The 84,264-nt window shown below is 66.2% G+C and carries 79 protein-coding genes, 2 tRNA genes and 1 riboswitch (1 of these 82 cut by a window edge); of the genes, 53 read left to right on the forward strand and 28 right to left on the reverse strand.

What is annotated here, in order from left to right; translation table 11 throughout:
• Positions 1-1,120 carry the start of a DNA translocase FtsK gene (locus AAHB17_RS00770; RefSeq protein WP_342128499.1) on the reverse strand. It extends 1,256 nt beyond the left edge of the window, so only the first 1,120 of its 2,376 coding nucleotides appear in the window; its start codon is at positions 1,118-1,120; its stop codon lies beyond the left edge, outside the window.
• A 124-nt stretch (positions 1,121-1,244) separates the two neighbouring features.
• Here AAHB17_RS00770 and trxB point away from each other — a divergent pair, with 124 nt between their 5' ends.
• The 3 genes from trxB to rpmG all read left to right on the forward strand — a co-directional run bounded on the left by trxB (position 1,245) and on the right by rpmG (position 2,802).
• Positions 1,245-2,192 (forward strand): thioredoxin-disulfide reductase, encoded by a 948-nt coding sequence (trxB, locus tag AAHB17_RS00775; protein WP_342128500.1) that lies wholly within the window; start codon positions 1,245-1,247, stop codon positions 2,190-2,192.
• 190 nt (positions 2,193-2,382) lie between these two features.
• Positions 2,383-2,616, forward strand: a complete 234-nt coding sequence (rpmB, locus tag AAHB17_RS00780) for a 50S ribosomal protein L28 (RefSeq protein ID WP_342128501.1) — start codon at positions 2,383-2,385, stop codon at positions 2,614-2,616.
• A 15-nt stretch (positions 2,617-2,631) separates the two neighbouring features.
• Complete coding sequence (gene rpmG / locus AAHB17_RS00785) at positions 2,632-2,802, forward strand: 50S ribosomal protein L33 (protein WP_342128502.1); 171 nt, start codon at positions 2,632-2,634, stop codon at positions 2,800-2,802.
• Positions 2,803-2,999: 197 nt separating this feature from the next.
• Here rpmG and AAHB17_RS00790 read toward each other — a convergent pair whose 3' ends face one another.
• Both AAHB17_RS00790 and AAHB17_RS00795 read right to left on the reverse strand, forming a co-directional pair.
• Positions 3,000-4,211, reverse strand: coding sequence for a DesA family fatty acid desaturase (locus AAHB17_RS00790; protein WP_342128503.1), 1,212 nt, complete (start codon positions 4,209-4,211; stop codon positions 3,000-3,002).
• A gap of 172 nt (positions 4,212-4,383) precedes the next feature.
• Positions 4,384-5,643 carry an RsmB/NOP family class I SAM-dependent RNA methyltransferase gene (locus tag AAHB17_RS00795; RefSeq protein WP_342128504.1) on the reverse strand — a complete coding sequence of 420 codons (1,260 nt, stop codon included), beginning with the start codon at positions 5,641-5,643 and terminating at the stop codon, positions 4,384-4,386.
• Positions 5,644-5,678: 35 nt separating this feature from the next.
• Here AAHB17_RS00795 and AAHB17_RS00800 point away from each other — a divergent pair, with 35 nt between their 5' ends.
• Entirely contained in the window at positions 5,679-7,298 is a 1,620-nt protein-coding gene (locus AAHB17_RS00800; protein ID WP_342128505.1) for a peptide chain release factor 3, read from the forward strand.
• 19 nt (positions 7,299-7,317) lie between these two features.
• Positions 7,318-7,530, forward strand: coding sequence for a DUF3820 family protein (locus AAHB17_RS00805; protein WP_342128506.1), 213 nt, complete (start codon positions 7,318-7,320; stop codon positions 7,528-7,530).
• Positions 7,531-7,537: 7 nt separating this feature from the next.
• Here the strand turns inward: AAHB17_RS00805 and purN are convergent, their stop codons facing one another.
• The gene (purN, locus tag AAHB17_RS00810; protein WP_342128508.1) at positions 7,538-8,128 is read right to left on the reverse strand and encodes a phosphoribosylglycinamide formyltransferase; all 591 of its coding nucleotides are present in this window, start codon (positions 8,126-8,128) and stop codon (positions 7,538-7,540) included.
• Between the two features lie 15 nt (positions 8,129-8,143).
• On the opposite strand from purN, the gene AAHB17_RS00815 reads away from it, so the two are divergent.
• Complete coding sequence (locus AAHB17_RS00815) at positions 8,144-8,830, forward strand: YceH family protein (RefSeq protein ID WP_342128509.1); 687 nt, start codon at positions 8,144-8,146, stop codon at positions 8,828-8,830.
• Positions 8,831-8,970: 140 nt separating this feature from the next.
• Entirely contained in the window at positions 8,971-10,344 is a 1,374-nt protein-coding gene (locus AAHB17_RS00820) for an alkaline phosphatase PhoX (protein WP_342128510.1), read from the forward strand.
• A 56-nt stretch (positions 10,345-10,400) separates the two neighbouring features.
• On the opposite strand, the gene AAHB17_RS00825 is transcribed toward AAHB17_RS00820, so the two are convergent.
• Complete coding sequence (locus AAHB17_RS00825) at positions 10,401-12,143, reverse strand: tannase/feruloyl esterase family alpha/beta hydrolase (RefSeq protein WP_342128511.1); 1,743 nt, start codon at positions 12,141-12,143, stop codon at positions 10,401-10,403.
• Between the two features lie 132 nt (positions 12,144-12,275).
• Here AAHB17_RS00825 and AAHB17_RS00830 point away from each other — a divergent pair, with 132 nt between their 5' ends.
• Positions 12,276-12,761 carry a MarR family winged helix-turn-helix transcriptional regulator gene (locus tag AAHB17_RS00830; protein WP_342128512.1) on the forward strand — a complete coding sequence of 162 codons (486 nt, stop codon included), beginning with the start codon at positions 12,276-12,278 and terminating at the stop codon, positions 12,759-12,761.
• Positions 12,762-12,776: 15 nt separating this feature from the next.
• Here the strand turns inward: AAHB17_RS00830 and AAHB17_RS00835 are convergent, their stop codons facing one another.
• Together AAHB17_RS00835 and AAHB17_RS00840 are read right to left on the reverse strand one after the other, a co-directional pair.
• Positions 12,777-13,757: an AraC family transcriptional regulator gene (locus tag AAHB17_RS00835; protein WP_342128513.1), complete on the reverse strand. Its 981-nt coding sequence runs from the start codon at positions 13,755-13,757 to the stop codon at positions 12,777-12,779.
• A complete protein-coding gene (locus AAHB17_RS00840) occupies positions 13,757-14,290 on the reverse strand; it encodes an OsmC family protein (protein WP_342128514.1) in 534 nt (177 codons plus the stop codon). The genes AAHB17_RS00835 and AAHB17_RS00840 overlap by 1 nt, the downstream gene beginning before the upstream one ends.
• Positions 14,291-14,473: 183 nt before the next feature.
• On the opposite strand from AAHB17_RS00840, the gene AAHB17_RS00845 reads away from it, so the two are divergent.
• Together AAHB17_RS00845 and AAHB17_RS00850 are read left to right on the forward strand one after the other, a co-directional pair.
• Complete coding sequence (locus AAHB17_RS00845; RefSeq protein ID WP_342128515.1) at positions 14,474-15,286, forward strand: class I SAM-dependent methyltransferase; 813 nt, start codon at positions 14,474-14,476, stop codon at positions 15,284-15,286.
• Between the two features lie 3 nt (positions 15,287-15,289).
• Complete coding sequence (locus AAHB17_RS00850) at positions 15,290-16,117, forward strand: class I SAM-dependent methyltransferase (protein WP_342128516.1); 828 nt, start codon at positions 15,290-15,292, stop codon at positions 16,115-16,117.
• Positions 16,118-16,127: 10 nt separating this feature from the next.
• On the opposite strand, the gene cfa is transcribed toward AAHB17_RS00850, so the two are convergent.
• Positions 16,128-17,297 carry a cyclopropane fatty acyl phospholipid synthase gene (gene cfa / locus AAHB17_RS00855; RefSeq protein ID WP_342128517.1) on the reverse strand — a complete coding sequence of 390 codons (1,170 nt, stop codon included), beginning with the start codon at positions 17,295-17,297 and terminating at the stop codon, positions 16,128-16,130.
• A gap of 163 nt (positions 17,298-17,460) precedes the next feature.
• Here cfa and AAHB17_RS00860 point away from each other — a divergent pair, with 163 nt between their 5' ends.
• The 19 genes from AAHB17_RS00860 (at position 17,461) to AAHB17_RS00950 (ending at position 35,185) form a co-directional block, all read left to right on the forward strand.
• Positions 17,461-18,846: a GGDEF domain-containing protein gene (locus AAHB17_RS00860; RefSeq protein WP_342128518.1), complete on the forward strand. Its 1,386-nt coding sequence runs from the start codon at positions 17,461-17,463 to the stop codon at positions 18,844-18,846.
• Positions 18,809-20,728 (forward strand): threonine--tRNA ligase, encoded by a 1,920-nt coding sequence (gene thrS / locus AAHB17_RS00865; RefSeq protein WP_342128582.1) that lies wholly within the window; start codon positions 18,809-18,811, stop codon positions 20,726-20,728. Before AAHB17_RS00860 ends, thrS begins: the two co-directional genes overlap by 38 nt.
• 94 nt (positions 20,729-20,822) lie before the next feature.
• Positions 20,823-21,440, forward strand: coding sequence for a translation initiation factor IF-3 (gene infC, locus AAHB17_RS00870; RefSeq protein WP_342128583.1), 618 nt, complete (start codon positions 20,823-20,825; stop codon positions 21,438-21,440).
• 192 nt (positions 21,441-21,632) lie between these two features.
• Positions 21,633-21,836: a 50S ribosomal protein L35 gene (rpmI, locus tag AAHB17_RS00875; RefSeq protein ID WP_066151481.1), complete on the forward strand. Its 204-nt coding sequence runs from the start codon at positions 21,633-21,635 to the stop codon at positions 21,834-21,836.
• 24 nt (positions 21,837-21,860) lie between these two features.
• Positions 21,861-22,220: a 50S ribosomal protein L20 gene (gene rplT, locus AAHB17_RS00880; RefSeq protein ID WP_342128519.1), complete on the forward strand. Its 360-nt coding sequence runs from the start codon at positions 21,861-21,863 to the stop codon at positions 22,218-22,220.
• Positions 22,221-22,348: 128 nt separating this feature from the next.
• The gene (gene pheS / locus AAHB17_RS00885) at positions 22,349-23,401 is read left to right on the forward strand and encodes a phenylalanine--tRNA ligase subunit alpha (protein WP_342128521.1); all 1,053 of its coding nucleotides are present in this window, start codon (positions 22,349-22,351) and stop codon (positions 23,399-23,401) included.
• Between the two features lie 17 nt (positions 23,402-23,418).
• Complete coding sequence (pheT, locus tag AAHB17_RS00890; RefSeq protein WP_342128522.1) at positions 23,419-25,857, forward strand: phenylalanine--tRNA ligase subunit beta; 2,439 nt, start codon at positions 23,419-23,421, stop codon at positions 25,855-25,857.
• A gap of 23 nt (positions 25,858-25,880) precedes the next feature.
• Positions 25,881-26,228 (forward strand): integration host factor subunit alpha, encoded by a 348-nt coding sequence (locus AAHB17_RS00895; RefSeq protein ID WP_342128523.1) that lies wholly within the window; start codon positions 25,881-25,883, stop codon positions 26,226-26,228.
• 102 nt (positions 26,229-26,330) lie between these two features.
• The gene (locus tag AAHB17_RS00900; RefSeq protein ID WP_342128524.1) at positions 26,331-26,798 is read left to right on the forward strand and encodes a MerR family transcriptional regulator; all 468 of its coding nucleotides are present in this window, start codon (positions 26,331-26,333) and stop codon (positions 26,796-26,798) included.
• A 31-nt stretch (positions 26,799-26,829) separates the two neighbouring features.
• Positions 26,830-26,906, forward strand: a tRNA-Pro gene (locus tag AAHB17_RS00905).
• Between the two features lie 227 nt (positions 26,907-27,133).
• Positions 27,134-28,372 carry a tyrosine-type recombinase/integrase gene (locus AAHB17_RS00910; RefSeq protein ID WP_342128525.1) on the forward strand — a complete coding sequence of 413 codons (1,239 nt, stop codon included), beginning with the start codon at positions 27,134-27,136 and terminating at the stop codon, positions 28,370-28,372.
• Between the two features lie 105 nt (positions 28,373-28,477).
• On the forward strand, positions 28,478-29,155 hold the full coding sequence (locus AAHB17_RS00915; RefSeq protein ID WP_342128526.1) for a hypothetical protein: 678 nt from the start codon (positions 28,478-28,480) through the stop codon (positions 29,153-29,155).
• 107 nt (positions 29,156-29,262) lie between these two features.
• Positions 29,263-29,520: a helix-turn-helix transcriptional regulator gene (locus tag AAHB17_RS00920; protein ID WP_342128528.1), complete on the forward strand. Its 258-nt coding sequence runs from the start codon at positions 29,263-29,265 to the stop codon at positions 29,518-29,520.
• A 10-nt stretch (positions 29,521-29,530) separates the two neighbouring features.
• Complete coding sequence (locus tag AAHB17_RS00925; RefSeq protein ID WP_342128529.1) at positions 29,531-29,809, forward strand: hypothetical protein; 279 nt, start codon at positions 29,531-29,533, stop codon at positions 29,807-29,809.
• A complete protein-coding gene (locus AAHB17_RS00930) occupies positions 29,806-32,247 on the forward strand; it encodes a DUF3987 domain-containing protein (protein ID WP_342128530.1) in 2,442 nt (813 codons plus the stop codon). The genes AAHB17_RS00925 and AAHB17_RS00930 overlap by 4 nt, the downstream gene beginning before the upstream one ends.
• A complete protein-coding gene (locus AAHB17_RS00935) occupies positions 32,244-32,747 on the forward strand; it encodes a hypothetical protein (protein WP_342128531.1) in 504 nt (167 codons plus the stop codon). The genes AAHB17_RS00930 and AAHB17_RS00935 overlap by 4 nt, the downstream gene beginning before the upstream one ends.
• On the forward strand, positions 32,744-33,385 hold the full coding sequence (locus AAHB17_RS00940) for a hypothetical protein (protein WP_342128532.1): 642 nt from the start codon (positions 32,744-32,746) through the stop codon (positions 33,383-33,385). Before AAHB17_RS00935 ends, AAHB17_RS00940 begins: the two co-directional genes overlap by 4 nt.
• A gap of 377 nt (positions 33,386-33,762) precedes the next feature.
• Positions 33,763-34,254 (forward strand): hypothetical protein, encoded by a 492-nt coding sequence (locus AAHB17_RS00945; RefSeq protein ID WP_342128533.1) that lies wholly within the window; start codon positions 33,763-33,765, stop codon positions 34,252-34,254.
• 430 nt (positions 34,255-34,684) lie between these two features.
• Positions 34,685-35,185 carry a flavodoxin family protein gene (locus AAHB17_RS00950; RefSeq protein ID WP_342128534.1) on the forward strand — a complete coding sequence of 167 codons (501 nt, stop codon included), beginning with the start codon at positions 34,685-34,687 and terminating at the stop codon, positions 35,183-35,185.
• A 10-nt stretch (positions 35,186-35,195) separates the two neighbouring features.
• Here AAHB17_RS00950 and AAHB17_RS00955 read toward each other — a convergent pair whose 3' ends face one another.
• A complete protein-coding gene (locus AAHB17_RS00955) occupies positions 35,196-36,362 on the reverse strand; it encodes a patatin-like phospholipase family protein (RefSeq protein ID WP_342128535.1) in 1,167 nt (388 codons plus the stop codon).
• Between the two features lie 162 nt (positions 36,363-36,524).
• On the opposite strand from AAHB17_RS00955, the gene AAHB17_RS00960 reads away from it, so the two are divergent.
• Positions 36,525-37,400: a hypothetical protein gene (locus AAHB17_RS00960; protein WP_342128536.1), complete on the forward strand. Its 876-nt coding sequence runs from the start codon at positions 36,525-36,527 to the stop codon at positions 37,398-37,400.
• A gap of 34 nt (positions 37,401-37,434) precedes the next feature.
• Here the strand turns inward: AAHB17_RS00960 and fumC are convergent, their stop codons facing one another.
• Positions 37,435-38,820 carry a class II fumarate hydratase gene (fumC, locus tag AAHB17_RS00965; RefSeq protein ID WP_342128537.1) on the reverse strand — a complete coding sequence of 462 codons (1,386 nt, stop codon included), beginning with the start codon at positions 38,818-38,820 and terminating at the stop codon, positions 37,435-37,437.
• Positions 38,821-39,042: 222 nt separating this feature from the next.
• Here fumC and AAHB17_RS00970 point away from each other — a divergent pair, with 222 nt between their 5' ends.
• A complete protein-coding gene (locus AAHB17_RS00970) occupies positions 39,043-39,318 on the forward strand; it encodes a hypothetical protein (protein ID WP_342128538.1) in 276 nt (91 codons plus the stop codon).
• Positions 39,319-39,335: 17 nt separating this feature from the next.
• On the opposite strand, the gene AAHB17_RS00975 is transcribed toward AAHB17_RS00970, so the two are convergent.
• The 4 genes from AAHB17_RS00975 to AAHB17_RS00990 form a co-directional block, all read right to left on the reverse strand.
• The gene (locus AAHB17_RS00975) at positions 39,336-40,535 is read right to left on the reverse strand and encodes an MFS transporter (RefSeq protein WP_342128539.1); all 1,200 of its coding nucleotides are present in this window, start codon (positions 40,533-40,535) and stop codon (positions 39,336-39,338) included.
• Between the two features lie 28 nt (positions 40,536-40,563).
• Entirely contained in the window at positions 40,564-40,914 is a 351-nt protein-coding gene (locus AAHB17_RS00980; RefSeq protein WP_342128540.1) for an Hpt domain-containing protein, read from the reverse strand.
• Between the two features lie 12 nt (positions 40,915-40,926).
• The gene (locus AAHB17_RS00985; RefSeq protein ID WP_342128541.1) at positions 40,927-41,484 is read right to left on the reverse strand and encodes an NUDIX hydrolase; all 558 of its coding nucleotides are present in this window, start codon (positions 41,482-41,484) and stop codon (positions 40,927-40,929) included.
• A gap of 83 nt (positions 41,485-41,567) precedes the next feature.
• Positions 41,568-42,281 (reverse strand): fumarylacetoacetate hydrolase family protein, encoded by a 714-nt coding sequence (locus AAHB17_RS00990; protein ID WP_342128543.1) that lies wholly within the window; start codon positions 42,279-42,281, stop codon positions 41,568-41,570.
• Between the two features lie 108 nt (positions 42,282-42,389).
• Here AAHB17_RS00990 and maiA point away from each other — a divergent pair, with 108 nt between their 5' ends.
• Both maiA and pgeF read left to right on the forward strand, forming a co-directional pair.
• Positions 42,390-43,067 carry a maleylacetoacetate isomerase gene (gene maiA, locus AAHB17_RS00995; protein ID WP_342128544.1) on the forward strand — a complete coding sequence of 226 codons (678 nt, stop codon included), beginning with the start codon at positions 42,390-42,392 and terminating at the stop codon, positions 43,065-43,067.
• On the forward strand, positions 43,067-43,885 hold the full coding sequence (pgeF, locus tag AAHB17_RS01000) for a peptidoglycan editing factor PgeF (protein ID WP_342128545.1): 819 nt from the start codon (positions 43,067-43,069) through the stop codon (positions 43,883-43,885). Before maiA ends, pgeF begins: the two co-directional genes overlap by 1 nt.
• On the opposite strand, the gene AAHB17_RS01005 is transcribed toward pgeF, so the two are convergent.
• Positions 43,805-44,119, reverse strand: coding sequence for a hypothetical protein (locus AAHB17_RS01005; protein WP_342128546.1), 315 nt, complete (start codon positions 44,117-44,119; stop codon positions 43,805-43,807). The genes pgeF and AAHB17_RS01005 overlap by 81 nt on opposite strands.
• Positions 44,120-44,237: 118 nt before the next feature.
• On the opposite strand from AAHB17_RS01005, the gene AAHB17_RS01010 reads away from it, so the two are divergent.
• The 3 genes from AAHB17_RS01010 to phbB all read left to right on the forward strand — a co-directional run bounded on the left by AAHB17_RS01010 (position 44,238) and on the right by phbB (position 48,079).
• Entirely contained in the window at positions 44,238-46,019 is a 1,782-nt protein-coding gene (locus tag AAHB17_RS01010) for a PHA/PHB synthase family protein (RefSeq protein ID WP_342128547.1), read from the forward strand.
• A gap of 92 nt (positions 46,020-46,111) precedes the next feature.
• Positions 46,112-47,290 carry an acetyl-CoA C-acetyltransferase gene (locus AAHB17_RS01015; protein WP_342128548.1) on the forward strand — a complete coding sequence of 393 codons (1,179 nt, stop codon included), beginning with the start codon at positions 46,112-46,114 and terminating at the stop codon, positions 47,288-47,290.
• A 51-nt stretch (positions 47,291-47,341) separates the two neighbouring features.
• Positions 47,342-48,079, forward strand: coding sequence for an acetoacetyl-CoA reductase (gene phbB / locus AAHB17_RS01020; RefSeq protein WP_342128549.1), 738 nt, complete (start codon positions 47,342-47,344; stop codon positions 48,077-48,079).
• 106 nt (positions 48,080-48,185) lie between these two features.
• Here phbB and AAHB17_RS01025 read toward each other — a convergent pair whose 3' ends face one another.
• The 5 genes from AAHB17_RS01025 to AAHB17_RS01045 all read right to left on the reverse strand — a co-directional run bounded on the left by AAHB17_RS01025 (position 48,186) and on the right by AAHB17_RS01045 (position 56,932).
• A complete protein-coding gene (locus tag AAHB17_RS01025; RefSeq protein WP_342128550.1) occupies positions 48,186-49,565 on the reverse strand; it encodes a TolC family outer membrane protein in 1,380 nt (459 codons plus the stop codon).
• A 2-nt stretch (positions 49,566-49,567) separates the two neighbouring features.
• The gene (locus tag AAHB17_RS01030) at positions 49,568-50,908 is read right to left on the reverse strand and encodes an HlyD family type I secretion periplasmic adaptor subunit (RefSeq protein ID WP_342128551.1); all 1,341 of its coding nucleotides are present in this window, start codon (positions 50,906-50,908) and stop codon (positions 49,568-49,570) included.
• 42 nt (positions 50,909-50,950) lie between these two features.
• Positions 50,951-52,708 (reverse strand): type I secretion system permease/ATPase, encoded by a 1,758-nt coding sequence (locus AAHB17_RS01035; protein ID WP_342128552.1) that lies wholly within the window; start codon positions 52,706-52,708, stop codon positions 50,951-50,953.
• Positions 52,709-52,713: 5 nt separating this feature from the next.
• Positions 52,714-54,465 (reverse strand): type I secretion system permease/ATPase, encoded by a 1,752-nt coding sequence (locus AAHB17_RS01040; protein ID WP_342128553.1) that lies wholly within the window; start codon positions 54,463-54,465, stop codon positions 52,714-52,716.
• A gap of 184 nt (positions 54,466-54,649) precedes the next feature.
• On the reverse strand, positions 54,650-56,932 hold the full coding sequence (locus tag AAHB17_RS01045) for an Ig-like domain-containing protein (RefSeq protein WP_342128554.1): 2,283 nt from the start codon (positions 56,930-56,932) through the stop codon (positions 54,650-54,652).
• A 76-nt stretch (positions 56,933-57,008) separates the two neighbouring features.
• A riboswitch (cyclic di-GMP riboswitch) is annotated at positions 57,009-57,091 on the reverse strand.
• A 342-nt stretch (positions 57,092-57,433) separates the two neighbouring features.
• Here AAHB17_RS01045 and dusA point away from each other — a divergent pair.
• Positions 57,434-58,444: a tRNA dihydrouridine(20/20a) synthase DusA gene (gene dusA / locus AAHB17_RS01050; protein WP_342128555.1), complete on the forward strand. Its 1,011-nt coding sequence runs from the start codon at positions 57,434-57,436 to the stop codon at positions 58,442-58,444.
• Between the two features lie 9 nt (positions 58,445-58,453).
• Here the strand turns inward: dusA and AAHB17_RS01055 are convergent, their stop codons facing one another.
• Positions 58,454-59,341 (reverse strand): Dyp-type peroxidase, encoded by an 888-nt coding sequence (locus AAHB17_RS01055; protein WP_342128556.1) that lies wholly within the window; start codon positions 59,339-59,341, stop codon positions 58,454-58,456.
• A 68-nt stretch (positions 59,342-59,409) separates the two neighbouring features.
• On the reverse strand, positions 59,410-60,069 hold the full coding sequence (locus tag AAHB17_RS01060; protein ID WP_342128557.1) for a GntR family transcriptional regulator: 660 nt from the start codon (positions 60,067-60,069) through the stop codon (positions 59,410-59,412).
• A 91-nt stretch (positions 60,070-60,160) separates the two neighbouring features.
• Here AAHB17_RS01060 and scpA point away from each other — a divergent pair, with 91 nt between their 5' ends.
• From scpA to AAHB17_RS01090, 6 genes are all read left to right on the forward strand, one after another.
• Complete coding sequence (scpA, locus tag AAHB17_RS01065; RefSeq protein WP_342128558.1) at positions 60,161-62,311, forward strand: methylmalonyl-CoA mutase; 2,151 nt, start codon at positions 60,161-60,163, stop codon at positions 62,309-62,311.
• Positions 62,308-63,312 (forward strand): methylmalonyl Co-A mutase-associated GTPase MeaB, encoded by a 1,005-nt coding sequence (gene meaB, locus AAHB17_RS01070; protein WP_342128559.1) that lies wholly within the window; start codon positions 62,308-62,310, stop codon positions 63,310-63,312. The genes scpA and meaB overlap by 4 nt, the downstream gene beginning before the upstream one ends.
• A gap of 20 nt (positions 63,313-63,332) precedes the next feature.
• Complete coding sequence (locus AAHB17_RS01075) at positions 63,333-64,865, forward strand: acyl-CoA carboxylase subunit beta (protein ID WP_342128561.1); 1,533 nt, start codon at positions 63,333-63,335, stop codon at positions 64,863-64,865.
• Between the two features lie 326 nt (positions 64,866-65,191).
• Positions 65,192-67,240, forward strand: coding sequence for an acetyl-CoA carboxylase biotin carboxylase subunit (accC, locus tag AAHB17_RS01080; RefSeq protein WP_342128562.1), 2,049 nt, complete (start codon positions 65,192-65,194; stop codon positions 67,238-67,240).
• Positions 67,240-67,797, forward strand: coding sequence for a VOC family protein (locus AAHB17_RS01085; RefSeq protein WP_342128563.1), 558 nt, complete (start codon positions 67,240-67,242; stop codon positions 67,795-67,797). Before accC ends, AAHB17_RS01085 begins: the two co-directional genes overlap by 1 nt.
• Before the next feature lie 136 nt (positions 67,798-67,933).
• Positions 67,934-70,264 carry a methyl-accepting chemotaxis protein gene (locus tag AAHB17_RS01090; RefSeq protein WP_342128564.1) on the forward strand — a complete coding sequence of 777 codons (2,331 nt, stop codon included), beginning with the start codon at positions 67,934-67,936 and terminating at the stop codon, positions 70,262-70,264.
• An 8-nt stretch (positions 70,265-70,272) separates the two neighbouring features.
• On the opposite strand, the gene rsxB is transcribed toward AAHB17_RS01090, so the two are convergent.
• From rsxB to AAHB17_RS01115, 5 genes are all read right to left on the reverse strand, one after another.
• Positions 70,273-70,941: an electron transport complex subunit RsxB gene (gene rsxB / locus AAHB17_RS01095; protein ID WP_342128565.1), complete on the reverse strand. Its 669-nt coding sequence runs from the start codon at positions 70,939-70,941 to the stop codon at positions 70,273-70,275.
• Entirely contained in the window at positions 70,938-72,413 is a 1,476-nt protein-coding gene (locus AAHB17_RS01100; protein ID WP_342128566.1) for a polyhydroxyalkanoate depolymerase, read from the reverse strand. The genes rsxB and AAHB17_RS01100 overlap by 4 nt, the downstream gene beginning before the upstream one ends.
• A 155-nt stretch (positions 72,414-72,568) precedes the next feature.
• Positions 72,569-73,765 (reverse strand): amino acid aminotransferase, encoded by a 1,197-nt coding sequence (locus AAHB17_RS01105; protein ID WP_342128567.1) that lies wholly within the window; start codon positions 73,763-73,765, stop codon positions 72,569-72,571.
• Positions 73,766-73,835: 70 nt separating this feature from the next.
• Complete coding sequence (locus AAHB17_RS01110; RefSeq protein ID WP_342128568.1) at positions 73,836-74,264, reverse strand: signal peptide prediction; 429 nt, start codon at positions 74,262-74,264, stop codon at positions 73,836-73,838.
• Between the two features lie 83 nt (positions 74,265-74,347).
• Complete coding sequence (locus AAHB17_RS01115; RefSeq protein WP_342128569.1) at positions 74,348-75,034, reverse strand: class I SAM-dependent methyltransferase; 687 nt, start codon at positions 75,032-75,034, stop codon at positions 74,348-74,350.
• A gap of 176 nt (positions 75,035-75,210) precedes the next feature.
• Here AAHB17_RS01115 and uvrB point away from each other — a divergent pair, with 176 nt between their 5' ends.
• The 10 genes from uvrB (at position 75,211) to AAHB17_RS01165 (ending at position 83,865) form a co-directional block, all read left to right on the forward strand.
• Positions 75,211-77,298 carry an excinuclease ABC subunit UvrB gene (uvrB, locus tag AAHB17_RS01120; protein WP_342128570.1) on the forward strand — a complete coding sequence of 696 codons (2,088 nt, stop codon included), beginning with the start codon at positions 75,211-75,213 and terminating at the stop codon, positions 77,296-77,298.
• A gap of 208 nt (positions 77,299-77,506) precedes the next feature.
• On the forward strand, positions 77,507-78,040 hold the full coding sequence (iscR, locus tag AAHB17_RS01125) for a Fe-S cluster assembly transcriptional regulator IscR (RefSeq protein ID WP_342128572.1): 534 nt from the start codon (positions 77,507-77,509) through the stop codon (positions 78,038-78,040).
• A 69-nt stretch (positions 78,041-78,109) separates the two neighbouring features.
• A complete protein-coding gene (locus AAHB17_RS01130; protein WP_342128573.1) occupies positions 78,110-79,327 on the forward strand; it encodes an IscS subfamily cysteine desulfurase in 1,218 nt (405 codons plus the stop codon).
• Positions 79,328-79,339: 12 nt separating this feature from the next.
• Positions 79,340-79,726 (forward strand): Fe-S cluster assembly scaffold IscU, encoded by a 387-nt coding sequence (gene iscU, locus AAHB17_RS01135; protein ID WP_342128574.1) that lies wholly within the window; start codon positions 79,340-79,342, stop codon positions 79,724-79,726.
• Between the two features lie 90 nt (positions 79,727-79,816).
• The gene (gene iscA / locus AAHB17_RS01140) at positions 79,817-80,140 is read left to right on the forward strand and encodes an iron-sulfur cluster assembly protein IscA (RefSeq protein WP_342128575.1); all 324 of its coding nucleotides are present in this window, start codon (positions 79,817-79,819) and stop codon (positions 80,138-80,140) included.
• A gap of 19 nt (positions 80,141-80,159) precedes the next feature.
• Positions 80,160-80,678, forward strand: a complete 519-nt coding sequence (gene hscB, locus AAHB17_RS01145) for a Fe-S protein assembly co-chaperone HscB (RefSeq protein ID WP_342128584.1) — start codon at positions 80,160-80,162, stop codon at positions 80,676-80,678.
• A 47-nt stretch (positions 80,679-80,725) separates the two neighbouring features.
• Positions 80,726-82,612 (forward strand): Fe-S protein assembly chaperone HscA, encoded by a 1,887-nt coding sequence (gene hscA, locus AAHB17_RS01150; RefSeq protein ID WP_342128576.1) that lies wholly within the window; start codon positions 80,726-80,728, stop codon positions 82,610-82,612.
• A gap of 1 nt (position 82,613) precedes the next feature.
• Positions 82,614-82,952: an ISC system 2Fe-2S type ferredoxin gene (gene fdx / locus AAHB17_RS01155; protein WP_342128577.1), complete on the forward strand. Its 339-nt coding sequence runs from the start codon at positions 82,614-82,616 to the stop codon at positions 82,950-82,952.
• Positions 82,953-82,965: 13 nt separating this feature from the next.
• Positions 82,966-83,691, forward strand: a complete 726-nt coding sequence (gene dnaQ, locus AAHB17_RS01160; RefSeq protein ID WP_342128578.1) for a DNA polymerase III subunit epsilon — start codon at positions 82,966-82,968, stop codon at positions 83,689-83,691.
• 99 nt (positions 83,692-83,790) lie between these two features.
• Positions 83,791-83,865 (forward strand) — tRNA-Val (locus AAHB17_RS01165).
• A gap of 63 nt (positions 83,866-83,928) precedes the next feature.
• On the opposite strand, the gene AAHB17_RS01170 is transcribed toward AAHB17_RS01165, so the two are convergent.
• A partial coding sequence (locus tag AAHB17_RS01170) for a hypothetical protein (protein WP_342128579.1) occupies positions 83,929-84,264 on the reverse strand: 336 nt, incomplete at its 5' end.

Below are 84,264 nucleotides of genomic sequence, written 5' to 3' on the forward strand. Positions count from 1 at the left end.
CCAGCGACAGCGAGCGCGCCAGATCGCGCGCCAGGTTGACCACTTGCGAGCCCTTGACGCCGGTGGCGGGTTCGATCTCGTAGCGGGTGATCACCGGCCCGGGCGCGGCTGCGACCACCCGCACCTCGACGCCGAAGTCCTTGAGTTTCTTCTCGATCAGGCGGCTGGTCATCTCCAGCGTCTCGGGTGTCACCGTGCTCTGCTGGCCGGGCGGCGCGTCCAGCAGGTCGACCTGCGGCAGCTTGCTGTCGGGCATCTCGGTGAACAGGGGCTTCTGGCGCTCCTTGATGACCCGTTCGCTCTTGGGTACCTCGACCAGCACCGGCTCGATGATGCGCACCGGCGGCGTGGGGTGTTCCTTGATCTCGACGCGGGCTTCCTCCACCACCTCCTCGCGTGCCTTGGCGGCCTGCTCGCCGATGCGCAGGTCCTCGGTGGCCTCGCGTTTCTCGCGCCGGGCGTCGAACCACTGGTCCAGGCGCTCGCCTATGCGTTCGGCCCAGTGGCCCCAGGCGAAGCGGAAGGCCCAGCCCGAGGCCAGCACGATCAGCGCCAGTGCCAGCAGGGTGCTGCCGGTGAAGCCCAGCCAGCGCGTGGCCAGCGGGCCCAGGCTGGCGCCCAGCACGCCGCCGGCATGGCCGGGCAGCAGGGGTTCGAGGCGGTACAGGCGCGCCCATTCCAGCACCGTGCTGGCGGCCAGCAGCACCAGCAGGGCCAGCCAGAAGGCGGCGCGTTGTGCCTGTGGCCGCTGCCACCAGGCCGGGGGCATCAGGCCGGGACGGCTGTCGTCGTGGTCCTGGCCCACGCGCAGCCACAGGGCGAGGGCGGCCAGCCAGGCGCGCACCGCCGCCGCCACACACCACCAGACCGAAAAGCCCAGCAGGTAGTAGCTGCCGTCGGCCAGCAGGGCGCCCATGCGGCCGCCCCAGTTGCGGGCGTCGGCCCGGGTGCCGGTGGTGGACCAGGCCGGATCGGTCAGCGAATGGCTCAGCAGGGCGATCAGCCAGAACAACAAGGCCGCCGCGCCCAGCACCAGCGCGATTTCCTGGGCGAACCGGGCCACACCCGAAGGGGGCGGGTTTTGCCGGTCGGCATTGAGGGTGTTCAAGGAATAGGTCATAGGCTCCCGCGATCAGTCGGCAAGCTTACCGCAGTCGGCATGGGGGCATGGGCTTGCATACAGTCCGTTTCGCCTGGCGCGTTCTTACAATCTCCCCTCAACCGCACACTGCACATTCCTCATCATGAAACACGCCAAAGTCCTGATCCTCGGCTCCGGCCCCGCCGGCTACACCGCCGCCGTCTATGCCGCCCGCGCCAACCTCAACCCGGTGCTGATCACCGGCATGGCGCAGGGTGGACAGCTCATGACCACCACCGAGGTGGACAACTGGCCGGCCGACGTGGCGGGCGTGCAGGGGCCCGAGCTGATGCAGCGTTTTCAGGAGCACGCCGAGCGTTTCAAGACCGAGGTGGTGTTCGACCACATCAACGCCGTCGATTTCGCCAAGCGGCCCTTCACCCTCAAGGGCGACAGCGACACCTACACCTGCGACTCGCTGATCATCGCCACCGGTGCGTCGGCCAAGTACCTGGGCCTGCCGTCGGAAGAGGCTTTCATGGGCAAGGGTGTGAGCGGCTGCGCCACCTGCGACGGCTTCTTCTACCGCGACCAGGTCTGCTGCGTGGTCGGCGGCGGCAACACCGCCGTGGAAGAAGCGCTTTACCTGTCCAACATCGCCAGCAAGGTCTACCTGGTGCACCGCCGCGACAAGTTCAAGGCCGAGCCCATCCTGGTGGACAAGCTGATGGACAAGGTGGCCGCCGGCAAGATCGAACTCAAGACCTTCAAGACGCTGGACGAGGTGCTGGGCGACAAGAGCGGTGTCACCGGCATCCGGATCAAGAGCACGGTGGACGGCAGCACCGAGGACATCGCGCTGCAGGGCTGCTTCATCGCCATTGGCCACGCGCCCAACACCGAGATATTCCAGGGCCAGTTGACCATGGACAACGGCTACATCGTCACCCAGAGCGGCCTGAAGGGTTTCGCCACCATGACCAGCGTGCCCGGCGTGTTTGCCGCCGGCGACGTGCAGGACCACGTTTACCGCCAGGCCATCACCAGCGCCGGCACCGGCTGCATGGCCGCGCTGGACGCCCAGCGCTTCCTCGAACAGAACGAAGCCTGAAGTTCCAGCTATAATTGCGGGCTTTGCTGAGTGGCGTGCCTGGGAAGGTGCGTCACACCATTTGGCAAATCGGGTTACCGCCACCCTTTTCTTGGCGAGGTGAAGCCTTATCGCCAGTCGGCCCATTCTTCATGTGTTCATGGGGGGCCGGCCCGCTGCGAGGGCTGTTTGATTGATCGGAGTGTCCTTCATGGCACGCGTCTGCGAAGTGACGGGCAAGAAGCCCATGGTCGGGAACAACGTTTCCCACGCCAACAACAAAACCAAGCGCCGGTTCCTTCCGAACCTGCAATACCGCCGTTTCTGGGTCGAGAGCGAAAACCGCTGGGTTCGCCTGCGCGTGTCGGGTGCTGCCCTGCGCCTGATCGACAAGAACGGTATCGACGCTGTGCTGGCCGACATGCGCGCCAACGGCCAAGCTTAAGGAAGGACCTGAACCATGGCTACCAAAGGCGCTCGCGAGAAGATCAAGCTGGAATCCACCGCTGGAACCGGTCACTTCTACACCACCACCAAGAACAAGAAGACCACCCCGGACAAGATGCTGATCAAGAAATTTGATCCGGTTGCCCGCAAGCACGTGGACTACAAGGAAATCAAGCTCAAGTAATCGAGCCTGATCCCAACAAAAAACCCGCTGTTTTCACAGCGGGTTTTTTGTTGTCTGTTGCACGGTTTAAGAGGGCGCTTGTCCGGAGACCGTGCCCCACCCCAGTGACACCGTGGATCTGGCTTGGCCAGTCCACTGGTGTCGCTCCTTGAGGGGGATGCGGCTACACGAAGTGAGCAAGCAACGGGGTGGTGGGCTCAAGCATGCGCCGAACGCAGCTTGATGGAGAACTCACGCAGGGCGGCGATGCCACTGTCCTCGGCGCGCTTGCACCAGGCCTGCAGGTCCAGGGCCAGCTGGTCGCGCGAGGAGGTGGTGCTGGACCACAGGGCGCGCAGTTCTTCGCGCATGGCGTGCATCTTGGCCAGCACGGGCGAGGCGGCCAGGGTCTGTTGAACCTGGGGCTTGACGGCGGCCGGCACCTTGTCGTCGTCGCGGTGCAGCCAGCGGCGGGCGGCATCCAGCACCGATGAGTCGAAGCGCTTGGCCTGCAGGGTTTCCAGCTCGTGGCGGGCGGCAGCACGCATTTCGCGGGCGTAGCGGGCCATCACTTCGTAGCGGTTGGCGATGATGGCTTCCAGCGTCTTGGCGTCGGCCACCGGTTTGACATCGCCCAGCACCAACTGGGGCGCGATCTTCTTGACCTTGGCCAGGCCCATGGACTGCAGCACGCTGATGTACAGCCAGCCGATGTCGAATTCGAAGGGCTTGACCGACAGCTTGGCCGAGGTCGGGTAGGTGTGGTGGTTGTTGTGCAGCTCTTCGCCGCCGATCAGGATGCCCCAGGGCGACACGTTGGTGCTGGCGTCGGCGGCTTCGAAGTTGCGGTAACCCCACCAGTGGCCGATGCCGTTGATGATGCCGGCGGCGGTGATCGGGATCCACACCATCTGGATGGCCCAGACGCTGAGGCCGGCGACGCCGAACAGCAGCACGTCGATGATCAGCATCAGGCTCACGCCCAGGCGCGAACGGCCGGTGTAGACGTGTTTCTCGATCCAGTCGTTGGGGGTGTTGTGGCCGTAGCGCTCCAGGGTGTCCTGGTTCTTGGCCTCGGCGCGGTACAGCTCGCTGCCCTCGAAGAACACCTTCTTGATGCCGAACACCACCGGGCTGTGCGGATCACCTTCGTGTTCGCACTTGGCGTGGTGCTTGCGGTGGATGGCGGTCCATTCCTTGGTCACCATGCCGGTGGTCATCCAGAGCCAGAAGCGGAAGAAATGCGACGGGATGGGGTGCAGGTCCAGCGAGCGGTGGGCCGAGTGGCGGTGCAGGTAAATCGTCACGCTGGCGATGGTGATGTGCGTGAACACCAGGGTCACCAGAATCACCTGCCACCAGGTGGCTCCGGTCAGGCCGTTGGACAAGAAATTCAGCAGCATGTCCAGGCCGGTATCAAAAACGGTCATCGTGTTCCTTTGAGAACGGGTCAGGGGGCCCGGTTCGCAGAATCCGGACAGCCCTCGATTTTAGGTCGGGCAGCGATTTTCACCAAGTGTTGCGGTGCAGCATTTGGGGAATTGAGGCCTCAATCGGCTTGATCTGCCAAAAATGCGTCCCGTTTGGCGCCGATCCAGCGGTTCAGGCCTTCTTGTCCCACACCGCGGCAAAAAAGCCGTCGCTGCCGTGTCGGTGGGGCCACAGGCGCAAACAACCGTTGGAGCACAGCTGTTCAGGTTGGTTCACCTGGGCCCGGGTCAGGCATTCCACGGCGTCCAGCGGCACGAACTCGGGGTGGGTCTGGCCAAATGCCGCGGCCACCGCCTCGTTCTCATCGGGCAGCAGGCTGCAGGTGGCGTAGACCAGGCGGCCGCCGGGCTTGAGCAGGCGCGCCGCGCTGGCCAGGATGGCGGTCTGCAGCTGGACCAGCTCGGCCACGGTGGCCGGCGTCTGGCGCCATTTGAGGTCGGGGTGGCGGCGCAGCGTGCCCAGGCCGGAGCAGGGCGCGTCCACCAGCACGCGGTCGATCTTGCCGGCCAGGCGCTTGATGCGCTCGTCGCGCTCGTGGGCGATGGCCACCGGGTGCACGTTGCTCAGGTCGCTGCGGGCCAGGCGCGGCTTGATGGCGTCGAGCCGGTGGGCCGAGGTGTCGAAAGCGTAGAGCCGGCCGCTGTTGCGCATGGCGGCGCCGATGGCCAGGGTCTTGCCGCCCGCGCCAGCGCAGAAGTCCACCACCATTTCCCCGCGTTTGGCCTCCAGCAGCAGGGTCAGCAGCTGCGAGCCTTCGTCCTGCACCTCGACCTCGCCTTGGGTGAAGGAGGGCAGTTTGGCCAGCGATGGCTTGCCTTCGACCCGTATGCCCATGGGCGAATACGGCGTGGCCCGCGCCTGGATGCCGGCCTTGGCCAGGGCTTCCAGCACGGCCGGGCGTTTGGCCTTGAGGGCGTTCACGCGCAGGTCCAGCGGCGCGACGTCGTTCAGGCTGCGTACCAGGGCGTCGAATTCGCCGCCGAGCTGAGCCTGCAGCGCCGTGGCCAGCCACTCGGGCAGGTTGTGGCGGTGGGGGGCCATCAGGTCGCTGTCCTTGACGGCGTCGCAGTGGTCAAGCCAGGTTTTCTCGGTGTCGATGAGCGCGCTTTTCAGGAAGTCGCGGTCGCCGGGGAAACCCAGGATGGCCAGGCGCCGCCATTTGGAGCCGCTGCCCGAGCGCGCCAGCCACTCGAAGCGCAGGCGCTGGCGCAGCACGGCAAACACCGTGTCGGACAAGGTGGCGCGCTCGCGCGGCCCCAGGGACTTGTTCTCCCGGAAATGGCGGGCCACCACCGCGTCGGCGGGGTGGTCGAATTTGAAGACTTTTTCGATCAGGCTGGCGCATTCGTCCAGCAAAGCTTTGGGGTGCATGGGCCGTATTGTCCCACCGGCGATAATCGAAGGTTATGTCAGAGATTGCCCAACAGGTGAAGCGTCGCCGCACCTTCGCCATCATTTCCCACCCCGACGCCGGTAAAACCACCCTGACCGAGAAGCTGCTGCTGTTCTCGGGCGCGATCAACATCGCCGGCTCGGTCAAGGCCCGCAAGGCCGCGCGCCATGCCACCTCGGACTGGATGGAGATCGAGAAGCAGCGCGGCATTTCGGTGGCCTCGTCGGTGATGCAGATGGAGTACCGCGACTGTGTCATCAACCTGCTGGACACCCCGGGCCACCAGGACTTCAGCGAGGACACCTACCGCGTGCTGACCGCCGTGGACGCGGCACTGATGGTGATCGACGCCGGCAACGGCGTGGAGCCCCAGACGCGGCGCTTGCTGCAGGTCTGCCGCGCGCGCAACACGCCCATCCTGACCTTCGTCAACAAGATGGACCGCGAGGTGCAGCAGCCGCTGGATCTGATGGACGAGATCGAGCGCGAGCTGGGCATGACCGTGGTGCCCTTCACCTGGCCGGTGGGCATGGGCAAGACCTTCCGTGGCGTGTACGACCGCCGCACCGACCAGATGCGTGTGTTCGCCGCCGGCGAGGACAAGCGTGGTGGCGAGGAAGAGGTGCTGGCCGGCCTCGACAACCCCGAGAGCCTCAAGCGCTTCGGCATGGAGTTCAGCCAGGCCAAGGACGAGCTGGAGCTGGTGGCCGGTGCCTCGCCCGCCTTTGACGAGGCCGCCTTCCTCGACGGCAAGCAGACGCCCATGCTGTTCGGCTCGGCGGTCAACAACTTCGGCGTGCGCGAGGTACTGGACGCCCTGGTCGACCTGGCGCCGCCGCCGTCGGAGCGCCCCGCCATCCAGCGCGTGGTGCAACCGGACGAGCCGAAGTTCAGCGGCGTGGTGTTCAAGATCCAGGCCAACATGGACCCGGCCCACCGCGACCGCATCGCTTTCGTGCGCGTGGCCAGCGGCCATTTCGAGCGTGGCATGAAGCTCAAGGTGGTGCGCAGCGGCAAGGAGCTGCGGCCCAACACCGTGGTGTCCTTCTTGTCGCAGCGCCGCGAGCTGCTGGACGAGGCCTTTGCCGGCGACATCATCGGCATCCCCAACCACGGCGTGCTGCAGCTCGGCGACACCCTGACCGAAGGCGAGGCGCTGCAGTTCACCGGCCTGCCGTTTTTCGCGCCTGAAATCATCCGCAGCGTGGAAGTGGCCGACCCGCTGCGCACCAAGCAGCTCAAGGCCGGCCTCACCCAGCTGGGCGAAGAGGGCGCGATCCAGGTCTTCCGTCCGGTGGCTGGCTCGGTGCTGCTGCTGGGCGCCGTGGGGCAGCTGCAGTTCGAGGTGGTGGCCCACCGGCTGGAGCATGAATACGGCGTCAAGGCCCGCATCATGGGCAGCCCCTACCAGGTGGCGCGCTGGGTGACCTGCGCGCCCGAGGACGGCGGCGAGCAGGAACTCAAGCGCTTCATCGACGCCAACAGCCACCGCGTGGCGCTGGACGCGGTGGACGCGCCCACCCTGCTGGTGGACCACGCGGCCACCCTGCGCGCGGTGGAGGCCAACTGGCCCAAGATCAAGTTCCACGCCATGCGCGAACACGCGGGCCTGGTGTTCCACAAGGGCGTTTGAACCTGTGACGGTCCCCGGCATGCAGCCCGAGGACCTGGAGCGCCTCTTCAGCGTGGTGATGCCCTACGGCAAACACAAGGGCCGCGCCATCGCCGACCTGCCGGGCAACTACCTCAACTGGTTCGCCCGCGAGGGCTTCCCGCCCGGTGAGATCGGTCGCCTGCTGGCGCTGATGCACGAGATCGACCACAACGGCCTGGGCGACCTGCTCACGCCCCTGCGGCAGCGCTGAAAGCGGCTCAGCCCGCGATCAAGCGTTCCACCACCCGCGGGTACATCAGGTGCTCCTGTGTGAGGACGCGTGCGGCCAGGGTGGCTGCCGTGTCGCCCGACAGCACCGGCACCACCGCCTGGTCGAGGATGTCGCCGTGGTCCAGTTCGGCCGTCACGCGGTGCACCGTGGCCCCGGCAAAACGGCAACCCATGTCGATGGCGCGCTGGTGGGTGTGCAGGCCGGTGAACGCCGGCAGCAGGCTGGGATGGATGTTGATCAGCCGGCCCGCGTAATGCGACACAAAACCCGCCGTGAGGATGCGCATGAAGCCCGACAGCACGACCAGCGCCGGCTGGTGGCGGTCCACCTCGGCGGCCAGCGCGGTGTCGAAGGCCTCGCGCGACGGATAGGCCTTGTGGTCCACCACCGCGGTGGCGATGCCGTGTTCGCGGGCGAAGGCCAAGCCGGGGGCGTCGGCCTTGTTGCTGACCACGGCGGCCACACGCGCCTGGTGGCGCCGCGCCCACTGACCGCGCTCGGCGGCGCGCACAATGGCGGCCATGTTCGAGCCCGTGCCCGAAATCAGAATGACAATGTTTTTGTTCGAAGCCGACATAGACCGAGAAGTGTAATGACCCCATCGACCGCCGTCCGTCCCCTGTTGCCCACGGAAGCCCGTGTGCTGGCCACCTTGATGGAGAAGGCCCGCACCGTGCCGGACACCTACCCCATGACGCTGAACGGCCTGCTTGGCGGCTGCAACCAGAAAACCAGCCGCGAGCCGGTGATGAGCCTGGCCGAGGCCGAGGTGCTGGAGGCGCTGGACGGCCTGCGCGACCTGGGCCTGATCAGCGAAAGCAGCGGCGGGCGCGCGGCGCGCTTCGGTCACCAGTTCCAGAAGGGGTATGGCGTGCCCGAGCAGAGCGCGGTGCTGCTGGGCCTGCTGATGCTGCGCGGACCGCAGACCGCTGGCGAGCTGCGCCTGAACGCCGAGCGCTGGTACCGCTTCGCGGACATCTCCTCGGTCGAGGCCTTTCTGGACGAGCTGCAGGAGCGCTCGGCCGAGAAGGGCGGGGCCCTGGTGCTCAAGCTGCCGCGTGCGCCTGGCGCGCGCGAACAGCGCTGGGCTCACCTGTTGTGTGGCCCGGTGGACCTGGACAGCCTGGCGGCCGGTGGCGCCAGCGTGCCGACGGCCGGCCTGGCGCCCCGCGTGGCGGCGCTGGAGGCCGAGGTGGCGCATTTGCGCACCGCGCTGGAACGTGTGTGTGCCGAGCTGGGCCTGCCTGCGCCTGCGGCGGGAGAACCCGGCGCGGATTGATCGGTTGGGGGCTGGGGTGACGGCGCGGACCGTCACCGAAGTTTCATCTGGGGTGGCTACCGTCCAGGGGCGTTGTGCTGCAGGCCGTTGGCCCGCGACGCATGGCGAATGGCCTCTTGAAACCCCCTGGAGCATTTCACATGACCCCATCCCGTCGACATTTTGTCCAGCTGCTGGGCGCCAGCGCCGTGGCCGCCCCCCTGTCTGCCCTGTACCAGCGTGCCGCCATCGGCGCTCCCATCTTCGGGCCCGGCTTCGGCCCGCTCAAGCCCAGTCTGCCGCTGAACACCCACGAGTTGTTCAACGCTGGCGTCGGTGCGCTCGACCTGCGCGGCCAGGTGCTGCTCAACCTGCCCGAAGGCTTCCGTTACTGGGTGATCTCCTGGACCGGCCAGCCCATGAGCGATGGCGGCCTGGTGCCGGGTGACCACGACGGCATGGCCGCCTTCCGCGGCGAGCGCGGCCAGACCATCCTGGTGCGCAACCACGAGCTGAGCAACCGCGAGGCCAAGTACGGCAACGTCGCCGGTGTGGCGGTGCCCAACGAGCTCAAATACGACAGCTGGTGCAACGGCGGCACCACCACCCTGGTGCTGGACGAGTCGGGCCGGTTGGTGCGGCATTTCGCGTCGCTGGGCGGCACCAACAACAACTGCGCCGGGGGCCTGACGCCCTGGGGCAGCTGGCTCAGCTGCGAGGAAAACACCTCGGTGCCCGCCAGCAACAACAACTACACCCAACGCCACGGCTATGTGTTCGAGGTGCCGGCCCACGCCACCGCGCCGGTGGCCGCCGTGCCCATCATCGACATGGGCCGCTTCAACCACGAGGCCACGGCCACCGATCCTGAGACCGGCATCACCTACCAGACCGAGGACCGGGGCGACAGCTGCTTCTACCGCTACCTGCCCGATGTGCCGGGCCGGCTGGTCGAAGGCGGCGAACTGCAGGCGCTCAAGATCGTGGGTGATGAGTTTTTTGCCGTCAACACCCGCAGCGGTTTCCTGGACCTGCTGAACACGCCGCTGCCGGTGGAGTGGGTGACGATCGACGACGTCGACCCGGTGGGCGATACCGTGCGCCTGGAAGGCAAGAACAAGGGCGCGGCCCTGTTCTCGCGCGGCGAAGGCGCCTGGTACGGCAACGGCCTGATCTACTTCTGCTGCTCCGACGGTGGCAACGCCCGTGCCGGTCAGATCTGGGCCTACGACCCGGCCGCCGAGACGGTGACCCTGGTGGTGGAGTCGGTCACGCGCGACGTGCTGGACGCGCCCGACAACATCACGGTGGGCCCGGACGGCCGCCTCTACATGTACGAAGACGGCTCCGGTGGCAACAACATCGTGGGCGTGAACTCGCGCGGCGAGCTGTTCCGCGTGGCCGAGAACGCGCTGGGCGGATCCGAATTCGCGGGCGGCTGCTTCTCGCACAACGGCCGCTTCATGTTCGTCAACATGCAAAGCCCCGGCCTGACCCTGGTGATCGAAGGTCCCTGGCGCAAGGGCCAGCCCTGAGTGTCTGAGCGCGGCGGCGCGGCCCCCGCGCCGGGGCCGCGCTGTGTTCCAAGGCCTTATTGGCAGCTGAAGCTGCTGGCCAGTTCCAGGCTGCCCGTGCCCTTGTAGCGGGCCACCTGCGGGTAGGGGCAGAGCGGGCGGCTGCGGTCGGCGGCCCAGCCGGCGGGCAGGTCGCTGTTCACACCACCGGCATTGCCAGCGCCACGCGCCGAGGCGGTGATGGCGGCCGGGGCCTGGCCTTTTTCCACCCAGTTCACCAGCGGTGTCAGCATGTCGAACTGGTCGGTGGCGGGGCCGCCCGAGCAGTGGCCCATGCCGGGCACGCGGTAAAAACGGGCGAAGTCGTAGCCGGTATCGGTCTGCACGCCCTTGAACCAGGTTTCGGTATCGTTGACCGAGAATATCGCGTCGCTGACCCCGTGGTAGACCATGATCTTGCCGCCGCGATTGCGCAGCCCGTGCATCTGCGTGGGCTTGGGCGGGGTCATGAAGGACATGGCCGATTCGCTGTACAGCCCGCTGGTGGCGAACATGGACGCGTTGAGGGCGTCGATGTCGGTGGTCAGCGCGAAGCTCAGCGGGTTGAACGTGGCCAGGTTCTGCGGCGGCGCGCCGAAGATCAGGCCGGTGGCCTCGGCGTCGCGGGAGATCGAGATGAAGAATTCCCACAGTGCCACGCCGCTGCCCACCGGGCTGCCGCCCGTGGGCACGCCGGCCCGGCCACCGCCAAAACCGCCGTCGTAGGGGAAACTGGCGTAGATGCGATCGCCCTTGCTGGTGGTGGGGCCGCTGAAGATCTGGGACAACACGCTCTTTTGTGCGCTGCTCAGGCAGCTGCCGTCGCGCGCGCCGCTGCAGGTGGGCACGTCGTCGGCCAGCTTGAAGCTCGCCTGGCAGGCGGCCACGTCCTGCACCATGCCATCGGTGGCGCCGTCCAGGGCGTCGCACTTGGCCACCACGCGGTTGGCCAGCAGCTGGCGCTCGGTGTCGGTCACTGCGGTGGCCAGGTCAATCTGGTTGGTCACCGGGGTGGTGGCCACGGTCTGGTAGAGGCGGGCGCCGGCCAGGTTGGCCACCGCCGCCTTGGGCAGGTTGTAGCCGGGGGCGCCGGCCAGCACGCCGTCGTAGTCGGCGTAGTAGCGGGTGGCGGCCACCATGCCGTGGCGCCCGCCGTTGGAGCAGCCCGCGAAATAGGAGCGGTCCGGGCCCTTGCCGTAGGCCAGCTTGATGGCTTCCTTGGCCATGGGCGTGAGCTTGGCCACCGCCTGGTAGCCGTAGTCCAGCCGCGCCTGCGGGTCGATGCCGAACGCTGCCGTGCCCCCGCTGTGGCCGGCGTCCGAGCTCAGCACCGCGAAGCCCTGGTGGAGGGCGCCCGTCACCGGGCCGCCGCCCAGCGCGCCGGCGGCGGTCAGCACCGCTCCGTCGGTACCACCGTTGCCCTGGTGCAGGAAACGGCCGTTCCATGCTTTGGGCAGGCGCATCTCGAAGCCGATGGCATAGGTCGCGCCGTCCACCGGGCTGGTGCGCTCGTGCATCTTGCCGGTCACGCGGCAGTGTTCGGCCACCGCGTTGCCGCCCTGTTTGAGCGTGCCCTCGGCGATGGTTTCGGCCAGCGTGATCTGGGTGTTGGGCAGGCTGGCCAGGGCGGTCTGCAGGCCGGCGCAGGCGCCGGTGAAGCTGGCGCCGGTGGCGGCCGCGAGCTGGGGCGGCGCGTCGCCGCCACCGCCGCAGGCCACCAGCAGGGTGGTGGCCGCGGCCAGGGCGCCCAGGCGCACCGGTTGCAGGGAAGAGGTCGGCATGTGTGTCTCCTGTGGTGAACGATTTAGTTAGTTTATTTAATTAACCAAATGTCGGTTATCAGGGTAAACACCAGAACCGCACGGTGGCGCCGTGTGGCGGCCAGGGTGGGGAGCGCGTCCGATAATCGGGCGATGAGCGCTTCATTGAAAACCGGCCAGGACCATCTCACACCCACCGCACAACTGGAGGAAGGGGGCTTGCACGAGCTGTTGGGCTACCGGCTGGCGCAGGCGTCCATCGTCACCAACGGGTGTTTCCAGCGGGCCGCTGGCGGGCCGCTGGGGCTGGGTCAGGTGGAGTTCACACTGCTTCATTTGATTAATAAAAACACCTCGGTCACGCCCTCCCGCATGGCGCGGGCGCTGGCCATCAGCATGCCGGCCATCACGGTCTGGCTGGGCAAGTTGGAACAGCGGGGCCTGGTTTCGCGCGAACGCAGCACCACCGACCGCCGGTCCCAGCACTTTGGTGTCACCGAGGCCGGGCGGCAACTGGTGGGCGACGCGCTGGCGGCCTTGCAGGCCGAGGAGGCCCAGGTGCTGTCGACCCTGTCACCGGCCGAACGGGCCATGCTGCTCGAACTGCTGCGCAAGGTGGCGCGCCGGCGCAAGGCTTGAGGGGCGGACCCGTTCTCAGTGGGGCGTGGCCTGCGTGGGCCCTTGCCGGCGCCGCCAGGTGGCCGGCGGCAGTCCGTACTCGCGCCGGAAGGCGCGGCTGAAGGCGGTGTCGGTCTGGTAACCCACTTCTTCGGCGATGCGCGCCAGCGGCGCGTTGCTGCGGCACAGCAGGTGGCTGGCCAGCAGCATGCGCCACTGGGCCAGGTAGTGCATGGGTGAACTGCCCACCAGCTGCTGGAAGCGTTCGGCCAGCACCGAACGCGAGGTGTGGGCCGCGTGCGCCAGGTCTTCCAGCGTCCAGGCCTGTGCTGGCGCGCTGTGTATGGCCTTGAGCGCGGTGCCGACGACGCGGTCGTTCACGCCGGCGAGCCAGCCGGTGTGGCCATCCATGGCATGCCGTTCGTTCATGTAGATGCGCAGGACTTCGATGAACAACACCTCGGCCAGCTTGGCAAGCACGCCAGCGCCGCCCGGGCGCGGCGAGCGCGCTTCGGCCAGCGCGTAGCGCAGCGAGGCCTCCAGCCAGGTGCCGGCGTTGGAGCCGCGCACGTTGACGCGCAGCAGCTTTGGCAGGCCGCTCAGCAGCATGCGGGCCAGGCGGGCATCGCAGGCCAGGTAGCCACAGACCAGCCGGCAGGTGGCGCCACCGCCGCCATAGGCGAGCAGGCGGGGGCGCCGGGACAGCACCTCGTCCAGCTGGGCACCCGAGGCGGGGGCCAGGCCCGGCGCGGAGGTCATGCGGTGCGCATGGCCTTGGGGAAAGACCACCGCATCGCCTGCGATCAGGTGCACCGGGGGCTGGCCGTCGAGCTCCACCCAGCAGTCGCCTTCGGTGATCAGGTGGAAGATGACCACCCGTTCGGCGCTGGGCTCCAGCAGCGGGGCGGCGGCATCGGCCGGTGGCGACTGGTAGCACCATGGGGCGCTGAAGCGGCCGTGGATGAAGATGGCGCCGACCAGGCGCACCACCCGCAGTGTCTCGGACAGCGCATCCATCAGTGGGGAGGCAGCTCGATCTGCAGGTCGATCGGCAGGGCGGTTTCGATGGCGCAGCCCACCGGCGAGTGCCGGCAGCAGGTTTCAACCAGCGTGCGCAGGCGTTCGGGGGACACACCCGTGGCCGACAGGCGCACCCGCAGCCGCATGTCCAGCGGGCCGGCGGGCACGGGTGTGCCGTCGGTGTTGGACATGCCCAGCAGGCCGCGGGCGTCGCTGCGGCTGCAGGCCTCGGTTTCCAGCAGGTCCAGCGTGATGCCTTCCGCGGCGGCGGCCATGGCGATGCGGGTGGTGGTGCAGGCCGCCAGGCCGGCCCGCATCAGCCAGCCGGGGGTCACCTGGTCACCGCTGCCCCCCAGTTCCACCGGCATGTCGGTGCTGATCTGGTGTCCGTCGGCGTGCCGCGTTACCGCGCGCACGCCGCCTTCCCAGCGCGACAGCGCCGGCGCGTCCTCGTGCAAGCCGGCTTGCGGGTGCCGCTGGAAGGCGGCTTGCACGCGCTGCAGTGCGGTGGCGATGGCGGTGGCGCTCATGGGGTGCTCCTGTGGGGCTGGCAGCTTGGCATTGTGGGAGCTGCACGTCCACATGCCTAGTGTGTGTCGACCCGGGGGAGGCAGTGGCGGACGTTGGGGCAGCGATCCGGGACGTTGGGGCAGGACGTGTGCGTCGGGCGCGGCGCACAGTCCGGCTTCCCAACCCATCCAGGAGACTGCACCATGAACGCCCCCATCGATTTCGCCGCCATCAAGACGCGCCAGCAGGGCGCCTGGGCCAGTGGCGACTACGCCGTGATCGGCACCACCCTTCAGATCGTGGGGGAGCAACTGGCCGAGGCCTGCGACCTGCGCTGGGACGAGCGCGTGCTCGACGTGGCGGCCGGCAACGGCAACGCGACCCTGGCGGCGGCCCGGCGCGGCTGCATGGTCACGTCTTCCGATTACGTGGGCCGCCTGCTGGAGAGGGGTGCAGAGCGGGCGCGGGCCGAGGGGCTCCAGGTCGACTTCCAGGTGGCGGACGTGGAGGCGCTGCCTTTCGACGCCGGGCAGTTCGACGCCGTCTTGTCGACGTTTGGTGTCATGTTTGCGCCCGACCAGCCGCGTGCGGCCGCCGAGATGGCCCGGGTGTGCCGCCCGGGCGGGCGCATCGGCCTGGCCAACTGGACCCCCGACAGCCTGGTGGGGCGCATGTTCAAGGTGCTGGGCCGCCACGTGCCGCCGCCCGTGGGTGTGTCGCCGCCGTCCTTGTGGGGCGTGGAGTCGCACGTCGCCTCGCTGTTTGGCGAGCGTGCTGCCCGCATTCAGGTGACGCCGCGGGACTTCCATTTCCGCTACCGCTCGGCGGCCCATTTTGTCGACGTTTTCCGCCAGTGGTATGGGCCGGTGCACAAGGCCTTTGCCGCCTTGCCGGCCGAGCAGGCGGCGGTGCTGGCGCAGGAGCTGGCGGCCTTGCTCGATGGCCTCAACACGGCCGGACCGGCATCGCTGGTGGTGCCCAGCGCCTACCTGGAAATCGTCGTGACGCTGCGCTGAGCCATGGAAGCCCGACTGCAGCACCGCGTTCAACGCTACGGCTGGGACCGGGCGGCCAGTCGCTATGACGGTCTGTGGGCCACACAGCTGGCGGGCGTGCAGGCCGAACTGCTCTCCCGTGCGGCCCTGGCGCCGGGCGAGCGGGTGCTGGACCTGGCTTGTGGCACTGGCCTGGTGACACAGGCCGCGGCGCGCGCGGTGGCACCCATGGGCCAGGTACTGGGCACCGATCTGTCGGGCGAGATGGTCGCGGTGGCGCAGCAGCGGGCCCGTGCCGCGGGTTGCTTGAACGTCGATTTCGCGCGCCTGGGGGCCGAGCGTCTGGCGGTGGCGGACGGCAGCTTCGACGTCGTGTTGTGTTCGCTGGGCCTGATGTACGTCCCCGAGCCCGAGCAGGTGCTCAGCGAGGCGCGGCGGGTGCTGCGCCCAGGCGGGCGCCTGGTGTTGTCGGTGTGGGGTGAGCGAGCCCGCTGCGGCTGGGCCGACCTGTTCGGCATCGTGGACGACGAGGTGTCCAGCGAGGTCTGTCCACTGTTCTTTCGTCTCGGCCAACCGGGCCTGCTGGCGCGACTGTGCAAGGAAAACGGCCTGCTGGCCGCGCCAGAGCAGCGCTGGCGGACCACGCTGGCCTATGCCGACGGCGAACAGGCCTGCGATGCGGCCTTGGTGGGTGGCCCGGTGGCGCTGGCCTGGTCGCGGTTTGACCTCGCCACCCAGCAGCGGGTGCGTGCCCGCTACTTGGGCGTGATTGCGCCGTGGCAAGGGCCATCCGGCTACGCGGTGCCTGCCGAATTTGTGGTGCTGGCGGCCCACGCGCCCGGGTCGGCCTGAGCGCAGCGCTTCAGGCGGCCACCCTCGGGTAGACACCGGCGCGTCCGGGTTGGGACAAGACCCATTGCCAGAGCTGGATGTCCCGCGCCCGGAAGGCGCCGGCGCAGGACAGCAGGTAGTAGCGCCAGGTGCGGCGGAAGCGCTCGCCCAGCGTGTCAGAGAAACGCGGCCAGGCGGTCTGCACGTTGTGATGCCAGGCCATCAGCGTGCGGTCGTAGTCGGCGCCGAAGTTGTGCAGGTCCTCGACCACGAAGCGCCGTTCGCAGGCTTGCCCGATCTGCGCGATGGTGGGCAGCTCGCCATTGGGAAAGATGTGTTTGTGTATCCAGGGATCGGTGCCGTGGCCGTGTTCGTTGCGGCCGATGGTGTGCAGCAGGAACAGGCCATCGGGGTGCAGGCAGCGCTGGGCCACCGCCATGAAGTCGGCGTGGTTCTTGTGTCCCACGTGTTCGAACATGCCCAGGCTGACGACGCGATCGAAGCGCTCGTTCAGTGTGCGGTAGTCGGCCAGGCGGAACTCGACCGGTAGCCCGGCACACAGCTCGCGGCCCAGCGCGACCTGTTCGGCCGACACCGTCACGCCCACGCAGCTGACGCCGTGGCGCTCGGCGGCGAAACGCATGAAGCTGCCCCAGCCGCAGCCGATGTCCAGCACCCGCATGCCGGGACGCAGGTCCAGCTTGCGGCAGACCAGGTCGAGCTTGTGTTCCTGGGCGGCGTCCAGCGTGTCGGCGTTTTGCCAGAAGGCGCAGGTGTAGGTCATGCGCCGGTCCAGCATGGCGGCGTAGAAGTCATTGCCCATGTCGTAGTGGGCGCGTGCCACCTGCCAGGACCGCGGTTCGGTCTGCAGGTTGAGCCAGCGCGCCCGCAGGTGGTGCCAGGCCAGCGAAAGCGGGTGCACACGTTCACCGAGCTGGGCGCGCAGCAGGCGGTCGAACAATTGGTCCAGGTGCTCACATTCCCATTGGCCGTCCACATAGGCTTCGCCCAGGCCCAGGCTGCCGTGTGCCAGCACCCGCCGTGGCATGGCGGGGTCGATCAGCTGGATGTCCCAGGGCCGCCGGCCATCGAGGCCAATGTCGGCCTCACTCAGCAGTGACTGGAGGTAGTGGTGGGCGTGACCGGCACGCGAACGGCCGTTGGCCGTGTCCGGCAGGCGTTGAAGGCTGCGGGTGTCCATGGCGGGGCGGTGGGTGGCGAGTCAAAACCCACTGTAAATCCCTAGCATTGGATGCAGCCAATTGATTTTTGTTGGCTGTTCGATAGCGAGCGTCAATGCATCCATGGCGCCTGGCGGTGCGGGATTTCACACTATCATGGTGTGAAACATAGGCTTGCTTACCGTGTCCGCTCTCGACTTGCGTGTTTTCTTGCTGATCAACGGTGTGATGGCCTGCCTGATGGCGGTGGTGCTCTGTTCGCAGTGGCGTACCTATCCCAAGTCCATACAGGGGTTGGACCGCTGGGCGTTGGCACAGCTGGTGGCCTTTGTGGCCACCCTCCTGTTTGGCCTGCAGGGCATGGCTCCGCCGTTGGTGTCCATGGCCGCGGCCAATGTGTTGTTGGTGCTGGCGGGCGCCTTGTTGCTCTCGGGCACCGCACGTCACTTTCAAAGGCACTTGCCGAGGCACTTCCTGGTCCTGCTCATGGTCGTGACGGTGCCGACGATGGTCGCACTCAGCGGGCGTGCCGAGGATTACATCTACCGGCTGCTGTTCATCTGTGTGGTTGTGGGCATGCTGCTCTTGGCCCAGGCCTGGTTGGTGTGGCGGCATGGCTTGGGCGGTTTTGGCTCGCGTTTCACGCTGGTCGTGTTGCTGCTCTTGGCCCTGGTGATGGCGGTGCGGGCGGTGACGGCTCTGCGGTTCCTGCCGGCCGACGGCATTTTTGTTCCCTCGACCATGCAGGCGCTCTACCTGGGCAGCTTCAGCTTCGGGCTGCTGCTGCTGTCCATCGGCGGTATTCTGATGGCCTCCGAACGGCTTCGTATCGAGCTGGAGCACCTGGCCAGCCACGATAGCCTGACAGGCGCCTACACCCGGCGCGCTTTCTTCGGCCTGGGTGAAAACGAGGTGGCGCGCTCTCAGCGGCTGGGCACGCCGATGTCGGCCCTGATGATGGATCTGGACCATTTCAAGGCCGTCAACGACCAGCATGGCCACCACGTGGGTGACTTGGTGCTGGCCGACTTCGTGCACCGCACTCAGGCCATTCTTCGCCGCCCGACCATCCTGGCGCGTATGGGGGGGCGAGGAGTTTGTGGCTTTGTTGCCCGACACCGACCGCCAGGCGGCGTGGCTGGTGGCGACGCGGATACTCAAGAGCACCACGGTCAACCCCGCGCTGCCGCGGTGTCAGGTCAGCATTGGCCTGGCCGCGTTCGACCACGGTGGGGGCGACACGCTCGGCGACCTGATGGCCCGCGCCGACGCCGCGCTCTACCGCGCGAAGCAACTGGGGCGCAACCGGGTGGAAGAGGCGCCGGCGCCTGTGGCATAGGTGAGTCATTTTTGTGGGAAAATCCGGGTGTTGCAATGCACCAAGAGCGAGAAAGGCAGTCTGGTTATGACACCGCGAACTCCACGAGGTTTTCTCCTGGCCCCCTGAGGCCCGCAGTTCGCGCCTGCCCGATTGACCCCTTCACACTCACCAGCGCGGCCCATGCCGCGCTTTTTTGTTTTCTGGATTCCCATGCTGCACATCACGCTCCCCGACGGTTCCCAACGTGAATTTCCCGGCCCGGTCACGGTGGCCGAAGTGGCCGCGGCCATCGGCGCCGGCCTGGCCAAGGCCGCGCTGGGCGGCAAGGTGGACGGCAAGGTGGTTGACACCTCCTACCGCATCGAGCGCGACGCGCAACTGGCCATCGTCACCGCCAAGGACGCCGACGGCCTGGAACTGATCCGCCACTCCACAGCCCACCTGCTGGCTTATGCGGTCAAGGAACTGTTCCCTGAGGCGCAGGTCACCATCGGCCCGGTCATCGAGCACGGCTTCTACTACGACTTCGCCTACAAGCGCCCTTTCACGCCCGAGGACCTGGTCGCGATCGAAAAGCGCATGGTCGAGCTGGCATCCAAGGACGAGCCGGTGCTGCGCCGCGTGCTGCCGCGCGACGAGGCCGTGGCCTATTTCAAGGGCCTGGGCGAACACTACAAGGCGGAGATCATCGCCAGCATCCCCAGCAACGAGGACGTGAGCCTGTACCGCGAAGGCAGCTTCGAAGACCTGTGCCGTGGCCCGCACGTGCCCAGCACAGGCAAGCTCAAGCACTTCAAGCTCATGAAGGTGGCCGGTGCCTACTGGCGTGGCGACCACCGCAACGAGATGCTGCAGCGTGTGTACGGCACGGCCTGGGCCAACAAGGAAGATCTGCAGAATTACCTGACCCTGCTGGAAGAGGCCGAGAAGCGCGACCACCGCAAGCTTGGCCGCGAGCTGGACCTGTTTCACATCGACGAACATTCGCCGGGCACGGTGTTCTGGCACCCCAAGGGCTGGACGGTGTGGCAGCAGGTCGAGCAGTACATGCGCCAGGTCTACCGCGACAACGGCTACCAGGAGGTCAAGGGGCCGCAGATCCTGGACCAGAGCCTGTGGGAAAAAACCGGCCACTGGGACAAGTACCGCGAGAACATGTTCGTGACCGAATCGGAAAAGCGCGACTACGCGCTCAAGCCGATGAACTGCCCGGGCCACATCATCATCTTCAAGCAGGGCATCAAGAGCTACCGCGACCTGCCGCTGCGCCTGGGCGAATTCGGCCAGTGCCACCGCAACGAGCCCAGCGGCGGCCTGCACGGCATCATGCGGGTGCGCGCCTTCACCCAGGACGACGGCCACATCTTCTGCACCGAAGACCAGATCCAGTCCGAGGTGGTGGCCTTCACCACGCTGCTGCAGAAGGTCTACAAGGACTTCGGCTTCACCGACATCATCTACAAGCTGTCGACCCGGCCTGAAAAGCGCATCGGCACCGACGAGAGCTGGGACCGCGCCGAGAGTGCGCTGGCCGACGGCCTGAAGGCCTCGGGCTGCGATTTCCAGTACCTACCGGGCGAGGGCGCTTTCTACGGCCCCAAGATCGAGTACACGCTCAAGGACGCCATCGGCCGCGAATGGCAGTGCGGCACCATCCAGGTCGACCCCAACCTGCCCGAGCGCCTGGACGCCGAATACGTGGGCGAAGACGGCGCGCGCCACCGGCCCATCGTGCTGCACCGGGCCATCGTCGGCAGCCTGGAGCGCTTCATCGGCATCCTGATCGAACAACACGCCGGCGCGCTGCCCACCTGGCTGGCGCCGGTGCAGGTCGCGGTGCTCAACATCACCGACGCGCAGGGTGATTACTGTCGCGAAATTGCCGCAAAGCTGAAAAAAGCATTGCCAAATCAAGACCTTAGGGTGGTGACCGATCTGCGCAACGAGAAAATTACGTATAAAATACGTGAGCATTCGTTGCAAAAGCTGCCCTACATCCTCGTCGCGGGCGACAAGGAGAAGGCGGCTGGCGCTGTAGCCGTGCGGGCCCGGGGCAACAAGGACCTCGGTGTGATGTCGCTTGATGCGTTCGTGCAACACATCGCGGCAGACCTGGCATCCAAGGTGTGATTTCCCTCGTGTGTGATCGCCTGGAAGGCCTGGGATGACCCATGGCCACGGCTTTTCGTCGACTGCGACCTACTGACAGGAAAAGGATTTCACCATCGCTACCAACTTTCGCGACCGCCGCCAGCGTGAAGAGCGCGCCCATCGCCTGAACCGCGAGATCATGGCCCCCGAGGTCCGCCTCTCGGGTCCCGAGGGCGAGCCGCTGGGCATCGTCAGCCTGCAGGAAGCCCTGCGCATGGCCGGCGAGCTTGACGTGGACCTGGTGGAAATTGCCGCCACGGCCAACCCTCCGGTGTGCCGTCTGATGGACTACGGCAAGTTCAAGTACCAGGAGCAGAAGAAGGCGGCGGAAGCGAAGGCCAAGCAGACGGTCATCGAGATCAAGGAAATCAAGTTCCGCCCCGGTACCGACGATGGCGACTACAACATCAAGATGCGCAACATTCGGCGCTTTCTCGATGATGGCGACAAATGCAAGATCACCTTGCGTTTCCGCGGCCGCGAGATCACCCACCAGGAACTGGGGCTGGCCTTGCTGAACCGGATTCGCGACGATCTGGGCGACACGATCTTGGTGGAACAATTCCCCAAGCTCGAAGGCCGCCAGATGATCATGATGATCGCGCCCGGCCGCCGCAAGGCGGGTGGTGGTGCCAAGCCGGCGGCCGAAGCGCCGGTGGCAGGCACCCCGGCGGGTGCGCCGGCCGCCTGAGCGGTCGGACAAGACGGATAAAGGCCTCGTGCGGGTTTGGTCACCCGCGCGATGCCTGGGTTGTGGTGGTGCAAACCGCCGCATCCCGAACAGGTGGCACCTTGTGTGCCGCTTGACCCAAGTGGCTCGGGGCCAACAAGTCCGCGTAAGGTTCGCGGCGCCTCACGAGCACAAACGAGAAGGAGCATTCACATGCCCAAAATGAAGACCAAGAGCAGCGCGAAAAAGCGTTTTCGCGTTCGTCCGGGTGGTACCGTCAAGCGCGGCCAAGCCTTCAAGCGTCACATCCTGACCAAGAAGACCACCAAGAACAAGCGCCATCTGCGTGGTGCGGTGACTGTGCATGAGACCAACATGGGTCACATGGCGCAGATGCTGCCCGGCATGGGCATTTGATAACGACGAACAAGGAGAACACACATGCCTCGCGTCAAACGTGGTGTCACGGCTCGCGCCCGCCACAAAAAAGTTCTGGCCCTTGCAAAAGGCTTCCGCGGTCGCCGCGGCAACGTATTCCGCATCGCCAAGCAGGCGGTGATGAAAGCGGGGCAGTACGCCTACCGCGATCGTCGCACCCGCAAGCGCGTGTTCCGCCAGCTGTGGATTGCCCGTATCAACGCCGGTGCGCGTGAACTGGGCATGACCTACAGCCAGTTCGCCAACGGTCTGAAGAAGGCCGCCATCGAGATCGACCGCAAAGTGCTGGCCGACCTCGCGGTGAACGACAAGGCGGCGTTTGCCGCCATCGTGGAGCAGGCCAAGGCCAAACTGGCTGCTTGATCCGCAAGGTGACACGGGGCGCCGCGAGGCATCCTTGTGCACCCGAACAAGGGCCGGGGCTTTTTTGCAGCACTGGCCCTTTTTCATTGGTGGCCCGCTCGCCACCACCCCCATTCAAGGTGTTTCAAATGACAGAGTTGGACGCGCTGGTGGCTGATGCCAAGGCCTTGTTCGAACAAGCCGCCACACCGGCCGAACTGGAAAATGCCAAGGCACAGTTCCTGGGCAAAAGTGGTCGGGTGACCGAGCTCATGAAAGGCATGGCCACCCTCAGCGTCGAAGAAAAAAAGACGCGCGGCGCCGCCATCAACCTGACCAAGCAGGCCATCGAGTCGGCCCTGAACGAACGCCGTCGCGCCTTGGCCGAAGCCGAGCTGCAGGCGCAGCTGCAGGCCGAAGCCCTGGACGTGAGCCTGCCTGGGCGCCAACGTGGCACCGGCGGTCTGCACCCGGTGAGCCTGACGCTGGAGCGCATCGAGGCCATCTTCGGCTCCATGGGTTTTGATGTGGCCGACGGCCCCGAAATCGAGTCCGACTGGTTCAACTTCACCGCGCTCAACACGCCCGCCGACCACCCGGCGCGCTCCATGCACGACACCTTCTACGTCGAAGGTGGCAGTGCCGAGGCGCCCAACCTGCTGCGCACCCACACCAGCCCCATGCAGATCCGCCACGCGGTGCAGCACGTCAAGCGCCACCGCGCCGCGCTGGACGCCGGACAGGGCATGCCCGAGATTCGCGTCATCGCCCCGGGCCGCACCTACCGTGTGGACAGCGATGCCACCCACTCGCCCATGTTCCACCAGTGCGAAGGCCTGTGGATAGGCGAGAACGTGAGCTTCAAGGACCTGAAGTTTGTGTTCACCGACTTCTGCCGCACGTTTTTTGAATCGGACGACCTGGTGCTGCGTTTCCGCCCCAGCTTCTTCCCCTTCACCGAGCCCAGCGCCGAGATCGACATCCAGTTCCAGAGCGGCCCCCTGGCCGGGCGCTGGCTCGAAGTCGCCGGTAGCGGCCAGGTGCACCCCAACGTGGTGCGCAACATGGGCCTGGACCCCGAGCGTTTCATCGGCTTCGCCTTCGGCATGGGCCCGGACCGACTGACCATGCTGCGCTACGGTGTGAACGACCTGCGCCTGTTCTTCGACGGCGACGTGCGTTTCCTGTCGCAGTTCCAATAACAAGCCGCGAGCACAACATGCAATTCCCTGAATCCTGGCTGCGCGAATTCTGCAACCCGCCCCTGAGCACCCAGCAACTTGCCGACACCCTGACCATGGCCGGCCTGGAGGTCGAAGAACTCCAGTCCGTGGCCCCGCCGTTCGACAAGGTGGTGGTGGGTGAGATCAAGGACGCCGTCCAGCACCCCAACGCCGACCGCCTGCGCGTGTGCCAGGTGGATGCGGGCCAGGGCAGCCTGCTGCAGATCGTCTGCGGCGCGCCCAACGCCCGCGTCGGCATCAAGGTGCCGGTGGCCCTGGTGGGCGCCGAGCTGCCGCCCGGCGAAGACGGCAAACCCTTCGCCATCAAGGCCGCCAAGCTGCGCAGCGTCGACAGCGCCGGCATGTTGTGCTCCGCGCGCGAACTCAAGCTGTCCGACGACCACGGCGGCCTGCTGGAGCTCAGCGCCGACGCGCCCATCGGACAGAACATCCGCGAACACCTGCGGCTGGACGACACCCTGTTCACCCTCAAGCTCACGCCCAACCTGGCCCATTGCCTGAGCGTCTACGGCATCGCCCGCGAACTGTCGGCGCTGACCGGTGCCCCGCTGACGACACCCGCCTTCCCGGCGGTGCCGGTGCAACTGCCCGCCACCGACCGCATGCCGGTCAAGATCAGCGCGCCCGATCTGTGCGGCCGCTTTTCGGGTCGCATCGTGCGCGGCGTCAACACCCGGGCGCAGACACCGGCCTGGATGGTCGAGCGCCTGGCGCGTTGTGGTCAGCGCAGCGTGTCGCCGCTGGTGGACATCTCCAACTACGTGATGTTCGAACTGGGCCGCCCGTCGCACATCTTCGATCTGGACAAGATCCATGGCGGGCTGGACGTGCGTTGGGGTCGCGCAGGTGAACAGCTCAAGCTGCTCAATGGCAACACCATCACGGTGGACGACAAGGTCGGCGTGATCGCCGACGACGTGCAGCTGGAGTCGCTGGCCGGCATCATGGGGGGCGATGCCACCGCCGTGTCCGACGACACGCAGAACGTGTTCGTCGAAGCCGCCTTCTGGTGGCCCAAGGCCGTGGCCGGTCGCTCGCGCCGCTACAACTTCAGCACCGATGCCGGCCACCGCTTCGAGCGCGGCGTGGACCCCGCCACCACGGTGGAGCACATCGAGCGCATCACACAGCTGATCCTCGACATCTGTGGCGGCCAGGCCGGTGTCATGGACGACCAGCAGGTGGCCATGCCCCAGCCAGCGCCCGTGACGCTGCGCGCCAGCCGCGCGGCCAAGGTCATCGGCATGCCGGTGAGCGCCGCCGACTGTGCCGATGCGCTGCGTCGCCTGGGCTTGCCCGTGACGGCCGATGGCGACCACATCACCGTGACGCCGCCACCGTTCCGCTTTGACCTGCTGATCGAGGAAGACCTGATCGAAGAGGTGGCCCGCGTGATCGGCTACGAGCGCCTGCCGCAGACGCCGCCACAAGCCCCCATCACCGCCAAGATCCGCCCCGAATCCCGACGTGGCCCCTTCGCCGTGCGCCGCGGCCTGGCCCAGCTGGGTTACCAGGAAACCATCAACTTCAGCTTCGTCGAGGAACGCTGGGAACAGGAGCTGGCCGGCAACGCCGACCCGATCAAGCTGCTCAACCCCATCGCCAGCCAGATGAACGTGATGCGTTCCTCGCTGGTGGGCAGCCTGGTGGGCGTGCTGCGCTTCAACCTCGCCCGCAAGGCCGAGCGCGTGCGCGTGTTCGAGCTGGGCCGCGTGTTCAGCAAGGACACCAGCGTGCCCGACAGTGACACCAGCGTGGCCGGTTTTGCCCAGCCCATGCGCGTGGCCGGTCTGGCCTACGGCGACTTGGTCCAGCAGCAGTGGGGGCAGGGCGCCCGCACGGTGGATTTCTTCGATGTGAAGGGCGATGTCGAGGCCTTGCTCGCGCCGCGCCGCGCCACCTTCGAGGCGGCGTCCCACCCAGCCTTGCACCCGGGCCGTTGCGCACGTGTGCTGCTCGATGGCGAGGCCATTGGTTTCGTCGGCGAACTGCACCCGCGCTGGCGCCAGGCCTATGATCTGCCGCAGGCGCCGGTGCTGTTTGAACTCGCGCTGGACGCCGTGCTCGCGCGCGATGTGCCGGTGGCTCAGCCCGTGCCGCGCCACCAGGCGGTGGAGCGGGACATCGCCCTGGTCGTGGCCGAGAGCGTGACCCATGCGGCGCTGATGTCGGCCATCCACGCCGCGCCGGTCTCTGGCGTGCTCAGGCAGGCCACCTTGTTTGACGTCTACCGGCCCAAGAACGGCGCCGTGTTGACCGAAGACGCGCCGGTGCGCGCCGGTGAAAAGAGCCTGGCCGTGCGTCTGGTGTTCAACAAGGACGACGCGACGTTGACCGAAGAAGAAATCGACGCCGCGGTGTCGGCCGTGCTGGCGGCTGCCCACGAGCGCCTGGGTGCGCGCCTGCGTGCCTGACACAAGGGACAAGGGATCAGATCATGAGCGAGACCATCGAAAACCTGGAAACCCCGGCGTTGACCAAGGCACAGCTGGCCGACATGCTGTTCGACCAGATCGGGCTGAACAAGCGCGAGTCCAAGGACATGGTCGACGCGTTCTTTGATTTGATCGCCAACAGCCTGGTGGACGGCACCGACGTCAAGATATCGGGCTTCGGCAACTTCCACATCCGCACCAAGGCCGCCCGGCCGGGGCGCAACCCGCGCACTGGCGAACCCGTTGCCATCGAGGCGCGGCGGGTGGTCACCTTCCATGCCAGCCCCAAGCTCAAGGAACAGGTGCAGGCCACGGTGGACGCGCCAGCGAACGGAGCCGCAACCGCTTGATGACCCACGGGTGGCGGCATCGCCACAGTCGGCGCAACGGTTTTGCGTCCCCGGCCCACTTGGAGTAGATTCCAAGGTTTGGTCCGTACCGCCTTGATTCCAATGGAAATCCAGCTCCCGCCCATCCCAGCCAAGCGCTACTTCACCATCGGTGAGGTCGGTGAGCTGTGTGGTGTCAAACCGCACGTGCTGCGCTACTGGGAGCAGGAGTTCACCCAGCTGCGTCCCATGAAGCGGCGCGGCAACCGTCGCTACTACCAGCACCATGAGGTGCTGATGATCCGGCGCATCCGCGAGTTGCTCTACGACCAGGGCTTCACCATCAGCGGCGCGCGCAACAAGCTGCAGGAACTCGCCCAGCAGGAGCGCGACAAGCGTCGCCCGGAAGTGGTCGAAACCGGCATCGGCGGCATGGAAGTGGTGGAGGTCGACACCACCAGCCTGGGTGGCGGCGACCCCATGCAGGCCATGCAGGTGCTCGCGTCTTCGCAGGATGCGGTGGACGCCTTGCAGCAGATGCGCAGCGAATTGCTCGCGATTCGTGATTTGCTGGCCCAGCCTGCCGGATGACCCGATAAACCAGCTATAATCTGAGGCTTGTCGGCGTGTAGCGCAGCCTGGTAGCGCACTTGCATGGGGTGCAAGGGGTCGCGAGTTCGAATCCCGCCACGCCGACCATTTCTACTGATAAAGCCCGTTAGGAACATACGCCTAACGGGCTTTTTCTTTGGAAAATCAACGGTTTACCCTGCAATGGGGTACAGGGACAGGCATTGACAGCCAGCGCGGCACCGGGGAATATTACGGGGAACAAAACCCCGGTTTCTTCAAAACCGGGGAACACACCCCGTAAAACCGGGGTAACGCCCCGGCTACCGGGGAACAACCCACCGGGGAACAGACCCATGCTGACCGACGCTGAATGCCGAAACGCCGCTTGTCCGCCGGGTAAGAAGCACGCCCGCCTGACCGATTCCGGTGGTTTGTACCTTCAGGTAGGACCCAGTGGCCGCAAACACTGGTTTTGGAAGTTTTACCCGGACGGCAAGGAATCCCGCATGGCGCTGGGCAGTTACCCGGCGGTGACACTCACGGCGGCGCGCAAGGCCCGAGACGCTGCGAAGCTGAAAAGGGCGGAAGGTTTCAACCCGGTGCAGGCGCGGCAGTTGGACCGACTCAAACAGGCCATGAGCGAGGGCGAGACTTTCGAGCATGTGGCGCGCGAGTGGTACGGGAAGAAGTCGCCCTTGTGGAGTAGCCACCACCAGACCCGCGAGCTTCGCAATCTGGAAAAAGACCTGTTCCCCTGGATCGGCAAGCGGCGCATTGCTGAAATCGAGCCGGTGGAGTTGTTGCAGACCATACGGCGGGTGGAGGCGCGGGGATCGTTTGATGTGGCCCACCGTGTGCTGACCACGGCGCGCGGCGTGTTTGCCTATGCGGTGGCCACCGGCAAGGCTGGCCGGAACATTTCCATGGACTTGAAAGGCGCACTGACCCCACACAAGGGCCGACACTTCGCGGCAATCACCGACCCGGTGAAGCTGGGCGAACTGATCCGGGTGATCCGGGGCTACAAGGGCGGGCTGAACGTGCGCGCGGCGCTGCAACTTGCACCGATGCTGTTTCAGCGACCGACCGAGCTACGGGCGGCGGAGTGGTCCGAGTTCGACCTAGACGCGGGGCTGTGGTCGATTCAGGCCAAGCGCATGAAACGCACCTATGACGGCAAGGAAAACGGCGACCCACATCTGGTCCCCTTGCCCACCCAGGCGGTGGCCATCCTGCGCGAGTTGCACCACCTGACCGGCGACGGCGTGTTGCTGTTCCCCGGTGAGAAATCACGCAACATCCCGATTAGCGACAACACCCTACGGGCCGCACTTCAGACGCTGGGCTATGGGTCCGATGTGCAGACCGTTCACGGCTTCAGAGCCACGGCGCGGACCCTGTTGGATGAAGTGTTGGAGTTTGACCCGCTAGTGATAGAGGCGCAGTTGGCGCACACCGTGAAGGACGCCAACGGACGGGCCTACAACCGCACCACCTATCTGAAGCAACGCGCGGACATGATGCAGCGGTGGGCCGACTACCTGGACAAACTGGCCGCTGGTGCCGATGTGATCCAGATGAAGCGGGCTTGATGCTTTGACGCCACGCCTAGCCATCGGCTGATCCCCGATGGTGAAAACCGGGACACCCTGACCCGGCGGCGCTGGCTTCTGTTCGGGGGCGTGACAGGGAACGCAATGAGTATCGAGCTTGATCTGGCGAACGAGATGATTCGGGAGCTGAATAGCTTCATGGACGAGGTGCTGGGCATCCCAAATGACGTATTTATTGAAGTCGGGATATCTGCCTATCAGGCAGCAATGCTTGAGCATGGGATCGCACGGCTTGAGCAAGGGACCGACCCTGCGGAAATTGAGAAGCTTGAGAACCACCGGAAAAAAGCAGAGCTAGATTTTCAGATGCTGTGTGACGCAGCACCGGACATGCCAGAAGACGTTATTCGGTCAATCAGTCTTGCATATGGGTTCATGACGATTTACTTGGCTAATGATAAGGAGCACTCTTCCGAATCGTTGCTGAGAACAGTAGTTCAAACATCGAAGTTTTTAGGCATTGCTATCGGCTTGATTTCTGGATCCGAAAAGTCCCACGATGCCAAGCGCAAGGACATGCTTTCGATAGCGGGAAAAATAGGGGCGGCAGCCAAGCACCGCAAGCCGTCAGAGTTAAAAAAGTGGGCGTTGTCCCAAGCTGAGCGTTTACGAGGTGCTGATGCAGTAGTTGCAAGAAGGCTTGCTGCAATGCTGCCAAATGAGCTTGCAGACGTATCAAAGAACCCCGAGCGACTCATTTACGACGCGCTACGAGAGGCCAGAAAGCCCCCGGATAGGCTGCCACCCGTAACGGGTGACTAGCCAGCCGTAACGGGTAGCCTGCCACCCGTGAATTTTTGCTTTACCACTTTGGAAACTACGCCCATCGAAACAACAACGGCAGACAACGCCGTTAAAAGGTGGGCAATATGGCTATCTGGCGAATCGAAAAATGCAAGGATGAGGCGGGGTATCGCTCCCACGCCAGCATCTACGGACTGATCCGAGTCGGACTGTGGACACAGCCGGTCAAGATCGGGGAACGCTCAAGCGGCTGGCCTGACGATGAAGTGAAGGCGATCAACGCGGCGCGTATTGCAGGCGCGAGCGATGAGCAAATCCGCGAACTGGTGAAGCAACTTCACGCCAAGCGCGCGGAAAAGTTGGCCGTGTTGATGGCGGCTTGAGGGGGTGGACATGGCGATCAACACCACCCAAAAAGAAGTGCCCACCGGGGACGGCAATCCCACGGCAGGCGGCGCGATCAACGATCTGAATTTTCCCATCAGTGAACGCAACGACAAAGCGTTTTCCCCGCTGCGGGCGGCGTATGCGATGAAGGGCCAAGCCCTGCACCGCACAGACCCGAAGGATGGTCCTGTGAGCTATTGGGCTGAGCGGTGGGGGCTTGTGCGACACCTGCCCACCATTGACGCGGCGCGGCGGTTTCTGGAACAGATCGGGGGCCGGTTGTGAGCGACCCCATCGAACAATTCCGCGCGGCGATCCTGGCCGCTGGCCTAACGCCACCCGATGAAATCGTGGCCGATGGCAAGTTGCACCGCTTCAGTACCAACGGCAAGCCCAGGGACGATTCCGGCTGGTACATGCTGCACCTGGACGGCATACCCGCCGGGGCTTTCGGATGCTGGCGCAGTGGCTTGAAATCGAACTGGTGCGCGATGGCCGACACCGATATGACGGTGGCAGAGCGCGAAGCCCACCGGCAGCGCATCAAGGCCATGCAGGCGCAGCGCGAAGCCGAACAAGCCCAGGCGCAACAACAGGCCAGCGAGGCGGCGGCGCTGATCTGGAAAGAGGCCACACCGGCAACAGGCCATGAGTACCTGACGCGCAAGGGCATCAAGCCCCACGGCGTGAAGTCTGACGGGCACCACCTTGTGATTCCGATGCGGGACACATCGGGCGCGCTGCACAGCCTGCAAACCATCGCACCAGACGGCGGTAAGCGGTTTCTACCCGGCGGACGGGTGAAGGGCTGTTATCACGCCATCGGCAAGCCTGACGGCGTGTTGATCGTGTGCGAGGGATACGCGACCGGCGCGGGCATCCATGAGGCAACGGGGCACGCTGTGGCCGTGGCTTTCAACGCGGGCAACTTGCTGGCGGTGGCTGAAGCCCTGCGCGCCAAATACCCGGCGCTGCGGCTGATCCTAGCCGCTGATGATGATGTTGGCACCCCAGGCAATCCGGGCCTGACGAAAGCGACCAAGGCGGCGCGGGCGGTGGGTGGCTACCTGTCAAAACCTGACTTCGGCAACGACCGAACGGACGGCGCTACCGACTTCAACGACCTGCACCAGATCATCGGGGCCGATGCGGTGCGCGCGTGTATCGAGGCGGCGGCGCTGGTGGGGCCCATGCCTGTTAGCCAAGATGTGTCCAAGGTGGACGCGGCGGCGGCATGGCCTGACCCTGTGCCCCTGCCCGATGCACTACCGGCGGTGCAAGCGTTTGACCCCGAACTGTTGCCCGAAGCGCTGCGCGGCTGGGTGGCCGACATTGCCCACCGGATGCAATGCCCCCCTGACTTCACGGCGGTGGGTGCCCTGGTGGCTCTTTCCAGCCTGATCGGCGCGCGTGCTGTGGTGGCCCCCAAGGCGCGGGACGATTGGCGTGTGGTGCCTGTCCTGTGGGGCGCAATTGTGGGCAGGCCGGGGGTGATGAAATCACCGGCTTTGTCTGAGGTGTTGAAGCCCCTGCACCGGCTTGAAGCAACCGAGCGCGAACAGTGGCAGATAGCGCACGAAGCATGGGAGCTTGATTGCAAGGTGGCGACCATGGCAAGCGAGGCGAAAGAGAAGCAGGCCCGAGGGTTTGCCGACAAAGACCCAGCGAAGGCGCGCGCACTGTTGGAGCCGATGGACACACCAGCCGAACCCTTGGCGCGGCGCTATGTGGTGAACGATGCGACGGTGGAAAAGCTGGCCGACTTGCTGACCGTGAACGAATGGGGCTTGCTGGTGTACCGCGATGAAATCCACGGCTTACTGTGCAGCATGGACCGCCAAGGGCAGGAAGGCGCGCGGGGCTTCTACCTGACAGGCTACGACGGCAATCAAGGCCACGCGGTTGACCGCATCGGGCGCGGTGAATCATATGTGCCGCGTGTGTGCCTGGCCATGCTGGGCGGCATACAACCGGGCAAACTGCAAAGCTATGTGCGCGAGGCTGTGGCCGGTGGCGCGGGTGACGATGGACTGTTGCAACGCTTCGGGCTGGCCGTGTGGCCCGATGTGAGCCGTGAGTTTGCCTATGTGGACAGGTGGCCCGACACACCCGCCAGACAAGCGGCATGGGCAGTTTTCGAGCGATTGAACGCGCTGCAACCAGCCAGCGACACCGACCCCCAGGAATGGCGGTTTTCACCCGAGGCGCAAGCCCTGTTTGTGGAGTGGCTGGAACCATTCGAGACTGCGATACGCGGCGACGATCTGCACCCGGCGCTTGTGTCGCACCTGAGCAAGTACCGCAAGCTGATCCCGGCGCTGGCGCTGATCTTTGCCCTGGTGGATACACCCGACAGCGGCGGCGTGATCCATGAGCGCGAACTGATCCGGGCGCTGGCATGGGGTGACTACCTGCGAAGCCATGCAGAGCGCATCTACGCGGCGGCAGTGATCCCGGAAACTGCCGGGGCCAAACAACTGTTGGACAAGATCAAGGCGGGCAAGCTGTGCGACGGCGTGTTGTCGGAAGCCTTCACGCCCCGGCTGGTGGCCGTCAAGCATTGGGCGGGATTGGGCACACCTGACGCGGTACGCAAGGCGGCGGACTTGCTGACCGATTACGGGTGGCTATCGCGCGAGGCAATCCCCACCGGGGCCGCTGGTGGCCGACCGACCGACCGTTATCTGATCCATCCCACGCTGTTGAAGGGGGGTGGCGCATGAAGTGGCTGGACCGGCTGAAAACACCAAAAGCCTCCGACCCCCACGCTACGAAACCTACAAAACCCCAGGAATCGGAACAGGCGGCAGGTTTCGTAGGTTTTGTAGCGTACCCCCCGGCACCCTTTCAAAAAATCGAGGGCAGCGAGGCAGCGAACAACACTACCCCAGCGGCAGACCCTGATCGCTGGTGCTGGCCACACAGCGAGGCCATGAATGCGGTGGAAATCGACATCTTCACGGCGCGGCTGGCAAGGTTCACCGACAAGGGCCTGACCCTGGCCGATGCAGAGCAACAGGCCGACCGGCTGGTGGTCCGGGATCGTGAGGGCGACGATAGGCAGCTATGCCTTGAATGTGCCCACCTTCACGGCGCTGGCCGCTGGCGCTGTGGCAACTGGCACCGGGCAGAGGTGGCCACGCAGTTGAAGGACGCACAGCTACCCGGCGCGCTGGTGCAGACGTTGCAGCGTTGCCCAGGCTTTGGAGCATCAACACCATGAGCAAGAAAAACCCCAAGGTGCTGTCTGTTGATCGGACCGCCAACCAGACAATGGAGCAAGCGAGCGCCATCGCGTCAGTGAATCCAGCCATCAATGCCGCTGTCGTGGTCGACACCTACCAAACCAACATCATGGGCGACGATGTGGAGTTGGATTCACTGGTGGACGCACTGCGCGCCAGTATGGATAAAAGCGCGACCGGCGACTTGTCGGGGCTTGAGGCTATGCTGATCGGGCAAGCTACGGCACTGCAAACCATCTTCGTGAGTCTGGCCAAACGGTCACATCATCAACAGTACCAACGCCACCTTGAAGCATATTTGGGTCTGGCACTCAAGGCCCAGGCGCAGAGCAGGGCCACCATTCAGGCGGTGATTGACCTGAAGTTTCCCCGGCAGGCCACATTCGTGAAGCAGGCCAACATTGCCCACGGACCGCAACAGGTCAACAACGGGCAGGCCACCGGCGGCGACAACGTGCGCGCGCTGGATAACCAAACCGGGCAAATCGAAGTTTTAGAGGGGCTGGCAAATGGCGGCAAGGAAGTGGACACCAGAGCAAAGGCAGAGGCAGCGCGAGGCGATCCAGCGGTGGAAGCCCTGGCAGCAAGCCACCGGCCCAAAAAGCGCGGCAGGTAAGGCGGCATCGGCCCGTAACGCCTACACCGGTGGGCACACCGTCAAGCTGCGGCGGCTGATCGCGGAGTTGAACGGTCTGTTTCGTGAGCAAGGACAGAACCTGACCGGGTGGTGAACTGTAGAGGGCGGAGGCAATATCGAAACAGCACGCGCGAAAGTTACTCCGTGGCGCTTTGTCGGACAAGGGATGCAGAGGCACACAGGTCAACAGTTTTGGGTATCACTGCTGATTACCAACCCGAACTGGGTCGGCTTTTCGCTTGTGTGTGGTGGCGAGGCTACACGCTGCGTGCATTTTCCGTGTGCCTGGAACGGGCCATAAAGGAACCGAGAGCATTTGCGGATACAACATGTTTCTCACTTCAACAAAATGACACATGAAAAAACTTACCGCTTCGTTGCTCGCAATTGCTATTGGGCTAGGAGGGTGTGCCACTTCATCAAAGGATGTAGCGACGGCATACGTTTCACCGATGCAGTATCAGTCATACGACTGCGATCAACTTGCCTCAGAGTCTCAGCGACTGCAAGTGCGTGTGACCCAACTGGGTGGGCGCTTAGATGAAGCGGCTTCAAACGACAAGGCCATCACTGGTGTCGGGATGATTTTGTTTTGGCCAGCGCTATTTGCTTTGGGAGGAACAAAGCAACAAGAGGCCGAATATGCACGCCTAAAGGGCGAATACGATGCGATTCAACAGGCTGCGACGCTTAAGAAATGCCCTGGGCTGTTCCCGGTAGCGCAAACCGCTAAACCTGCTACGGCTCCGGTGGCGACCCCTGAGCCGGCAGCACAACCCATCGCCCCGAGTTCACCGGCACCCAGCGGACCCACTGACGTGCAGGCAACAACTCAGGCTGTGAAGTAACCACGCGAACTAGGCGGCGCACTTGCTCAGCACTCCGCATTAGCGGCGTTGAAAAAGTCAAATATGGTTCACGTTTCTCGGCGGGCGGAAACGTCCCCGGCGTCACGTCTCTGAACCGGTCCGCTTCAATGCAGATTACCTACCCGGCCCTGTGTCGGGTAATTTCGTCTGCGCTGTGGTCACCTTGCCACAAGCCACCGGAAGTTTTCGGATGCCCTAAAGCGGCGGTGATTCAGCAGGCCCGGACGGGGTATCAAGCCCGTCACCGGGGAACAAATCGGGGAATATATCGCCTTGTAGGTGGAAAATAACCAATTGAATCAAATGGTTATATCGATCTTTGGAATCCCGCCACGCCATTTATACAGAAAGCCCGCTTCCACAAGAAGCGGGCTTTTTCACTTGCGCGCCATGCACGTATGCTGAGCTCATGACCGCGTCCAAATCGCTTCTCATCGTCTACCACTCCATGACGGGTGGCACGCGTCAGATGGCCGAGGCCGCGCACGCTGGCGCGATGGCGGATGCCGGTATCGAGGTGCGCTTGCTGCAGGCCGCGCAGGCGGGTCCTGGTGATGTTCTGGCGGCGGATGGCTTCCTCTTTGCGTCGCCGGAAAACCTGGCGGCCATCAGTGGCCAGCTCAAGGATTTTTTTGACCGCACCTACTACGCCGTGCTCGACCAGATCAATGGCCGCCCCTATGCCAGCCTCATCTGCGCCGGCAGCGACGGGCACAACGCGGCCCGGCAGATCGAGCGCATCGCCACGGGCTGGCGCCTCAAGCCGGTGGCGGAACCACTGATCGTATGCACCCATGCACAGACGCCACAAGCCATCCTGGCGCCCAAGCAGATTGGCGACGATGACCTGGCGCGTTGCCGGGAACTGGGCGAGGCGATGGCAACGGGTCTGTCGCTGGGCGTGTTTTGAGCCCGGCTCCTCAGCCGAAGCACTGCCGCAGGTTGATGGTCGAGCGTTGCCCGACACCGACGAAGTGGGTGTCCAGCCAGGCCTGCGCGCGCTCGCGGCCCTGGCCCTTGAGCATGTCCAGGAAGGGCGCGTGCGCGAGCAGCTTGGTGTCGGTGCGGTGCAGACTGGCCACGCCACCGGTGTCCACCATGTGAAAGCGCAGCTTCTGCAGGCGGCGCTCCAGCCGGCCCAGGTTGAGCAAGGCGGGGCGGGACTGGTCGATGGCTTGCGCGAACATGCGCATCTCGCGCATGAAGTTGGCGCTGAAGGCCAACTCGACGATGCGCGCATCGATTTCGTCCACGGTCTGTGGCGTGCCTTCGCGCAACAGGGGGCTCAGCAGCACCAGCAACACGTCGGCCGATTCGCAGTCGTAGAACAAGGGGAACACCGCCGGGTTGGCGGAGTAGCCGCCGTCCCAGTAGGGCTGGCCATCGATGACCACCGGGTGGTGTATCTTGGGCAGGCAGGCCGAGGCCATCAACACATCGATGTCGATCTCGTGTTCGCGAAAAATGCGCAGTTTCCCCGTGTGGACCTGTGTTGTGCCCACGAACAGCTTGAACGGGCTGCTGGCCCGCAGACGCGGGAAGTCGATCTGCCGCTTGAGCAGATCGCGCAAGGGGTTGAGGTCCAGCGGATTGAGCTGCGAGGGCGAGAAGTGCCCGGCCCAGATGGCCAGCAGCCGCGATGACGGCGACAGGCTGGTGTTGTCGCCTTCGCCCTGCGCCACGATGCCGTTGTGGGGGCCTTGGTGGCCCAGTTCGTTCCAGAACCGGTCCAGCGCCTGGCGCGCGCCTTCGCGGCCACCCTTGGCCCAGCCGTCGGCCATCACCACCGCATTGATGGCCCCTGCGCTGCTTCCGCTGAGCCCTTCAAACGCGGTGCGTTCATCGGCTAGCAAGGCATCCAGCACGCCCCAGGTGAACGCCCCATGGGCGCCACCTCCCTGCAAAGCCAGGTTCAGCCGCGCCGCCGCGGGACGCCAGGCCCGCCAGTAACGCAAGAGAGCGCCTGGCCCCGAACCCGGCATGGCCGACTCGCGCACACGCCGCAGCCGCCGTAGCCGTTGAGGCAGTGTCTCGGCCTGATCGACAGTCACGTTCAACGGCGTGGAACTGGTGTCGGCGTGGGTCATGGAGCTCCCTTCTGGATGTGCCCTGTATAGGGTTTTCCCTTAGGCTACCACCGCGCGGTGAATTTGTCTGTGGCCTGCGCACAGGGCGTCACACTTGCACACACTCCATTGCAGCGTTCCTGACTCGGGTGTGCTAACTTGTGATCGAGTATCGAGTTTGTTATGCGCCACCTACTGCTTGTCCTTCCTCTCTTGCTGCTGGGCGTGCCCGCCTCGCAGGCCCAGGTGACCGTCAGCATTGGCATCAATCTGCCCGTGTACCCACAGTTCCAGCGCGTGCCTGGCTACCCGGTCTATTACGCGCCCGACGCGCCGACCAATTACTTTTTCTATGACGGTCTCTACTGGGTGTTCCAGTACGACAACTGGTATTCCAGCAGCTGGTACAACGGCCCGTGGCGGCTCGTGAGCCCGCACATGGTGCCGCTGTTCGTGCTGCGCGTGCCGGTGCGCTATTACCGCCATGCGCCCAGCTATTTCCGGCCCTGGCGGGCCGATGCGCCGCCGCGCTGGGGCGAGCATTGGGGCCGCGACTGGGAGCAGCGCCGCTCGGGCTGGGACCGTTGGGACCACCGTGCCGTACCGGCCCCTGCACCCTTGCCCAGCTACCAGGCCCGCTATCCGCAGAGCCGGTACCCACAGGCGTTCGAGCAGCAGCGTTCCATCGAGTCCGAGCACTACCGTTACCGGCCGCGTGAGCCGCAGTTCCGCGAGGAGCGTGAAGGCCGCGAAGTCCGGGGGCGCGACGAGATCCCGCCGCGCCAGCGTCCGGTGCCCTCGGTGGCCGCCCCCGAGCCGCGGCCACAAAGGCCTCAGGTGGTGGTGCCGGAGCAGCGCGGGCACGACATGGCGCGCCCTCAGCACGGCGAGCGGGAGCGGCAGGCCCAGCGGCCGGAGCCACCGGGGCGCCAGCGCGAGGAGCGGGCGGAGCGGCGTGAGCAGCAGCACCTAGGTGATCGCGGGGACCGGGGTGACAAGGGTGAGCGACGACGCGACCGCGGCGAAGATCGCGACGACGAGCGGCGCGGCCACCGCTGACGGCGGACGGGCCGCCAGGGTGCGCGCCGGATGTTCAGACCATCTGCTCGGGACGCACCCACAAGTCGAACTGTTCCGGCGTGACAGCCTCCAGTGCCAGGGCGGCCTCGCGCAAGGTGCTGCCCTCGTGTTGCGCCTTGAGCGCGATGGCGGCCGCGCGGTCGTGCCCGATGTGGGGGCTGAGCGCGGTCACCAGCATCAGCGACTGAGAGAGCAGGGCCGCGATGCGCGCCCGGTCGGGCGCCATGCCCCGCACACAATGCTGCTCGAAGCTGCGCATGCCATCGGTCAGCAGGCGCAGGCTTTGTTGCATGTTGTGGGCGATCAGCGGTTTGGCGGTGTTGAGCTCGAACTGCCCACCGGCGGCGCCCACGCTGATGGCGACGTCGTTGCCCATGACCTGCGCGCACAGCATCACCAGCGCCTCGCACTGTGTGGGGTTGACCTTGCCGGGCATGATGGAGCTGCCAGGCTCGTTGTCGGGCAGTCGCAGTTCGCCCAAGCCACAGCGGGGTCCGCTGGCCAGCCAGCGGACATCGTTGGCGATCTTGATCAGGGCGACGGCCAGCGTCTTGAGCGTGCCATGGGTGTTGACCAAGGCATCGTGGGCGGCCAGGGCAGCGAAGCGGTTGCCGGCGCAGCGCAGTGGCAGCCCGGTGGCCACGCCCAGCGCGGCCGCCATGCGCTCGCCAAACTGCGGGTGGGTGTTGAGACCGGTGCCCACGGCGGTGCCACCGATGGCCAGTTCGTGCAATGGCCCCAGGCTGAGCGTGATGGCGCGCTCGGCATGGACCAGTTGCGCTGCCCAGCCTGACGCCACCTGCCCCAGCGTGATGGGGGTGGCGTCCTGCAAGTGGGTGCGGCCGGTCTTGACGATGTCGGCCCAGGCCTGGGCGTGTTGCTGCAGCTGGCGGTGCAGGCCCTGCAGCGCGGGCAGGAGCCCGTGCACGGCGGCGTCCAGCGTGGCCAGGTGCATGGCGGTGGGCACCACGTCGTTGGACGATTGCCCGAGGTTGACGTGGTCGTTGGGGTGCACCAGGCGGGCCTCGCCGCGCCCGCCGCCCATGCGTTCGGAGGCGCGGTTGGCCAGCACCTCGTTGATGTTCATGTGGGTCTGCGTGGCCGACCCGGTTTGCCACACCGACAGCGGAAAGGCCTCTGCATGAAGACCCGCCAGCAACTCGTCGGCGGCTTGTTCGATGGCGGCGGCGCGCGCTCCGTCCAGCAGGCTCAGTTGGGCGTTGACGCGCGCGGCCTCGCGCTTGACGAGAGCCAGCGCGTGGATGAGTCCGGGCGGCATGCGTTCGGTGGAGATGGCGAAGAAGTGCAGCGAGCGCTGCGTCTGAGCGCCCCACAGCGCCTGTGCATCGACGGCCACGCCGCCCATGCTGTCGTGTTCGATGCGTTCGCCTGTGTTCATGACGCTGCTCCTTGCCGTGATGCCAACCACGGCTTGCGTGGAAAGGACGGCCCATCAGACACCCAGGGCGGCGGCTTGTCCAGCGGTACCACGCCGCCCATGCCGAAGGCCCGGTTCGATCCGGCTTGGAAAGCGGGCCGATATTTGCAAGAATGTGAATAACTGTGAGATAGGTTGCCGGCGCCGCCCGGGGTCGTCATCTCCAGACACGAGGAGCGCGCCATGCTCGATGACAACGCGGATTTCAAGACCATCAACGACGCCCATCCCCACATCGGGACGCAGCTCAAGGCCTTGTGGGGCAAGCCGGAATTCGTGTCCTACATGAAGTCGCTGACCAGCGACACCCGCGATGGCGCGCGGCACGGCTTTCGGGGCGAGGTGTTTTTTGCGCTGCACAGCCTGTCGGAGCAGCACACGCAGGCCTATCCCGACTACCAGGTTGCCAGCACGCTCGATCCCTGGGCCACCTCGGTGGGGGAATACAGGGCCACCTGACGGCCTGCCCCCCAGCGTCACCGTGCCGGCCGGTCCCTGAGCCGGCACAACACGGCCAGTGCGCTCAGGCCCAGGGCGGTCGACAGCCACATGGCCTGGGCGCCCCACCGGGCCACGCAGGCACCAAAAATCAAGGGGGCGAAAGCCTGCGCCACCCGCGACGGCGCCATGATCCAGCCTTGTCGGGCGCCATAGCCTTGTGGACCGAACAGCGCCAGCGGCAGGGTGCCCTTGGCGATGGTGAGGATGCCGTTGCCGCCGCCGTGCAGCACGGCGAACAGCGGGCTGGCCAGCGGGCCGAGCGCCAGCCACGCCAGCGCGCCCACGGGGTGGGCGGTGGCCGCCAGGCGGGCGGACCACAGCGGATGGTGTCGGCGCATCAGCCCGTATTCGGCCAGACGCCCTGCCACCTGGGCCGGCCCCACCAGGGCAGCGGTGGCCACCGCGCCGCTCAGTGTGGCGCCGTGCGCCATCAGCAGGGCGGGCAGGTGGGCGGCCATGGCGGTGCTGACGAACCAGGTCGCCGCGAACACATAGGCCAGGGCAGCGCCCACCCACATGGGCGAGGCCGTCGGACGGGGGGAGGCTGCGGTTGCCGGTCCCGCGCGGATGGTGGTGCCCGCCGCGGATGGCGTCTGGCGCTGCGGTTCGGGCGCCGCTGTGGTGGGCAGGCTGGCATTGAGCGGCAGGCCCAGCAGCAGGTGGAGCCCGCCCCAGGCCAGGCAGGCCTCGCGCCAGCCCCAGGTGTGGGCCATCCAGGCGCTCAGCGGCCAGCCGACCGTGCTGGCAAAACCGGCCAGCAGGGTGATGCCTGTGATGGCGGGACGGGCCGCCTGCCCATGCAGCCGGACCAGCGCGGCGAACGCGGCGTCGTACAGGCCGCCACCCATGGCCACGCCCAGCACCAGCCAGCCCAGCATCAGCACGGTGCTGTTCGGCGCGAGCCCCAGTGTGGCGAGCCCGGCGGCGAACAACAGGCTGGAGCCCGTCAGCACGCGCCGGCCGCCGTGGCGGTCGATGGCGCGGCCGCTGGCCGGCCCCAGCAGGGCGGAAACGCCCAGTGCCAAACTGAAGCCCAGCCAGACGCGGGTGCTGCTCATCGCCAGCTCGGCGGCCATGGCATCGGCCAGCATCGCCGGCAGGTAGTAGGACGACGCCCAGGCCAGGGTCTGCGCGCTGCCCAGGCGCAGGACCAGCCAGCGTGTCCGGGGCAGCATCAGCGGTGGGTCCGCCCCATGGCCCGGTTCAGGACCGGACCCAGCCCGACTCGCGCAGGGCCTGCTCGGTGTCGGCGGCCAGGGCGGGCACACGGGCAACCTCGGCCCGCAGTTCGTCGGAGAGGCTGCCGGTGGCCGCGAGTTTTTCGATCTGCGCAGACAGCGTGCCCAGGGCTTGCGCGCCCATGCTCACGCTGCTGCCCTTGAGGCTGTGTGCGCTGCGGCGCAGCGTGGGCAGGTCCTGTGCGGCGAGCAGACGCACCAGGGCTTGCGACTGCTCGGGCAGGCCATCCACATACAGCTGGACGATGCTGTCCAGCTCGTCGCCCAGGGCTTCGCGCAGTTCGTTCAGGGTGGCGTGGTCGATCAACTGCATCATGCGCGGCGTCGCTCAGGCGATATCGAGGGTGTGGAACTGGAATTGCCCTGCACGGCGGTCGGCGAAGTAGCAGACCAGGGTTTCCTTGACGGTGCGGAAGGCGATTTCGTCCCAGGGGATCTCCGCCTCGGTGAAGAGCCGCGCCTCCTGGGTTTCATGGCCGGGGTTGAAGCGGTCGCTGAGCAGGCGTGCGCGGTAGTACATGTGCACCTGGCCCACGCGCGAGACGTTGAGCAGGGTGTACAGCGGCCCGAGCTCGATTTCGGCGCCCGCTTCCTCATCGGTCTCGCGGGCGGCGCCTTCGGCGGTGGTTTCACCGAGCTCCATGAAGCCGGCCGGCAGGGTCCATTTGCCCAGGCGCGGTTCGATGTTGCGCTTGCACAGCAGCACCTGGGCGCCGGTCTCGCCCCACACCGGCACCGTGCCCACCACGTTGAGCGGGTTTTCGTAGTGGATGGTGTGGCAGGCTGGACAGACCGCGCGCACGCGCGTGTCGCCGTCATCGGGCACACGGTGTTGCACGGCGGTGCCGCAGACGCGGCAGTGGTTGACGGGGAAACGCGACAGCATGGCGGCAAGTGTAGCCGTGGGGCCGTGGTGCTGCGTCCAACACCCAGCGGGCGCGTGGCCCGGTCCGTCGCCAGTGCGCACGCTCAGGCGGCCACCACCTCGACGTGGATCGGGGTCAGCCCGCTCACGCCGCCGTCCATCACGTCGCCGGTCTTGACGGCTGCGACCCCTTCGGGCGTGCCGGTGTAGATCAGGTCGCCGGGTTGCAGATCCCAGGCGGCGGAGAGGTGTTCGATGGTCTCGGCGATGTTCCAGATCAGCTTGGAGATGTTGCTGCGCTGGCGGTCGACGCCATTGACCTGCACCCAGATGTCGGCCCGGGCGATGTCGCCGGCCTGGGCGGCGGGGGTGATGGGACCGATGGGAGCCGACTGGTCGAAGGCCTTGCCGATGCACCAGGGGCGGCCCTGCTTCTTCATGTCGTTCTGCAGGTCGCGGCGGGTCATGTCCAGCCCCACGGCGTAGCCGAAGATGTGTTTGTGCGCGTCGGCCGCCTGGATGTTCCTGCCGCCGGTGCCGATGGCCACCACCAGCTCGATCTCGTGGTGCAGGTTGCTGGTCTGGCGCGGGTAGTCGATGGTGGCGGTCTGGTCCGTCTCGGCCACCACGATGGCGTCGGCCGGCTTCAGGAAGAAGAAGGGCGGCTCCCGCCCGGTGAACCCCATTTCCTTGGCGTGCTCCTCGTAGTTGCGGCCCACGCAGTAGATGCGGTGCACGGGAAACAGGGTGTCCTGGCCCACCACCGGCACAAAGACGGTGGCTGGCGGCGCAAAGGTGAAGCGTGGTTCGCTGGGCATGGGGGCTCCTCTGGCTGGGTGAAAGGTGTCGCGGGCAGTGTGCCATGAGCCGCCGCGCCCGGACCACCGGCACCCCGGTTTTGTGGCCTGGGTTTATCCTATGCCGCCATGAAGCTCTACAACTTTTTCCGTTCGGGCACGTCGTTTCGCGTGCGCATCGCACTCAACCTCAAGGGCCTGCCCTACGTGTACCAGCCGGTGCACCTGCCCAAGGGCGAGCACCGTCAGGACGCCTACCGCGCCATCAGCCCGGATTCGCTGGTGCCCACGCTGGACGTGCAGGGCGACCCCGATCAGGCGCTGCTGAGCCAGTCCATGGCCATCATCGAGTACCTCGACGAGACCCACCCGACGCCGCCGCTGTTGCCCGCCGACGCGCTGGGTCGGGCCCAGGTGCGCGCCCTGGCCCAGACCGTGGCCTGCGAAATCCATCCGATCAACAACCTGCGCATCCTCAAGTACCTGGTGGGCACGCTCAAGCTCAGCGACGAACAGCGCAACGACTGGTACAACCACTGGACGGTCGAGGGCCTCAAGTCTTACGAACGCCGCCTGCAGGATCTGGCGCGGCAGCGTGCCGCGGCAGGCCTGCCGCCTTCGGTCTATTCCTATGGCGACACGCCCACGCTGGCCGATTGCTGCCTGGTGCCGCAGGTCGTCAACGGCACGCGCTTCGGCTTGGTCTACGAGGACCTGCCGCTGACCATGGCGGCCTTTGACGCCTGCATGAAGCTGCCGGCCTTCGAGCAGGCCCATCCCCGCAACTGCCCCGATTTCGAAGCCTGATGGGCGGGCCGTTGGCGGGTTGGCTGGTGCCCGACTGGCCAGCACCCGACGCGGTGCGGGCGGTGTTCACCACGCGCGGTGGCGGTGTGTCGGCGGCGCCTTTCGACAGCCTCAACCTCGGCGACCATGTGGGAGACGCCCCCGCCGCCGTGGCGGCCAACCGTGGCCGACTGCAGGAGACCCTGGGCGTCCAGGCGGTGTTCATGCAGCAGGTGCACGGCACCCGGACCGCCGATCTGGACCACGAACGCTCCCACGCCGCCACCCTGGTGGCCGACGCCTGCACCACGGCCCGCGAGGGGCTGGCTTGCACCGTGATGGTGGCCGATTGCCTGCCGGTGCTGCTGACCGACACCGAAGGTCGCTGGGTCGGTGCGGCGCACGCGGGTTGGCGTGGCCTGGCGGGGGTGGGTGACGGCCCTGGTGGCCGGGGCGTGATCGAATCGGTGATGGCCGATTTGTGTCGCCGTGCCTCGGAGGCCGGCGCGGCGCACACCGTGCAATGGCTGGCGTGGCTGGGGCCCTGTATTGGCCCACAGGCCTTCGAGGTGGGTGCCGAGGTGCGCGAGGCCTTTGTGGCCCACGATCGGGCTGCCGATGGCTGTTTCAGGCCACGCGGCCCGGACAAGTGCCTGGCCGACCTGCCCGCCCTGGCACGACAACGCCTGCAGCGCCTGGGGCTTAACGCTGTGTGGGGCAACGACGGCTCGCCACCCTGGTGCACCGTGACACAGGCCTCAGCTTTCTTTTCCCACCGTCGGGACGCCGGGCGGCTGGGCAGCACCGGCCGCATGGCCGCCTGCATCTGGCGCGTCTGAATGGCCCTGCGCCGCCTGAGCGGCCAGCCATGCCTCGTGTTCCGCAGCTTCGCGCGCCTTGATCGCCTTCTTGCGCGCCGGGGTCGACATCAGGTAAACCACCAATGCCAGGGGCCCGAGACCGTAAAGCAAAAAGGTCACAATGGCACCCAGGATGCTGCCTTGGGGATTCGTGGCTTCCGCGATGGCCATCATCACGGTGACATACAGCCAGGCTATGACAACCAGGTACATGGCGTTTGCGTCAGGGGGGTGGCGGGGGCGTTTTCGGACGATCGGCGTTTGTCAGCTGAAAGCCGTTGAGACTGCCGTTGCTGCAGGGTCATAATGAGACAACACGTAGGAGGCATGGATGAGTTCTGAACCCAATTGGCTGGCCGCGGCACAGCAGTTTCAACAGCAACTGGTCGACCAGTGGACGAAGATAGCGCAAGGTGCGGCCAGTGTGCCTGACCTGAGCCAAAACCCCCTGATGGCGGCCATGAATGCCGCCGCGCCCGGCGGCGCCGCTGGTTGGGGCCTGCCCCAGGGCGCCACCGACCTGTTCAAGGGCGCCAACGGGCAGCCGGTGTCCTTCGACATGGGCAAGCTCATGGAGATCCAGCGCACCTACCTGGCGGACGTGTCCGCGCTGTGGAACCAGGGTCTGCAGGCCAAGCCCATCGGCGACCGACGGTTCTCCAGCGAGGCCTGGAGCAAGAACCCGGTGTCCGCATTTTCCGCCGCCGCCTACCTGCTGAACGCGCGCACGCTGATGGCCATGGCCGAAGCGGTGCAAGGCGACGCCAAGACCCGCAACCGGGTGCGATTCTCGGTCCAGCAGTGGATTGACGCCAGCTCGCCCAGCAACTTCCTGGCCTTCAACGCCGAGGCCCAGAAGAAGGCCCTGGACACCCAGGGCGAGAGCATCGCCAAAGGCATGCAGAACCTGCTGCACGACATGAAGCAGGGCCACGTGTCCATGACCGACGAAAGCGTCTTCGAAGTGGGCAAGAACGTGGCCACCACCGAGGGCGCGGTGGTGTTCGAAAACGAGCTGTTCCAGCTCATCGAATACAAGCCGCTGGGTGCCAAGGTCTACGAGCGACCCTTCCTCATGGTGCCGCCCTGCATCAACAAGTTCTACATCCTCGACCTGCAGCCCTCCAACTCCATGATCCGCTATGCGGTGGAGCAGGGCCACCGCACCTTTGTGGTGAGCTGGCGCAACCCCGACGAGTCCATGGCCCAGGTGACCTGGGACCAGTACATCGAGGACGCCGTCATCCGTGCCATCGACGTGGTGCGCGACATCACCGGCGCCGACACCATCAACGCGCTGGGCTTCTGCGTCGGCGGCACCATGCTGGCCACCAGCCTGGGTGTGTTGGCGGCCCGCGGCCAGCACCCTGTGGAAAGCGCCACGCTGCTGACCACGCTGCTCGACTTCACCGACACCGGCATCCTCGACGTCTTCATCGACGAAAACTTCTGCAAGTTCCGCGAGATGCAGTTCGCCAAGGGCGGCCTGATGCCCGGGCGCGACCTGGCCACCACCTTCAGCTTCCTGCGCCCCAACGACCTGGTCTGGAACTACGTGGTGGGCAATTACCTCAAGGGCGAGACCCCGCCGCCCTTTGACCTGCTGTACTGGAACAGCGACGCCACCAACCTGCCCGGTCCCTACTACACCTGGTACCTGCGCAACACCTACCTGGAAAACAGGCTGGTCCAGCCCGGCGCGGCCACGGTGTGTGGCGAAAAGATCGATCTGCGCCAGGTCAAGCTGCCGGTCTACATCTACGGTTCGCGCGAAGACCACATCGTGCCCATCGGTGGCGCCTACGCCAGCACCCAGCACCTGCCCGGCCCCAAGCGTTTTGTGATGGGGGCCTCGGGCCATATCGCCGGCGTGATCAACCCGCCCGCCTCCAAGAAACGCAGCCACTGGATCGGCCCGGCCAACAAGTTCCCGGCCGATGTCAACGACTGGATCGCCAGCGCGAAGGAGCACCCCGGCAGCTGGTGGACCGACTGGTCGGACTGGCTCAAGGGGCATGCTGGCAAGCAAATTGCTGCACCCAAGGGCTATGGCAGCCGGGCCTACAAGGCCACCGAGCCGGCCCCCGGCCGCTATGTCAAGGCAAAAGCTTGACGTGAGTTCCCCCCGCGCCGCCTTTGGGTGGCATTTCCGCTGAGACATTGGCGTACGTGTAATTGTTATCTGACCTGCAAGAGGAGCCCTTCATGGAAGACATCGTCATCGTTTCGGCCGCCCGCACCGCCGTGGGCAAGTTCGGCGGCTCGCTCGCCAAGACCCCGGCCACCGAGCTGGGCAGCATCGTCATCAAGGCCCTTCTGGAGCGCACCGGCCTGCCGGTGGACGCCGTGGGCGAGGTCATCATGGGCCAGGTGCTGGCCGCTGGTGTCGGCCAGAACCCGGCCCGCCAGGCCATGATGAAGGCCGGTGTGGCCAAGGAAACCCCGGCCCTGACCATCAACGCCGTCTGCGGCTCCGGCCTCAAGGCCGTGATGCTGGCCGCCCAGGCCGTGGCCTGGGGCGACAGCGAGATCGTCATCGCCGGTGGCCAGGAGAACATGAGCGCCAGTCCGCACGTGCTCAACGGCAGCCGCGACGGCCAGCGCATGGGCGAGTGGAAGATGACCGACACCATGATCGTCGACGGTCTGTGGGACGTGTACAACCAGTACCACATGGGCATCACCGCCGAAAACGTGGCCAAGGCCCATGGCATCACGCGCGAGATGCAAGACGCGCTGGCCGCCGCCAGTCAGAGCAAGGCCGCCGCCGCCCAGGCCGCCGGCAAGTTCAAGGACGAAATCGTCGGCGTCAGCATCCCGCAGCGCAAGGGTGACCCGGTGGTGTTCAACAGCGACGAGTTCATCAACGGCAAGACCACCGCCGAGGTGCTCGCCGGCCTGCGCCCGGCCTTCGACAAGGCCGGCTCGGTCACTGCGGGCAACGCGTCCGGCATCAACGACGGCGCCGCCGCCGTGATGGTGATGAGCGCCAAGAAGGCCGCCGCCCTGGGCCTGACGCCGCTGGCGCGCATCGCCGCCTTCGGCACCAGCGGCCTGGATCCCGCCACCATGGGCATGGGCCCGGTGCCGGCCTCGCAGAAGGCCCTGGCCCGCGCCGGCTGGAAGGCCGGTGACGTGGACCTGTTCGAACTCAACGAAGCCTTCGCCGCCCAGGCCTGCGCCGTCAACCGGGCGCTGGACATCGATCCGGCCAAGGTCAACGTCAACGGTGGCGCCATCGCCATCGGCCACCCGATCGGTGCGTCCGGCTGCCGCATCCTGGTGACCCTGTTGCACGAGATGCAGCGCACCAACGCCAAGAAGGGCCTGGCGGCCCTGTGCATCGGCGGCGGCATGGGGGTTTCCCTCGCTGTCGAGCGCTGAAAAGCCGGCTAGCATGATTTCGTCACCAACGACAACACAGGAACACAGAACATGAGTCAAAAAGTTGCATACGTCACCGGGGGCATGGGTGGCATCGGTACCGCGATCTGCCAGCGCCTGCACAAGGAAGGCTTCAAGGTCATCGCCGGCTGCGGTCCCACGCGTGACCACGCCAAGTGGATCGCCGAACAGGCCGCCCTGGGCTACACCTTCTACGCGTCTGTGGGCAACGTCGGCGACTGGGATTCCACCGTCGAAGCCTTCACCAAGACCAAGGCCGAACACGGCAGCATCGACGTGCTGGTCAACAACGCCGGCATCACCAAGGACCGCATGTTCCTGAAGATGACGCGCGAGGACTGGTCGGCGGTGATCGAGACCAACCTCAACTCCATGTTCAACGTGACCAAGCAGGTCGTGCCCGACATGGTCGAAAAGGGCTGGGGCCGCATCGTCAACATCTCGTCGGTCAACGGCGAGAAGGGCCAGGCCGGCCAGACCAACTACTCGGCCGCCAAGGCCGGCATGCACGGCTTCTCGATGGCGCTGGCGCAGGAACTGGCGACCAAGGGCGTGACCGTCAACACCGTGAGCCCGGGCTACATCGGCACCGACATGGTCAACGCCATCCGCCCGGACGTGCTGGAAAAGATCGTGGCCACCGTGCCCGTCAAGCGCCTGGGCAAACCCAGCGAGATCGCCTCCATCATCGCCTGGCTGGCCTCGGAAGAGGGCGGCTACGCCACCGGCGCGGACTTCTCCGTCAACGGCGGCCTGCACATGGGCTGACCGATCTCGATCACCGCGGGCCGGCACTGCCGGCTCCTGCGGTGGTTCGACCGAGGAACCCCGCTGCGGCGGGGTTTTTTGCGTCTGGTGCCCTGCACCAGCCAGTTCATTGGGCCGGTGCCAGCCAGCCGTTGATTTGCTCGAGGCTGCTCAGGGACGTGCCACCGACCAGCGATTCCAGCCGCACCCGGGACAGCAGATAGCCGTAGCGCGCTTGCGCCAGGTCACGCAATGCGAGCTGCTTTTGTTGCTCGGCGTTCATGGTGTCGATCAGCGTGCGCGCCCCGGCCTGGTAGGAGCGCTGGCTGGACAGCACCAGCTGTTCGGCCGAACGTACCGCCTGCTCCAGCGCGCGGACGCGCAACACGCCTTCGCTCACCCCCCGGTGTTCGCGGTGTACGCGCACGCCCAGTTCGCGGCGGGTGGCTTCCCATTGCTCCTCGGCGCGCAGGTGTTCGGCCATGGCCTGGCGCACCACCGATTGGACCTGACCGCCGGCGTACAGCGGCAGGTTGAGCTGCAAGCCCAGCAACCGGTTGGTGTAGCTGGAGCGGGGGGCGGTCACGTTCTCGCTGGCGCTGCGGCTGATCTGGGCGATGGCATCCAGCGTGGGCAGGTGTGCGCTTTGGGCCTTCTGGACCTCGATCCTGGCCATCTCGCGGCGTGCATTCCAGGCCCGCAGTTCCGGGTTGCTGGCTTCCGCCAAAGCGATCCAGTCACCCACCTGTGGCGGATCGGGCGGCAGCAGCGGCAGGCGCAGCGGGTCCAGCCGCGCCAACGGCTCCACCGGGCGCTGGACCATCACCTCCAGCTGGCGGCGGGTGAAGTCCAGGTGCTGCCGCGCCTCGAGTTCCTGTGCGCTGTTCATGTCGAGCCGGGCCTGCGCGTCGTCGATGTCGGTGCGCGTGCCGGAACCGGCCTGCAGACCCTTGCGTGCGGCATCCAACAAGGTGAGCAGCGTCTTGCGCTGCGTCAGCACCAGATCCAGCTGGTCCTGCGCCAACAAGGCTTCCATGTAGGCGCTGGTCAGGCGCACCCGCAGGTTGAGCTGCTCCTGCTCCAGCGTGGCCTGCGTATCGTCGACAGCACGCTGGGCCTGGTCCACGCCCAGCGCCAGGGGGCGGCGGTAGAGCGGCTGGCGCAGGGTCAGTGTCTGGTTGTGGCTGTAGAACCGTTCGCTGGTGTCCGCCAGCTGCCCGAACACTTCCTGCGTTCGGTCCAGGTCGTTGAAGTTGCGGCCGGCGCTCAGTCCGACGTTGGGGTAGAGCAGGGCACGCGCCTGCGGCAAACGCTCGGCACCGGCGGTGGCGGCAGCGCGGGCGGCGCGCAGCGTGGCGTCGTTGTCCAGCGCGGCCTGGTAGCTTTGCAGCAGGTCCAGGGCCCGTGACGGCGCGGGCAGCAACAGCAGCATGCCGCAAACCGCTGCGCCCATGGCTTGCAGGCCGCTGCGGCGCGCAAGGCACCACTGTCCGAGGTGCGGGCGCATGCTCACTCCTCCTTCATCGATGCCGCCATCCGCTTGGTCAGCGGGTGCAGCAGGTAGGTCAGCATGGAGCGCTCGCCGGTCTTGATGACAATTTCGGCTGGCATGCCGGGTTGCATCTGGCGCCCGCCGAGGGCCTTCATGCCTTCGGGTGTCAGGCGCACGCGTGCCAGGTAGTAGGACACGTTGGTCTGCGCTTCGGTCAGCAGGTCGCCCGAGACCGACAACAACTCGCCCTGCACCACCAGCTGCGGCGCGTGCGAGAAGGCCGAGAAGCGCACGTCGGTGGGCAGCCCGGGGCGCACCCGGTCGATCAGGTGGGGGTCGATGCGGGCCTCCAGCAGCAGGGCCTCCCCCTGGGGCACGATGTCCATCAGCTTCTGCCCCGGCTGGACCACCGCGCCGACGGTCTGCACGCTGAGTCCCACCACCTGGCCGCTGGCCGGTGAGCGGATCTCGGTGCGCTCCAGGTCGGTGCGCGCCGCCGGGTATTTTTCAGCGTCCGACTGCACCTCACGCACCACGTTGGCGAGTTCGGTGTCCACCTCTTTGTGGTATTCGGCCTGACGCGCCTGGGCACGCTGGCGCAACTCGGCGACAGCGGCGCGGGCGCGCGTCATGCTTCCCGCCAGTTCGGCCATGCTGGCATTGACGTCGGCCGCCATGCGCTCGAGCTCGAGCTGGCGGTTGCGCGGCGCATACCCTTCCTGCACCAGCCCCTTGGTGTGGCGAAGCTCTTCTTCCACCGAGTCCAGCTGGCTGCGCCGGTGACCCAGCATGGCCTCATTGGCCTGCAGCAAGGCCTGCTGCCCGGCGATGTTTTCTTCGATGCTGCGCAACTCCGCCTGCAGGCTGGCCTGGCGCGAGCGCAGCAGCTGGGCCTGCGTCGCCATCTGCGAACCAATCTGCGGGTCGGTCGCGGCCTGTTGCAGGTCGGGGTGGAACACCAGCGTGCGACGACCCTGCTGCTCCGCGATCAACCGCGCTTCCATGGCGCGCAGGCCCAGGTAGCGCTGGCGTATGGCCTGGTAGGTGGCGCTCGCGACCGCTTCGTCCAGTTGCACCAGTGGCTGACCTTCACGGACCATGTCCCCCTCGCGCACCAGCACCTGCTTGACGATGCCACCGCTCAGGTGCTGCACCGCCTTTCGCTTGGTGTCGATGGCCACCACGCCCTGGCTCGGCACACCTTCGTCCAATGGGGCCCAGGCGGCCCACAGGAGAAACCCGCCCAGGCCCAGGCCCAGGGCCCACAGCCCGACCCGGGCGGCATGGCGGGTATCGGTCGGCGGCGGGGCGATGGCGTCCGTCGACTCGATGGGCGTGGCGGTGGGGTGCATGGCCATGGGTGGTGGAGGGTGTGGGGTCGGGTGCTGGCGCGTGGGGGTTCAGACGGGCTGTGGCTGGCCCGCCGCGCTGGCGCCGGGATGCAAGGGCGCGGCGGCGCCATCGCGCTGGGCCGTGAGCCACGCCAGCCCCTGGTCGCGGGGACCTTGCCATTGCAGCCGCCCGCCTTGCAGCAACACCAGCTGGTCGGCGAGCTTGAGCACGCTGGCCCGGTGCGAGATCAGCAGCACGGTCTGGCCGCGCGCCTTGATGGCCTCCAGCGCCTGGAGCAGGGCATTCTCGCCCGCGTCGTCCAGGTGGGCATTGGGTTCGTCCAGCACCACCAGGGCAGGCTGGCCGTACAGGGCACGGGCGAGGGCGATGCGTTGGCGCTGCCCACCCGACAAGAGGCCGCCGCCCGGCCCGATGGGGGTGTCGTAGCCCTGCGGGAAACGCAGAATCGTGTCGTGCAGGCCGGCGCTGCGCGCGGCGGCGATGACCATGTCGCTGTCCACCGGCCCGAGCCGCGCGATGTTGTCGGCGATGGTGCCTTCGAACAGGCTCACGTCCTGCGGCAGGTAGCCGACCTGTGGCCCCAGTGCGGCACGGTCGGCACCGCCCAGCACCAGACCGCCCCAGCGCACCTCACCCTTCACCTGGGGCCAGATGCCCAGCACCACACGCGCCAGGGTGGACTTGCCCGAGCCCGACGGCCCCATCACCACGGTCAGCTGGCCCGGTTCCAGGGTCAGGTGGGCGTCCTGCAGCAGCGGTTGTTCGCGGCCGTCAACGAAGGCGCTGACGGCGCGCAGCACCAGGTGGCCGCCAGGCGAGCCGGTGTCGGGCGTCGCGCTGGGCCCGCTGGCCAGCAGCTGTTCCAGGCGGCGGTAGGCGGCCCGGGCGCCTGCCAGGCTGCGCCAACTGCCCACCAGGGTGTCGATGGGCGTCAGCGCGCGTGTCATCAGCACGTTGGCGGCAATCATCGCGCCCGGGGACAAGCCACCGTCCAGCACCAGCAGCGCGCCCACCGCCAGCACCAGGGACTGCTGACCATAACGCACCCACTTGCTCCACGCGGTGAGCCGGTGGCTCAGGTCCTGTGCGCTGGCCCGAGCCTGAATGGCCTTGTCCAGCCGCGTGGTCCAGCGCCGCTGCAGCGGGCGCAGCATGCCCATGGCTTCCACCACCTCCACGTTGCGCAGCTTGCCCTGCAGGTAGCCGTCGGCCTCTCCTTGCGCGCGCGCCGCAGCGTGGGCGGGTGCCGTGGTGCGGCTGTGTCCCAGCCACGCCAGGGCGGCCTGGACCAGCACGAAGCCGATGGCCACCCCGCCCAGCCAGGGATGCAGCATGAACATCACGCCGATGTAGATGGGCGCCCAGGGGGCATCGAACAGGGCCAGCATGCCCTGGCCGGTCATGAACTGGCGCAGCTCGGTCAGGTCGCCCAGCGCGCGGGCGGGATGGGCATCGCGTGCCTGCCAGTGGCTGGCGAAGCTGGCGTCAAAGACGGGGCGGGCGAGCAGGGCATCCAGCCGCACGCCAATGCGCACCAGCAAGCGCGCACGGGCCCATTCGGCCACCGCCACCAGTCCGAAGAGGAACAGCGCCACCAGCGACACCGCGAGCAGCGTCAGTTCGCTGCGGCTGACCAGCACGCGGTCGTAGATCTGCAGCATGTACAGCGTGGGGGTCAGCATCAGCAGGTTGGCGACCAGGCTGAACACGCCGGCGCTGGCGAATGCGAGCGCGAGCCCCCGCAGCGCCGTCGCCACGCCGTGTTGATCGGGCGTGCGGCGTGCGGTGTTCGGTGTTTCAGCCATGCCGGTCAGCCCTGTGCGGCCAGCGGGACGGCGCCCTGCGTGGGTGCCGTTTTCGCCAGGCGGACCGCCTGTGTGGCGTTGGCGAGCTGGGGCAGGACTTCGTCACGCGGGCCAAAGGCGTGCTGCATGCCCTCGCGCAACACCAGCAGCTTGTGCACCACCACCAGCACGTTGGTGCGTTGGGTGATCACCACGAAGGTGGTGCCCTGGGCGCTGAGCTGCCGGATGGTCTGTGCCAGCGCGATGTCGCCGGCCTCGTCCAGGCTGGCGTTGGGTTCGTCGAGCACCACCAGCACCGGGCGGCCATACACGGCACGGGCCAGGCCAATGCGCTGGCGCTGGCCACCGGACAAGACAGCGCCGTCGGGACCGACGGGTGTGTCGTAGCCCTGCGGCAGCGACACGATGAAATCGTGCAGGCCCACGTGGCGTGCGGCGGCCTCCACCCGCGCCAGATCGGTGAGGCCGAAGCGGCCGATGTTCTCGGCCACCGTGCCCTCCAGCAAGGCCACGCCTTGGGGCAGGTAGCCCACATGGGGCCCCAATTCGTCCTTGTTCCAGCCGTGCATGTCCACGCCGTCCAGGCGCACCTTGCCCGCCGTGGCCGGCCACAGCCCGGTCAGCAGGCGCGCCAGCGTGGTCTTGCCGGCGGCGGACGGCCCGATCACCCCCAGCACCTCGCCGGGCTGCAGGCGAAAGTTCAGGCCTTTGAGAATGGGGGTGCTGGTGCCCGGTGCCGCGGCGGCGAGTTGCTCCACCGTCAGCGCGCCTCGTGGTGCCGGCAGCGGCATGGGTTTGTCGTCGTTGGGCAAGCTGTCCAGCAACTGCAGCAGCCGGGTCCGCGCGTCGAGGGCCGTCACCACCGCGCGCCATTGGGTGATCATCAGCACCAGCGGCGCCAGCATGCGCCCGCCCACCACCGAGCCGACCAGCACCATGCCCGGCCCACCGGGCAGCCCGTCGCGCAGCAGGAGCCAGGCGCCCAGGCCCAGCAGCATGGAGGCCACGGTGGACTGCACGAAGCGGGCCGCCGCCTGGAACCAGCCGCCATGGTCGGACCCACGGGCCTGCAGCGACAGGGATTGCTGCTGCAGGTCGTGCCAGCGCCGCCGCACGTTCTGCAGCATGCCCATGGCCTGCACCACTTCGGCGTTGGACATGGACTGCTCGACCTGGTGCTGCGCGGCCATGGCCTTGAGGTTGGCCTCGCGTATGGGCGACTGGGTGCCACGCTGGTTGAGCCAGGTCAGCAGCACCTGCACACAGGCGCCGAACAGGGCGGCCCAGGCCAGCACCGGGTGTATCCAGGCCAGCACGGCCACGAACACCAAGGCCACGGGCAGTTCCATCAGCGCGCCGACGGCCGGGTTGCCCAGGAAGTCGCACACCGTGCGCAGATCCTGCAAGGGCTGCGGGCGGGCGCTGCCCGAGGTCAGCAGCGCATGGCGGTAGATGGCACGGAACACCGAAGGGGCCAGCCGGCGCTCCAGCGCCGTGCCGCAAGACCGCAGCGTCGCGCTGCGTGTCCATTCGAGCACCTCCATCAGCGCGGTGGCACCCAGCACCAGCAGCGTGAGCATGAGCAGGGTCTGGTGGTTGCGGCTGTTGAGGACGCGGTCGTAGACCTCGAACATGTAGAGGGTCGGTGCCAGCACCAGCAGGCCGGCGACCAGACTGAACGCCGCCGCGCGGCGCAGGGCGGGCTGCACCGTCTGCAGGGCCTGTTGCCATTCGGACGACGGGTCTGGACGGGTCATGTTTCAGCGTGGTGCATGGAGCCTGTGCCTGTGCCTGTGGTGGGCCATGGTAGCAGGCGACCCGTGTGTTTCAAGTGGGACATCGGTGGCCGACCGGCCCTCGCGCACGCCGGTGGAAAAAAGGCCCATCCCACACCTGCTGCCAGGATGGGATGGGCCGAGTGGGTGGATCACACAGGCGGTATCAGGCGCTGAAGTTCACCGTTTCGGACTCGAAGTTCAGGGCGAAGGTGTTGTCGTACACGCCCACGGTGCCCAGCGGAATCGTGTCGCTGATCGAGTAGGCGGGGCCGACGTTGATGGCGCCGGAGTCAAACACCACGTCGTAGCCGCCGGTCATCTTCAGGACGTCGAACACGTAGCTGAAGTTGAAACCGAGGTCGGTGTCGTTGTTCAGGCTCGCATTGGGGTCCAGCGACAGTTCGAACTCGACCAGGTTGTCGTTGTCGACGTCGTAGCTCGACGCGTTGGTCAGCACGATGTCGCTGCCAAAGGTGAAGGCCGCGGTCGATCCGTCCTCGTAGGTGATGATGCCTGGCAGGCTGTTGGCGGTCAGCGTGAAACTCTGCAGGAAATTCATCGCCGCCGACAGGTCCAGATCGGCCAGTTCGATGCTGCCCCAGGCCACACCGATGTCGAAACCAATGTCGAAGGGGTTGGGGATGCCCAGTATGGTGAACACCAACTCATCCACGTCCAGGCCCAGATCCAGGAAGCTGTTGCTGGCGTCATCGCCGGTGATGGTGGTGGTGGCCACCCCGGTCAGCGCGCTGACATCCACGTCCGGCCATTCGAAGGTCAGGGAGAAGCCGGCGGGCAGATCGATCTCGATCACCAGGTCGTCGCTGTCGATGTCGATGATGTTCTCATTGGCATCCCACGGCCCAAAAGCGGTGTCGATGATGTTCCAGGTGCCCAACTCGCCAAAATCAAGCCCCGCCTTGAGGGTGGCGTAGAAATGGAAAATGAAATCCAGCACGTAGCTGCCTTCAGGTCCCTCGGTGTTGAAGAGCGCCCCCGGCAGGATGGACGCGCTGGAACTGATTTTCAGAACGTCCGTGGTCTTGTTGTACTGGGTGCCCACGTCGATGTCGTAGGGCAGTTCGGCATCGATGCTGCCGCCGTTGAAGTCGAGGTCGGACTCGAAGCCCGCTTTCAGCTCGCCTGTGGATGACCCGTAGGCAAAACTGCCGGCCGAGGCGCTCCAATCGGTGTCGACGCCAAAGAAGCGCTCATCGCTGAACGTGTACGCCTCACCGCTGTCCCAGATGCTCTGGTCGTTGGCCTCGAAGGTGGTGTCGAGCTCGTTGTTGTTGTACTCCTGCACGATGGCCACGCTGGTGGTCGCCGTCTGCTCGTCGCCGTTGGAGGTTTCCTTGGCCACGGCGGTGATGCCGAGGTTGAAGTTCACGTCCGTGTTGGCCGGCAGCGTGAGCTTGAAGTCTCGAACGAGTTGGTCGGGCTCGTCCACCGGGTTGTAGGTGGCGCTCTGGTCCAGCGTGACATCACCGGGGATGCCCGACAACACGATCCGGTCCATGAACTCCGAGCTGTCGGCGTCGGTCTGCGAGGTCGTCACCCGCACGATCACTTCGTTGACCGTGGCGCCGGCCAGGATTTCGTAGCTCAGGTTGGGCACGTCGGCCACCGCGGTGATGTTCACCGTGACCTCGGCGAAGTCGGTGCCGCCGTGGTTGTCCGTCACGCAGTAGGTGAAGGTGTCCTCGCCCGCGTAGTCTTCGTCGGGGGTGTACAGCACGGCGTCGCCCACCAGCAGGTCGGCGTCGTCGCCGTCCACGATGCTGACCGTGCCGTGCAACACGTCATGCACCTCGGTGATGATCAACGTATCGCCGTCGGCATCGGTGTCGTTGTCCAGCACCTGAAACACGGTGCCGGCCGGCACGGTGGAGGGATCGTCCAGGCCGTCCTGTCCGTCTTCAAAAATGTTGTAGCTGTCGTCCACCGCGTCGGGCGCGGCCGGCGCGACGGTCACCAGCTTGGAGGAGTCCGTCCGGTGGCCGCCGAGTTTGCCGATGCTGGTCATGCGGGCGCCAAACTCCACGTGGGCGATGTCGTCCAGTGTCAGGGTTTCGGTGGGGTGGCTCAGGACGAAGGTGGTGAGCTGGATGTCGTCCTTCTTGAGGCCGGAGTTGCCGAACTCCACGCCCACGTCGAAGGGCGCGGCGGCACCGGACATGGTGGCGCCATTGCCCAGGTCGATCACGTTGACGGTGTCGAAGTCCGTCACCTTGGGGCCGGTGGCGCCCAGGCCCGCCAGCAGGGTGCCGTCCTTGAAGTCAAAGAACAAGGCGCGCAGGTCGCCGATGGCGCCCGACGGCGCAGTCAGCACCTGGACCGTGAAGTGGATGTCGCCATCCACCTCCACGGCCGTGACCTGTACGGACGGGCCGCCCTTGGGATCGGGTATGTTGAAGGTGATACTTCGTGTGCATTCGTCAGCCATTTTTATCTCCAGAAAAGATCAATGGGCCGAGCACCGGCTGTTGTTGTTCAGTCAGGCCCCACCCTCCTTCAGGCGTCATGGCAACTCGGCCGTCTCCGCGTTTCCGGGAGACCCGTCGTTTTCCGGACCTGCCTCGCGGCAGGGGTAGCTTGGGCATTAACAGACGTTGGCCTCGGCGGGCGCGCGATGGCCAGCCGGTGTTTTAGGCCTGTCGTTTACAAAAGTAAACATTTCATTCGGGGGGCTTGCTTAAGCAGCCGCTTGAAAATGCTGTAAATGGGTGTTTGACGTATCAAGCGTGCGCAAGAGCGCGTTTGAACGAAAGTTGCTACCCAGATCCCGCCCAAGACCGCGAAGATAATTTTTGTAACACCCAACAGTGCCTGTCGGTCCGGGGGGTCTTCCGGTAGCGCCTGTCCATTCCCTGAGCGGCTTGCGCTACAGTGCCGGACGGCTTGTGGGCACCCGCCCCTGGGCAAGCCGCCGGAAGTGACCGACAACGTGAACGACAAGCCATCCTCCCCCGGGCACAGCCCCTGGCGCCTGTCCGTCGCCCCGATGATGGGCTGGACCGACCGGCATTGCCGCTACCTGCACCGCCAACTCACGCGCCACACCCTGCTCTACACCGAGATGTTGACCACGGGGGCGCTGATCCACGGCAACGCCGCCCAGCACCTGCGCTTCAACGAGGAAGAGCACCTGGTGGCGCTGCAGCTTGGCGGCAGCGAGCCGGCCGATCTGGCGCGCTGCGCCGTGCTGGGTGAACAGCGCGGCTACGACGAGATCAACCTCAACTGCGGTTGCCCGAGCGAACGTGTGCTGCGCGGCGCTTTTGGCGCCTGCCTGATGAACGAGGCTCCGCTGGTGGCCGACTGCGTGAAGGCCATGGTCGACGTGGTCGACATCCCGGTGACGGTCAAGCACCGCATCGGCATCGACAAGATCGAAAGCTACGACTTCGCCGCCGACTTCGTGGGCACGGTGGCCGAGGCCGGTTGCAAGGTCTTCATCGTGCATGCCCGCAACGCCTGGCTCAAGGGACTCTCGCCGAAAGAGAACCGCGAGATACCGCCGCTGCGCTACGACATCGTCTACCGCCTCAAGCGCGAGTTCCCGCACCTGACCTTCTCCATCAACGGCGGCATCAAGACCAACGCCGAAATCGCCGAACACCTGCGGCACGTGGACGGCGTGATGATCGGCCGCGAGGCCTACCACCACCCCTGGCTGATGGTGGACTGGGATGCCGAGTTCTACGGCGACACACCGCGCGAGCTGACCCGCGAGGCCGTGGAGGAGGCCATGGTGGCCTACATGGAGCGCGCCCACGGCGAGGACGGCGTTGGCTGGTACTCGGTGGCCAGCCACATGCTGGGCCTGCGCAACGGCCTCAAGGGCGCCCGGCGCTGGCGCCAGGTGTGGAGCGACCACCACCTGAAGCCGGAGCCGCCGCGCGCCGTGTGGCAGCGGGCGAACACCCGGCCCGACCACGAGACCCTGGCCGCCTGAGCGCGTGCGTCAGAGCCCGACCGGCCGCAGGTCCAGCTGCCCGCCACGCACCCCAGGGCACCAGAAGTAGGCGCCGGTGTCCGGTGTGGTGAAACGGAACAGGGCGTCGGTGATGCCGTCCTCGGCTCCCGACATGCGGCGCAACTGGGCCTCGAAGGCGTCGAAACTGTGGCCGAAGGCCACGAACACCAGGCCGCCCTCGTTGCCCTCGACCCAGGGCATGGAGCGGCGCAGCACAAAGGCCTCGGGCTCGAAGTTTTCCTGTGCCGTGCGCTTGACGTGGGCTGATGCTGGCGCATCGTCCAGTTCTTCGTTGCTGTCGCGTTCGCGGCCCACGCCGTGGTCCTGCTGTTCGCGCGTCATGGCATCGAACTCGGGCAGGTTGTGGCGCCAGCGCTGCACGGCCGCAAAGCTGGAACCGGCCAGCACACCGGCATCCGGTGCCACGACGGCCGCCGCCAGCGCATCGTCGCCGGTGGGATTTTCGGTGCCGTCTTCGTAGCCGCTGAGGTCCTTGCCACCGGCGTGCAGGAAGGTGTCGGTGATGCGCTGTGGATCGAAGGCCGGGGCGAGCAGTGCCGTGAGCTTGCGGCTGCGGTGCAGCAGCTCACCCCGGTCGTCGCCGCGCAGCCACAGCCACAAGGCGGCCGGCGTGGCGGGCAGGCGCACCTTGGCGCCAGGCATGCCGTTGAACTGGCGAAGGCCCTCGACGCTGGCACCCAAGCGGGCCACCAGGTCGGCCCCCAGGCCCACCACCAGGCCTTCGCCGGTGGCCTGTGCGGCCAGCGCGCGCAAGGCCTCGCGGGGATCGGCGCCTTCGCGCAACAGAAAGCTGATGTAGCGGGCCTGCGGTGGCAGGGGCGCGAGGATGCCGGGTTGGGGCAAGGCGTGCGTCACGAAACAACTCCAGAACGTGTCGCCGCAATGTAGCAGGCGACAGGGCGCGATCCCCGCAGCAGCGATCGTCAGATCGCCGCTTCCAGTCCGTTGCGAAAGTGCTCGCGCATGCGCTGCGCGGCCAGTTCGGGGTTGCGGGCCAGCAGGGCCTTCATCAGGGCGCTGTGCTCCTGCAGCGACTCCTGAAGGCGCCCGGTCTTGAACAGCGAGTTGTGGCGGTTGAGCTTCATGACCTTGCGCAGGTCGCTCACCATCTGGTCGCGCCAGCGGTTGTCGGCGATGTCCAGCACGGCCATGTGGAACCGCTCGTTGAGTTCGAAGAAGCGGGCGCGCTGGCGTTCGGGGTCGCGCGCCGCGGCTTCCAGTTCCGCGTGCAGGGCCTGCAACTGCTGCAGCTGTTCCTCGCTGGCACGCTGTGCCACCACCGCCACCGCGTCGGACTCGAGCAGCGACAGCAGGTGGTAGACGTCGCTCAGGTCCTTGTCGCTGACCTCGGTCACGTAGGCGCCACGCCGCACCTTCATGGTGATCAGGCCTTCGGCGGCCAGCACCTTGAGGGCTTCGCGCAGCGGGGTGCGGCTGATGCCCAGCTCGTCGGCGATCTTGAGTTCGTCGATCCAGCTGCCCGGCTCCAGCTCCCGGCTGAAGATGCGCTGGCGCAGGCGTTCCGCCACCTCTTCGTAAAGGGCGCGGGGGATGATGGTGGCGTCGGAGCGGGCGTCTGGCATGCGGTGCGTATTCTAACCTCTACTTAATTTTGCATCAATAATTATGAATCATGTAGAATCGCCGCACCCCTGGAAACCCTGAGTCATTGCCATGAGCACGTACGAATTCAAGCCTGCCAGCCTGTCTGATTGGGAAAAAGCCGCCGCCAAGTCGCTCAAGGACAAGCCACTGTCCAGTCTCAACTGGATCACGCCCGAAGGCATCACCGTCAAGCCGCTCTACACCGCGGAAGACACGGCCCAGCTGCCGCTGACGAACACCCTGCCGGGTTTCGAGCCTTTTCTTCGCGGCCCGCAGGCCACCATGTACGCGGTGCGCCCATGGACCATCCGCCAGTACGCCGGCTTTTCCACTGCCGAGGAATCCAACGCCTTCTACCGCAAGGCGCTGGCCGCCGGCGGGCAGGGCGTGTCGGTGGCCTTCGACCTGGCCACGCACCGCGGCTACGACAGCGACCACCCGCGCGTGACCGGCGACGTTGGCAAGGCCGGTGTGGCCATCGACAGCGTGGAGGACATGAAGATCCTGTTCGACAGCATCCCGCTGGACAAGGTCAGCGTGTCCATGACCATGAACGGCGCCGTGCTGCCGGTGCTGGCGGGCTACGTGGTGGCGGCCGAGGAGCAGGGCGTGGCGCAGGACCAGTTGTCTGGAACGATCCAGAACGACATCCTCAAAGAGTTCATGGTGCGCAACACCTACATCTACCCGCCCGAGCCGAGCATGCGCATCATCGGCGACATCATCGAGTACACGGCGCAGCACATGCCCAAGTTCAACTCGATCTCGATCTCGGGCTACCACATGCAGGAAGCCGGTGCCAACCAGGCGCTGGAGCTGGCCTTCACCCTGGCCGACGGCAAGGAGTACGTGAAGACCGCCATCGCCAAGGGCATGGACGTGGACGAGTTCGCCGGCCGGCTGAGCTTCTTCTGGGCCATCGGCATGAACTTCTACCTGGAGATCGCCAAGATGCGCGCCGGCCGCCTGCTGTGGACGCGCATCATGAAGGGCTTCAACGCCCAGAACCCCAAGAGCCTGATGCTGCGCACGCACTGTCAGACCTCGGGCTGGTCGCTGACGGAGCAGGACCCCTACAACAACGTGGTGCGCACCACCATCGAGGCCATGGCAGCGGTGTTTGGCGGCACGCAGTCGCTGCACACCAACAGCTTCGACGAAGCCATCGCCCTGCCCACCGAATTCAGCGCCCGCATCGCGCGCAACACCCAGCTCATCATCCAGGAAGAGACCCACATCACCAGCGTGGTCGATCCCTGGGCCGGCAGCTACATGATGGAGACCCTCACCAACGACATGGCTGAGAAGGCCTGGTCCATCATCGAAGAAGTCGAGAAGATGGGCGGCATGACCAAGGCCGTGGACAGCGGCTGGGCCAAACTCAAGATTGAGGCCAGCGCGGCCGAGAAGCAGGCCCGAATCGACTCCGGCAAGGACGTGATCGTTGGCGTCAACAAGTACAAGCTGAAGAAGGAGGATCCGATCGAGATCCTCGACATCGACAACGTCAAGGTGCGCGACGGCCAGATCGAACGCCTGCAGAAGATCAAGGCGACACGGGACACCGTCAAGGTGAACGCGGCGTTGGCCGCCCTGACCGCCGCCGCCGAAGCCGGTACGGGCAACCTGCTGGACCTGGCCATCCAGGCCATCCGGCTGCGCGCCACCGTGGGCGAGGTGAGCGATGCGCTGGAAAAGGTTTTTGGGCGCCACCGCGCCGACACACAAAAGGTGACCGGGGTGTACGCAGCCGCCTACGACAGCGCCGAGGGCTGGGAGCAGCTCAAGGCCGAGATCAACGAATTCGCCACCGCCCAGGGCCGCCGCCCGCGCGTGATGATCAGCAAGCTGGGCCAGGACGGCCACGACCGTGGTGCCAAGGTGGTGGCCACGGCCTTCGCCGACCTCGGTTTCGATGTCGACATGGGCCCGCTGTTCCAGACGCCCGAGGAGTGCGCTCGCCAGGCGATCGAGAACGACGTGCATGCGGTGGGCGTGTCGACGCTTGCCGCCGGCCACAAGACCTTGGTCCCGGCCATCATTGCCGAGTTGAAGAAGCAGGGCGCCGACGACATCATCGTCTTCGTCGGTGGCGTGATCCCGCGCCAGGACTACGACATGTTGTATGAGGCCGGCGTCAAGGGCATCTACGGTCCTGGCACCCCCATTCCCGCCAGCGCCAAGGACGTGCTGGAGCAGATCAAGAAGGCCATCGGGTGACCCCTGAGGCGGTTTTTGACGGCGTGGTGCGGGGGCAACCTGCCCAACAGCGGCGTGCCATGGCCAAGGCCATCACGCTGCTCGAATCGACCCGGGCGGACCACCGCCTGCAGGCCGACGCCCTGCTCACCGACCTGCTTCCCCACACCGGCCGCGCCTTCCGGTTGGGGATCAGCGGCGTGCCGGGTGTGGGCAAGAGCACCTTCATCGAGGCGCTGGGCCTGTACCTCATCGGGCTGGGCCACCGCGTGGCGGTGCTGACCATCGACCCGTCCAGCACGGTGTCGGGCGGCTCCATCCTGGGCGACAAGACGCGCATGGAACACCTGAGCGTGCATGAGCGCGCCTACATCCGCCCCAGCCCCAGCAGCGGCACGCTGGGCGGTGTGGCCGAAAAAACGCGCGAGGCCATGCTGGTCTGCGAAGCCGCCGGTTACGACGTGGTGATCGTCGAGACCGTGGGCGTGGGCCAGAGCGAGACGGCGGTGAGTGGCATGACCGACATGTTCTGTCTGCTGCAGCTGCCCAACGCGGGCGACGACCTGCAGGCGATCAAGAAGGGCGTGATGGAGCTGGCCGACCTCGTGCTCATCAACAAGGCCGACATCGACCCCGATGCCGCCACCCGCGCCGAGGCGCAGATCATGTCCAGCCTGCGCCTGCTGGGCCAGCACGGCCACCCCGAACACGCCCACCATGACGAAACCCTGTGGCACCCGCATGTGCTGCAGATCAGCGCGCTGCTGGGCCGGGGGGTTGACGGCTTCTGGTCGGCGGTGTGTCAATACCGCGATCTGCAAACCGCCAATGGCCGTTTCACCGCGCGCCGCCAGCAGCAGGCCAAGGCCTGGATGTGGGAACGCATCGACGCTGGCCTGAAGCAACGATTTCGCGCCCACGAGAAGGTGCGCGCACGGCTGGAGGCCGCCACCGCCGAGGTGCTGGCCGGCACGCTGCCGGCCTCCACCGCCGCGCGCCAGCTGCTCGACCTGTACGACTGAATTTTCTGGAGAGACCGACCATGCATGAAATCCTGGAACAACTCGAAGCCAAGCGCGCGGCCGCGCGGCTCGGCGGCGGCGAAAAACGCATCGCCGCCCAACACGCCAAGGGCAAGCTGACCGCCCGCGAGCGGCTGGAAGTGCTGCTCGACGAAGGCACCTTCGAAGAGTGGGACATGTTCGTCGAGCACCGCTGCACCGACTTCGGCATGCAGGATCAGAAGATCCCCGGCGACGGCGTGGTGACCGGCTACGGCATGATCAACGGCCGTCTGGTGTTCGTGTTCAGCCAGGACTTCACGGTCTTCGGCGGTGCGCTCTCCGAGGCCCATGCCGAGAAGATCTGCAAGGTCATGGACCAGGCCATGAAGGTTGGCGCGCCGGTGATCGGCCTCAACGATTCGGGCGGCGCGCGCATCCAGGAAGGGGTGGCTTCGCTGGGTGGTTACGCGGACGTGTTCCAGCGCAACGTGATGGCCAGCGGCGTGGTGCCGCAGATCAGCATGATCATGGGCCCCTCGGCCGGCGGCGCGGTGTATTCGCCCGCCATGACCGACTTCATCTTCATGGTCAAGGACTCAAGCTACATGTTCGTGACCGGGCCCGAGGTGGTCAAGACCGTGACCCACGAGGAAGTGACCGCCGAAGAGCTGGGCGGCGCCGTCACCCACACCACCAAGAGCGGCGTGGCCGATCTGGCCTTCGAAAACGATGTGGAGGCGCTGCTGATGCTGCGCCGTCTCTACAACTACCTGCCGCTCAACAACCGCGAGAAGGCGCCGGCGCGCCCGAGCGGCGACCCGCTGGACCGCATGGAGCTGAGCCTGGACACGCTGGTGCCCGACAACCCCAACAAGCCCTACGACATGAAGGAGCTGATCGTCAAGGTGGTGGACGACGGCGACTTCTTCGAGCTGCAGCCCGATTACGCCAAGAACATCCTGATCGGCTTTGCCCGCATGGACGGCCAGACGGTGGGCATCGTGGCCAACCAGCCGCTGGTGCTGGCCGGCTGCCTGGACATCAAGAGCTCCATCAAGGCCGCGCGCTTCGTGCGCTTCTGCGACGCCTTCAACATCCCGGTGGTGACCTTTGTGGACGTGCCCGGCTTCATGCCCGGCACCTCGCAGGAGTACGGCGGCATCATCAAGCACGGCGCCAAGCTGCTCTACGCCTACGCCGAGTGCACCGTGCCCAAGATCACCGTCATCACGCGCAAGGCCTACGGCGGCGCCTACGACGTGATGGCCTCCAAGCACCTGCGCGGTGACGTGAACCTGGCCTGGCCGAACGCCGAGATTGCGGTGATGGGCGCCAAGGGCGCGGTGGAGATCATCTTCCGCGAGGACAAGAAGGACCCGGCCAAGCTGGCCGAGCGCGAAGCCGAGTACAAGGCCCGTTTCGCCAACCCCTTTGTGGCCGGCGCGCGCGGTTTCATCGACGACGTCATCTTGCCGCACGAAACCCGCAAGCGTATCTGTCGTTCGCTGGTGATGCTCAAGGACAAGAAGCTGGAGAACCCGTGGCGCAAGCACGGGAACATTCCGCTTTAAGTTGAGTTGTGGTGCGCGCTGTGAACGTCTCTTTCGCTGGATCGGACCACCTGGGCGTTTTGCTCCGTGTCCCCCGCGCTTCGCGCTCCTCCTTTACCTGCGCAAAACGCCCAGGCGGCCCGATCCCGGTGGGTCTGTCGGGTGCGGCGTTCCGCCAAATCCCCTTCGCAGCCATGGGTGCGGGGTGCCTGTCGCAGCGAAGTCAAGGAGGAGCCGACCGCAGGTCGGCGGGGGACATGAGCGGAGGCAGGCACCGCGTGCCCATGGCGGGCACAGCAGCACATCTCCGAACCACCAACACACTTCCTCCCATTTAGGAGACTGAAATGTTCACCAAAATCCTGATCGCCAACCGTGGCGAAATCGCCTGCCGCGTGATGGCCACAGCCAAAAAAATGGGCATCGCCACGGTGGCGGTGTATTCCGAGGCCGACAAGGACGCGCGCCATGTCAAGCTGGCCGACGAGGCCGTGCACATCGGTGCCGCGCCCAGCCGCGAAAGTTACCTGGTGGCCGATCGCATCATCGCTGCCGCCAAACAGACCGGCGCCCAGGCCATCCACCCCGGCTACGGCTTCCTGAGCGAGAACGAGGCCTTTGCCAAACGCTGCGAAGACGAAGGCATCGCTTTCATCGGCCCGCGCCACTTCTCCATCGCCGCCATGGGCGACAAGATCGCCTCCAAGAAGCTGGCCCTGGAAGCCAAGGTCAACACCATCCCGGGCTGGAATGACGCCATCGAATCGGCCGAACGCGCGGTGGAGATCGCCCGCGACATCGGCTATCCCGTCATGATCAAGGCCAGCGCCGGCGGCGGCGGCAAGGGCCTGCGCGTGGCCTTCAACGACAAGGAGGCGCTGGAAGGCTTCACCAGCTGCCGCAACGAGGCGCGCAACAGCTTTGGCGACGACCGCATCTTCATCGAGAAGTTTGTCGAGCAGCCGCGCCACATCGAGATCCAGGTGCTGGGCGACAGCCACGGCAACGTGATCTACCTGAATGAACGCGAGTGCTCCATCCAGCGCCGCCACCAGAAGGTGATCGAGGAGGCGCCGTCGCCCTTCATCAGCGAGGCCACCCGCAAGGCCATGGGCGAGCAGGCGGTGCAACTGGCCAAGGCGGTCAAGTACCAGAGCGCTGGAACGGTCGAATTTGTGGTGGGCAAGAACCAGGACTTCTACTTCCTGGAAATGAACACCCGTCTGCAGGTGGAGCACCCGGTGACCGAGTGCATCACCGGCCTGGACCTGGTGGAGCTCATGATCCGCGTGGCCGCTGGCGAGCCGCTGCCGCTGACGCAGGATCAGGTCAAGCGCGAGGGTTGGGCCATCGAGTGCCGCATCAACGCCGAAGACCCGTTCCGCAACTTTCTGCCGTCCACCGGCCGCCTGGTGCGTTTCAACCCGCCGCATGAGACCATGTTCCAGGCCGACACTGCCCACCGCTACGGTGTGCGGGTGGACACCGGCGTGTACGATGGCGGCGAGATCCCGATGTACTACGACTCGATGATCGCCAAGCTCATCGTGCACGGCACCGACCGCAATGACGCCATCGCCAAGATGCGCGAGGCGCTCAACGGCTTTGTCATCCGTGGCATCAACAGCAACATCCCCTTCCAGGCGGCGCTGCTGGCGCATCCCAAGTTCACCACCGGCGAGTTCAACACCGGCTTCATCGCCGAACACTACGCCCACGGCTTTCGCGCCGAGGACGTGCCCCACGACGACACCGATTTCCTGCGTGCCATCGCCGCCTTCGTGCGCCGCAAATCGCGCGAGCGCGCCAGCGGCCTGTCCGGCCAGCTGCCGGGCTATGGCGTCAAGGTGGGCAAGGACTACGTGGTGGTGTCGCTGTCGGCCACCGGCGAACACGCCTACGCGCCGGTGCACGTGGACGAGTTCGTGGGCGAGACCGGCTACGCCTCGGTCACCGTCAACGACAAGCGCTACAAGATCACCTGCAACTCGCGCCTGAACGATGTGCGCATCGAAGGCGTGTGCAACGGCAGCCCCTTCGTGGCCCAGATCGAGCGTGGCACGGCGCGCAACCCGCTGGCCCTGGTGGTGCAGCACAACGGCACCAAGCTGGAGACCATGGTGGTGTCCCCGCGCATGGCCCAGCTGCATGAGCTGATGCCCTTCAAGGCGCCGCCCGACATGAGCAAGTACGTGCTCTCGCCCATGCCCGGCCTGCTGGTGGAAGTGGCCGTCCAGCCGGGCCAGAAGGTGCAGGCCGGTGAACGTGTGGCCGTGATCGAGGCCATGAAGATGGAAAACGTGTTGTTTGCCGCCGCCGACGGCGTGGTGGGCAAGGTGCTGGCCGCCAAGGGCGACTCGCTGGTGGTGGACCAGGCCATCGTGGAGTTTGCGTGATGAGCCCCCACGCTTCACCGCTGCGCGGGTCGCTGCCCCCCGAGGAGGCTGATCCGGCTTGGGGCGGCCCGGCGCCGGATCGCGTTGCCTCGCGTCCCTTCAAGGTGCTGGGCATCCAGCAGATCGCCATCGGTGGTCCCGACAAAGCACGGCTGCAGAAGCTCTGGGTCGACATGCTGGGCCTGGAGGTGACGGGCACTTTCAAGAGCGAGCGCGAGAACGTGGACGAGGACATCTGCGCCATCGGCAGCGGCCCGTTCAAGGTCGAGGTCGACCTGATGCAGCCGCTGGACCCCGACAAGAAGCCCGCGGTGCACACCACGCCGCTCAACCACATCGGCCTGTGGATCGACGACCTGCCCAAGGCTGTCGAATGGCTCAGCGCGCAGGGTGTTCGTTTTGCCCCCGGCGGCATACGCAAGGGCGCGGCGGGCTTTGACATCACCTTCCTGCACCCCAAGGCCAGCGACGAATTCCCCATCGCTGGCGAGGGCGTGCTGGTCGAGCTGGTGCAGGCGCCGCCCGAGGTCGTGCGGGCCTTTGCCGCGCTGCGGTAAGTCCGGCGTCAGGACGCGTAACTTTCGGTTTTTGGCCGAAGTTGCACGCTATAGTTTGCTGAAATGTCAAACAGGGGCCCGGTGACGATGGTGTTGCCGGGCTTTTGCTCTGGCCCTTCTGCACCGCGGAGACACCTTGGACACCCTACACGAATCACTGGGCTTCTGGCGGCCGGGCATCGGGCTGGCGCGCAAGGCACGTTTCCCGGTGAAGCTGGGTGGCATGGCGGTGGTGGTGTTGCTGCCGGTCCTCGTGGCCGCCGTGCTGCTGCTGGTGCGCCAGCAGAAGGCCATCGATGCCACCCGTGCCGAGATCGAAGGGGTGGTGACGGTGTCGCCAGCGATGGAGGTGCTCACCCTGGTGCAAAAGCACCGTGGACAGACCAACGTGTTCCTGTCGGGCGGGCAGGCGGTGCTGCCCGAACTGACCCAGACCGGCGAGCAACTGGCGCGTGCCGTCGCGGCGCTGAACACGCGCATCGCGGGCAACCGTTCTTTTGATGTCGCCGCCCCGTGGCGGCCCCTGCAGGAGCGCCTGCAACGCCTGCCCACCGAGAGTCGCGCGGCGACCGCGCCCGCCAGCTTCGCGATGCACAGTGCCCTCGTGGCCGACCTGCGGCGTTTCGTCTATGCCACGGCCGAGGCGTCGCAGCTCTTGTTCGACGCCGTGCCCCAGACCTTTCTGCTCATGGACAACGTGGTCGTGCGCACCATCCCCCTGACGGAGCTGCTGGGGCAGATGCGGGGCGCCGGCGCCGGGCTGCTGGCCCAGGCGCAGCCCGATGCGGGGGGGGCGGCGGCCATGCGCCTGCGGGTCCAGCAGCTGAACGACATGCTGGCCGACCAGAAACATGCCTTGGCGCTGCTGGCGAAAGCCGGGCTGAACGAGCTCAAGAGCGACGAGGCCATGGACACCGCACAGCGTTTCGGACAGACCGCCGCCGAGCGTTTTGCCGATGGCGCGCCCGGCGGCAATGCGCCGGCTTATTTCGCGGCCGGCACCCAGGCCATCGAGCAACTGCTCCAGGTGCAGGCCGGGATGGCCAAGCGGCTCGAAGCGCAGTTGCGGGCGCGCGAACACAGCCTGTCGACCGAGCGGCTGACACTGATCGTGGTCCTGTTGGCCGGTTTGGCGGTCCTGCTGTACGGCCTGCTCAGCGTCTACCGCAGTCTCATGATCGACCTGCGCCGCTTGGCTTACGCCATGAACGAGCTGGCTTCGGGCAACCTGCGGGTGACGGCCCACGTGCGGGCCAAGGACGAGATCGGCGAGTTGGCGGTGCTGCTGCAGAAGATGATCTCCAACGTGTCCTCCATGGTGGCCGCGGTGGGCAGCGACGCGGCGCTGGTGGCCCATGCGGGCCAGCAGCTGGTGACCGGCAACCGCCAGTTGTCGGAGCGCACCGAGCAGCAGGCCGCCAACCTGGAGCAGACCTCGGCCAGCCTGCAGGAGCTGGCGTCGACGGTGCAGAAAAACGCCAGCACCGCGCTGGAGGTGGACGGGCAGGCGGGCAAGTTGCGGGGCATCGCCGAATCGGGTGCTCAGGTCATGACGGCGGCGGTCGGTTCGGTCGAGGCCATCCAGCGCAGCGCCCACCGCATGAACGAAATCATCGGCGTCATCGATGGCCTGGCTTTCCAGACCAACATTCTGGCGCTCAACGCCGCCGTGGAAGCGGCGCGGGCGGGCGAGGCGGGGCGGGGCTTCGCGGTGGTGGCCAGCGAGGTGCGTTCGCTGGCGCAGCGCTCGGGCGAGAGCGCGCGCGAGATCCGCAACCTGATCCAGACCTCGTCGGCACAGGTGGAGACCAGCGTGGGCCAGATCCGCGCGGCGGGGCAAGGCATGGCCCAGATCCTGGACGGCACGCGTGGCGTGTCGACCAACATCTCCAATATCTCGGTGGCCAGTGCCGAGCAGAACACCAGCGTGCAGGAAATATCCACCGCGGTGAAGCAGTTGGACGACATCACCCAGCGCAACGCCCAGATGGTGGAGGTGGCGGTGCGCCAATCCGAGAGCCTGGAGACACGCGCGGTGTCCCTGTCCTCCGCCATCAACAGCTTCAAGCTGCAGCAGGGCGTGGCCGCGGAGGCGCTGGCCCTGGTCGAGCGTGCCCATGCCCACCGGCGGGGTGCCGGCTCGCGCGATCAGTACCTGCGCAGCCTGACCGATCCGGCCAGCAAGTTCTTCGAGCGCGACATGTACGTGTTTGCATTGACCGACGACGGCACCTATGTGGCCTTTGGCGGCAACCCGTCCAAGGTGGGCACCAGGGTGCAGGACGTGGCAGGGATCGACGGCAACGCGCTGATCGCGGCCATCGTCGAGCAGGCCGAGTTGGGCCCGGGTTGGGTGGAGTACGACATCGTCAACCCCACCAGCGGTCGGGTGCAGCCCAAGATGTCCTATGTGATGAAGGTGGACGACCTCTACATTGGCTGCGGCGTCTACAAGACGCTGGCCTGAGCGGGCGCTCAGCCGCCCTGGCGGGCGCGGGCCTTGGCCAGCGCGGCCTCGATCAGGGACTTCTTGCGGTCCAGCACCTCGGGATCGGTGATGCGGGAATGGCCGGCCAGATCGGCCAGTTTGGCCTGGGCTTCCTGTTGCTTGTGCTCGCGCTGCTCGGCCTGGGTGCGCGCCACGCGCGCCTGGTGGGCAACATAGCGTTCGCGTGCCTGTTGTGCCTGCGTGGGTGACCACGCGGCCCAGCCCGTGGCGCCGGGGCTGGCGTCGACCAGCTCGATGCAGTCGACCGGGCAGACCGGAATACACAGCTCGCAACCGGTGCACCAGGGCTCGATCACCGTGTGCATGCGCTTGTTGGCGCCGACGATGGCATCGGTCGGGCAGGCCTTGATGCACAAGGTGCAGCCGATGCACCAGGCCTCGTCGATCACGGCCAGGCGCAGGGGGCCTTCGGTACCGTGGCTGGCGCTCAGCGGCAGTGGCGCACGGCCGGTGAGCGCGGCCAGGCGGGCGATGCCTTCGGCACCGCCGGGCGGGCACTGGTTGATGCCGGCCTCGCCGCTGGCCATGGCCTGGGCGTAGGCCGCGCAGTCGGGGTAGCCGCAGCGGGTGCACTGCGTCTGGGGCAACGCGTCGTTCAGGCGCGCCGCCAGCTCCCCGGTGTCCACCGAGTTCACTTGCCGCTGGCGGCCTTCTTGCGCGTGGGCGCAACGGCCTTCTTGGTGGGCGCTTTGGGTGCGTTTTTGGCGACGGCCGGCTTGGTGGCGGCCACTGCTGCGGCCTTGGTCACGGTGGGGGCTGCGACCTTGGCCACCACGGGGGCGGCAGGCGCGGCAACCGCAACCACCACCGGCGCGGGGACCGGCTTCGCTTCGACGACGGGCGCGGGCTGGTGGGCCCGGATGAAGGTTTTCACCACCGGGTACACCGTTTCGCGCCAGCGGCGGCCGCTGAAGATGCCGTAGTGGCCGGCACCCTTGGCTTCCAGGTGCATCTGGTGCGTCTTGGCGATGCCGGTGCACAGGTCATGGGCCGCGGCGGTCTGTCCCGAGCCCGAGATGTCGTCCAGCTCGCCCTCGACGGTCAGCAGCCCGGTGTGGGTGATGTCCTCCGGGCGCACGCGCTCGAGCTTGCCCTGCGGGTTCTTCACGTCCCAGGTGCCGTTGACGAGCTTGAATTCCTGGAACACGGTCTCGATGGTTTCCAGGTAGTAGTCGGCGTCCATGTCGAGCACGGCGTTGTACTCGTCGTAGAACTGCCGGTGGGCCTCGGCGCTCTCGTTGTCGCCCTTGATCAGGTCCTTGAAGTAGTCGTAGTGGCTGGACGCGTGTCGGTCCGGGTTCATGGCCACGAAGCCGGTGTGCTGCAGAAAGCCGGGGTAGACGCGGCGGCCCGCACCCGGGAAGTTGCTTGGCACGCGGTAGATCACGTTGTGCTCGAACCAGGCGTGGCTGCGCTGGGTGGCCAGGTTGTTGACGGCCGTGGGCGACTTGCGCGCATCGATGGGGCCGCCCATCATGGTCATGGACAGCGGAGTGGTCTCGCCGCGCGAGGCCATCAGCGACACCGCCGCCAGCACCGGCACGGTGGGCTGGCACACGCTCATCACGTGGCAGTTGCCGTAGGTCTTCTGGATGTGGCGGATGAATTCCTGCACGTAGTTCACGTAGTCGTCGAGGTGGAACTCACCCTCGGACAGCGGTACCAGGCGGGCGTTTTTCCAGTCGGTGATGTAGACCTTGTGGTCCTTCAACATGGTCTTGACGGTGTCGCGCAGCAGCGTGGCGTAGTGGCCCGACAGCGGTGCCACCACCAGCACCACCGGCTGGCCCTTGAGCTTGTCCAGCGTGGGCAGGTCGTCGGAGAAGCGTTTGAAGCGGCGCAGCTCGCAGAACGGCTTGTTGATCTCGATGCGCTCGTGGACCGCCACGTCCACCCCGTCCACGTCCACCGTGCGCAGGCCGAATTCCGGCTTTTCGTAGTCCTTGCCCAGGCGGTGCATGAGGTCGAAGCCGGCCGAGATGCGCTGCGCCATCGGCATCTGCCCCAGCGGCGACAACGGGTTGTTGTAGAGCTTGGAGGCCGTTTGGGCCAGGTCCGAAAACGGCTCCATCAGCGAGCGGTGGGTTTCGTACATCTGGTAGAGCATGAGGGATCTCCGGGTAAAAATGCTGCAGTGCAATATAACAGGCTTGTCTGACGTCTGCTTCACCCAACACGCCGATTTGCCATGTTTGACATTCTCGCTGCCCACCAGCGACAACGCCACCCAGAGGTGGCGTTGGATGCTGTCTCCTGGGTGACTCAGGCCACCTGGGCGATGGCCTTGCAGACGTAGTCGATGTTCTTGCTGTTGAGCGCGGCCACACACATGCGGCCGGTGTCGGTGCCGTAGACACCGAACTCATTGCGCAGGCGCACCATTTGCTCCTTGCTCAGGCCGGAGTAGCTGAACATGCCGATCTGGCTGGTGATGAAGGACATGTCCTGCTTCACGCCCGCGGCCTTCAGACCGTCGACCAAGGTCTGGCGCATGGCCTTGATGCGCACGCGCATTTCGGCCAGTTCCTGTTCCCACTGCGCGCGCAGCTCGGGGTTGTTGAGCACCGCTGCCACGACGGCGCCGCCGTGGATGGGCGGGTTGCTGTAGTTGGTGCGGATGGCGATCTTGAGCTGCGACAGCACGCGGTCGGCCTCGGCCTTGTCCGCGCACAGCACCGACAAGGCGCCCACGCGCTCGCCGTACAGGCTGAAGCTCTTGGAGAAGGAGGTCGAGACGAAGAAGTCCAGGCCAGCGGCGACGAACTTCTGGATCACGGCGCCGTCTTCGGCGATGCCATGGCCAAAGCCCTGGTAGGCCATGTCCAGGAAAGGGGTCAGGCCACGGGCCTTGACGGTGGCGATCACCTGGTCCCATTGGGCGGCCGTGATGTCGTAGCCGGTCGGGTTGTGGCAGCAGGCGTGCAGCACCACGATGGTGCCGGGGGCGGCTGCGTTGAGGCTGGCCAGCATGCCGTCGAAGTTGACGCCGCGCTTGTCGGCGTCGTAATAGGCATAGCTGCCGACCTCGAAGCCGGCGTTGGTGAACAGGGCGCGGTGGTTTTCCCAACTCGGGTCGGAGATCAGCACTTGGGCGTTGGGGCTGACCTTCTTGAGGAAGTCGGCACCGATCTTCAGGCCGCCGGTGCCACCGATGGCCTGCACCGTGGCCACGCGGCCGCTCTTGACCGGTTCGCTGTCGGCCCCGAACACCAGGCCCTTGACCGCGGCGTCGTAGGCGGCAATGCCGTCGATGGGCAGGTAGCCACGGGCGGCCGGCTTGTCCATCATGGCCTTCTCGGCGGCCTGCACACACTGCAGCAGCGGCAGCTTGCCGTTGTCGTCGAAGTACACACCCACGCCCAGGTTGACCTTGTTGGGGTTGGTGTCGGCAGCAAATTGCTCGTTCAGACCCAGGATGGGGTCGCGGGGGGCCATTTCGACGGCAGAGAACAAAGACATGGTGATCTTGAGTTGGGGGGTGGACAAGGGGGCGCTTGCTGACCGCTGGTGAAACGGCCAGCCTGCGATTTTACGGCGCCGCCGGCCCACCCCTGGCGGTTGGGTGGATGGACGGGGCCGGCCGTGCGGAGGCCGTGGCCTGGAAGGCCTGCTGCTCGAAACGGTTGCCGCGGTAGGCGCCCCGGCCTTGCAGCCAGGCCCAGAGGCTGGCGGCGGGGTAGGCCAGCAGAAACAGGGGCCCCCAGGCCTCGAACTGCGCCACGTGGACATGTTCGTGCGTCCGCAGCGCCGCCAGGCTGTCGCCGCTGATGCCCACGATGACCTGGCCCAGGGTCACCGCCACAAAGGGCAGGGCGCCCAGGCGCGAGCGGGCGGGCAGCGCGCCTGGATGGACGCAGAACTCCAGGGTGTGGCCGAGGCGGTGGACCCGGCCACCCAGGCCGAGCACCGCCACGCCCAGCAGCAGGCCCAGGGCCGAGCACGGCGATGCCCAGACCATGCGCAGGCCGCGTGACAATGCAGGGAGCCGTTGTCTGGCCGTTCGCCGACCCAGATGCTGTTCGGTGGCGGGCACGGTGACGCTCAGCCTGCCTGGCAGACGAAGGAATCGCCAATCAGCGGTGCGTCGGCAGCGTACCGGGCGCTGGGTCGCCACCCTGAATCGGCGAGGAGTTGCGTCAGGAAGGCGGGGTGGTAGAAACACATGCCGCCGTTGCGCCGCGGGCTTCTGTCCTCGAACGACGCGATGCCCTCGTCCAGGAAACAGGTGAGGAAAAGGCGACCGGTCGGTTTCACGTACCGCCGCAACAGGGCCAGGATATGCTTGGCGTCGTCCGGGTGCTGGTGGGTCAGGACCGAGAACATGGCGGCGATGTCGAAATGCTTCTGCGGCAGCGGAAGGACCGTTTGGGCATCCAGTAGGGTGCCGCCATCGGGGTTGTAGAGTGGGTGCCGGACGTCGAGCAGATGGTAGGAGAACCGGGGGTCTTTCACGTGGGCGCGAAGGAACTCGATCATGTCGCTGAAGCAGTCGACGCCCACGTACTGCCCGAAAGGCAGTTTCAGGTTCAGGATGGCCTGCGAGAAGCGCACGCCGCAACCGAAGTCGAGCACGGCTTGTTCCGTGTAGTCACGCAGCCCGAGGCGCAGCTGCATGAGCTGCAGGAGAAACTGGCCGCTTTGCTCCGGGGTCATCAGTGATGCCACCTTGGATGAGTTCCGGTTGAATTTTTCCGGTACGGCGAGGGTGGGGCGCTTCTTCCAGAACATACCGATGGGTTCATTGGGTGAGAAAGGACGAACGGACGCGCCTGTTCTGAGCGGTCCGAGCGCTTGGGGTTGGCAGATACCATTGACGCCAGCGGCGCCGATCTTGCCACGAACGTGCCGGTCGACGGGCGGGCCGTGCCCATCCGTTGGAGGCGTTGTGAAAGTTGAGGAACCGAATGTCAGAGTTGTCAGAGGCCGTGGGCGTGTTCGAGCGTTTCGAGGGCTCGCCGTTTGAATTGTTCATGCCCTATCCCCCGGCGGGCGATCAGCCGGAGGCGATCCGCCAGCTGGTCGAGGGCATCAACGATGGCGAGGTGTTCCAGACCCTGCTGGGCGTGACGGGCTCGGGCAAGACCTTCACCATGGCCAACGTGATCGCCCGCTTGGGGCGCCCTGCCATCGTGTTCGCGCCCAACAAGACGCTGGCGGCCCAGCTCTACAGCGAATTCCGCGAGTTCTTTCCCAAAAACGCGGTCGAGTACTTCGTCAGCTACTACGACTATTACCAGCCCGAGGCCTATGTGCCGCAGCGCGACCTGTTCATCGAGAAGGACAGCGCCATCAACGAGCACATCGAGCAGATGCGCCTGAGCTGCACCAAGAGCTTGCTGGAGCGGCGCGACGTGGTGATCGTGGCCACGGTGTCGGCCATCTACGGCATCGGCAAACCCGAGAGCTACCACCAGATGGTGATGACGCTGCGGGTGGGCGACAAGGTCGGCCAGCGCGACGTGATCGCGCAACTGGTGCGCATGCAGTACGCCCGCAACGAGCAGGATTTCTCGCGTGGCAAGTTCCGCGTGCGCGGCGACACCATCGACGTCTTCCCGGCCGAACACTCGGAGCTGGCCATCCGCATCGAGCTGTTCGACGACGAGGTCGAGACGCTGCAGCTGTTCGACCCGCTGACCGGGCGCGTCAAGCAGAAGATCCCGCGTTTCACCGTCTACCCCAGCAGCCACTACGTGACACCCCGCGAGCAGGTGCTGATGGCGGTGGAGTCGATCAAGACCGAGCTGGCCCAGCGCCTCCAGGAGCTGGTGGGCATGGGCAAGCTGGTGGAAGCGCAGCGGCTCGAGCAGCGCACCCGCTTCGACCTCGAGATGCTCAGCGAGGTCGGCCACTGCAAGGGCATCGAGAACTACACCCGCCACCTCAGCGGTGCCGCGCCCGGCGAGCCGCCCAGCACGCTGACCGACTACCTGCCGCGCGACGCGCTGATGTTCCTGGACGAGAGCCATGTGCTGATCGGCCAGTTCGGCGGCATGTACAACGGCGATCGCGCGCGCAAGACCACCCTGGTGGAGTACGGATTTCGCCTGCCCAGCGCAATGGACAACCGGCCGCTCAAGTTCGACGAGTTCGAGACCAAGATGCGCCAGGTGGTGTTTGTCTCCGCCACGCCGGCCGACTACGAAAAGAACCACGCCGGCCAGGTGGTGGAGCAGCTGGTGCGCCCCACCGGCCTGGTCGATCCGCTGGTCGAGGTGCGGCCCGCCATCCACCAGGTGGACGACGTGCTGCAGGAAATCCGCGTCCGCGTCGACAAGAACGAACGGGTGCTGATCACCACGCTGACCAAGCGCATGGCCGAGCAGCTGACCGATTACCTGACGGAAAACGGCGTCAAGGTGCGCTACCTGCACAGCGACGTGGACACGGTCGAGCGGGTCGAGATCCTGCGCGACCTGCGCCTGGGCACCTTCGACGTGCTGGTGGGCATCAACCTGCTGCGCGAGGGTCTGGATATACCCGAGGTCTCGCTGGTGGCCATCCTGGACGCCGACAAGGAGGGTTTCCTGCGTTCCGAGCGAAGCCTGATCCAGACCATTGGCCGCGCGGCGCGCAACCTCAACGGACACGCCATCCTCTACGCCGATCGCATCACCGACTCGATGCGCAAGGCCATCGGCGAAACCGAGCGCCGCCGTGCCCGGCAGGTGGCCTTCAACGAGGCCAACGGCATCACGCCGCGTGGCGTGGTCAAGCGCATCAAGGACCTGATCGATGGCGTCTACAGCGAGAAGGCGGGGCTGGAGGCCGAGCGGCTGGAGCAGGCGGCGCAACAGCAGGCGCGGGTGGAAGACATGTCCGAGAAGGACATCGCGCGCGAAATCAAGCGGCTGGAGAAGCAGATGATGGAGCACGCACGCGAGCTCGAATTCGAGAAGGCGGCGCGCGTGCGCGACGAGTTGTCCCAGCTCAAGCGCCTTGCCTTCGGTGCGGTGCTGCACGACAATGTGACGCCGGCGTCCGATTCGTGACCGATCAGTCGCAATGCCGAGTAAAACACTGGGTCTTGTGCTATAATCGACTAAAATAGTCAGACAAAAGCTTTGACATGTTGTCGGTCGACGCTCGCCGCGCAACAGCAAACAGGTGAAAAGCCGGGGCGGATGGAGAACAGGACCTTGATGCGCCATGGGTGCGCACAGGGAGTCAACGGAATCAAGCCAACCAAAGGAGCTTGGTATGCGCCTCACAACCAAAGGCCGCTTTGCGGTCACCGCCATGATCGATCTGGCCCTGCGCCAGAGCAACGGTCCGGTCACGCTCGCGGCCATCAGCCAGCGTCAGCATATTTCGCTGTCCTACCTGGAGCAGCTGTTTGGCAAGCTGCGTCGCCACGAACTGGTCGAGTCCACCCGTGGGCCTGGCGGCGGCTACACCCTGGGCCGCAAGGCGGCTGACATCACGGTGGCCGATATCATTGTCTCGGTGGACGAACCCATCGATGCCACCCAGTGTGGTGGCAAGGAAAACTGTTTGGGCGAGGGCAGCCGGTGCATGACCCACGAGCTGTGGGCCGCGCTCAATTCGCGCATGGTCGATTTCCTGGATTCCATCAGCCTGCAGAAGCTGGTCGATGAGCAGCTGGCCAAGGGCCTGGTGATTGAAAATGCCCCCTCGGTCAAGCGCGCCATCTCCAGCGCGCCGGTGGTCAAGCCCATCCGCGTCAACGCGCCCAACTCGGTGTTCGCGCTCGGCGCCGCCATGTCCAAGTAAATCCCCGGGTGTGCCGGGGCGCCCCGACGGGGCGCTGCCGCATGCCAATTTGTTTCAAGCATCGAACCCATGACCACGCCGCACTTCCCCATTTACATGGACTACAGCGCCACCAACCCCTGCGACCCGCGGGTGGTGGACGCCATGATTCCCTGGTTGCGTGAGCACTTTGGCAACCCGGCATCGCGCAGCCACGCTTGGGGCTGGGAAGCCGAGAAGGCTGTCGAGACCGCGCGCGAACAGGTCGCGGCGCTGATCCATGCCGATCCGCGGGAAATCGTCTGGACCAGCGGTGCGACCGAGTCCAACAACCTGGCTCTCAAGGGTGCGGCCCAGTTCTACAAGAGCAAGGGCAAGCACCTCATCACGGTGAAGACCGAGCACAAGGCCGTGCTCGACACCATGCGCGAGCTGGAGCGCCAGGGCTTTGAAGTCACCTACCTCGACGTGCAATCCGATGGCATGCTTGACCTCGAGGCCTTCAAGGCGGCGATCCGCCCGGACACCATCCTGGCCTCGGTCATGTTCGTGAACAACGAGATCGGTGTCATCCAGGACATCCCCGCCATCGGCGCCATCTGCCGTGAAAAGGGCGTGATCTTTCACGTCGACGCGGCGCAGGCCACCGGCCGGGTCGACATCGACCTGCAGACGCTGCCGGTCGACCTGATGAGCCTGACCAGCCACAAGACCTACGGGCCCAAGGGCATCGGCGCGCTGTACGTGCGTCGCAAGCCGCGCATCCGCATCGAGGCGCAGATGCACGGCGGTGGTCACGAGCGTGGCATGCGTTCGGGCACGCTGCCCACCCACCAGTGCGTGGGCATGGGCGAGGCCTACCGCATCGCCAAGGAAGAGATGCACGCCGAGAACCAGCGCATCCGTGCCCTGCACGACCGCATGGTCAATGGCCTGAAGGACATCGAGGAAGTGTTCATCAATGGCCACGAGACGCACCGCGTGCCGCACAACCTCAACATGAGCTTCAACTACGTCGAAGGCGAGTCGCTGATCATGGGCATCAAGGGCTTGGCGGTCTCGTCGGGTTCGGCCTGTACGTCGGCCAGCCTGGAGCCCAGCTACGTGCTGCGCGCCCTGGGCCGCAGCGACGAGCTGGCCCACAGCAGCCTGCGCATGACGATCGGCCGCTGGACGACTGAACAAGAGATCGATTACGCGATCCAAACCATCAAGGAGAACGTTGCCAAGCTGCGCGAGTTGTCGCCGCTCTGGGAAATGTTCAAAGACGGCATCGACCTGTCCACGATCCAATGGGCAGCTCACTGAAGGAGAAATACCATGGCTTATTCTGAAAAGGTCGTTGACCACTACGAAAACCCCCGCAACGTCGGCAGCTTTGACAAAGGCGACGACAGCGTGGGCACTGGCATGGTGGGCGCGCCCGCCTGCGGCGACGTGATGAAGCTGCAGATCAAGGTCAACCCGCAGACCGGTGTCATCGAGGACGCCCGCTTCAAGACCTACGGCTGTGGCTCCGCCATCGCCTCCAGCTCGCTGGTGACCGAATGGGTCAAGGGCAAGACACTGGACCAGGCGGCGGCGCTGAAGAACAGCGAGATCGCCGAGGAACTGGCGCTGCCGCCGGTCAAGATCCACTGCTCCATCCTGGCCGAAGACGCCATCAAGGCGGCGGTGGACGACTACCGCAAGAAGCACACCCATTGATGCCAGTTGGGCGTCGGGTACCGGCCGTTGCGCGGGTTCGCGCCGACGTGGGCCCCACGCTGAACGCTCAACCCTGAACGCCGAACCGCCATGTCCGTCACCATCACCGAAGCCGCCGCGCGGCACGTCACCAAATACATCAGCCGCCGCGGCAAGGGCGTGGGTGTGCGCCTGGGCGTCAAGACCACCGGCTGCTCGGGCCTGGCCTACAAGCTGGAGTATGCCGACGAGATCGCGCCGGAAGACGTGGTGTTTGAAGGCAATGGTGTCAAGGTGCTGGTCGATCCCAAGAGCCTGGCCTACATCGATGGCACCGAGCTCGACTTCGTGCGCGAGGGCCTGAACGAAGGCTTCAAGTTCCACAACCCCAACGAACGCGACAAGTGCGGCTGCGGCGAGTCTTTCCGTGTCTGAGCCTTCGGTCGCAGGGCCGCTGAACCTGCAGTCCAACGACTTCGCTCTGTTCGGTCTGTCGGAACGTTTCGAGCAGGACCGCGCCACCCTCGACCAGCGCTGGAAAGACCTGCAGCGCCAGGTCCACCCCGACCGCTTTGCCGCCGATGCCGCCACCGCCCAGCGTCTGGCCATGCAGTGGTCGGTGCGCATCAACGAGGCCTACCAGCGCCTGAAAAACCCGCTCAAGCGCGCCGCCTACCTGTGCGAACTGCGTGGTGTTCCGGTGCAGGCCGAGAACAACACCGCCATGCCGGCGGCCTTCCTGATGCAGCAGATGGAATGGCGCGAGGCGCTGGAGGATGCGTCGTCGGCCGACGAGCTGTTGGCGCTGGAAGCGCAAACCCATGCCGCCGCGCGCGAATGGACCGCGCAGGTGGCGCAGGCGCTGGACGCCGACCAGGACCCCGCGCGCGCCGCGCAGGGGGTGAGAGCCCTGATGTTTGTTGAGCGTTTTGCGAGCGAGGTCGCGGACCGGCTCGATCAACAGGGACAATAGCCGTTTATCCCGATTCCCACTGGCGCCGCATCGCCGGCGTCCCTTCCATGGCATTGCTGCAGATTTCCGAACCCGGCCAGTCGCCCGACCCGCACCAGCGGCGCATCGCCGTGGGCATTGACCTGGGCACCACCCACTCCCTGGTGGCTGCCGTGCGCCACGGCGTGGCCGAGTGCCTGCCCGATGACCAGGGCCGCGTCATCCTGCCCAGTGTGGTGCGCTATCTGGCCACCGGCCAGGGCAGTGGGCGCCAGATCGGCTTCGACGCCCTGGCCGCTCAGGTCGATGACCCGGCCAACACCATCAGCTCGGTCAAGCGCCTCATGGGCCGCCGGCTGGCCGATGTGGCGGACGCCGCGCGCCTGCCCTACACCGTGCTGGACCGCCCGGGCATGGCGGCTGTCGCCACCGTGGCGGGTGAAAAAAGCCCGGTCGAGGTGAGTGCCGAGATCCTGGCCACGCTGCGTTTTCGCGCCGAGGACAGCTTCGACGACGAACTCTTCGGCGCCGTCATCACGGTGCCGGCCTATTTCGACGATGCCCAGCGCCAGGCCACCAAGGACGCGGCCCAGATGGCCGGCCTCAAGGTCCTGCGCCTGATCAACGAACCCACGGCCGCGGCCATCGCCTACGGGCTGGACAACGCCAGCGAAGGCGTCTACGCCATCTACGACCTGGGCGGCGGCACCTTCGACGTGTCCATCCTGCGCCTCACCCGGGGGGTGTTCGAGGTCATGGCCACCGGCGGCGACTCGGCCCTGGGCGGCGACGACTACGACCGCGCCCTCGCCGACTGGGTGCTGGCCGCCACCGGCCACACCGCCCGCGCCACCGATTTCAGTGCCGGCGAACGCGCCCTGTTGATGCGCGAGGCGCGCCGCTGCAAAGAGGCGCTGTCGTCGGTGGACACCACAGGCGGTGTGGCCTTTGACGTGACCCTGCCGTCGCTGCACCTGACGCAGGCCGTGACGCCCGCCGATTTTGCCCAGGCCACCCGTGCCCTGACCGAGCGCACCATCGCCGCCGCCCGCAAGGTGCTGCGCGACGCCCAGGTCGACAAGACCGAGGTGAAGGGCGTGGTGATGGTGGGTGGCTCCACCCGCATGCCGGTGGTGCGCCGCGCCGTGGCCGATTTTTTCGGCACCGAGCCACTGATCAACCTCAATCCCGACGAGGTGGTGGCGCTGGGCGCGGCCATCCAGGCCAACCAGCTCGCGGGCAACAACCCGCAGGGCGACTTGCTGCTGCTCGATGTGATTCCGCTGTCCCTGGGCATCGAGACCATGGGGGGCCTGGTCGAGCGCATCGTGCCGCGCAACAGCCCGATTCCCACCGCCCTGGCGCAGGACTTCACCACCTTCAAGGATGGGCAGACCGCGCTCGCCATCCATGTGGTGCAGGGCGAACGCGACCTGGTGGCCGATTGCCGCAGCCTGGCGCGCTTCGAGCTGCGGGGCATCCCGCCCATGTCGGCCGGTGCCGCGCGCATCCGCGTGACCTTCACCATCGACGCCGACGGCCTGCTCAGCGTGTCCGCCAGGGAGCAGGGCACGGGCGTGGAGGCGCGGGTGGACGTGAAGCCGTCCTATGGCCTGAGCGACGAGCAGATCGCCGCCATGCTGCAGGACGGTTTTGCCACCGCCCAGCAGGATATGGTGGCGCGTGCCCTGGTCGAGGCCCGCGTGGACGCCGAGCGCATGCGCCTGGCCACCCACAGCGCGCTGTCCGCCGATGGCGATTTGCTCGATGCCGATGAGCGCGCCACCATCGACGCCTTGATTGAAACCTTGGCGAAAGTGGAGCGCAGCGACGACGCGGCCGCCATCGAAGCCGCCACCCAGGCCCTGGCCAAGGGCACGGAAGCCTTTGCGGCCTTGCGCATGAACCGGGGCATTGCCCAAGCCCTCGCGGGCAAAAACGTGGAGAGTCTCTGATATGCCCGTCATCAAAATCCTGCCGCATCCCGAATACTGCCCCCAGGGCGCCAGCGTGCAGGCGCCGGCCGGCACCACCATCTGCGAGGCGCTGCTGGAGAACGACATCGCCATCGAGCACGCTTGCGACATGAGCTGTGCCTGCACCACCTGCCACGTCATCGTGCGTGAGGGCTTCAGCAGCCTGAACGACATGGAAGAAGGCGAGGAAGACCTGCTGGACCGTGCCTGGGGCCTGGAGCCCAACTCGCGCCTGAGTTGCCAGGCCATCCTGGCGCAGAAGGACTTGGTGGTGGAGATACCCAAGTACTCCATCAACCACGCGAAAGAAAAGCACTGACCGGGGCCAAGGCATGTCACGCCAAATCGTTCTTGACACCGAAACCACCGGCTTGTCGGCGCAGAACGGCGACCGCATCATCGAGATCGGTTGCGTCGAATTGCTGCACCGCAAGCTGACCGGGCGCAACCTGCATTTCTACGTCAACCCGGAACGCGACAGCCACGAAGATGCGCTGCGGGTGCACGGCATCAGCAACGAGTTCCTGCGCGACAAGCCCAAGTTCGCGGCCATTGCCGACGAGCTGGCGGACTACCTGCAGGGCGCCGAGCTGATCATCCACAACGCGCCCTTCGACATCGGTTTCCTGAACAAGGAAATGGAGTTGCTGGGGCGCCCGCCCATCACCCGCCTCGTGGGCGGTGTGACCGACACCCTGGTGATGGCCAAGGAGATGTTCCCGGGCAAGCGCAACAGCCTGGACGCCCTGTGTGACCGGCTGGAGGTGGACAATTCCGGCCGCACCCTGCACGGCGCCCTGCTTGATGCCGAGTTGCTGGCCGATGTCTACATCAACATGACGCGGGGCCAGAACGCCCTGGTGATGGAGCTGGAGACCACCGAGCAGGTGGGTGGGGTGGACGTGCCCCAGATCGACCTGAGCCGCTTTGACCTGCCGGTGCCCCGCGCCAGCGAGAGTGAGTTGCTGGCGCACGAGGCCCTGCTCGCGGACCTGGACAAGGCGACCAAGGGCAAGACACTGTGGCGTGTGTTGGAGCCGCAGCAGGCTGTCGCGTGATTTTTTGTGCCACTTCTAAAAGTCCCAAAAATCACGCTATAATTTGAGGCTCGCGACACAGCAACAACAAACAGGTTGCATCGAATCGCGACAGAGTTTGGGTCGTTAGCTCAGGGGTAGAGCACCACATTCACACTGTGGGGGTCGGAGGTTCGAAGCCTCCACGACCCACCAAATTCAAGCAAAAAGGCCACGCAGACGCGTGGCCTTTTTCATTGTTGCGCTCCGTCGGCGCCGTCACCGGATGGCCGTCACCAGGCCGATGTTGATCACGTCGGCCGGGCGCCAGTAAATGGGCGTGCGGCAATCGGCCTGCGCCATCACCTGGAACACCGCCTCGGCCGTGGTCGACGGCAGCATGGCGCGCAGGTAGCGTGTCAGGGTCAGCGCCTGGGCGCGGCTGATCTCGGCGTCACAGCGGCTAGCGCCGAAGTCGGCGTCGGGAGGCACCCGTGAAATGCCCAGGCGGGCCAGCGGCGCCGCGCTGCCCAGCACGCGTTGGCGGGCGGGCGCGGACCCCCCCCCCCAACAGGGGAGGGAGTGGCGGCCCCGCGGCCCCCGGGGGGTGTTGTT

The organism is Hydrogenophaga sp. OTU3427 (genome assembly GCF_038440225.1).
Lineage (GTDB): Bacteria > Pseudomonadota > Gammaproteobacteria > Burkholderiales > Burkholderiaceae_C > Hydrogenophaga.

Coding starts and splice junctions, on each gene's coding strand:
- trxB (WP_342128500.1), top strand. CDS start 1,245: ATGAAACACGCCAAAGTCCTGATCCTCGGCTCCGGCCCCGCCGGCTAC.
- rpmB (WP_342128501.1), top strand. CDS start 2,383: ATGGCACGCGTCTGCGAAGTGACGGGCAAGAAGCCCATGGTCGGGAAC.
- rpmG (WP_342128502.1), top strand. CDS start 2,632: ATGGCTACCAAAGGCGCTCGCGAGAAGATCAAGCTGGAATCCACCGCT.
- AAHB17_RS00790 (WP_342128503.1), bottom strand. CDS start 4,211: ATGACCGTTTTTGATACCGGCCTGGACATGCTGCTGAATTTCTTGTCC.
- AAHB17_RS00795 (WP_342128504.1), bottom strand. CDS start 5,643: ATGCACCCCAAAGCTTTGCTGGACGAATGCGCCAGCCTGATCGAAAAA.
- AAHB17_RS00800 (WP_342128505.1), top strand. CDS start 5,679: ATGTCAGAGATTGCCCAACAGGTGAAGCGTCGCCGCACCTTCGCCATC.
- AAHB17_RS00805 (WP_342128506.1), top strand. CDS start 7,318: ATGCAGCCCGAGGACCTGGAGCGCCTCTTCAGCGTGGTGATGCCCTAC.
- purN (WP_342128508.1), bottom strand. CDS start 8,128: ATGTCGGCTTCGAACAAAAACATTGTCATTCTGATTTCGGGCACGGGC.
- AAHB17_RS00815 (WP_342128509.1), top strand. CDS start 8,144: ATGACCCCATCGACCGCCGTCCGTCCCCTGTTGCCCACGGAAGCCCGT.
- AAHB17_RS00820 (WP_342128510.1), top strand. CDS start 8,971: ATGACCCCATCCCGTCGACATTTTGTCCAGCTGCTGGGCGCCAGCGCC.
- AAHB17_RS00825 (WP_342128511.1), bottom strand. CDS start 12,143: ATGCCGACCTCTTCCCTGCAACCGGTGCGCCTGGGCGCCCTGGCCGCG.
- AAHB17_RS00830 (WP_342128512.1), top strand. CDS start 12,276: ATGAGCGCTTCATTGAAAACCGGCCAGGACCATCTCACACCCACCGCA.
- AAHB17_RS00835 (WP_342128513.1), bottom strand. CDS start 13,757: ATGGATGCGCTGTCCGAGACACTGCGGGTGGTGCGCCTGGTCGGCGCC.
- AAHB17_RS00840 (WP_342128514.1), bottom strand. CDS start 14,290: ATGAGCGCCACCGCCATCGCCACCGCACTGCAGCGCGTGCAAGCCGCC.
- AAHB17_RS00845 (WP_342128515.1), top strand. CDS start 14,474: ATGAACGCCCCCATCGATTTCGCCGCCATCAAGACGCGCCAGCAGGGC.
- AAHB17_RS00850 (WP_342128516.1), top strand. CDS start 15,290: ATGGAAGCCCGACTGCAGCACCGCGTTCAACGCTACGGCTGGGACCGG.
- cfa (WP_342128517.1), bottom strand. CDS start 17,297: ATGGACACCCGCAGCCTTCAACGCCTGCCGGACACGGCCAACGGCCGT.
- thrS (WP_342128582.1), top strand. CDS start 18,809: ATGCTGCACATCACGCTCCCCGACGGTTCCCAACGTGAATTTCCCGGC.
- rpmI (WP_066151481.1), top strand. CDS start 21,633: ATGCCCAAAATGAAGACCAAGAGCAGCGCGAAAAAGCGTTTTCGCGTT.
- rplT (WP_342128519.1), top strand. CDS start 21,861: ATGCCTCGCGTCAAACGTGGTGTCACGGCTCGCGCCCGCCACAAAAAA.
- pheS (WP_342128521.1), top strand. CDS start 22,349: ATGACAGAGTTGGACGCGCTGGTGGCTGATGCCAAGGCCTTGTTCGAA.
- pheT (WP_342128522.1), top strand. CDS start 23,419: ATGCAATTCCCTGAATCCTGGCTGCGCGAATTCTGCAACCCGCCCCTG.
- AAHB17_RS00895 (WP_342128523.1), top strand. CDS start 25,881: ATGAGCGAGACCATCGAAAACCTGGAAACCCCGGCGTTGACCAAGGCA.
- AAHB17_RS00900 (WP_342128524.1), top strand. CDS start 26,331: ATGGAAATCCAGCTCCCGCCCATCCCAGCCAAGCGCTACTTCACCATC.
- AAHB17_RS00910 (WP_342128525.1), top strand. CDS start 27,134: ATGCTGACCGACGCTGAATGCCGAAACGCCGCTTGTCCGCCGGGTAAG.
- AAHB17_RS00915 (WP_342128526.1), top strand. CDS start 28,478: ATGAGTATCGAGCTTGATCTGGCGAACGAGATGATTCGGGAGCTGAAT.
- AAHB17_RS00920 (WP_342128528.1), top strand. CDS start 29,263: ATGGCTATCTGGCGAATCGAAAAATGCAAGGATGAGGCGGGGTATCGC.
- AAHB17_RS00925 (WP_342128529.1), top strand. CDS start 29,531: ATGGCGATCAACACCACCCAAAAAGAAGTGCCCACCGGGGACGGCAAT.
- AAHB17_RS00935 (WP_342128531.1), top strand. CDS start 32,244: ATGAAGTGGCTGGACCGGCTGAAAACACCAAAAGCCTCCGACCCCCAC.
- AAHB17_RS00940 (WP_342128532.1), top strand. CDS start 32,744: ATGAGCAAGAAAAACCCCAAGGTGCTGTCTGTTGATCGGACCGCCAAC.
- AAHB17_RS00945 (WP_342128533.1), top strand. CDS start 33,763: ATGAAAAAACTTACCGCTTCGTTGCTCGCAATTGCTATTGGGCTAGGA.
- AAHB17_RS00950 (WP_342128534.1), top strand. CDS start 34,685: ATGACCGCGTCCAAATCGCTTCTCATCGTCTACCACTCCATGACGGGT.
- AAHB17_RS00955 (WP_342128535.1), bottom strand. CDS start 36,362: ATGACCCACGCCGACACCAGTTCCACGCCGTTGAACGTGACTGTCGAT.
- AAHB17_RS00960 (WP_342128536.1), top strand. CDS start 36,525: ATGCGCCACCTACTGCTTGTCCTTCCTCTCTTGCTGCTGGGCGTGCCC.
- fumC (WP_342128537.1), bottom strand. CDS start 38,820: ATGAACACAGGCGAACGCATCGAACACGACAGCATGGGCGGCGTGGCC.
- AAHB17_RS00970 (WP_342128538.1), top strand. CDS start 39,043: ATGCTCGATGACAACGCGGATTTCAAGACCATCAACGACGCCCATCCC.
- AAHB17_RS00975 (WP_342128539.1), bottom strand. CDS start 40,535: ATGCTGCCCCGGACACGCTGGCTGGTCCTGCGCCTGGGCAGCGCGCAG.
- AAHB17_RS00980 (WP_342128540.1), bottom strand. CDS start 40,914: ATGATGCAGTTGATCGACCACGCCACCCTGAACGAACTGCGCGAAGCC.
- AAHB17_RS00985 (WP_342128541.1), bottom strand. CDS start 41,484: ATGCTGTCGCGTTTCCCCGTCAACCACTGCCGCGTCTGCGGCACCGCC.
- AAHB17_RS00990 (WP_342128543.1), bottom strand. CDS start 42,281: ATGCCCAGCGAACCACGCTTCACCTTTGCGCCGCCAGCCACCGTCTTT.
- maiA (WP_342128544.1), top strand. CDS start 42,390: ATGAAGCTCTACAACTTTTTCCGTTCGGGCACGTCGTTTCGCGTGCGC.
- pgeF (WP_342128545.1), top strand. CDS start 43,067: ATGGGCGGGCCGTTGGCGGGTTGGCTGGTGCCCGACTGGCCAGCACCC.
- AAHB17_RS01005 (WP_342128546.1), bottom strand. CDS start 44,119: ATGTACCTGGTTGTCATAGCCTGGCTGTATGTCACCGTGATGATGGCC.
- AAHB17_RS01010 (WP_342128547.1), top strand. CDS start 44,238: ATGAGTTCTGAACCCAATTGGCTGGCCGCGGCACAGCAGTTTCAACAG.
- AAHB17_RS01015 (WP_342128548.1), top strand. CDS start 46,112: ATGGAAGACATCGTCATCGTTTCGGCCGCCCGCACCGCCGTGGGCAAG.
- phbB (WP_342128549.1), top strand. CDS start 47,342: ATGAGTCAAAAAGTTGCATACGTCACCGGGGGCATGGGTGGCATCGGT.
- AAHB17_RS01025 (WP_342128550.1), bottom strand. CDS start 49,565: ATGCGCCCGCACCTCGGACAGTGGTGCCTTGCGCGCCGCAGCGGCCTG.
- AAHB17_RS01030 (WP_342128551.1), bottom strand. CDS start 50,908: ATGGCCATGCACCCCACCGCCACGCCCATCGAGTCGACGGACGCCATC.
- AAHB17_RS01035 (WP_342128552.1), bottom strand. CDS start 52,708: ATGGCTGAAACACCGAACACCGCACGCCGCACGCCCGATCAACACGGC.
- AAHB17_RS01040 (WP_342128553.1), bottom strand. CDS start 54,465: ATGACCCGTCCAGACCCGTCGTCCGAATGGCAACAGGCCCTGCAGACG.
- AAHB17_RS01045 (WP_342128554.1), bottom strand. CDS start 56,932: ATGGCTGACGAATGCACACGAAGTATCACCTTCAACATACCCGATCCC.
- AAHB17_RS01060 (WP_342128557.1), bottom strand. CDS start 60,069: ATGCCAGACGCCCGCTCCGACGCCACCATCATCCCCCGCGCCCTTTAC.
- scpA (WP_342128558.1), top strand. CDS start 60,161: ATGAGCACGTACGAATTCAAGCCTGCCAGCCTGTCTGATTGGGAAAAA.
- AAHB17_RS01075 (WP_342128561.1), top strand. CDS start 63,333: ATGCATGAAATCCTGGAACAACTCGAAGCCAAGCGCGCGGCCGCGCGG.
- accC (WP_342128562.1), top strand. CDS start 65,192: ATGTTCACCAAAATCCTGATCGCCAACCGTGGCGAAATCGCCTGCCGC.
- AAHB17_RS01085 (WP_342128563.1), top strand. CDS start 67,240: ATGAGCCCCCACGCTTCACCGCTGCGCGGGTCGCTGCCCCCCGAGGAG.
- AAHB17_RS01100 (WP_342128566.1), bottom strand. CDS start 72,413: ATGCTCTACCAGATGTACGAAACCCACCGCTCGCTGATGGAGCCGTTT.
- AAHB17_RS01105 (WP_342128567.1), bottom strand. CDS start 73,765: ATGTCTTTGTTCTCTGCCGTCGAAATGGCCCCCCGCGACCCCATCCTG.
- AAHB17_RS01110 (WP_342128568.1), bottom strand. CDS start 74,264: ATGGTCTGGGCATCGCCGTGCTCGGCCCTGGGCCTGCTGCTGGGCGTG.
- AAHB17_RS01115 (WP_342128569.1), bottom strand. CDS start 75,034: ATGTTCTGGAAGAAGCGCCCCACCCTCGCCGTACCGGAAAAATTCAAC.
- uvrB (WP_342128570.1), top strand. CDS start 75,211: ATGTCAGAGTTGTCAGAGGCCGTGGGCGTGTTCGAGCGTTTCGAGGGC.
- iscR (WP_342128572.1), top strand. CDS start 77,507: ATGCGCCTCACAACCAAAGGCCGCTTTGCGGTCACCGCCATGATCGAT.
- AAHB17_RS01130 (WP_342128573.1), top strand. CDS start 78,110: ATGACCACGCCGCACTTCCCCATTTACATGGACTACAGCGCCACCAAC.
- iscU (WP_342128574.1), top strand. CDS start 79,340: ATGGCTTATTCTGAAAAGGTCGTTGACCACTACGAAAACCCCCGCAAC.
- iscA (WP_342128575.1), top strand. CDS start 79,817: ATGTCCGTCACCATCACCGAAGCCGCCGCGCGGCACGTCACCAAATAC.
- hscA (WP_342128576.1), top strand. CDS start 80,726: ATGGCATTGCTGCAGATTTCCGAACCCGGCCAGTCGCCCGACCCGCAC.
- fdx (WP_342128577.1), top strand. CDS start 82,614: ATGCCCGTCATCAAAATCCTGCCGCATCCCGAATACTGCCCCCAGGGC.
- dnaQ (WP_342128578.1), top strand. CDS start 82,966: ATGTCACGCCAAATCGTTCTTGACACCGAAACCACCGGCTTGTCGGCG.